Genomic DNA, 115343 nt, shown 5'->3' on the forward strand with positions numbered 1-115343 from the left:
GGCGGTTTTGGGGTGGATTTGAGACATTCCCCTCCCTTTTAGGGAGGGGTTAGGGGTGGGTAGCGAGCGTAGCGAGCCAGAGGCAGAGCGCCGCCTTCGGCGGCTACCCACCCCCGGCCCCTCCCTAAAAGGGAGGGGAGAAGAACGTCAGCTTCCGGCCGTAAGCTGCCGTTCCCGGTGCCTTGTCGCGCCGCGCGCCGTTCATTCGCCCGCCGCCGGCCGGGTCCAGCCTTTGCGATATTTGTCGAACCAGGCGATGATCGCCGCCGCTTTTGCTGCCGATTGCGAAGGCCGCGCGGCGATGCTGCCGTGGCTGGCGCCCGGCACCTTGATCAGCGCGGTGGGGACGCCGCGCAGGCGCAGCGCGGTATAATATTGTTCGGATTCGCTGACCGGAGTGCGATAATCCTCGGCGCCGACGACGACCATGGTCGGGGTTTCGACATTGCCGACCAGCGACAGCGGCGAGCGCGCCCAGAACAGCTCGGGCTTCTCCCACGGCATCGCGCCAAGCCAGTAGCGGCCGAAAAAGGCGGGGCCGTCGGCGGTCAGCGCCTGCGTCGTCCAGTTGATCACCGGCTTTTGGGTGACCGCGGCCTTGAACCGCTTCGTCTTGCCGACGATCCAGCTGGTCAGCACGCCGCCGCCCGAGCCGCCGGTCACGAACAGGGCGTCGGGATCGGCGACGCCGAGTTCGACCGCGCGGTCGACGATGCTCATCAGGTCGAAATAATCATTGCCCGGATAGGCCTTGTCGATCTGGTTCGCGAAGGCTTCGCCATAGCTGGTCGACCCGCGCGGATTGGCCGACAGGACGGCGTAGCCGGCGGCGGCGTAAAGCTGGTTGTCGGTCGCGAAATGCGGGCCATAGGCCGAAAAGGGCCCGCCGTGGATTTCGAGGATCAGCGGCACGCGGCGCCCCTCGCTATAGCCGGGGGGCAGGGTCAGCCAGCCTTCGATCGGCAGACCGTCGTGACTCGACGCGACGCTGATCTTGCGCACCTCGCCAAGCGCCTTCACCTCGCGCAACGAGCGGTTGAGGTCGGTGAGCATGCGCGTCTTGCCGCCGCTCGCCAGCTGCACTTCGGCCGGGCGCGTCGCAGTGCCGCCGGTGAAGGCGATCGCGTCGCCGTCGGATACCGAAAAGCTGCCGCCCGAATAAGGCCGGTCGAGATCGCTGCCCGACAGGCCGCTGGCGACATCGCGGATCGATCCGTCGAGCCCGACGCGCGCGACCCTGGTTTCGCCATGGTCGTCATATTGGGCGTAGACGCCGCCGTTGTCGGCGTCCCACGCGATGGCATCGACGCTATGGTCCCAGTTGCCGGTCAGGACGCGGCGACCCGATCCGTCGCGGTTCATGACATAGAGATTGTTATTCTCATAGGCGCGGCCTTTGTCGTCGAACCCGACATAGGCGATCAGCCGTCCGTCGGGGGACACCAGCGGATTGGCGTCGGGGCCGTCGCGGTCGGTCAGCGCCGTGACCCGGCCGCTGGCGATATCGAGCGCATGGATTTCGCTTTCGACCGGATCGGTTTCCCAGTCGGCCTTGCGGTTCGCGCTGAAGTAGAGCGTCTGTCCGTCGCGCGACCAGCCGAGCGGTCCGCCGTCGTGATAGGGGCCGAAGGTGAGCTGGCGCGGGGCGCCGCCGGTTGCGGAGACGACGAAGATCTTCTCGAACCCCGGTTCGATATAGCCCTGACCATCGGCGCGATAGGTGAGGAGGTCGCGGATTTCGAGCGGCTCCGCCCATTTCGCTCCCTCGGGCTTGTTCGCGGGCGCCGAGCCGAATTTGGGGCCTTCGTCCTTGACCAGCATTGTATAGGCGATCGAGCGGCCGTCGGGCGACCAGGCGATGCTCGACGGGCTGGTCGGAAGGCCGGTCAGCCGCACCGCCTCGCCGCCGTTCATCCAGCGCACCCAGAGTTGCGGGTTGCCGCCGTCGGTCGACGCATAGGCAAGCCGCTTGCCGTCGGGCGACCAGCGCGGCGAGAAGGCGGCGGCGTGCTGGCCCGCGACCGGAACCTCCTCGCCGGTCCGCGTGTCGATCAGCCAGATCGAGCTGACCGCGCGGTCGGACATGATGTCGTTCGCGCGGCGGACATAGGCGATGCGGCTGCCGTCCGGGCTGATCTGCGGATCGGCGGCGGCGGCAAGGTCGAACAGGTCGTCGCCGGTGAAACGATGCTGCGGCCCGGTGCGCGCGCTGCCGACCGCCGCGGCGGACATCGCAGGGGGCGTCGTCGTCGCGGCGGGGGCCGGAGCTGCGGTCGCAGATGGAGCCTCGGGCGGCGCCTGTTCCTGTGCGACCCCGGTGTGCGGGTAGAGCGACAACAGGCCTGCGCCCCATATCGTCAATTTGCTTTTCAAGACCTTATCTCCCCTGTCGCCGGATTACACTGGTCTGCACCGGAGCGCGGACCGCCGTCAATCATCATGGTCGGCGCGCGAAACTTGACCGCGGTGCCGCGCCGCCGCATTCTCGCACCATATGCAGCAGCGCTATGCCAGCTTTGCCGATTTCTGGCCCTTTTACCTGCGCGAACATAGCAAGGTCCGCACGCGGGCGCTGCACTATGCCGGGACGAGCCTGGTCGTGCTGATCGCGCTCGCCGCGATGCTCAGCGGGCGTTGGGGCTGGCTGGCCGCGCTGCCGGTCGCGGGCTATGTCTTTGCCTGGGTTGCGCATTTCGGGGTCGAGAAGAATCGGCCCGCAACCTTCACCTATCCGTTGTGGAGCCTGGCCGCCGACTTTAGAATGTGGGCGTTGTGGCTGACCGGGCGGCTCGGTCCCGAACTCGACAAGGCCGGGGTGGCGCGGCGACTGCCTTGACCCACATGATCCGACATCAACCAAGGAGATAGCCATGATCGTCAATCGCGCATCCGCCCGTTACGAAGGCTTCGGCAAGGAAGGCCGGGGGTCGATCACGACCAAATCGGGGGTGCTCGACCAGCAGCCCTATGGTTTCGGCACGCGGTTCGAGGGGCAGCCGGGGACGAACCCCGAGGAGCTGATCGCGGCGGCGCACGCCGCCTGCTTCACCATGGCGCTGTCGTTCGGCCTCGCGCGCGCAGGCTATTCGGGCGATACGCTCGAGACGAGTGCGGCGGTGACGCTTGAACAGCAGGACGGCGGCTTTGCGATCACCAAGTCGGCGCTGACCTTGACCGGCAAGGTGCCGGGGATCGGCGCCGACGAATTCGCGAAGATCGCCGAGGAAGCCGAAAAAAATTGCCCGGTATCGAAGCTGCTGAACTGCGAGATCACGCTCGAGCATAATCTGGAAAGCTAGGCGGCGCGGACAATTTGAAGCCCGTCGAAACGGCGGACGGGAACGGCGGCTATCATCTGCTTCCCGCCCTCACCCTCGTCATCCCCGGCTTGACCCCGGATCCCGCTTTTTTGAGGGTGCCGGCCGTTTTCGACATCAAGCGGGACCCCGGATCAAGTCCGGGGTGACGATGATGGGATAGGGCAGCAACCGGCCGCAACCGGACATCCGAATTTGTCCACGCGGCCTAGGCGGCGCGGAGCAAAGGTGCGGGCAGTTCGTCGGCCATGAAGGCGAAGCTGCTTTGCACCGGCGGCTCCAGTGACCAGCGCTGCAACACGCGATGGCGCCGGTGGCCGACATGGCTTTCGATGAGGACGAGGTCGCGCGGTGTCCAGTTCCACGCGACCCCGACGGGATCGAATGCGCATTCGCCATAGCCGAGCGTGATGTGGGGGCGGAGCCCGGACTTGCGATGCATCGGGTCGATGTCCTGCGTCGCGAGGCGGGCGACGATCGCCGCATAGGTCTCGCGGATCGCGCCGGTGCTGCCGGCGGTCACGAGTTCGGCGCCGGCACCGCGCGAGACGATGCGGCCAAAGGGAATCGCGCTCGCCGCCGGCAGGCCGTGCTCGAACGCCTTGGCGACCTTGCCGCGCAGGAACGGCTGCTGCTCCATCGTTTCGGCGATGGTGCAGAGCGTCAGATGATAGAGCTGGGGCTTGAGGCCCGCGAACAGGTCGCCCGGAACCGGCGGCAGCTGGCGGGCCAGCCAGCCGGCGCGGTCGGCGGTCACCTGAAAGCCCAGGAAATAGCGGAACATCGGGTCCATCATTCATCCTCCGAATCGGATAATGTTCCCATTATGTTCCTATCGGGTGCGAGAGTCGAATCGCGAGCGAGGACCGCACTGCAACGCGGTCAGCTCTTTTCGGACGCGCAGTCGCCCTTGCGCTTTTCTTCCGTACCGCCGGCGAGGAACCAGCGCGATTCATCGACCATTGCGGGGTCGTTCAGATAGCAGACGTCGGTGGCGCCGGTCGCCGGATCGACAAGGATCATCCACTGATGCTCGCCGCACTTGTGCTGCTGGCACGACCAGGCCGCGACCTTGCCGCCGATCATCTCGATCGGTGCGGAGGGGCCTTGGGTGGTGGTGATCGCGGTGCGGACGCGCGCATCGGTCACCGTCGCCGCGATGCCCGCCTTGACGAGCGGATGATCGCTGAAGGCAACTCCGCCGACCTTGTCGAAAGGATATTTGCCGACATAGGCGTTGAGGTCGGGGGCTTTGAGGTCGGGCGCCGCGGGTGCCGTTTTCGGCGCCGCGGCTTTGGCCGCGGCGGCCGGCGGCTCCGCGTTGTCGCCGGACGTCGCGGCAGCGTCGACCGGGGCGCCGTTGCAGGCCGCCAGTGCCAGCAGCGCGGCACCGAAAACGGCGGTGGGCAAGCGGCGGTCGCGAAGGGTCATGGCTATCTCCTGGATTCCGGATTACGCCATGATAGCGTCGCGCCCGGATCAGTCCATGCCCCTTTCGCGTGCCTTTTCCGCTGCCTAGCGGCAGCGCACGCCGTCTTTTTCCTTGCTGCCGCCGCGGTCGATCGCGCGGCCCGCGACCGCGCCGCCGACCGCGCCGAGCACGGTGCCGAGCGTCTTCGAATCGCCCGGGGCGATGACGTTGCCGGCGATCCCGCCGATGACGCCGCCGACGACCAGGCCGGTCGAACCGTCGCTGCGGCGGCAGTAATATTGGCCGTTGCGGCCGCGATAGACGCGGTCGTTGTTCGACAGGCGGCGTTCCTTGTAGCGGCGGTCGCTGCGATAATAATCGTCGGCATAATAGCCGCCGCGGCGCGGATCGGGCCGGTCATAATCATAGCGGCCGTTCTGGTCGTAATAGCCGCGGTCATAATAGCCGTAGCCGCCGTCGTCATAGGCGCTGCCATAGCTGCCGGTCGAAGCGCAGCCGCCGGCGAGCATCGTCGCGGCAGCGAGGGGGGCGAGCATCAGTCGGTTCATGGCTTCACTCCTTGTAAGAGCCGGCAAAGGCCGGCGTGCCGGCCGGGTGTGGCGCGGCATGCGGGGAAGCATAGGGAATAGACCCGCGAGACCGTCGCAGGTTCCGCCCGGGAGCAAGCTTAGCGCGCGGCGGCGCCGTCTTTCGCGGGCGGCAGTCGCGTCACCTGGATATGGACGGCCTGCCAGCCGTGCGCGCGGCGGCGGAAAACATCGGTGAAGCGGATGCGCGTGCGGAAGGGCTGCCCCGCCGAACGCCCCGACAGCATGGCGTCGGCGCTGGCGAGCCCCGCATCGCGGCCGAGCGGGACGATGATGCGGTCGCCGAGCGTGACGGGGTCATATTGCTCGTCCGGGCCGGTCCAGCCGGCGATGAATTCACGCTTGCCGTGGCGGGCGCCGTCGCCGTCGATGAAGACGAGGTCGTCGGCGACCATGCGTTCGAGCGCGGCGCCGTCCTTGGCGATCTGCGCGGCATCAAAGGCGTCGGCGAAGGCGGTCAGGTCGGCGGGGGCCGCCTGCGGCGCATCGGCCGCCGCGATCGCGAGCGGCGCGGCAAGGGCCAGAAATATGGTGGCTTTCCTATCCATCATCATCCTTTCGTCGGAGCCGATCATAGCAGGGGCGGCGCCCCCGGCAATCGCCATCACATCGCGCTTGATCTCCACTGCGGTTGAGCTTTCATAAGGTGCGGCAGATGATTCGCGACCGGAGAAACCCCATGCCGTACGACACCCATCCTGCCGCCGCGTCGAACATCGATCTGCCGCGCTATCTGGCGCGGATCGGCTATGACGGACCGCTCGCGCCGACGCTGGATGTGCTCGCCGCGCTCCAGGCCGCGCATATCGCGGCGATCCCGTTCGAGGCGATCGACGTGCTGACCGGCGCGGGGATCGATATCGGGGCGCAGGCGGTCGATGCCAAGCTGATCGGCGCGCGGCGCGGCGGTTATTGCTTCGAACAGAATGGACTGTTCCTGCGCGTGCTGCAAGCGATCGGCTTTGCCGCCGAAGGCCTGCTCGCGCGGGTGCGCTGGATGCTCGCCGACGATGCGCCGCCGACGCCGCGGACGCATATGGTCGTGCGGGTGACGCTGGCCGGCCGGTCGTGGCTCGCCGATGTCGGGTTCGGCGCCGCGGTCCCGCCCGCGCCGCTGGCGTTCGTCAGCGCGGCGCCGCAGGAAACGCGGCACGAAACCTATCGCATCGCGCGGCGCGGCGGCGAATGGCAGCTCGCGGCGCTGATCGAGGGCGAATGGCGCGCGCTCTATGTCATCGACGACGCGGCGCCGCCCGCGATCGATTATATGGTGGGCAATTGGTACACCGCGACGCACCCGGATTCGCATTTCCGCCACCAGCTGATCGCGGCCCGGACGACCGCCGAGGCGCGTTACGGGCTGCGCGACAACCGGCTGTCGATCCGCTTCGCCGACGGGCGCACCGAACGCCGTTATCTGAGCGCCGACGAGATCGAGGCGGCGCTGGGGTCGATTTTCCTGCTGCCGGTACGGCCGGATTGGCGCACGGCGATCGAGCGCGCGGCGGTCGCGGAGATTGCGGCCTAGGGTTCGAGGCGTTTCAAACGAGCGCGGATGACGGCTTTGGGGTGGGGAGCTGCCATGAGCTCCACTCACCTTCGTCATCCCGGGCTTGACCCGGGATCCCGCTTTTTTCGGCTGAGCGCTTCCTGGTTTCAAGCGGGACCCCGGATCAAGTCCGGGGTGACGACGAAGGGAACGGCAGCTTCCGGCCGATAACGGCCAATCGCGTCTTGCATGGATGCCATCGTCCGCCGCCTCCCGAACACCGGCGGCGCTCAATCCTCTCTCGGCGCCGCATGTTCGAGGTCGCGGAGCATCGTTTTGCCGATTTCGGCGCGTTGCTGCGGGGCGAAGCGGTCGGCGCTGATCGCATTATAGCCGCGCAGATAGGCGAGGTCCCAATGGGTGAGGGTGAGCGGGACTTCGCTGCCCATCGGCGCGTCGAGCACGGTCAGGATCGTCGGCGCGTCGGATTTCTTCAGCCGGTCGGGATCGGCGCGGGTGAAGGCGCGCATCGCGGCATAGTCGCCGACCTGCGTCGTGGTGAGCCCGGCAAGCGCGCGATATTCGATCACCACGACTGAGGCGACGATGATCGGCCGCGTCGTCGGACTGATTCGCGACGGCGTGTCGGTGATGCCGAGGATGCGATAGCCGCGCTGGTCGTTCATCGACACCGACACGCCATTGCGGTCGACGACATCCTGCAGATACCAGGCAACCGTCGGTCCGGGGCGTTTGGCCAGTTCGACGGGACGTTCTTCGTTGCCGGTGAAATAGGCGGGATGCGCGCGCAGCAGTTCGCGCACCAGTTCCTGTTTGTCGCGCGCGAAGATCACCAGCGCGTTCGGGCGGCAGCCGGGAACCGCGAGGCGGATCTGCGCCGATGCCGCGACGCGGCGCATCCGTGCCGTCACCGCGTCATCCTGCGCGCCGGTCAGCCCGACCGCGGCGGGGCAGACGGCGTCGCGGTCGAAACGCGCGACCGGCTTGATCCCCTGCGTATCGGTAAGATCGCGGACGAAAGCGCGGACTTGCCGCTCGCGCTGGTCGCGGTCGCTCTCGCCGATCACGATAATGTCGGATTTTTCGGGTTTGTCGGGCGCAGGCGGCTTGTCCTGCGCCATCGCGCCGACCGCGCAGGAAAGCGCCAGAGCGAGGATCGTCAGCGAACGCATGTCCATTTCTCCCGTGCGGGATGGAGGATCATGGCAGTTTAGGCGCGGCGGCCGGATACGCAAGCGGCGGGGTCGCCCCCGTCATCGCCCGTCGCAACCGTTCCCTTCGGCGCGCGCCGCCCAGCCCATCGCACCGTCGACGAGTTTCAGATGCGCGGGGTCCGACCATGCCTCGGCCTGGTGGCCCAGGGCCGAATAGAAGATGCGCGCGCGGCCTTCGCAGCGCCACCAGACCAGGGCATGCCCCGCCCCCATGCGATATTTCGGGTCGAGCCGCAGGCTGTCTTCGTCGAGCCGGACGAGGATGTGCGCGTCGGCGGCGGGCGGGGCGTCCCAGCTGTAATATTCGTCGGTCCAGCGCCAGCGGGGCGGCAGATGGCGCGTCGCGGGGTGGGTGCGGTCGAGCAGGACGACGTCGGCCGCCTGAAACTGGTCGGCACCGCCCGGGTGGCCGGTGAAATTGCCATTGCCGCGCATCTGCACGAACCAGCCCGGATGGCTGCCGTCGCCCGCGCTGTGGAGGCCGACGAAGCCGCCCCCCTTGGCGATCCAGGCCTGAAACGCGGCGCGCTGGTCGGGGGTATAGATATCGCCGCTGGCGTTGGCGAAGACGATGACGTCGAATTTGGCGAGTTGGGCGCGATTGAACACCGCGGCGTTTTCGGTCGCGAAGCTGCTCCAGCCGCGCGCTTTCGCCAGCTTTTCGATCGCGGACACCGCCTCGGCAATGCTGTCGTGGCGATAGCCGTTGGTCTTGCTGACGATCAGCACCGCGGGGCGGGTGAGGCCGGGCAGCGCGGGCGGGGCATTGTCGAAGGCCGGCGCGGGGCGCCGCGGGTCGGGGGACGATGGCGGAGCGGCGGACTGGGCGGCGACAGCCAGCAGCAGCGCGGCGGTCAGTGGGGCAGCGATCATCATCGGGTCTCCCTGTTCCTTTCTTCTTGCTACTGACACCGGTATCTTTTGCAAGTGCCGCAACCAGTGATGTGGAAGCCTATCGGGACGAAAATCTGTTGTGCTGCCGGCGCGGCCTCATCGCGGCTGTCATCCGGAAAGCGGCATCAATCGATGATCGGCGAGATCGGGACGGGGCGCCTTGCACATGCTTTCAGCGCGCCGATTCCAATATTGTTTCCATCGCGACGAAGGTCGAGGTGCTCGCGACATGCGGCAGGCTCGAAATCTTCTCGCCGAGCACGATGCGGTAGCGGCGGATGTCGGGGGTGCGCACCTTGAGCAGATAATCGAAGCTGCTCGCGATCATGTGGCATTCCTCGACTTCGGGAATCTGGCGGACGGCGGTGTTGAATTGCCGCAGCGCCTCCTCGCGCGTGTCCGACAGCTTGACCTCGGTGAAGGCGACATGATCGAGCCCGACCTTGGCCGGATCGACGATCGCGCGGAAGCCGATGATCAGCCCGCTTTGCTGCAGGCGTTTCACGCGCTGCTGGCACGGCGTTTTCGACAGGCCGACGCGCTGGGCAAGCTCGGTGAAGGTGATGCGGCCGTTTTGGCCGAGAATGGCGAGAATCTTGCGATCAAACTCATCCAGATGGACTGTTATCTTGTCAGATTTCATATATTCTGCCTAAAACGGAACATAAAATAGGTCAAATCATAATCTTTCTGGCGAATATGAAGGAAGATTGCCTAAGCGCCATGCGCTATCATGCGCCATGACCCAGATCGCCTCTGATCGCGCCGCGCTGCGCGCCCTCGCCCGCCGCTCCGAATCCGAAATCGTCGCCGACCTGCGCGCGGCGCTCGCGACATCGTCCGCCAGCGTGGCGGCGGTAACGCAGCGCGGGCTGACGATCATCCGCCGCGCCAAGGCCGAGGGGGAGCGCGAGACGCTCGTCGCGCAGCTGATGAACCGCTACCGCCTGTCGACCGAGGAGGGCGTGGTGCTGATGTGCCTCGCCGAGGCGCTGCTGCGCGTGCCCGACAATGCGACCGCCAATGCGCTGATCCGCGACAAGATCGCGGGGCGCCACTGGAAGGACGGCGAGGATGAGGACAGCCCGCTGATCGTCGCCTTGTCGGCGCGCGGCCTGTCGCTCGGCTCGGCGACGCTGATGCTGGGCGCGATGGGCAGCAAGGCGAATCCGCTGGGCCTCCTGAAATCGATGATCCGCCGTTCGGGCGAGCCGGTGATCCGGCAGGCGGCGCTCGCGGCGATGAAGCTGCTCGGCCAGCAGTTCGTGATGGGCGAGACGATCGACGCCGCGGTCAAGCGCGCCGACAAGGAAAAATCCGAACTCGCGAGCTTCGACATGCTCGGCGAAGCGGCGCGCACCGCCGAGGATGCGCGGCGTTATTACGACAGCTATGCAGGCGCCATCGCGCGCATCGGCAAGGCCGCGAAGCCCGGCGATCCGCATGCCAACCACGGCATTTCGATCAAATTGTCGGCGCTGCATCCGCGCTATGAATATCTGCAACCGGCGCGCGTGCAGGGCGAACTGATCCCGGCGGTGATCGAACTTGCGCAGGCGGCGCGCGCGGTGAACATTCCGCTGATGATCGATGCCGAGGAAAGCGACCGGCTCGAACCGCATATGGATGTGTTCGCGGCGCTGATCGATGCGGGGGTCGCCGATGGCTGGACCGGGCTTGGCATCGTGATCCAGGCGTATCAGAAGCGGGCGCCGGCGGTGATCGCATGGCTCGCGGCGAAGGCGCGCGCACGCGGCGTCAAGCTGTCGATGCGCCTCGTCAAGGGCGCCTATTGGGATACCGAGATCAAGCGCGCGCAGATGCTGGGGCTCGATGATTTCCCGGTCTTTACCGCGAAGCTCCACACCGATCTCAATTACCTGCGCTGTGCGCAATTGCTGCGCGAATGCCAGGATTGCATCTATCCGGCGTTCGCCAGCCATAATGCGATGACGCTGGCGTTCGTGTCCGAACTGTTCGCGGGCGCCGATTACGAGTTGCAACGGCTGCACGGGATGGGCGAAGGCGCACATGATGCCCTCGTCGCGCTGTTTCCGCCGCCGCGCCCGGTGCGCGTCTATGCGCCGGTCGGCACGCACCGCGACCTGCTCGCCTATCTTGTCCGCCGCTTGCTCGAAAATGGCGCGAACTCCAGCTTCGTGCACCAATTCTCCGATCCCGACGTCACCGCCGAGGAACTGGCGGTCGACCCGCGCGCCGTCGCGAGCGCCACGGCGTCGAAGATCGCGACCGGCATCCAGCTGTTCGACCCCGTCCGGCGCAATTCGCGCGGCTATGACCTTGGCGAACCCGGCGTGCCCGAAGCGCTGGCGGCGGCGATCGCCAAGGCGCGGCGCGGCGACCGCGTCGCGGCGCCGATTGTCGGTGGCAGCGCGCGGAGCGGCACGGCCGAACCCGTGCGCAATCCCGCGACCGGCGCCGTCGCCGGCCAGGTAATCGAGGCCGATGCCGCCGCGATCGCCGACGCTGTTTCCGCGGCGCGCGCGGCGCAGGACGACTGGAGCCTCGCTGGCGGCGCCTTCCGCGCCGAGCGGCTGGAGCGCGCCGCCGACCTGCTCGAGGAACGCGATGCGCTGTTCCTTGGCCTTGCGATCGACGAGGCGGGCAAGACGCTGATCGATGCGATCGCCGAGGTGCGCGAGGCGATCGATTTCCTGCGCTATTATGCGGGTCAGGCGCGCGCCGACTTCACCTATCCGGTCGCGCTCCCCGGCCCGACGGGCGAGCGCAACGAGCTGATCCTCGAAGGCAAGGGTGTCTTCACCTGCATCAGCCCGTGGAACTTCCCGCTCGCCATTTTCCTGGGGCAGGTGTCGGCGGCGCTCGCGGCTGGCAATGCCGTGCTCGCCAAGCCCGCCGAGCAGACGCCGCTGATCGCCCATGCCGCCGTCGAACTGCTGCTCGAAGCCGGGATCCCCGGTGACGTGCTGGCATTCCTGCCCGGCCGCGGCGAGACGGTCGGCGCGGCGCTGACCGGCCATGCCGATGTCATCGGTGTCGCCTTCACCGGATCGACCGAGGTCGCGCGCGCGATCAACCGCGGACTTGCCCAGCGCGACGGCCCGATCGCGACGCTGATCGCCGAAACCGGCGGGGCCAATGCGATGATCGTCGATTCGACCGCGCTGCCCGAACAGGTCGCGCGCGACGCCGTCGCCAGTGCCTTCCAGTCGGCGGGGCAGCGCTGTTCGGCGCTGCGCCTGCTCTGCGTGCAGGAAGATGTCGCCGAAGGAATGATCGACATGGTCGCGGGCGCGATGGCCGAACTGAATGTCGGCGATCCGGCGCTGCTGTCGACCGACGTCGGCCCGATCATCGACGACGAGGCGCAGGCGAATATTGCCGCCTATGTCGCCGAGGCGCGCGCCGCGGGCCGGGTGATCGCCGAGGCGGGGCGGACGAACTTGCCCGCCGACGGCCATTTCGTGCCGCCGGTGCTGATCCGCCTCGAGTCGGTCACCGACCTCAAGCGCGAGATTTTCGGCCCCGTGCTGCATGTCGCGACGTGGAAGGGCGGCGAGCTCGACCAGCTGATCGATGCGATCAACGCCTCGGGCTATGGCCTCACGCTGGGTGTCCACACGCGTATCGACGGCGTCGCGGCGCATGTCGCGGCGCGGGCGCAGGTCGGCAACGTCTATGTGAACCGCAACCAGATCGGCGCGATCGTCGGGTCGCAGCCCTTCGGCGGGCGCGGCCTGTCGGGAACCGGCCCCAAGGCGGGCGGCCCGCATTATCTGCACCGCTTCGCGGAGGAAAAGACGATCAGCACCGATATCACCGCGGCGGGCGGCAATGCGGCATTGATGGCGGGATAGACGGAAATCCGCCGGTTGTGCCGGTAGGAATCCAAGACCACGAGGCCCGATACAGAGTGGACGGCTGTCCCGGGCGATACGTCCGAAAGCGTCCCGCGGCTTTTGCCGCGGCGACCCTTGATTATGGTTCCCCCCGCAGCGAGGCGAACATATCTTTTGCGGCGCGATGTGCAACGGATTTCGGCGGCAAAGCGACGAAATCGGTGTAAAATTCGGCGCGGCGGCCCTTGCGGGCGCCGCCTCGCGCGGTATCGCGGTGCCGGCGGCGGTTCTTGCCGGGCCGATCGGGCATTTCGGCGGCGATTCGGCGGGGTTACGCCCCCGGGACACCCAGCAATTGCGCCTGCGCCTTCAGCCGCCCCGCCGCGGCAGGGTTGGCGGCGATGCCATCTTTCAGCGCCTGCGCCGCCTTTGCCGATTCGCCCAGCGTCATGCGGCTGCGCATCAGCATGATCCAGCGGTCGACATCGGCGGGATTAGCCTTCAGCTTCGCTTCCAGCCCGCTCACCATGCCCTCGATCATCTGGTCCTGCTGGCCCTTGGGAAGCTGCGACGCGGCTTCCATGTCGGCGCGGCTCGGGCCGGGAATCGCGCGCGCGGCGACGGGCATTTCGTCGGGTTTCAGCGCCCGGGCCTGCGTGTTCGCGAGCCGCACGCCGACATCGATCTTGTGGATCGCCGCGACCTGTTCGATCGTGCGGCGCAGGTCGGTCTCCCACGGCGCGCCCTGCGGCGTGTCGGCGAGCAGCGCGAACCAGTCGTCGATCGCGCCCTTGTGGTCGCCGCCGATGTCTTTCTTCACCGCCATGAAATAGCGGGCGCGCGGATCCTTGGCGTCGAGCGCGATCGCCTTTTCGAACGCCGCGAGCGCCTGCGGCGGCATCGGGTCGCGGCTGCTCGCCATGACCCGCGCTTCGCCGAGCGCCGACCACAGGCCGGCCGATTCGGGGCTGATTGCCACCGCTTTTTCATAGGCGGCGGCGGCACCGGGAAAATCTTCGAGATCGAAGCGCGCCGCGCCGAGCGCGGTCCACGCCTCGGCGCTGTCCGGATCGCGCTTCGCCCGTGCTTCGAGCGCGGCAAGCTGATCCGGCGGCGCGGCGGTGGACCCGGCGGCCGGACCGGGCGTGGCGGGCGCGGAATCGCGCCAGACGGCATAGCCGACCGCCGCCGCCAGCAGGATGAATGCGGCGATCAGGATCGCCCGGTTGGGGCCCGTCATCCTTCGGCCGATCTTGTTGCTCTCGCTCATTTTTGCCCCTCTTTTTCATAACAAGGAAAAATGCCGCCTGTGCGCGCAGTCATATTGCCTTTGCTTGGCGATGGTGTAGCCTCGATCGGGCAAGGTCGGTCAACGACAAAATCGTCAACGGGTCGCACCGGCTTTCCCAGTCATCAGGGGAGGGGTGCAAATGGCAGTTTCAGATCACGTCGATTTTCCGACGTTCATGGAGGGTGTGAAAAAGCGCAACCCGGGGCAGCCCGAGTTTGCGCAGGCGGTACAGGAAGTCGCCGAAGACATCTTCGACTTCATCAAGGACAAGGAAGACTATCATGCGCAGCAGATCTTGCGGCGCATCGCCGAACCCGACCGGGTGGTGTCTTTCCGTGTGTGCTGGGAGGATGACAACGGCAATATCCGTGTCCAGCGCGGCTGGCGCGTCCAGAACAACAATGCCATCGGCCCGTACAAGGGCGGCATTCGTTTCCACCCGAGCGTCACCGAAAGCGTCCTCAAATTCCTGGCGTTCGAACAGACGTTCAAGAACGCGCTGACCGGGCTGCCGATGGGCGGCGGCAAGGGCGGATCGAACTTCAACCCCAAGGGCAAGAGCGTGCGCGAGATCATGCGCTTCTGCCAGAGCTTCATGACCGAACTCTATCGCCACATCGGCGCCGACATCGACGTGCCGGCGGGCGACATCGGCGTCGGCGGGCGCGAGATCGGCTTCATGTTCGGCCAGTACAAGCGGATCACCAACGAGTTTACCGGGGTGCTCACCGGCAAGGGGCTCGAATGGGGCGGCTCGCTGATCCGCACCGAGGCGACGGGTTATGGCGCGGTCTATTTCCTTGCGAACATGCTCGCGGCGAAGGGCCAGGACCTGACCGGCAAGACCGCGGTCATTTCGGGATCGGGTAATGTCGCGACGCATGCCGCCGAAAAGATCGTCCAGCTTGGCGGCAAGGTGCTGACGCTCTCCGATTCGGGTGGTTTCATTCATGACCCCGACGGCATCACGCAGGAAAAGATCGACTGGGTGAAAGCGCACAAGACGCATCGGCGCGGCCGGATCGAGGAATATTGCGACGAGTATAAGGGCGCGAGTTTCACCGCGGGCAAGACGCCGTGGGGCGTGAAGTGCGACGTCGCGCTGCCGTGTGCGACACAGAATGAACTGCTTGGCGACGATGCGAAGACGCTGGTCGCGAATGGCTGTATCGCGGTCAGCGAAGGCGCCAACATGCCGACGAACCTCGACGGGGTGCATGTCTTCAAACATGCGAAGATCATGTTCGCGCCGGGCAAGGCGGCGAATGCCGGCGGGGTCGCGGTGTCGGGGCTGGAGATGAGCCAGAACAGCGGCCGCCGCAGCTGGAGCGAGGGCGAGCTGCAGCAGATGCTGAAGGACATCATGGACGGCATCCACACGCGCTGCCTGACCTATGGCGATCAGGGCGGCGGCTATGTCGACTATGTGAAGGGCGCCAATATCGCGGGCTTCAAGAAAGTCGCCGATGCGATGCTGGCGTTCGGGGTGGTTTAGGTTAGTAGAGTTGCGGGCCAAGGCGCAAAAGCGCCGAGCCGGGGTAAAGGGGTACTGCGGATGACGACGGACGCGGGTTCAGGGCGCGGCGATCGGCCTTGGGTGGCATTTGCCGCCCTCGCGGCGATGCTGTTCGCGCTCGCGGTGGCCGCCGTCGCCGCCGCACCACCCGCGCGCTCGCAAGGCGAAAGCGGCGGACGCTACACCGGCGTCGCATCCTGCGCCGGATCGACCTGCCACGGCCGCATGGAAGGCGACGGCACCGTCGTCCGCCAGGATGAATTGATGCGCTGGCAGGAGCCTTCGACCCCCGGCGGCGCGCATAGCCGCGCGTGGGCGGTGCTGAGCAATAGCCGCAGCCAGTTCATTGCGCGCAATCTGCGCATCGGCGACCCGGCGACGGCGCCGATGTGCCTTGGCTGCCACAGCACCGCCGGCGCGATCGCGGCCGGGGGTGCGAAGCGCGGCACGGTGCCGGTCGAGGATGGCGTCGGTTGCGAATCGTGCCACGGCCCGGCGGCCGGCTGGATCGCCAGCCATTACGCCGGGGTCGGCACCTACGCCGATCCCGACGCCGAAATGCGCCAGAAGCATCTCGCCAACCTGTCGGCGGGGCTGAAGAAGCTCGAAGATCCCGTCGTCCGCGCGGGGGTGTGCGTCGATTGCCATTTCGGTTCGGCTGGCGAAGGCCAGTTCGTCACCCACCGCATCATGGCGGCGGGGCATCCGCGGATCAGCTTCGAACTCGACCTCTTCTCCTCGTTGCAGGCGCATCACCAGGAGGACGGTGATTATGGCTGGCGCAAGTTCGGCGCCGCGGCGGGCCGCACCGACCATGTCCAGATGTGGGCGGTGGGGCAGGCGACCGCGCTCGAACGTAGCCTGTCGCTGTTCCAGTCGCGGCGCGGCACCGAGGGCATGTTCCCCGAATTCTACTTCCTCGACTGTCACAGCTGCCACCGCCGCATCTATGACCAAGCGAAGCCGGTGAAGACGAGCATGGACAATGTCGGGCGGCAGATTCCCGAGGGCATGCCGCCCTATAATGACGAGAATCTGATCATGCTCGCCGCCGCGGCGCGCATGGCTTCGCCGGCGCTCGCCGACCAGCTCGCCGCACGCACCGCGGCATTCCACAAGGCGATGGCGACCGACCGCGCGAGCGCGGTGAGCGCGGCGGCGCAGTTGTCGCAGACGGTGGCGGCGCTCAAGAGTGCCTTTGCGTCGCGCGGCTTTTCGGGGACCGATGCCTTTGCGATGGTCGATGCGATCGCGGCGAAGGCGATCAATGATCGCTTCACCGATTATTCGGGCTCGCAGCAGGCGGTGATGGGGGTCGATACCTTGCTCAATGCGATGGTGTCGTCGGGGCGCGTCACGATCGGCGCGGCGGCGGGTATCCGCGGTGACATCGACCGCGCCTATGCCGCGGTGAAGGACCCCAATGCCTATCAGCCCGCCGACTTCCAGGCCTCGCTCGGCAGCGCGGTGCGCTCCATCCGGGCCTTGCGATAGAGATATGAAAACCCGATCCTCCCTGTTCCGCTCGGCAACCTTCGCGGCCATCGGCGCGCTGCTTCTCACTTCGTGCGGCGGTGGCGGGGGTGGCGGTACGCCGACGCCCACGCCGACCCCGACGCCCACGCCAACTCCCACGCCGACCGGCGGGCTCTATACGCCGCCCGCCGCAGAGGCGCTCAGCGTCACCGAGGTGCAGCAGGTCATCGCCAATGCGGTGAGCGAGGCGCAGGCGCGCGGCCTGCCGTCGGTCATCGCGGTGACCGACCGCGTCGGCAATGTCCTCGCCGTTTTCCGGATGAACGGCGCGCGCGCGACCGCGACCACGGCGGCGGCGCCGAACGGCGCCAATATCGACGCGCAAAATGTGCCCTTCAAGGCCGAAGCCGGGGCGATCGCCAAGGCGGTGACCGGCGCCTATCTGTCGAGCGGCGGCAACGCCTTTTCGACCCGCACCGCGAGCCAGATCGTCCAGGAACATTTTCCGCCCGCGCCGACCACCGCCGGCCTTGAAAGCGGGCCGTTGTTCGGGGTGCAGTTCAGCCAGCTTCCGTGCAGCGATTTGAACAGCCGTTTCGGCGCCGCGGGGTCTGCGGCACTGATCGGGCCGAAGCGCTCGCCGCTCGGCCTCGCCGCCGACCCCGGCGGGCTGCCGCTCTACAAGAATGGCGTGCTCGTCGGCGGCATCGGGGTGATGGGCGACGGCGATTACGGCCTCGACACCGATACGCTCGATATCGACAACGATCCCGAAGAATTCATCGCGCTCGCGGGCACGCGCGGGTTCGCGGCGCCGGCGGCGATCACCGCCGACAAGATCACTGTTGACGGGACCAGCCTGCGTTTTTCCGACGCGACCTTCGCCGGGGTGATGAGCGGCGGCGGCGCGAGCTTTGCCAGCATCAACGGCAGCGCGGGCAATCTGGTGGCGGTGACCGGCTATGCCGCAGCCACCGTCATCGCGGGCACCGCCTATGGCAGCGAAGCCTCGGGCATCCGCGCCTCGACCAGCGGCGAGTTTTCGAACCGCGACGCCTTTGTCCTCACCAACGGCAGCGGCACCAATCGCTACCCGATCCGGGCCGGAACCGACGGCGCGACGAACAGCGCACCGTTGACAGAGGCCGAAGCGCGCGCGGTGCTGGAGGAAGCGTTCGCGGTGATGAGCCGCGCCCGCGCGCAAATCCGCCGTCCGCTCGACAGCCGCGCGCAGGTGACGATCAGCGTCGTCGACACGCAGGGGGCGGTGCTCGGCATCGTCCGGTCGCCCGACGCGCCGATTTTCGGCACCGACGTCAGCTTGCAGAAAGCGCGCACCGCCGCCTTCTTCTCGGGCGCGCAGGCGGGGGCGGAACTCAGCGCCAACGCCAGCGCCGACGTCCGCCAGTTCGTGCCCGCGACGCGGACCTTTTTGAATGATTCGACGGCGCTGACCGGCAAGATCGCTTTCGCCGACCGGTCGGGCGGCAATCTGTCGCGGCCCTATTTTCCCGACGGCGAGCTCGGGCGGCCGCATGGGCCGCTGTCGCGTCCGATCGCGCAGTTCAATCCCTTTTCGACCGGTCTGCAATCGGCGCTGGTCATCGGCAATATCGGCGCGCATCTGGGCTTTGTCGGCGGCACCAGCGGGGCCGACACACCGGCGCGCTGCACAACCCTGCCCGACGTCGCGGCGGGACAGAACCGGCTGCAGAACGGCATCCAGATCTTCCCGGGATCGGTCCCCATCTATCGCGGCGACAAGCTCGTCGGCGCGATCGGCGTGTCGGGCGACGGCATCGACCAGGACGATATGATCAGCTTCCTGGGCGCGCACAACGGCGGCGCGCGCGTCGGCGGCATCGGCAATGCGCCGAAGCCGATCCGCGCCGACACGATCGTCGTCAATGTCGGCGCCGGGGTTCGCCTGCGCTATATCAGCTGCCCCTTCGCGCCCTTCCTCGACACGGCGCAGCAAAATGTCTGCGACGGGTTATAGGCGATGATGGCGGGGGGCAGCCTTTGGCCGATCATCGCGAGCCTCGCGGCGCAGGCTGCGCCGGGCGGTGCCGCCGAGCCCGCGCCCGCGCCGCCGCCTGCGGCCGAGGAGCCCGCGCTCGATGACCTGACCCCGCCGCCGCCGCCGGTCGACTGGCAGGAGATGATGGACGATGATCTGGTCACCCAGATCCTCGAAGGGCGCCGCCGCCCCGGTTATCAGCCCGACCTGCCCGACCAGCTGACCCAGGACAATGTCGGCGCGCTGCGCCCGCCGCCTCCGCAAGCTTTCCCGGGGATCGAGGACCAGCTTCCCGTCCCCGACCGCTGGAGGCTGATCGAATCGCTGGGCGTGGTCAAGGAACGCTGGTTCGACCCCTATCACCAGAATACGCTGAAGGGTGACCGGCCGATCAACCGCAGCAAGGTGCCGTGGTTGCCGATCAAGGGCGACGACTGGTTTTTCGTCGCCAATCTGGTGTCGGATTCGGTGTTCGAACCGCGCACCTTCCCGATCCCGGTCGGGGTCCAGACGACCGAGCGCCCGGGCAGCCTCGACGTGTTCGGCAAGAACCGCAGCTTCGTCGCCGCGCAGACCTTCATCGCGGGCTTTGCGCTGATCAAGGGATCGACCGCGTTCAAGCCGCCCGATGTCGAATATCGGCTGACGCTCGCCTATCAGGCCAATTATGTCGACGTGCCCGAACGGCGCGTGCTCGACGTGCGCCCGTCGAAGGCGAGCCATCGCTTCGATCATTTCATCGGGGTGCAGGAAGCCTTTATCGACAAGCATCTCGGCAACACGTCCGATCGCTTCGATTTCTATTCGATCCGCGTCGGCATCCAGCCGTTCCAGAGCGACTTTCGCGGTTTCCTGTTCAACGACAGCCAGCTTGGCGTCCGCCTGTTCGGCAACCGCGACAACAACCGCTTCCAATATAATCTCGCGGCCTTCTGGCGGCTCGAAAAGGATACCAACAGCGGGCTCAACGACATCACCCAGACGCCGCGCGACGATTTCATCTTCACCGGCAATCTCTATCGCCAGGATTTCCCGTTCGTCGGGCTGACCAGCCAGGTCAGCGTGACCTATAATATGAACCGCGAAAAGAACGACATCCAGATCGATCATAATGGCTTCCCGGTGCGCCCCGCGCTGCTCGGCGACCTGCGCGGGCGCGAATATGATGTCGTCTATCTCGGCTACAGCGCCGACGGGCGGATCGGGCGGATCAACCTGACCGCGAGTTTCTATGCGGCGCTCGGCGAGGACCGGAACAGCTTCTTCACCAGCAAACCGGCGCAGATCCGCGCCGGCTTCGGTGCGGTGGAACTGAGCTATGATCATGACTGGATGCGCTTCCGCCTGTCGGGGCTTTATGCGACCGGCGATCGCGACCCGTATAACAATACCGAGGGCGGCTTCGACGCGATCTTCGAAAATCCGATCTTCGGCGGCGCCGACACCAGCTACTGGATTCGCCAGACGATCCCGTTCGCGGGCGGCGGGCGCGTCATTTCGATCAGCGGCCGCAACGGCCTGCTCAACTCGCTGCGCTCGTCGAAGGAAGAGGGGCAGTCGAATTTCAACAATCCGGGCACCGTCTTCGTCGGGATCGGCGGCGATTTCGACCTGACCCCCGAATTTCGCGTCAGCACCAATTTCAACCATCTGTGGTTCGCCGACACGTCGAGCCTGCAGGTGCTGCGCAGCGAGGGATCGATCCCGAAGGACATCGGCTTCGACCTGTCGGTCGCGACGATCTGGCGGCCCAAGGCGACGCAGAATATCGTCGGCCGCCTCAGCGCCGCGGTGCTGCTGCCGGGCAAAGGGTTCAAGGATTTGTTCGAAAACAAGCAGCGCGACGACGCCTATCTGTCGATCCTCGCCAATGTGATCGTGAGTTTCTAGATGATGGCGCGCAAGCTTTTCGCCTTTCTGGCCTTCGCGCTGATGACGCTGGCGTTCGGCGCCAGCATCGTCCGCGCGTCCGAAGAGGAAAAGCCGCTCAAGATCGAATATCGCTTCACCCCCCCGGCGCCGCGCGAGCAGAGCGAAGCCGACGTCGGCGCCAAGTCCGAGGGCTGCTATAGCTGCCATACGCGCACCGACCAGCCGTCGATGCACACGACCCCGGCGGTGCGGCTCGGCTGCACCGATTGCCACGGCGGCGACGCGACGTCGCCCGCGGCCTTCGGCAAGCCCGAGCTTGGCTACAAGAACGCGTACAATATCGCGGCGATGAAGCTCGCGCATCCGCAGCCGACCCTGCCGGGCGCGTGGCACGGCAGTTCGGCGAACCCCGAGCGAAGCTATACGTTGCTCAACAAGGAATCGCCCGAGTTCATCCGCTTCGTGAACCCCAGCGACTATCGCGTCGCGCGCGAGGCGTGCGGCGCGTGCCACCTCGAGATCATCGAGGCGACCGAACGCTCGCAAATGTCGACCGCGGCGATGTTCTGGGCCGGCGCCGCCTATAACAACGGCATCGTTCCGTATAAGAAATCGATCTTCGGCGAGGCCTATACGCGCGACGGCAAGGCGGCGTGCGTCCTGTCGCCCTCGACGCGGCTGACCGCCGAGGAATATAAGGAAGCGTGCAAGCCGTCGTTCGGTTTCGACAAGATCTTGACCGATGCCGAGGCGAAGCGCGGCGCGCTCGCCAAAATCTATCCGCTGCCGCGCTGGAACGTCATGCCGCCGAGCGACGTGTTCCGCGTGTTCGAACGCGGCGGCCGCAACATCGGCACGCAATTCCCCGAGATCGGCCTGCCCAATCCGACCGGCAGCATCCAGCGGCTCGAGGAACCGGGGCGCCCCGACCTCAAACAATCGAACCGCGGCCCCGGCACCGGGCTGCGCATCGCGATCGCGGTGCTCAACCTCCACAAGACGCGCCTTAACGACCCTTATATGTGGTTCATGGGGACCAACGACCAGCCGGGCGACTATCGCCATTCGGGCTGTTCGGGCTGCCATGTCATCTATGCCAACGACCGCGAGCCGCGCCACAGCCTGACCTATGCCAAGTTCGGCCGCGACGGCGAAAGCGCGACGGTCGATCCGACGATCGCCGGAAAGCAGGCGACGGCGGGTGGAGACGGCCATGGCGGGGGTCATGACGATAAGACCCCCGGTGCGGTTGCCGATGAGCATGGCGGCGGTGGCGGTCATGGATCGCTGATCGATCCGACCCGCTCGCATGCGCCCGAAAACCCGCGGCGCAAGGAGGCGGGGCACCCGATCAGCCACGCCTTCACCCGCGCGATCCCGACCTCGCAATGCATGACCTGCCACATGCACCAGCCGAATATCTTCCTGAACTCCTACCTCGGCTACACGATGTGGGATTATGAATCGGACGCGCCGCAGATGTGGCCGGGCCCCGACAACAGCGCGCCGCGCCCGCCGGGGATGAGCGACGCGGACTATCAGAAGAAATACAAGCAGCAGCGCTACCCGACCGCGGCCGAGGTGCACCGCGTGCTCGAACGCAATCCCGAAGGCGCGGGGCCGCGCGGGCTGTGGGCCGACGTCGAATTTCTGCGCGACGTCTATGACGTCAACGACAGCAACAAGGATACGCAGTTCGCCGACTATCATGGTCACGGCTGGAATTTCCGCGGCGTCTTCAAGCGCGATCGCGAGGGCAATTTGCTGACCGCCGACGGCAATATGGCGACTTACGGCACCGATACCGCGCATATCATCGACCCGAAGGATCCCGAAAAGTGGCGCAAGAGTTGCAGCCATTACAGCGATCCGAAGCAACGCGACCTCTGCCTGTCGAGCGCGGATCCGGGCAAGCCGGGGATCGAAGGCAAGTTCGTGCCGCCCGGCATCAACCCCGGCAAGACGGTCCATATGATGGACATCCATGCCGAAAAGGGCATGCAATGCGCCGACTGCCACTTCGCGCAGGACAGCCACGGCAATGGCTATATCCAGGGCGAGGTCGCGAATGCGATCGAGATCAGCTGCAAGGATTGCCACGGCACCGCCGACGCGCTGCCCAATCTGCTCACCTCGAATGTCGCGGCGCGGCCGCAGGGCACCAACCTCGCGCTGCTCCGCAACCCCGACGGGCGGCGGCGCTTCGAATTCCAATATGACGACAATGCCGAGGTTGTCGGCCTGATCCAGCGTTCGATCGTCGACCCGAAACTCGAATGGCAGGTCAGCCTGGTCAAGCAGGCGGTGACGCCGGGGCCGCATTTCAACGCCAAGGCGGCGCGCGCCAAACTGATGGCGCGCTCGGGCGCCGAGGACGGCAGCTTCGCTTGGGGGCCGGGTGTTCCCAGGGAGGACCGCGCGCACGGCGAAGACCGGATGACCTGCTTCACCTGCCACCTGTCGTGGACGACGAGCTGCGGCGGCTGCCATTTGCCGATCGAGGCGAACTGGAAGACCAGGATGCACCATTTCGAGGGTGAGGAGACGCGCAACTTCGCCACCTATAATCCACAGGTGGCGCGCGACGAGATGTTCCAGCTCGGCCGTCACCAGCTGACCAAGCCCGGCGAGCCGGGGCCGCCCGATGAAAATGGAAATCCGACGGCGCGTGGGATCATCACCCCGGTGCGCTCGACATCGGCGCTGATCCTGTCGTCGACGAACATCAACCGCGAGCGCATCTATGTGCAGCAGCCGCCGATCTCGTCGGCGGGCTTCTCCAGCCAGGCCTTCGCGCCGCACTTCCCGCACACCGTACGGCGGCAGGAAACCAAGCAGTGCACCGACTGTCATTTGTCGGCGGCGGATGACAATAATGCGATCATGGCGCAGCTCAATCTGCTCGGCACCAACTTCGTCAATTTCGTCGGGCTCAATGTCTGGTCGGGGCTGGAGGGCGGTTTCCAGGCGACGCGCGTCACCGAATGGGACGAGCCGCAGGCGGTGATCGGCAGCTATCTGCAGAAATATGCCTATCCCGATTATTGGAAGCTGCACGTCGAGCAGAACGGGCGCGAACTCAAAAACTGGGTGCGCGGCAAGACGTTCGACAAAAAGGGTTCGGGCGAAACGCACGCGCTCGAGGAATTCGCCAATTTCGTCCAGGACACCAGTGGCCGGGTGAACTGCCTGCAGCAGCGCGGCGAATATATGTTCGTGGCCGAGGGCAAGGGCGGCTTCCGCGTTTATGACGTCGCATCGATCGGCAACAAGGGTTTCTCCGAACGCATCGTCCGCGCCCCCTTCTCGCCGCTCGGTCACGATACCCATGTGAAGACGGCAAACGCGACCTGCATGGCGATCGCGACGACGCAGCCGGTCAGCATGAGCCGCAATGAGGCGATCCGGAAGAATTTCCCCGAAAATCTCGAACAGGAAATGCACCCCATCTATCGCTATGCGGTGATCACCGACAGCGTCGAGGGGCTGATCCTCGTCGATATCGACACGCTCGCCGACGGCGAATTCCGCAACAACAAGCTGACGCGGGCGCTGACCTGGAACGAGGGCAATGTGCTCGCCGGCGCGCGGCATGTGACGCTCGCGGGCAGTTTTGCCTATGTCACCACCGATGCCGGGCTCGTCGTGCTCGATCTGTCGACGCCGCTGCAGCCGAAGGTGACGGCGCAGTTGCCGCTGACCGACGCGCGCGCGAGCGCGGTGCAGTTTCGCTACCTCTGGGTCAGTGATGCCGAGGGGGTGAAGCTGTTCGACGTCACCAATCTGGCGCAGCCGGTGGCGGTGCCGTCGGGCACGGTGCGGCTGGCCGATGCGCGGAAAATCTATCTCGCGCGCACCTATATGTATGTCGCGGCGAAGGCCGACGGGCTGGTGATCGTCGACGTGAAGCGCCCCGCGGCGCCGGTCGTGTGGCCGGGGCTGACCTTTGGCGGCGCGATGAGCGATGCCGAGGATGTGATCGTCGGATCGACCAATGCCTCGCTGTTCGCTTATGTCGCCGACGGGCGGAACGGCATCAAGGTGCTGCAACTGACCAGCCCCGACAATCCCGGACTCTATGGCTTCTCGCCGAAGCCGACCCCCGAACTGATCGCGTGGGCGAAGACGCCGTCGCCGGCGCTGGCGCTGTCAAAGGGTCTCGACCGCGACCGCGCGGTCGACGAGACGGGCGGGCAGATGGCGGTGTTCGGGCGCCTGGGATCACGGCCCTTCACGCGGCCGGAAATGGAGAAATTGTTCCTGAACAGCAAGGGCATGGTCTACAAGGTTCGCGACGAGGTGGACGAGAGCGGCTGGCGGCCGCCGCTGAAATACGCGGACTAACGCTGCTGGTCGTCTTACGGCCGGTAGCTGCCACCCCATTCACCGTTACCCCGGACTTGATCCGGGGTCCCGCTTGACTTCGAAAACTGCTGATGCTCCCAAAAAGCGGGATCCCGGGTCAAGCCCGGGATGACGATGAAATATGGGAACGTCCGCTCCCCATCCCAAAGCCGACGCGATCGACTCCGGCCTAAAGCCGCTCGGCCTGCACCACATTGTCCGATGCGCGCAGCGCCGACAATATGCGCATCACATGATGGACGTCGCGCACTTCGACGACGACGTCATAGGTGTGAAAGCCGCCCTCGCGGTTCGACAGGCGCAAATTGGTGATGTTCGCCATATTGGCGGCAAGGATGCCCGACATTTCGGCGAGCGTGCCGGGTTCGTTGAGGATGACGACACAGAGCCGCGCATTGCCGCCCTCGCTGTCTTCCTGCCATCTGAGGTCGATCCAGTCGGCGTCGATGCCGTCGGCGAGGCTGGGGCAGTCGATGACATGCACCTCGATCCCTTCGCCCGGCCGCGACAGCCCGACGATGCGGTCGCCCGGCACCGGGTGGCAGCAGTCGGCGAGCTGATAGGCGACGCCGGGGGTCAGCCCCGCGATCGACACTGCGGCGCCTTGCGCCAGCTTGCCCGGCTTGGTCTTCATCTCGGCCGTGATGCCGGGGACGAGCGCTTCGAGCACCGCATTGTCCGACAGGCGCTGCTTGGCGATCGCCACGTAAAGCGCGCTGTCGTCGTCGAGCTTCAGCCGTTCGCGCGCCGCCGCGCGCGCCTTGTCGCCGACCTTGTTCGGCAGCCGCGCGACGATTTCGTCATACATCTTGCGGCCGAGCGCCGCGAGTTCGACCTTTTCCTTCGAGCGGACGTGGCGGCGGATCGCGGCGCGCGCCTTGCCGGTAACCGCGAAGCCGAGCCACGCGGGCTGCGGGGTCTGCTTGTCCGACGACAATATCTCGACCGTGTCGCCATTGGCGAGCTGGGTGCGCAGCGGCACGAGGCGGCCGTTGACCTTGGCCCCGACGGTGCGATCGCCGAGCCCGGTGTGGACGGCATAAGCGAAATCGACCGGGGTCGCGCCCTTCGGCAGCTGGTGCAGGCTGCCCTTCGGGGTGAAGGCGAAGATGCGGTCCTGGTACATCGCGATGCGCGTGTTCTCGAGAAATTCTTCGGGGTCGTGCGTCTGTTCGAGGATTTCGATCAGGTCGCGGATCCACCCCGCCTGGCCGTCGGGGCTGCCGCCGCCCTGCTTGTACGCCCAATGCGCGGCGAGGCCGAATTCGGACTGCTGGTGCATGCCGAGGCTGCGGATCTGGATTTCGATCCGCATATTCTGCTGGTGCATGATCGTCGTGTGCAGCGACTTGTAGCCGTTGCGCTTCGGGGTCGAGATATAGTCCTTGAAGCGGCCCGGCACCATTTTCCACTTGCGGTGGAACAGGCCGAGCGCAGCATAGCAATCGGCATCGGTCGGGGTGATGACACGAAAGGCGATGATGTCGGTCACCTGTTCGAAGCTGACGTGCCGTTCCTGCATCTTGCGCCAGATCGAATAGGGGTGCTTCTCGCGCCCCGAGACGTCGGCCTCGATGCCGTTCTTTGCGAGCAATTCCTTGAACTCGCGGCTGATCGCGGCGACCTTGTCCTTGCCGCCGGCGGTCAGCTTGGCGAGGCGGCCGGTGATTGTCGCATAGGCTTCGGGTTCGAGCTCGCTGAACGCGAGCAGCTGCATCTCGCGCATATATTCGTACATGCCGATCCGCTCGGCGAGCGGGGCATAGATGTCCATCGTCTCCTTGGCGATGCGGCGGCGCTTGTCGGGGCTCTGGATGAAATGCAGCGTCCGCATATTGTGCAGCCGGTCGGCCAGCTTGACGAGCAGCACGCGGATATCGTCCGACATGGCGAGCAGGAATTTGCGCAGATTTTCCGCTGCGCGCTCGTTTTCGGTCTGCGCCTCGATCTTGCTGAGCTTGGTGACGCCATCGACGAGCCGTCCGACGTCGGCGCCGAACAGCCGCTCGATCTCTTCGGGCGTGGTCAGCGTATCTTCGAGCGTGTCGTGGAGCAGCGCGGTGACGATCGTTTCGCTGTCGAGGTGCAAATCGGTCAAAATCCCTGCAACTTCAACCGGATGGCTGAAATATGGGTCGCCCGACGCGCGCTTCTGGCTGCCATGTTTCTGGACGGTGAAGACATAGGCGCGGTTGAGCAGCGCCTCGTCGACGTCGGGGTCATAAGCGCGCACGCGCTCGACAAGCTCATATTGCCTCAGCATCTGTCCCAATGTCGTCCCAGGCACCGTAATTGCAATGCGAAAATTGCGTCCATCTTGCCACGAACCTTCAACAAGTTGGTAAAGGCGGTTGGAAGCATCGTTCGCGCGCTCTAGGACCGGAAATGATGGGGACCGATGCTCTTGATTCGACGACATTACCGGGGGCGATATCTTCGCCGCCGGGTCTCGCGGTGCGCCGGCATATCTGGATCTTCAGCTACTGGTTTCCGCCGGTTAACGAGGTGGGGTCCTCGCGCGCCGTTGCAATGGCGCGCTATTTCGCGGCGCGCGGCTGGAAAGTCACGGTCATCGCCGGGGCGTCGGAGGTGGTTCCGCAGACCTTCGTCACCGATCTTTCGGGTTTCGATGTCCATTATGTCGCCGACGGCTGGCTGACGCGATCGTCGAGTTTCAAGCCCGGGCGGGGCAATGTCGCGCACCGGCTCAGCACCGCGCTGCGCCTCCTGTCCTGGCCCGACCATGTCCGGCCGGTCGCGCGGGCGATGAAGCGCCGCGCCGCCGAATTGCTCCGTGACCTCGCGCCGCCCGATGTCATACTGTCGACCGCGCTGCCCTTTTCGGTCCACGCCGCGGCGCGCGACACCGCGCAGCGCTGCGGCGCGCTGTTCGTTGCCGACAATCGCGACATCTGGGCGCGCAATCCGTACAAGCTGACCGCGCCCTTCTATAAATCGCTCGACAATCGCTATGAAGGCCGGGTGCTCGCCTCGGCCGATCTGGTCGTCGCGGTGAGCGAGGGGATGAGCGATTATTACCGGGCGACCTATCCGGCGCTCGCCGACCGGATCATCACGGTCATGAACGGCGTCGATGCCGGCACCGGTGAAGGCGGCGACCATGTGCCCGACCCGGCGTGCCTGCGGCTGGTCTATACCGGGATATTATATGGCGAACGGCGCGACGTGAAACCGCTGCTGCGCGCGGCGCAAAGACTGGGTTCGAAAGTCTGCATCGATTTCTACGGCTCGGAGCCCGAGATCGTGCGCCAGATCGCATCCGAATTTCCCGCCATCGACATCGTCGATCGCGGCAAGGTGCCGCGCGCCGAAGCCTTGCAGGCGCAACGCAGCGCCGACGCGCTGGTCCTCGTCGTCGGCACCGCGCCGTGGGAAGACACGCTGCTGCCCGGCAAGCTGTTCGAATATATCGGGTCGGGCCGTCCGATCATCGCGCTGGCCAATCCCGGGTCCGATTCGGGCAAGATCATCGCCCGCTACGACCTGGGCATCGCGACGACACACGAGGATGACATCGCGGCCTTCCTCGCCCGCCTCGCCGCCGATGCCGTGCCCGGCAAGGCCGATGTTCCGGCCGACCTGAAAAGAGCGCATCAGCTTCGCATCCTAGAGGACCGGCTGGACGCCATGCGGCCTGCATGACCCGATGGCGGTGCTGGCTTTCGGCCGGCAGCGACCCTTTCTTACGTCGTCACCCCGGACTTGATCCGGGGTCCCGCCTGACTTCCAAAACAGCGTCTGCGCTAAAAAGCGGGATCCCGGCTCAAGCCCGGGATGACGAAGCTGTAGAAAGCGACGCCCGCTCCCACCCCAATGCCGCCATTCGTCGCCTGGCTTCGTCCTCGACACGCTCGCATTTCCTTTAGGGCGGCCTTGCCGGCGGCAAAATTTTTTGGCGTTGGCGCACATTATCGGATAGTGCTGGCCCCATGGGAAAATTACGCGAACCGCTGAACATATTGTACGGGGACAATTGCGCCCTGCCGCTCGCGCTCGAGGCGATGGGCGAGCGATGGTCGTTCATGATCCTGCGCGCCGCCTTCAACGGCGTCCATCATTTCGAGGAGTTTCAGCAGGAACTCGCGATCGCGCGCAACATCCTGTCGAACCGCCTGTCGCGGCTCGTCGACCATGGCATCATGGCACGCGAGGTGATGGCCGAGGATCGCCGCAAAGTGCGCTACGAGCTGACCGAAAAGGGCATCGAACTGCTCCCCGCGATGATCGCGCTGCGCCAGTGGGGCGAAAAATGGGGGGCGGGCGTGCCCTCGACCCCGGTGCTCGTGGACACGCACGACGAACAACCGATCGGCCCGGTGACGATCACCGCGCACAACGGCCGGCCGCTCGGGTACAAGGAACTGGTGTGGAAGCATCGCTCCGAACTCCAGCCGCTCGGCCAGGCGCGCGCGCGCATGGCACCGGTCGCGGCCGAATGATCGCTTCGCCGCACCGCTTGCCATACTGACACGCCGCCATGTCGCTGTTCGGACTGTCCTCGCCGGGTCCTTTTTTCGGCAACAAGGTGCGCGCTTTCTGGAATCTCCAGATCCTGGGCTGGACCGCGTGGCTCGGCCTGCGCGGCGTGTCGGGGCTCGCCAACGGGCAAAGCTTCACCTTCCTGATCCCGCAGACGATTTCGGCGATCACCGGTTTCTCGCTCTCGCTGATCCTGTCGGTCTGCTACCGGGCGCTGATCAACCGCCGGCCGCTCTTGATGTGGGGGATGAGCTTCGGGCTCGCGGGGCTCGCGACCGCGCTGTGGGCGTTCATCGACGCGTGGGTGCAGCAAATCCAGAACCCGGCGAGCGACGTCGGCTTCACCAGCCTGCTGCTCGGCACCTTCTATATCGATGCGACCTCGCTCGGCGCCTGGTCGGCGCTCTATTTCGCGATCAATTATTTCCTCCAGCTCGAGGAACAGAATGATCGCATGCTGCGGCTGGAAACGCAGGCGGCGTCGGCGCAGCTTGCGATGCTGCGTTATCAGCTCAACCCCCATTTCCTGTTCAATACGCTGAACAGCATTTCGACGCTGGTGCTGCTGAAACAGTCCGAACCCGCGAACGCGATGCTGTCGCGACTGTCGGCCTTCCTGCGCTACACGCTCGCCAACGAACCGACCGCGCAGGTGACGCTGGCGCAGGAGATCGAGACGCTGAAGCTGTATCTCGATATCGAGAAAATGCGGTTTGAGGAGCGGCTCCGCCCGCATTTCGCCATTGATCCGGCGGTCGCGCGGGCGCGATTGCCCTCGCTTTTGCTGCAGCCGCTGATTGAAAATGCGATCAAATATGCCGTGACGCCGCAGGAGGATGGCGCCGATATCACGATTTCCGCGCAGCTTGCCGGTCAAAATGTCCGGATCACCGTGTCCGATACGGGCATGGGATTGCCAGCCGACGGTGCGGACCCCACCACAGGCATTGCAACGGAATCGACCGGTGTGGGTTTAGCCAATATCAGGGACCGGTTGGCGCAGGCTTTTGGCGACCAGCACCGGTTCGACGTCCATATGGGCGCTGAGGGCGGGTTCACGGTGGTTATCGAGTTTCCGTTTCAGCCCGATGGGCAAGTGACGATTGGAACCGAACGCACATGACGATCAGAACCATCCTGGTGGATGATGAAAAATTGGCCACCCAGGGGCTGCAACTGCGGCTCGAGGCCCATAGCGATGTCGAAATCGTCGACACCGCACTCAATGGCCGGGAGGCTATCCGAAAGATCAAGACCCACAAGCCCGACCTCGTTTTCCTCGACATCCAGATGCCGGGGTTCGACGGTTTTTCGGTGATCCAGGGTTTGATGGAAGTCGAACCGCCGCTCGTCGTCTTCGTCACTGCCTATTCGGATCATGCGATCCGGGCGTTCGAGGCGCAGGCGGTCGACTATCTCGTGAAACCGGTCGAGCCCGAACGGCTCGCCGATGCGCTCGACCGCGTCCGCCAGCGCCTCGCCGAAAAGCGCGGCGTGGCCGAGGTCGAACGGTTGAAGAATGTACTCGCTGAAGTCGCTCCGGAAGCGGCCGACGATTATGATGCCGAGGTCCAGCCCGACGCGCACGCCGCCGACCGCTATGAAAAGATGATCAACATCAAGGATCGCGGTCAGATTTTTCGTGTGGACGTCGACAGCATCGAGCGTATCGATGCCGCGGGCGATTATATGTGCATTTATACCGCCGACAACAGTCTGATCCTGCGCGAGACGATGAAGGATCTGGAAAAGCGGCTCGACCCGCGCAATTTCCAGCGCGTCCACCGTTCGACGATCGTGAACCTCAGCCAGGTCAAGCAGGTCAAGCCGCACACCAACGGCGAATGCTTTCTGGTATTGGGGTCTGGCGCGCAGGTGAAGGTCAGTCGCAGCTATCGCGACGTCGTCGCGCGTTTCGTGCACTAAACAAACCGTCGCCCCCGCGAAGGCGGGGGCGACGGTTGTTAGAGTTGGTGCCCGGTCCGATCGCGCTTCGTCGCGAGATATTGCTCGTTATATTTGTTCGTCGGCAGCGCCAGTGGAATGCGTTCGACGACCTCGACGCCCTCCTTCGCCAGCCGCGCGACCTTTTCGGGGTTGTTCGTCATCAGCCGGATGCGCGGGATGTTCAGCAGGTCGAGCATCCGCCCGGCGATCGCGAAATCGCGCGCCTCGACCGGGAAACCCAGCCGCAAATTGGCATCGACAGTGTCATAGCCCTGATCCTGCAGCGCATAGGCGCGCAGCTTGTTGACCAGCCCGATGCCCCGCCCTTCCTGCCGCAAATAGAGCAGCACCCCCCATGGCGCATCGGCCATCGCGTGGAGCGCGGCGTGGAGCTGCGGCCCGCAATCGCATTTGAGGCTGCCGAGCACATCGCCGGTCAGGCATTCGCTGTGCAGCCGGACGACGGGGGGATTGCCGTCGCGCTTGCCGATGACGAGTGCGACATGGTCCGACGCTTCCTCGGGCGAGCGGAAGGCGACGATCTCGGCGCTCTCGCTCGCTTCCACCGGCAGCCGCGCCCGCGCCGCGACCTCGAGCCGCGCCGGATCGAGCAATGTAGCGACATCGCCGTCGGTGCAGAGCGTTTCGGCATCGCCCGCGGCGTCGCGCACGAAGAAGGCGGGAAGCAGCCCGGCATGGCGTGCCATCGTCATCGCCGCAGCCGCTGCGGCCTCGCCGCCGGTCGCGACGGTGCGGAACGGGCCTTTGAGTGGATTGGCGAGATCGAGCGCCGGGTCGGCGATCGCCAGCGCCGCCGCAACGCTGCCGCCGGCCCCCGCGAGCCGCACCGGCCCCGGGGGCGCCGCGACGCGCTGGTTGGTGAGCTTGAGCGTGACCGCACGTTCGCCCGATAGCAGCATGTCGGCGCTGGCGAAGTCGCGCAGCGCAACGTCGCGCGCGCTTTCGACCGCGAGCAGGTCGAGCGCGCCGTCGGAACCGGCGATGCGGAACGGCCAGCCGCGGCGCAGCGCGTCGATCGCGCGCGCGGCGCGGCGGGCGCCCCGGTCGCCCGACGAGTCACCCGAAGCGTTGCTTGCCGCCTCGCTCAAAAAGCGAACTCCGTCACCAGCGGGATATGGTCCGACGGCCGTTCCCAGCTGCGCGCGGGCTGGACGATGCGGTGCGATACCGCCTGCGGAAGCAGGTCGGGGGTGATCCACATATGGTCGAGCCGGCGGCCGCGGTTCGACGCCTCCCAATCCTTCGCGCGATAGCTCCACCAGGTATAGAGCGGGGCGGGCGCCGCGATGAAATGGCGGCCAAGGTCGACCCAGTTCGACGCCGCCTGCAGGCGGCCGAGCGTTTCGACCTCGAGCGGCGTGTGGCTGACGACGTCGAGCAGCGCTTTATGGTTCCAGACGTCGCTTTCGAGCGGCGCGACGTTGAAATCGCCGGTCAGCACCGTCGGCTGGTCGAGCGCGCCGGCCCATTCGGTCATGCGGCCGAAGAAGTCGAGCTTCTGCCCGAACTTCGGATTAAGCTCGCGGTCGGCGATGTCGCCGCCGGCAGGAATATAGACATTGTCGAGCCGCACGCCCGACGGCAGCGTGACGCCGACATGGCGCGCCTCGCCATTCGCCTGCCAGTCATATTTGCGGACATCGGTCAGCGGCAGCTTGCTGACGATCGCGACACCATGATGCATGCGCTGGCCGTGCGTCGCGATATGCTCATAGCCGAGCGACTGGAACATGTCCTTGGGGAAGATGCCGCATTCGACCTTGGTTTCCTGCAGGCAGAGGACGTCGGGCGCCTCTTCACGCAGGAATTTCTCGACGATGCCGATGCGCGCGCGGACGCTGTTGATGTTCCAGGATGCAATGCTTGTCATGCGGTGGCTCTATCGGTGCGCTTGTCATCGCGCAACGTTCCCGGGACGATTTCGTGGCTTCGTCGGGCCGGGCTCCTGCCGTGTGCTGCAATCACTGCGCCGGATACCATAAACCCCCGTCCCAGGGGCGGTGGAACGGGGGTTCAAGGTCAGCGTTCGTCACGCTCTTGAATGAAGGTGCCGGGCGTTCCGGATGGGGCAACAGGGGGAAACCCAAGTCCGGGGCCGTGTTGGCGCCTTCGAGAGTTGAATTAGCCCGTCTTCCCTGTCGCCAAGCTGAACGAAGTCGGCGTGCAGGGGCCGGCGTTGCAGTTCGTCGATACAGGGCGGCAGTTGGTCCGGAAAAATGCATGAGGAACTCGGATGCGAACGGCAACTTCCGGCCGCTTTCTGCCCAACACTTCGTCATCCCGGGCGTGACCCGGAATCCCGCTTTTTGAGGGTGCCGGCCGTTTTCGGCATCAAGCGGGACCCCGGATCAAGTCCGGGGTGACGACAATGGATAGGGCGGCAACCAACCGGAAGCCGCCATGCCGATTCGCGATTCGAACCGCCGAATCTCTCGTGGCTTCCGTCAGCCGGCGCGGCCGCGCTGTTTGGGCCGCGGGTCGGTCCATTTGAACAGCGAATCGGCGACCGTGACGTTGAACTTCTGATTGGCAAGGTCGATTCGCGTCCGGTTGTTCTGCGAATCGAGCGCGACCCAGCCGCGCAGCCGGACACCGCCGGGCGATGCGCCGTCGCGGATGAACACCATCGTGATCGTGCCATATTCGGGGCGCTTGGGATCCTTGACCTCGACGCTCAGCACCCCGTCGTTGCCGGTGGGCAGGACCTTCGCATATTTGCTGAGGTCGCGGTCGGGGTCGAGCAGCGCGCCGAGCGGCGAATTCTTCACCGGCCAGCGCTGTACCTGCTTCACTTCATAATCGATCATGGTGAGCGAGCTGCCGTCGCCGACGATCAGCAGCGGCACGCCCTTCTGATATTGGAAACGGATCTTGCCGGGGCGCTTCAGCGTCAGCTTGCCGGTCAGCCGCTGGCCGTTACGGTCGGTCTGGGTGAAATCGGCGGTCATCGAACTGGTCGATTTGAGATGCGCCTGTACCGATGCGAGCGTGTTCGACGTCTGCGCGATCGCCGGCACGCCGAGCGCCAGGCCGGCGGCGGCGACGGGGGCAAGCGTCCAGGCGGCGGCGCGGGTGAGGGGGTTCTTCAAAATCATCGGGCTCTCTTCGTTGGAAGGGTGGCCGGTTCATCGCAACCGGGCATTGAACCCGCGCTGAACCTGTCGTTGGACGTTGTTCAAGTCATGAGGACCCGTTTGAGTTCCATTACCGTTTGTCCTGAGGAGGGGACTGAGCCTGTCGAAGGCCCCGTCTCGAAGGAGCGCCGCTCGCGCCAAGTCCTTCGAGACGCCATTTCGACAAGCTCAATGGCTCCTCAGGATGAACGGCAGTTTGGTATTCCTTGCTCACCGCTGCTGCCCATATTGGTCGGTCAGTACGTCGCGGCGGCCGACATGGTTGGGCGGGCTGACCAGCCCTTCCTCCTCCATCCGCTCGATCAGGCGCGCGGCGCTGTTGTAGCCGATGCGCAGTTGCCGCTGCAGCCAGCTCGTCGAGGCTTTCTGGCTTTCGACGACGATCTGGCAGGCCTTGGCGTACATGCGGTCCTCGGCGCTGTCGCCGCCCGCGGGGGCGCCCTCCATCGCGAAGCCGCCATCCTCGGGATCCTCGGTGACGCTTTCGATATAGTCGGGGCGGCCCTGGCCCTTCCAGTGGTCGGCGACCGCGCGCACCTCGTCATCCGACACGAAGGGGCCGTGGATACGCGTGATCTGCTTGCCGCCGGGAACGTAGAGCATGTCGCCCTTGCCGAGCAATTGTTCGGCGCCCGCTTCGCCGAGGATGGTGCGGCTGTCGATCTTGCTGGTGACGTTGAAGCTGATGCGCGTCGGCAGGTTCGCCTTGATGACGCCGGTGATGACGTCGACCGACGGCCGCTGCGTCGCGAGGATCAGGTGGATGCCCGCGGCGCGCGCCTTTTGCGCGAGCCGCTGGATCAGGAATTCGACTTCCTTGCCCGCGGTCATCATCAGGTCGGCGAGCTCGTCGACGACGACGACGATCTGCGGCAGCGGGCTGTAATCGAGCGCCTCTTCCTCATAGACCGGCTGGCCGCTGTCGGGATCATAGCCGGTCTGGACCCGGCGCCCCAGCGACTTGCCCTTGGCGAGCGCGCCGCGGACCTTGTCGTTGTAGCTCGCAAGGTTGCGCACCGACAGCGACGACATCATGCGGTAGCGGTCCTCCATCTGCTCGACCGCCCATTTCAGCGCCCGGATCGCCTTCTTGGGCTCGGTCACCACCGGGGCGAGCAGGTGCGGAATATCGTCATAGACGCTGAGCTCCAGCATCTTGGGATCGATCATGATCATCTTCACCTGGTCGGGACCGAGGCGATAGAGCAACGACAGGATCATCGCGTTGAGCCCGACCGACTTGCCCGAACCCGTGGTACCCGCGATCAGCAGGTGCGGCATCGGCGCCAGGTCGGCGATCATCGGGTCGCCGCTGATATTCTTGCCGAGGATGATCGGCAGCGCGCCGGTCTGGTCCTGGAACAATGCGCTGCCGATGATTTCGTGCAGCACCACCGATTCGCGATTGGCGTTGGGCAATTCGATGCCGATGACGGTGCGCCCCGGGATCGGTGCGATGCGCGCCGACAGCGCCGACATGTTGCGCGCGATATCGTCGGCCAGGTTCGACACGCGGCTCGCCTTCGTACCCGGCGCGGGTTCGAGTTCGTACATGGTGACGACGGGGCCGGGGCGGACCGCGGTGACGACGCCCTTGACCTGAAAATCCTCGAGCACCGATTCGAGCAGGCGTGCGTTGCGTTCCAGCCCCGCCTTGTCGATCTGCCCGGTCGGCCCCGGCGGCGGCGGCGCGAGCAGGTCGATCGATGGCAGCTGATAGTTGGTGAACAGCTCGGTCTGCGGCTTCGGGCGCGGTTTCGAGGGCACCGAGCGCTGCGCGGGATCGGCGATTTCGGGCGGCGCGCGGTCGCTCGGTTCGGCCACCGCGCGCGGCTTGACGACGCGCTCGATCAGGCCCGGCGCCTTCGCCTCGTCGTCGGCGACCCTGGCGGGCGGCGCGACGCGGCTGCTCTCGGCGGCGGGCAGCTTGAAACGCGACGCCCAGCCCTTTTCAAGCCGCAGCGCGCGATAGGCGAACCACAGGCCGATCCCGACCAGGAGGATAATTGTCCCGAACCGGATCAGCGCCGCGGCGGGATCGCCCGCGCGTTCGAACAGCGGATCGACCGCGCTGCCGACGATCAGCGCGATGATCCCGCCCCAGCCCGCCGGCAGCGGCGCGCTGCTGTCGGGCGCCCATAGTTGCAGCCCGAGCCCGACGAGCAGGATCGCGGCGAAAGCGAAGGCGAGCTGGCGTTTCCACCACGGCTGCGGCGTCATCGCCCACAGCCGCCACGCGATGATGCCGAGCAGCGGCAGCAGCAGGACGATCGCACCGCCGCCGACGAACAGCATCAGGTCGGCGAACCACGCGCCCGCGCCGCCCATCCAGTTCGACGGATTGCCGCCGGCGGCGGTGTGGATCGCCGCGTCGGTGTCGTCGTAGGTGATCAGCGCGAGCGTCAGGAACAGCGTGAACAGGCCCAGCGCGACGGCCGCGGCGATCACCAGCGATCGCGCGATGCTCGCCCGGAAAACGGTGCGCCAGTCGGCCTTTGCGGTGATGGCCCTGCGGCTTGCCATGCTGTATTCGGGTCCCTGTCGGTTAACTGCGGCGATATGCGCATGGGGCGGACTCGCCGTCAAGCGCGCCCCGGCGGCGCGCTGCCATGCGTCCAATTATTCCAAAGGTCACAAAGGTCACACTACATCCCCCCTTTGTTCGTCCACCACCGCGGTTCGGCACCGGGGAGGGGGACAGGGAGCGGATGGCCGGACGAAGCATCGAATGACGCTATGCCGCGCCGATAATGTAGGACAGCGTTTTTTTAAGGGTTGATAAAGGCTTTGGGGTGGGAAGTGGACGTAGCTTTCTACAGCTTCGTCATCCCGGGCTTGACCCGGGATCCCGTTTTTTTGAGGGCACCGGCGGTTTTCGAGGTCAAGCGGGACCCCGGATCAAGTCCGGGGTGACGATGAAAGGAAGGGCAGCAACCGGTCGTTTTCAGCCATTCACCCCCCGCATCACGTCCGGGGCAAGGATGGGGAAATTCTTCCCTTCGATCGGAAAAATGTTCTAGGGCGATGCGATGAACGAGATGCTGCGCAGCGATGTCCTGATCTCCGGCGGCGGGCTGGTCGGCCAGACGCTGGCCCTCGCCCTCGCCCACCATGGTTTGTCGAGTCAGATCGTCGATCCCGCCGACCCGGCCCTGACGATCGCGCCCGGATTCGACGGCCGCGCCTCGGCGATCGCGAGCGCGACATGGCAGATGTTCGAGGTGCTGGGGATTGCGGACCGGCTTGCGGGCCATGGCTGCCCGATCCGCGCGATCAAGGTCGGCGACGGCGTGCCGGGGCAGGGCCGCGGCGGCGAGCTCGACTTCGTCACCGCCGAGGATAGCGCCCCGCTCGGCACGATGATCGAGAATCGCCGCCTGCGGCTGGCGCTCGCGGCGGCGCTCGCCGATGCGCCGCTGGTGCGGCTCCATATGCCGGCGCGCGTCGCCGATCGCACGGTCGACGCGCATGGTTTCACGCTGACGCTTGCCGACGGCACCCGGCTCGCGGCGCCGCTGCTGATCGTCGCCGAAGGGCGCCGGTCGCCGACGCGCGACGCGGCGGGGTTCAGCATCGCGAACTGGTCCTATCATCATCATGCGATGATCGGCGCGGTCGCGCATGAGAGGCCGCACGGCCAGGTCGCGCACGAGATTTTCTACCCCGCCGGCCCCTTCGCGCTGCTGCCGCTCGTCGACGACGAGCAGGGCCGGCATCGCTCTGCCTTCGTGTGGACGGTGTCGGAAAAGGATGGGCCGGGGTTCGCCAAGCTCGGCGACCGCGGTTTCACCGCCGAACTGGAAAAGCGCGCGGGCGGGCTGCTCGGCGCGATGGAACTGGTCGCGCCGCGGATGACCTACCCGCTCGGCTTCCACCACGCCGCTTCGATCGTGGCCGACCGGCTGGTGCTCGTCGGCGATGCCGCGCACGGCATCCATCCGATTGCGGGTCAGGGGCTCAACCTTGGCCTCCGCGATGTCGCGGCGCTGACCGAGGTGCTGGTCGAGGGCATGCGCGTCGGGCTCGACCTTGGCGATACGGCGCTGCTCGCGCGCTACCAGCGCTGGCGCGGGCTCGACAGCCTGATGGTCAGCCTGGCGACCGACGGGCTGACGCGATTGTTCGGCATTCCGGGGCGCACCGCTTCGGCGGTCCGCCGGGCGGGGCTGGGCGCGGTCCAGCGGTTGCCGCTGCTCAAGCGTTTCTTCATGGAGGAAGCGCGCGGCGAGGCGGGCGACCTGCCGCGCCTGCTCACCGGCGCCGAAATCTGAGTATTATTGCTTAGGCGGCCGGCATGCTGCCGCTAACCACGACGCCCTAATCTCCTCCTTGCGGCCATTTCGCCGCGCGGGTCGGGGGAAATGGCCATGTCGGAAAAGAGCGACGCGCTCGAAGGCGCGGTGATGGCATTGATCGAAGCGCGCACGGCGCTCGATACCGCGCCGGGCGCGCGGACGCGGGCGGCGGCCGATCGCGCGTTCGTCCGGCTTGCCGCGCTGCTCGCGCCGCGGGTGCGCTATTTCACGCGGGCTTATGGTTTGTCGGACGTCGCCGAGGATGCGGGGCAGGTGTGCGCCATCGCGATCCACCGCGCCGCCGAACATTATGACCCCGACCGCGCGCGCTTCACGACCTATGTCAATTGGCAGCTGCGCGCCGAATTGCAGGCGCTGCGCCTGCGCCTTCATGGTGACCAGCGCTGTGCGGGGCGCCGGCAGGTGCGGGCGACGCCGTCGCTCGACGCGATGGTCGAGGCGGGCGCCGATGCCTGGCTCGCCGATCCGGCGGCGCTGGACGCGGCCGAACGGCGCGCGGCCGACAGGCTTGCGGGGCAGGTCGCTGATCGCTTGGCCGCGGACTGGGCCGCGCGGCGCGGCGCGCGGGGCGATGCGCAACGGCTTGCCGCCGAACAGGACCTTGTCCGTCATCAGCTGATCGTGATCGATGCCGCCGAGCGGCTTCGCGAAAGCGACCGTCATATCGTGCGTCGCGCGCTGGCGGACATCATCCGGCACACCGGCGGCAAGCCGCATTAAGGTCAGTGGGATTCCATTTCCGTCACGCCCGCAGGCTCTGCGCCCCTGCGAAGGCAGGGGCCCATCTCCCGCCGTGGCGAAATCCGGTGAACGGTTCGGGAAGACGACAGCATGGGAGATGGACCCCTGCCTTCGCAGGGGTACGGGCAAGGTAGTGCCGAATAATAGCTCAATCCCTACAGGTCTTAGATTATGCGATACGGCGCCAGCAAATCATTGCAGCGTCACGCGCCCGTCGTCGCCGTCGAAACGGCCGAAGAATTGCATCATCTGGACGACCAGTTCGGCGCGGGCGTCGATCGGCGTCGCTTCGAGCAGCGCCTGTTTCGCCGCGGCGTCGAACGGCGCGACCTGCGCGATGCCGTTGACGAGCGTCGCATCGTCGAGCTTTCCGACCGACTCCCAGTCGACGACATAACCCTGTCGCTGGGCAAAGCGCTTCGCTTCGCGCTCGAGACTGGCGCGTTCGATGCTCGCGAGGACGGCGCCCTCTTCCGCCTCGGTCTCGATTTCGGCTTCGACCTGGCGGAACGGCGTGGTGACGTCGAGTTCGCGGCGGACGCGGAAGCGCGCGACGCCCTCGAGCACCAGATTGAACCGCCCTTCGTCGAGGGCCTCGACGTCGATGATGCGTCCGACGCAGCCGATGTCGTAGAGCGCGGGTGGCTCGCGATGCTCCTCGCCGGGAAGCTGGCGTGGCTGGATCATCCCGATCTGCCGGTCGCGCGCGAGCACTTCCTGCACCATCGCCGAATAGCGCGGTTCAAAGATGTGGAGCGGCAGGTGCAACCCAGGAAACAGCACCGCGCCGGGGAGCGGAAAGATCGCGATCCGCTGGATGGTCAGGGGCGCGGCCTCCGCCACGGGTCAGTCTCCCCCAATTACGCGTTCGAGGCGTCGAAATGGCGAAGATATCGGCTTCGCGTGGCCGCCGCGGCTAGTGGTTCTAGCCGCAAGGCCGCGCGGAGACGAGATCGAAGCCATTTCGACGTCCCCCCATTTTAACGGAGGGAGGGATTTGACCGATTTTGTCCATGGCTGCGTCAGTGAGCCTTGGAATATACTCATATGCCTGCGCCTCACTTCCTTGCCCTGAACAAAATCGCTTCAAACCTCGAACGCGTAATTGGGGGAGACTGACCCTTAGCCGAACAGGATCAGCGACAGGCGGCGGCGCTGCGCGGCGACCCACGGGTCTTCGAGGCCGACGGCTTCGAACAGCGACAGCAATTTGGCGCGCGCCGCATCCTCGTTCCATTCGCGGTCAGCGGCAACGATATGCAGCAGATTGTCGGCGGCGGCGTCGCGCTGGCCGGCGCCGATCTGCGCCGCGGCGAGATCGAAGCGCGCCTGATGGTCCTGCGGGCTGGCGGCGACCACGGCTTCGAACGCGGCCAGCTCACCCGCGGCGGGCGCATCGGCGGCCAGTGCGAGCGCACTTTTCGCCTGCGCGATCGCGGCGTCCCCGGCAATCTCGGCGGGCACCGCAGCGAGCGCGGCCTGTGCGGCGTCCAGATCGCCGGCGAGCAGCAGAGCGCGAATCAGCCCGCCATGCGCGGCGGCATTGTCGGGCGCCATGTCGAGGATCTGGCCAAAGATGCTCGCGGCGCGCGCGCCGTCACCCTCGGCCAAAACGCCTTCGCCCATTTCGACCAGCGGGGCGATCTCGACCGCCAGATTCTTTGCGGCGCTGTCGACGGGAAGCTGCGCGAGCAACTGGTCGAGCATGGCTTTCAGCTGGCTTTCGGTCCGCGCATTGGTCAGGTTCGCGACCGGCTGGCCCTGGAAGATTGCATAGACGGTCGGGATCGACTGGACCTGAAACTGGCTGGCGATGAAGGGATTCGCGTCGACGTCGACCTTCGCGAGCACGACGCCCTTGTCGGCATAATCGGCGGCGACTTTTTCCAGCGTCGGGGCGAGCTGCTTGCACGGGCCGCACCATTCGGCCCAGAAATCGAGGATGACGAGGCTGGTCATCGACGGTTCGACGACGTCGCGGCGGAACGCTTCGACGGCTTCCTTCTCTTGGCTGTTGAGACCCAGGGTGGCCACGGACAAATGCTCCTTGATGATCTGCTTGCGCCGTATCCGCGTTGGCGGGCAGGGCGCTTTCCCCGCTTATGTGGGATTTGCGGACAATATGCCAACCCTTCGGCCCGATGATTCAGGAAAAGCGTCAAGGGGGCTTGCCGACTCCAAAAGCCGGTGCTAATCGCCCGCCTCACCCGCTGGCACCCACCCGGTCGCCAGCCGCCAGAGCGGGCGTAGCTCAGGGGTAGAGCACAACCTTGCCAAGGTTGGGGTCGAGGGTTCGAATCCCTTCGCCCGCTCCAGATTTTCAAAATCGACGGGAAATTGCGACACGCCGTCCTCGCGAGGATTTCGTGCGCGGGTAGTTCCCGCAAACCCGTACAATTCTCGGGAAATGATCGACCTGACTGCTACACAAATTGCTTTGCCGGGCTTTTTTGCCGGGCGTGTGGCCGTCAACGGGACGGGCTTCGCCGATCAGCGGCGCCGGGCGTTCCATGCGCGCACCGCCGCCAGCGTCTTCTCGATATGCGCCTGCGGCTTGTTGTCGGTGTAGCTCAGCAGGATTGTCCCGTCCGGGGCGATGACGAACGAGGTGCGGTTGGAGATCATCGCCTGGTTGGGGCCGCGGATGGCAGTGTCATATTGCGCCGCGACCTTGGCGCCCGGATCGGCGGCGACGGCGAATTTGTCGCGGCATTCGGACCTGGAAAATTCGGCGACGCGATCGATGTTGCCCGCGGTCACGCCGACGACGCGGGCACCCAGCTGGTTGAAGCGGCTGTTCGCCTCGGCAAACAGATGGGCCTCCATCGTGCAGCCGGGGGTGAAGGCGGCCGGAAAGAAGTAGAGCACGACCGGCCCGTTCCGCAGCGTCTGCTTCAAGGACAGGCTGAAGGGCTTGCCGCCCTGCGCCGCGTTCAGCGTGAAATCGGGTGCTTTCGTACCCTGCTGGAGCGCCGCGATGCCCTGTGCCGGCATGACGGCGAGCGACAGGCCGAGGCTAAGCGACAGCGCAATCTTCGTCAGCGTCTTCATCTGGGTTCTCCAATTCGAACGACGGTACAGGCGCCGTCCGGCACGACAAGAATGCGTGGAAAGACGTCAGGATGATGGAAAAAGACGCTGGCGTCCACAGCCTTTGTCGGCTTGCGGTCTTCGTATCGGGGATGCATCATCGCGGCATGGCCAAATTCCTCATCTCCTTTCCAGCCGACGCGATGATCGTCACCGACGATCTGCTTCCGGCCGTTTCCGCGGATGCGCACGCTGTGATCGAAGAAGCCAAGGCGGCCGGCGTTTATGTGTTCGGCGGCGGAATCGACGAGCGGGCGGCGCCCGTACTGGTCGCCGGCGACGGGTCGGTGTCGGCCGGGATTTATCCCGGCAGCCGGCTCACGGGCGGCTTCACCGTGCTGGAATTGCCGACCCGCGACGCGGCGGTCGAGTGGGCGCGGAAGATCGCGGTAGCCTGCCGCTGCGCGCAGGAGCTTCGCGAGTTCATGTACGACCCCGCGAGCTAGGGTCAGAAGCGCCCCTCGAAGGTCAGGCCGATCATCCGCGGCTCGCCGAGCAGTGCCTGCAGGCGGCCGGCGTTTTGATATTGATAGTCGTAATATTTGTCGTCGAAGAGGTTGGTCGCGACCAGATAGGCGCCGAAATGGTCATTGCTGTATCCGACCTTGGCGTTGACCAATGTGCGCGCGGGAACGTCGCGCCCCGCCGATTGCGCGACGACGCTTTGATATTGGGCGCCGCGATAATTGGCGTTGATATTGACCGATACGCCGCTCGCATGGCGCCAGTCGAAGCCGACCGCTGCGGTCCAGCGCGGCGCCTGCGCGAACTGGTGACCCGCCAGATCCTCGACATTGCCATTGTCGACGACGAAATCGGAGAATCGGCTGTTGGCATAGCCGACCGAGCCATAGACATTCAGGGCATTGGTGACGTTGAAATCGCTTTCGACCTCGAAGCCCCAGACGCGCGACTTGCCGGCGTTGCGGGTTTCATAGTCGAAGCGGTTCTCCGACAATTGGACCTGCACCTGCTGATCGGTCCAGTCGATATAGAAGGCGTTGGCGTTGAACGTCAGCCGGCGGTCGAGCCATTGCGTTCGCAGCGACAGCTCATAATTCCAGGTATATTCCTGGTCATAGGTAAAGGCCCGCGCCCGGCCGGGATTGATCCCGCTGCCGCCTGATCGATAGCCGCGCTGGACGATCGCGCTCACCGTCTTGTCAGGCGCGATTTCCCACGACAAGCCGCCCTTCGGCAGAAACGCTTCGTAGGTCGTCTTCCGCTGCGGCCCCGAACTGCTCGCATCCTCGACGTCGGCGAGCAGCAGGTTGTTCACCGTTTGCAGGATGAAGGCGAAGGTCGGATTCGCGGCATAGTCGGCCGGGTTCGGGATCGTGGTGATCAGCGAGACGTCATTCTCGTTCCGTACCTTCTGCTTTTCCCGGTCGTAGCGGAAACCTGCGAGCAGCTTCAGCCCCGGCGCGACTTCCCAACTCGCGTCGCCGAACAGCGCCTGCGTCTGGATATCGAAGGGATAAAGTTGTTCCGACGCGATGAAGACGCGCTGCGGATAGACCGCGCGAACCGCTTGGGCGGTAGCGAGCGCCGTCGCGGGATCGAGCCCGCCGCCGCCCTGCGCCGGCGGCAGGGTGAGGAATCCCGCGACGCGATTGGTCAGGCCGAGATCCAGGTCGAGGTCGAGGCTGAAAGTGCTGTTCGCCAGATAATCGGGATTCTTGTGGTGCGAATAATAGCCGCCGATCAACCCCTGCAACGGCCCGGTGTCGAAAGTCAGCCGGACCTCCTGGCTGAAAATCTTCTGGTCGGTCGAATAGTCGCCATAGGCTTCGTCCTCGCGGCGCAGGTCGCCATCATACACCGAAAAAGTCTTAAGGTGATTATAGGTGCTGATCGACGACAGCGTGAACGTATCACTCAGCGGCAGCGACGCATCGAGCGTGAACAGGTCGGTACTCGTCCTGGTATAGGTTTCACGGTTCGCCTCGACCGTGCGGCGCTTCCAGCTGTTCGGCAGGTCGGTAAGCGAATAACCGCGCCCGTCGTTGCCGAAATGCCGGTCATAGAGATAGGAGGCGACGACGCGCAGTCCGCCCGCACCCGATGGGGTGAACAGCAATTTGGTGCGCACCACTTCGCTGTTGGACTTGGCATAGTTGCCGCCGGTGACGCCGTTCTTGATCAACCCGTCGCTGCGCGCCACTTCGCCCGCGACGCGAAATGCCAGCACATCGTCGATGATCGGCCCGCCGATCGCCGCGGCGAGGCGATATTCGCCGTCGGCATCGGTGATCATCGCGCGTGCCTTGCCGCGCCAGTCGAAGCTCGGGTCGGCGGTCTTGAGGATGATCGAACCCGCAAGCGCGTTGCGCCCCTGCAACGTCGATTGCGGCCCGCGCAGGATTTCGACCTGCTCGAGGTCCCAAAGATCGAGCGGCCCGCCGCCGCTCGCTTCGCGCGGCAGCGGCGATCCGTCGAGATATACGGTGGCGAGGTCGCCCAGCCCGGTGCCCGAAACGTTCGTGCTTGCAATCCCGCGGATGTTGAAGCCCGATTCGCCCAGGGTCGACGCGACGTTCGCGGTGCGGTCGATCAGGTCGTAAACCGAGATCAGATTCTGCCGTTCGATCTCTTGCGAGGTGAATATCTTGACGCTCGTCGGCGTGTCCTGAAGCGAGCGGTCGAATTTCAGGCCGGTGACGATGATGTCGTTGCTTTCGCCCGCATCGGCGGCGTCTGCCGCATTAGCGGGCATCGCTGCGCTCGCCAGCATCAGGGCCAGAACCGGCCGCAACGTCTTCATCATTGTCTTTAGCTCCCCGCTTAGCTATCGAAGGGTCAGCTATTGCTATTGAGAATGCGTGTCAATAGTAGGATGAAAAGGACGCAGGGGGCCATATGGAAGACAGTTCGGCACTTTTGCCGGCGCTGCTGATTGTCGTGGCGGCGGGTGCGGGTAGCTGGTTACTGCGCCGTTCGTGGCAGAGCAGGGACCGGAAGACGGGCTTCGTGCCCGGCGGCTGGCTGCTGCTCGTCGCCGCGACGATCCTTCCCGCCTGGGCGCTCGGACCGGTGCGCGGACCCTTTATCGCGCTGGCGCTTGTCTCGGCTGCTGCGCTCGTCGTGGTCGCTTCGAACTATACGATCCGGCAGGCGAAGGCGCGCGCCGCGCGCGAAAGTCTCGCCCCCGAACCCTCCGACCGCGCGACGACGAAAGGACGCGAGACGCTCCGCTGGTTGCTGGCAGGTCCGATCGGGATGGTCGCGGCGATGGGTGTCGGCATCGCCTATGCCGCGCTCGTCCCCGGCGCGCAGCAGACGCGCCTCGTCGTCGGCGGGCTCATCGTCCCCGTCGCATGGGGCGCGTGCATGGCGTGGACGCTCGCCGACAACCGCATCCTCCGCGCGACCGCCGTCCTCGTCGGCGTCGCGCTCGTCAGTTTCACCGCCGCCATTATGAAGGGCTTCGCATGACCGCTCCGCAGCCCCGCAAAGCGGCAAAAAAGCCGAAAGACCTGATGTCGCGCATTCCGGCGGGCTTCGTCCGCGCGGTGCTGCGTGGCCATAGTTCGCTCGGCCTCGCCTTCGCCGCGCTCATCTATCTCATCTGCCTCTCGGGCAGCCTTGCGGTCTTCGCGCACGAGTTCCAGCGCTGGGAAAGCGCGACCGCACCGCAGGTCACCGAGGTCGCGCCCGCTGCGGTCCAGACCGCGTTCGAGGGCGCGATCGCGAAGGGCGGCCCCGGTGTCGAGCATGTCTATATCACGCTTCCGACTGCCGATTTCCCCCGCCTGCTGCTCTATGTCGATGCCGATGAGGATCGCGAATTTCTCGCCGACGGGGCCGGCCGGATCGTGCCGGGCAAGGATTTCGCCTGGACCGAGTTCATCACGCGCCTCCACATCAATCTCCACCTGCCGCGCAGCTGGGGCGGCTTTCTCGTCGGGCTGATCGGCGTTGCGCTCCTGTCCTCGCTCATCTCGGGCATTCTCGCGCACCCGCGCATCTTCCGCGACGCCTTCCACCTCCGGCTCGGCGGATCGAAGCGCTTGCAGGAGGCCGACCTCCACAACCGGTTTGGCGTCTGGGCGCTGCCCTTTCACATCATTATCTCGCTGACCGGCGCTTTCCTCGGGCTCACGACGATCATCGTCGGGGTGCTCGGCATGGCGATGTTCAATGGCGACGTGGACAAGGTCTATGCGCTGTTCATCCCCGCACCGCCGGTCGACGATCCGCGTCCGGCGCCGGTGCTCGACCTGCGCCCCATGTATGCCAAGCTGCCGCAGGACGGCGGCCGCCTGACCTATATCTTCACCGAGCATCCGACCGAGATGGGCGGGGCGGCGCTGTTCAACGTCGAACAACCCGACCGCATGGCGGGGGTCGACAGCTATGCCTTCCGCCGCGATGCAACGATCTATAATGAAGGCAAGGCGAGCGACAACAACCTCGGCGAGGATCTGCTCGGCGGCATGGGCCAGGTCCATTTCGGCTGGTTCGGCGGCGGGATCGTCAAGATCGTCTATTTCCTGCTTGGCCTCGGCCTCACTTATCTGGCCGCGAGCGGAGTGAACATCTGGCTCGCGCGCCGCCGCGACAAGGGACGCCCCGCGCCGGGCTGGGAACGCGCCTGGGCGGCGACCGTCTGGGGCCAGCCGGCAGGGATGGCCGCCGCTGCGGTCGCTGGCCTGGTGACCGGCGGCGCGGAGATCGCGATCGCGGCGTGGCTTGCCGTCAGCCTGATCTTCCTTGCGCTCGCGATCCGCCTTTCCGCCGACCGCGTGGCGTGGCTCGGCCGCCTCGCGACTGGTGTGCTCACGCTCGCGGCCGCTGCGACCCACCTCGCGCTGCGCGGGGGCCTGACAACCGCCGACCCGATGGCGTGGATCGTCAACCTGACGCTGATCGCCGGCGGGGCGCTCCTGCTCCTGCGGCGCTTCGGTAAAGGCAGACGTGCCGCCGCGCCGGTGGCCGCCGTTCCGGCCTGACCGGAAAGATTGCTGGAATTGCACGCTCACCCCGGCTGTCGGTGAGCCCTTGAAGCACGGCAGCGCCATGTTGCTGGCGCCATAGCCGTGCGCTCGGCTCGCGGCCTCGGTGGCGGCGCGGATGACCGCCTCAAGCGGAAGCCGCCTCGCGTGATTTCTCCGACATAATGCAAATGAATTTGATAATTCAATTCATATAGCATAATGTGGACAGGAAGAAGCCATGCGGGGGACGTCGATGTCGCAAATTGCTGATGCACGGGATGAAGTGGCGCGCCGGGCGGCCGGGCGGCTCGACGGCAAGGTCGCGCTGATCACGGGCGGCGCCTCGGGCATCGGTCTGGCGACGGTCGAGCGCTTTGTCGCCGAAGGCGCCAAGGTGCTCTTCTGCGATCTCGACCCGCGGCAGGGACGCGCGCTCGGCGAGCGGATCGGCGAGACCGCGGCCCGCCTTCATCATCGCCGCCGCGAGGACGGCGGTCCGAACGACGGCTTTGCGATTGCCGGGCGGCTTGGCGATGCGGCCGTCTTCATCCCCTGCGACGTCACCGATGCGGCCGCGCTCGCGCGGGCCTTTGCCGCGGCGCAGGAGCACTTCGGCGGCCTCGATATCCTCGTCAACAATGCCGGGGTGGGCGGCGGCGAAGTCAGCATCGAGGGATGCGACGAGGCGCTGTTCGATCGCACCATCGCCGTGAACCTCAAGGCCGTCTGGCGCGGCATGAAGCTGGCCTTCCCGCTGCTCCGTGCGCGTGGGGGCGGCTCGATCGTCACGACATCGTCGATCTCGGCGCTGCTCGGAATGCCGGGGCAAGGCGCCTATGGTGCGTCGAAAGCCGGCGTTCTGCAACTCACCCGCGTCGCGGCCATGGAGGGCGCACGCGACCTCATCCGTGCCAATGCCGTCTGTCCCGGCGGCATCGTGACGCCGATCATCTATGACAGTCCGTTGATGCAGGACGGGTTCGGCAAGGCGGCTGTCGAGCGGGGCCTCGCCGCGTCACAGCCCCTGCCCATCGCCGGGCAGCCCGAGGACATCGCCAACGCGATCCTGTGGCTCGCGTCGGACGAGAGCCGTTTCGTCACGGGGCAAACGGTGCCGGTCGATGGCGGGCTGACCGCGGAGTTCGATTCCAGGCACCGCAAGCCGCTGGCCGATGGTTAGATTATATAGGAGAAGATAATACTATACGAATAGAATTTTATTCGATACCAAGTGTCATCGGGCAGAGACCCGGGAAAATGGGATGACGAGCCTCTGCCCTTGGCGGAGAGCATCGGAAGGGAGAGATCATGCGCCTGACCAAGCTGTTTCTTTTGTCGACCGCGCTGACGGGACTGGTGCCCACTGCGTACGCCCAGACGGCGGACACCGCGCCGGCCGATGCGGATGCGCAGACATACCGCGACAACGAGATCGTCGTCACGGCGCAAAAGCGCAGCGAGCGTCTCAACGATGTCGCCGAAGCGGTGACCGCCTTCACCGCCGAAACGCGCCAGATTATCGGTATCACCGACTTGGGCGATATGGCGCAGTTTACGCCGGGGCTGAGCTATAACGCCGGCTCCGACCGCGTTTTTCTTCGCGGCATCGGGCGCCAGACCAACACGGCGGGCAGCGATCCGGGCGTTGCCACCTATATCGACGGCATCTATGACTCGGCGACCTCTTCGGTCGCGGGCAGCGATTTCTTCGTCGACCGGGTCGAAATCCTGCGCGGGCCGCAGGGCACGCTTTATGGCCGCAACTCGATCGGCGGTGCGATCAACGCGATTTCGAAGCGCCCGACGCACGAACTGTCGATCGAAGGCCGCGCGACGATCGCCAATTATAACGCCTATTCGATCCAGGGTGCGGTTTCCGGGCCCCTGACCGACGGACTCCGGGTCAAGCTCGGCGGCAGCTGGTTCGATCAGGACAAGGGCTATTTCCGCAATGTGGCGGGCGGGCGCAGCGAAGGCGGGGTGAGCGAAGGCTATTATCTGGAAGGGCAGGTCGAACTCGACCTGGGGCCGCAGGCGACGCTGTGGCTGAAGGCGACGACGACACGCGTCGACCAGCGCCCCCGCGCGGTCAATTCGGACACGCCGTGGGATTATGCGCCCTATCCCAGCGGCGCCTTGACGCCGGGGTCGCAGTTCGGCTTCCTTTTCCCCGGCTATCAGGCGCTGGGGTCGGCCACGAGCAATCCGGGCGTCGACAATATCCGCGAGTTCAGCGCCGATACCGAAGGACGCGCGCGCACCCGCGGCACGTTCAGCGTCCAGGGCCAGCTCGATGTCGAGCTTGAGCCTTTCGATATCCGTATCCTCGGCGGCTATCGCGAGACGCGTTACGATTCGATCGCCGATCTCGATGGCAGCAGCATGACGGAATATCGCTTCCCGCTCGCGCCCGGCGCCGTCTGCGGCTTCGTGCCGGGATGTACGCCGCTGACGGTCAATCCGTCGCAGACCTTCGGCTATGTCGAGGATCGCTCGTTCGGCAGCGCCGAAATCAACTTCCTGTCGAAGGGCGACGGGCCGCTGAACTGGCTCGCCGGGCTTTATTATTATGGCGAGATCCTCGATCAGGAATCGCACTTCGGCACGCCCAATCAGGCGCAGATGAAGGCGCCGGCGAACGGCCCCGCCAATCCGACCGGCGATTCGGTGTTCGCCGGCACCAATCTGGAAACGGCATCCTATGCCGCGTTCGGGCAGATCGACTGGGACGTCACCAGCACGGTTCGCCTGACCGGCGGCCTGCGCTATTCGATCGACGAAAAGCGCGCGATCGAAAGCCTGCGGGCCGTGTGCCTGGGTTGCGCCGCGGGCCTGACCGCCGATCAGCTCGGGTCCTTGACCCCGGCGCTCGACATCACCTCGACCATCGCCTCCTTCGCGCCGGCCGACGGGGTGGTCAGCGCGACCACCATCGATCCGGTGACGGGACGCGCGCGGCGCGTGCTCGACGACAGCTGGAACAGCTTCAGCGGCACCGCGGGCATTCAATGGCGTCCGGCGGCCAACAGCCTCGTCTACGCAAATTACAGCCGCGGCTATAAATCGGGCGGGTTCAACGCGGGCGGGATCACGGCATCGCCGCGGACGGGCTCGGAACATGTCAACGCCTATCAAGCCGGCGTGAAGCAGGGCTTCGGGCGCGTGCAGCTTAACGTCGCCGGCTATTATTACGACTATCGCGGCCTGCAGATTCCGCTGAGCATTCCGACCCCGTCGATCAACCTCACCGGCTTCTTCAATCTCGAGCGCGCCAAATCCTGGGGCACCGAGGTCGAGGCGAGCTGGCAGCCGGTCGATGGCCTGCAACTGCTCCTCAACTATGCCTATGCCGATTCGAAGATCAAATCCTGCTGCTATTTCGACGGCGCCGATCCGACGGCCTCCGCGCCGGGCGCCCAGCCATCGGGACCGGCGGTCGGCGGGCGTTTCTTCCAGTCGCTTGATGGCGAGGAATTGCCGTTCCAGCCGCGGCACAAGCTCGCCGCCAACGCCAATTACACCTTCGATGTCGGGCCGGGATCGGTCACACTGTCGGCAAGCTACAGCTGGCGGGCCAAGATGTGGGCGAGCGTCTTCAACCGCTCCTATTACCGCGTGCCGACCTCCGAGAGCGTCGATCTTCGCCTGCTCTGGACCGGCAAGGATGATCGTTATCGCGTGATCTTCTTCGCCAAGAATCTGTTCGATACGACCAGCTATGACAATATCGGCGGATTGCCCGGATCGAGCGTTGCTTCGCCCTATGTGCTGCCGCTGACGCCCGGCTATCTGGTCAACCGCAGCATTGGCGTGGAGGCGCCGCGCACCTATGGTGTGCAGCTATCGTTCAAAATCTAGAGCGGGCTGCAGGGCGGAAGATTGGAAGCAGAAGCCTATATTGATGGATCGGGACGTCTGGATGCAGCGGGCGTTCCCGGTCCCGTGCCCTGGTGGAGCTTTACCAAGACCATCCTCGCCATCGCCGCGCTGCGGCTGGTCGAACAGGGGCTGCTGACGCTCGACGACCATGTTGCGGGCGAACGCTTCACCCTGGCCCAGCTGCTCCGGCACGAATCGGGGCTCCCCGATTATGGCGGCCTGCCTGCCTATCACGCCGACGTCGCGGCGGGGAAGCCGCCATGGCCGGCGGCACAGCTGCTGGCGGCGGCGAATGCCGGTCAATTGCTGTTTCGGCCCGGCGAGGGCTGGGCCTATTCGAACATCGGCTACCGCCGCGTCGGCGTGCTGGTCGCGGCGGCGGCGCAGCAGCCGCTCGCCGAGGCGCTCGCCCGGCTCGTCTTTGCTCCCGCGGGCTTGGCGACGCCCCGTCTCGCCCTGGATTCCGGCGATCTCGCCGGGGTCGTTATGGGCGATGCGAACACCTATCATCCGGGCTGGGTCTATCACGGCCTCGTCACCGGGACGGTGGCGGATGCGGCGCGCCTCGTGCAGGCGTTGGCCATGGGCCGATTACTGCGGCCGGATATGCTGGCGCGGATGCGCGAAGGCCGCCCGCTGCCCGAGCATCGCGGCGATCTTCATCGCGATCCGGCCTATGGTCTTGGTCTGATGATGCCCGATCATCGCACTCCGGTGCCACCGCTGGGCCATGAAGGCAGCGGTCCGGGCAGCGACATCGCGGTATACGCGCGCGGGGCCGAAGCCTGCGCAGTCTGGACGGCTGCCTCGTCGCGCTTCGCCCCTGCGGCACAGGCGCTGGAACGGCTGGGCGACGGCAGGCCCTAGAGCGGCAAGGGCCGAGCGGTTCGCGATTCGACGGTGATCGCGCGCCGCTCGCGCGCCGAGCGGTCGACGGCGAGGATCACTTCGAGGACGTGAAGCGCCAGTTCGGCGCTGGCGCGCGGCGCGCGGCCTTCGGCAATGGCGCGCGCCATGTCGGCGACGCCGAGCCCGCGCGGGCCGCCGAGCGGCGCGAAGGCCATGTCGGCCGCGCTCTCCTCGCCCTGCCCGGGAACCACCTGCCATTCGCCGTCGCGGACGCTGTACATCGCCTTTTCGGCCTGGAGATAACCGCCGATGAAGAAATTGGCGTCGGGGCCGATCAACGTGCCTTCGTCGCCATAGATTTCCAGCGTCGGCCGCCGGTGCTTCCACACGTCCCACGACATGGTGAAGGCGATGTTCGCGCCGCTTTCCATCCGCAGCGCGCCGTTGACGCTGGTCGCGACATCGACCGGAATCTCGCGCCGCGGCCCCGGCGGGCTGGTGACGGTGCGCGTCGCCGACGGCATCGAGGCAAAGGCGGTCACCTCGGCCACGGGGCCGAGCAGGTTGACGAGCTGGGTGAGATAATAGGGCGCGACGTCGAGCATCGGACCGCCGCCTGGAAGATAGAAGAATTCGGGCGTCGGGTGCCAATATTCCATGCCGTGCGAGGCCATCGTCACCGCGCCGCCGACCGGGCGGCCGATCAATCCGGCGTCGATCGCGCGCCGCGCCGCCTGGTGCGGCGTTCCGAACCAGGTGTCGGGGGCGCTGCCGAGCGCCAGTCCGCGCCTTTTCGCCAGCGCAATCAGGTCGCGCGCTTCGTCGAGCGTGTGGGCCAGCGGCTTTTCATTATAGAGATGCTTGCCCGCCTCGAGCACGCGCCGCCCGATCGCATGATGGACCAGCGGCGGGGTGAGGTTGACGACGATGTCGATTTCGGGATCGGCGAGCAGTTCGTCGATCGTCATCGCGATGCCGCCGTAAAGCGCCGCCTGCGCTGCATTGGTCGCGGCGTTGCGGCCCGAGCAGCCCTTGAGCCGCAGCACGGGCGACTGGTTGATCGTGCGCAGATAGACATGGCTGATATTGCCGCAGCCGATCACGCCGACGACGGCGGGACGCGTCAGCTCTCCCGCCGCTTCGATCAGGGCAAAGCTCATTGCGGCATCCTATTCGACATTGTCATAATAGGGCATCACGACCTTTTCGGCTTCCGCCTTGTCGGGGCTCGTGCCCGCGTCGGCCGGTTTGGCCTTCGGTTTGTCGCCGGGCTTGATGCCGACCATGTTCATCGTCACCGGGTTGATCACCGATCCGTCGATCCGGACGTTGATGCAGCTCGGCACCCCGCCCGCGATCGCCCCTTTCATCGCGGCGGCGATATCCTCGACCGTATCGGCGCGCCAGCCCTTGCCGCCGAACGCTTCGGCGACCTTTTCATAAGCGCTGTCGGCGAGTTCGACGATCGCGCGCTTGTCCTTGCCATAAATCAGGTCCTGGCCGTTCTGCGACATGCCCCAACAGGCGTTGTTGAGGACGATCGTGTGGACGTTGAGCCCGTGGCGGACCATCGTATCGAATTCCTGGATGTGGAAGCCGACCCCGCCGTCGCCGGCGAACAGAAAGACGGGGCGATCGGGGAAGGCGCGCGCGGCACCGATGGCAAAGCCCTGGCCGACGCCGAGCGTGCCGAGATAGCCGGTGATGTGGAACGATCCGGTGCCCTTGGGGCGAATATGGTCGCGCACCCAGACCGACGATTCGCCGCCGTCGCAGACAATGATCGCATCCTCGGGCAGCGCCGCCGCCAGCGCCTTGCAGGCGTGAAACGGATGCATCACCCCGTCGTCGCCATAGAGCGGCGCGGTCAGCCATTGCTGCGAGGGGATGGTGCGCGCGGTTTTCAGCGTTGCCGCCCATTCGCCGCGGTCGCGCCATTCGCGGCCCTCGGCTGCGCTGGTCAGCGCCAGCAGCGTCTCGCGGCAATCGGCCATGATCGCCAGGTCGATCGGGCCGCCGCGCCCGGGTTCGGTGCCGTCGATGTCGATCTGCACGACCTTGGCGCCCGCCGGAACGATGCCGTAGCGGCCGCCGGTGAACAGGCCGATGCGCTGGCCGAGCAGGACGACGAGGTCGGCGGGCGCGCCGATCGCCGCGGCGATGGGCACGCTGACCATGCTGCCGCCGTACAGCGGATGATCCTGCGGCATCAGCCCTTCGCCCTTGACCCCGGTGGTCACCGGGATGCCGGTCTTCTCGGCAAAGGCGGCTAGCGCGTCGGCGCTGCGCGACAGCGTCGCGCCGCCGCCGGCGATGATGACGGGGCGCTCGGCCTTGGCGAGCATGTCGATCAGCGTCGCCACTTGCGCATTGCTTGGCGCCGGGCCGCCGTCGGTCAGGCCGAAATTGCTCAGCGCCTCGATTCGCGGCGGCGCCTTGATCGGCGTGAACATCACCTCGATCGGCACTTCGAGCAGCACCGGGCCGGGGGTGCCGGTCATCGCGCGGCGGATCGCCTGTTCGACGATCTCGGGAATCCGGCTGCCGTTGGTGATGCGATAGGCCCATTTGGTGATGTGGCTCGCGGCCGCGATCTGGTCGATGCCGCCCTGCAATGTGTTGAGATCGCCCTCGCGTGTCGACGGCGCGCCGACGACGAACAGCACCGGCATGCGGTCGAGATAGGCGTTGGCGAGCGCGGTATAGGCGTTGGTGAACCCCGGCCCGGCGGTCAGCACCGCGACCCCGATCTGGCCCGTCGCGCGGGCATAGGCCTCGGCGGCGTGGCCCGCCGACGCCTCGTGGCGGGTATCGGTCAGCGTGATACCATGATCGGCGCAGGCGATCAGAAAGGCATCGAGATGCCCGCCGTGGAGCGAGAACACCTGGTCGACGCCGGCGGCCTGCAAGGTACGGGCGAGCAAGGCGCCCCCGGTAATCTGGTTCATGATCGTCTCCCTGAAATGGTTATGCGGTGATACGGGCGGGGGTGCTGCCGGCAGGGGACGGAAGCGGTGCCGTTTCGCCGCAAACCGCCGCGGCGAAGGCGCGCAGCCGATGATTGAAGGCCGGTTCCCTGTTCTCTCGATCCGACGCCATGCCGCTTCCTCCCATTCTTTGAATTTTTCATATCAGAGTAGATTAATATATCAAAATAGAATTTATGATCCGGGCGGTGCGATGGCGTAGACGGGGCAAGGGAGGGTCACTTGGGCGCCGCCAATGGCCACCGTGGCGCTAAGGTCAGGGCCCCAGGCACGATAAATATATTATAGTTGACTAATCTAGTTCATATTGGTCATCTTGCGGTAACGACGAACATGCCGAGGATGCCGAACGATGATGGACCAATGGAATGTCGCTGCCTTTGCGCCGGGTGACGGACTGGCCGCCGGCGCGGCGGGCGATTCGCCGCCGCCGGGCGATTGGTATGCGGTGACCTTGCCCGGCGACATTCACGAAGCGCTGTTTGCCGCCGGGGTGGTCTGCGATCCGCATGGCGAGGGCGGCGAAGAGGCCTGCGCGTGGATATCGACGAAGGAATGGTGGTGGCGCCATGGTTTCGAGGCGGCGTCCGCCGTGGTGGATGAACGCCTTATCCTGCGCTTCGACGGGCTTGATACCTTTGCGACCATCTATCTGAACGGCGAAGAGATCGGCCAGTCGGACAATATGTTTCTCGGCAAGGAAATCGACGTCACCGGCCGCGTCCGCGTGGGGGCCAATCTCTTGGCGATCCGTTTCGATCCCGTTCCGCTGCGCGTCGAAGGGCGCACCGCCAACGCCTGGCCGGGGCTTGGCGTCGGGGTCGAGGTGAGCAAGCGCAACCTCGTTCGCAAGGCGCAATTCGGCTGGGGCTGGGACTGGGGCCCGACGCTGCCGACCGTCGGCATCTGGCGGCCGGTCGTCTTGCAACGCCAGCGCATCGCCGCGATCGACGCGCTGCAGTTCCGGACGCTGACGCTCGGTGCCGACGGCAGCGCCGCCGTCTGCGTCGACGCCGAAGTCGAAGCATTTGCCGCGGACGAACCGCTGGCGCTGACCATCGAAATCGCCGCTCCCGACGGCGCGGTGCTGCTGACGCAAGCGTCGACGCTGGTTCGCGAGGGCGATCGCGATGTCGCGCGGGTCGCCGCGACGATCGCGCAGGCGCAGCTCTGGTGGACCGCCGAACTGGGCGCGCAGCCGCTGTACCGCGTTACCGCGACATTGCGGCACAATGGCGAGGAACTGGACCGCCGCGAACTGCGCGTCGGCATCCGCACCATCGCGCTCGACACATCGCCCGACCCCGATGAGCCGGGGACCAGATTCTTCCGCTTCATCCTCAACGGCCGGCCGGTCTTCGCCAAGGGGTCATGCTGGATTCCTGCGCATTCGCTCGTCGGTGTGCTGACCCGCGAGCATTACCGCCCGCTGATCGAGGCGACGGCGCGCGGCGGGCAGAATATGCTGCGCGTGTGGGGCGGCGGCATCTATGAACATGATGCTTTTTACGACCTGTGCGACGAACTGGGCGTGCTGGTGTGGCAGGATTTCATGTTCGCCTGCTCGCTTTATCCCGAACATTATCCCGACCTTGTCGCCAGCATCGAGGCCGAGGTGGCATATCAGGTGCGCCGTCTGCGCCACCATCCCGCGCTGGCGCTATGGTGCGGCAACAACGAGAATCAGTTCATCCAGTCCTTCGTCAACGAGGCGACCGGCAGCCAGGATGCGGTCGAAGGCGCGCTTTTCTACGACAAGATCATCCCCGAACAGGTCGCGAAGTTGGACCCCGCGGTGCCCTATTGGCCGGGAAGCCCGTTCGGCGGGCCGCATGCGAACAGCATGAAGGAGGGTGATCTCCACAACTGGACCGTATGGCACGGCCTCCCCCCGGTGCCCGACGACCGGTCGATCGCTGCGGTCGACCGCAGCCCCGAAGGCGTCGCTTATCAACGCTACGCCGAGGATATGGGCCGCTTCATCAGCGAATTCGGCATCCAGGCGTCGCCCGTGATGGAAACGCTGCGCCGCTCGGTGCCCGCCGACCAGCTCAGCCTCAAGAGCCCGGCGCTGGAAAACCGCATCAAGGACATCCCGAAGAACAAGGTCGACGCGATGATCGCGCCGGTCACCGGCCTGCCCGCGACGCTGGACGACTATGTCGATTTCACCCAGATCGCGCAGGCCGAGGGGCTGAAGTTCGGCATCGAACATTATCGCCGCCGGATGCCGCATTGTTCGGGCACGCTGATCTGGCAGCTCAACGATTGCTGGCCGGGGGTGAGCTGGAGCCTGCTCGATTTCTATGGCTTCGCGAAGGCAGGCTATCATTATGTCCGCCGCGTCTATGCGCCGCTGCTGGCGTCGTTCAAGCCGCTGGAGGACGGAGCAGTCGAGCTGTGGCTGACCAACGACCGCGCCCGCGACCTGGCGGGCGACCTGGTCGTCGAGCTGGTCGATATGCACGTGGGGACGGTCTGGCGCGACGAGGTGGCTTACGCGGTTTCCGACAATCGCAGCCGGCCGATCTGGCGCGCCGACGCCGCGCGGCTGGGCGCGGCACCCGGCCGGCTGCTGACGGTGCGCGCGGCGGACGAAGCCTTCCCGGCGAACCGGCATTTCTTCGCTGCGATCAAGGATCTCGAACGGCCGCACGATGCGCGGCCCGAATATGCGATCGAACAGGCGGGGCCGAATGAAGTGACGGTGACGCTGACCGCGTCCGCCTATCTGTTTTTCGTCCACTTGCTCGTTCCGTCGGAAACGGCGCTGTTCGACGACAATTATTTCGACCTGGCGGCGGGCGAGACGCGCGTCGTGACGATCCGCGACACGGCGCGGCCGCTGCGCGCCGCAGACGTGACCGTGGCGTGCCGATGAGCCTGAGGGGAGAAGACATGACCGCGACTGCAACGCCCGATGACATGCTCGACCGCTTCCGCGCCGACGGCTTCGCCATCGTTCCGGACCTGGCCGATGCACCGCTGCTCGATGCGATGCGCGGGGTTTACGATGCCATGCTCGACGGATCGGTGCCCTGCCCGGGGACCGATCGCGAACTCGGCGGGCTGACGCGGCAAATCATGTTGCCGCACCTCCATCACCCGCTGTTCGCCGACAATGCGGCACTCGACCGGGCCCGGGCGATTGCGGCGCGGCTGATCGGATGCGACGATCCGCAATTCTTCTTCTCGATGCTGATCCATAAGCCCCCGCATCATCCGCATGAGACGCCGTGGCATATGGACATGGCCTATGCCGCGATGCCGATGACGCCGGCCGGAACCGCGTGGCCGAACGATGTCGTCGCCCAATTCTGGCTCGCGCTCGACGATGTCGATGCCGACATGGGCTGCATGGAATTCATCCCTCGGGTGCACGGCGGCCCGATGCCGCCGCATCATGTCGCGTCGGGTTCGCCCGATGACGATGGACGCCTGCTCGCGATCACCGATCCCGCCGCATCGCTGCCGCTCGATCATGCGGTGCGTTGCCCGCTGCCTGCCGGGTCGGCGACGGTCCATGGCTATTCGACGCCGCATTATACCGGGCCGAACCGGTCGCCGCGCGGCCGCCGTGCCTATATCTTCAGCTTTGCCGACATGGCGCGGCTGTCGGCGCTGATCGGTTCGTGAGCGCCGGCATCCTGGCGATCGAAACCGAAATCCGCATTGCGGCAGCACCCGCGGCGGTCTGGGCGATCCTCATCGCTTTCGACGATTATGGCGCCTGGAACGATTATGTCCCGCGCATCGAAGGCTGCGCGGCCGCCGGGGCACAAATAGCCGTATGCACCCGCGATACGGCATCGGGGCATGAGATGGAGCAGCCGTGCCGGGTCGAGCGGCTCGATCCCTTCGTCATGCACTGGGTCGGCGGGGCCGAGGGGCAACTCCGCGGCGACCATTTCTTCGAGCTGCTACCCGCAGGCCCGAATGCCACGCTCCTTCGTCATCATGAACATTTCTCCGGCAGCCTCGCGCCAGCGGTGCTGGCGAACTATGGCGAGGCGATCCGGCGCAATTTCGAAACATTCAATGCCTGCCTGAAGGCCCGCGCCGAAGCCGCTCACCCCTGAGCGGCGGCGGCGGTCTGGATATGCGGCGCGAACTGCTTCGGCGGTACCGCGCCGGTCCGAATCCGCAGCTCATTGGCCTGCCGCCGGAAACCGCGGCGGATCAGCCAGTCGCGCCCGCCGGGGAGCAGGCGGATAAGCTTGTGCGACAGGAAGCGGGCGGGGCCGGTCAACAACGGATACCAGGGCAGGACGTTCGGCAGGCCGAGCGTTTCCATTCCCTGCTTGCCCAGGAAACCGCGCGAGATGCTGAGGTGCACGGCGCGCGTCCAGCGGCCTTGAAGGCCGGGAAAGCGGCCGTGGCGGATCGACAGCGGTTCGTCGACCATCGCGCCGGCAAGGATCTTGCCGCTTTCGTCAGGGCCGGGCTGCGACAGGCTGTTCTGGTAGAGCGCGACGATCGCCTCGAGCTCGGTTTCGTGCAGCCGCCGCTCGTCGACGCCCATCAGCCAGCCGACATAGCGCCACAAGTCCATGACCGCCTGCGCCTCGTCGGCCTTATAGGGCACGCCGAGCAGGCGAGTGGCGATCAGATAGACGACCGAATGGCCAAGATAGGTGTTGTGCATGTCGAGCTGGTTGATCGGCAACCCATCGGCGGCGACATCCCAATCGTCGAGCCGCCGCACTTGCCGCCGGACGAGCCCGTGGATCAGCCGCACTTGCAGCGTCGAGACATAACCCGGCGCATGTTTCGCCATGCCGCCCAAGGCCATGCAGTCGAGGAACCATTTGGTCGTTTCCATCAGCCGCTTCGCGGTATTCTTCTTGAGCGCGCCGGTCGCGAGCAATGTCTTGTTGACCGCCGAAAGCTGATAGCCACCGATCAGCACGACGTCGCGCAACGCAAAATTGCCCATGCGGCCCGCCAGCGCGCTGCATCGCGCGCCTTCGTCGAGCCGCGCAGCGTCGGCCCAGCCGGGGGTGTTTTCGACATGCTCGAAAAAGGCGCGCAGCACCGGCGGGGCGTCCTTGATCGACGCGATGCCCTCGCTTGCCGCCTGATCGTATAGCGCCTTGCCGCTGCGATAGCCGACGTCCATCATCCACACGACGACATCGTCGAGCAGCGGATCGCCCTGCATCAGCGCTTCGCCGAGATCCTGCCAGCGCTCGGCACCGGGTTCGGGATCGACCGGGATCACCTTGCGCAGGCCGGCGAGACTGCGGCGCTGCGCCTCGATGTCGCGGCCATGCCGACCGGGGATGGGCAGGGCGGCGGGAGTCTGGTGGATCACCGTCTCGTTCCTTTGGTCAGGAGAATGTAAAGCGCAGCGGCAGTGTGCGCGGGCCGTTGACGAACCAGCTTTGGGTAAAGCGCATCGCACCGTCGGGTGCGACGCTGTCCAGCCGGGCAATCAGTTCCTCGAACATGATGCGCAGTTCGAGCCGGGCGAGATGCTGGCCGATGCAGACATGCGCCCCATAGCCGAAGGCGAGCTGCTTGTTCGGCTTGCGGTCGAGGCGGAAGGCGAAGGGGTCGTCGAAGACCGCTTCGTCGCGGTTGCCCGAGGCATAGCAGAGCATCAGCCAGTCGCCCTTGGCGATGCGCCGCCCGGCGAATTCGGTGTCTTCGGTCGCCGACCGCATGAAGGTCTTGACCGGGCTGGTCCAGCGGATCGCCTCCTCGACGAACGCCGGAATGAGTGTGGGATCGGCCTTGAGCCGTGCAAGCAACTCGGGAACTTGCGCGAGGACGGCCATGCCGCCGGCGAGTGACGAAGAGGTGGTGTCATGGCCCGCGGTCGCGACGATGGTGAAATAGCCCGTCGCCTCGCGGTCCGAAATCAGTTTGCCGTCGATCACCGCATTGGCGATGACGCTTGCCAGATCGTCCTGCGGGTTCGCGCGGCGGTCCTTCGCGATCTTCATGAAATATCGGGTGAAATCGGCAAGAAATGCCTTGACCAGAAATCGGGAGATGAACCCCGGCAGCGCCTCGAGCTTGCGGTTCTTTTCTGCCTGTTCGCCATCCTGCGCGCCGAAAATATCCTGCGTCAGCTTCAGCATTCTTGCCTTGTCGGCCATCGGCACGCCGAGGATCGTCATGATGACATGGAGCGGATAGCCGAGCGCGACCTCGGCCATGAAGTCACAGGCCCCGCCCATCATCGCCATGCGGTCGACTTCCTGGCGCGCGAGGGCGCGGATGTCGGCTTCAAGCTGTTTGACGCTGCCGGGCGAAAACCATTTGAAGGTGAGCGCGCGATATTTGGGGTGATCGGGCGCGTCCATCTGTACGAGCGAGCGGACGAAATGCGGGGTGCCGGTAATCTTGCGAATGCGCGCGTCATCAACCTGCCGAAGCAGCGTCGTCGAGCGGTCGCCATTGTGAAACAGCGCATTCTGGCGGCTGATCTCCAATATGTCGGCGTGTCGCGTGACGACCCAGAACGGATCGAAGCCGGGCACCTCGGCGCGGCCGAGCGGATTGTTCGCACGCAACCAGGCATAGGCATCGTGGATCCGCTCGTCGGCATAGGCCGACGGATCGACGAGCGTTCGGGCAATGCTGTCGGGGATCGCCTCGCTCATGCAAATTCGGCCTTGCGCGGTCCCATATAGCCGAACAGGAAGGCCGCGACCTTGCGCATCTGGATCTCTTCCGCGCCTTCGGTGATGCGATAGCGGCGGTGGTGGCGATAGATATGTTCGAACGGCTTGTGGCGCGAATAGCCGATGCCGCCATGCACCTGCATTGCGCGGTCGGCGGCTTCGCAGACCAGCCGGTTCGCCCAGTAATTGCACATGCTGACCTTGTCGGAGAGCTGGCTCGCCACCGCCTTGTGATCCATCTGGTCCATCTGCCACGCGGTCTTGCGGATCAGCAGGCGCAGCATTTCGGCCTGCGTCGCGAGTTCGACGAGCGGCCATTGGATCGCCTGATTGTCGGAGAGCGGCTTGCCGAATGGCTTGCGCTCCCTTGCGTAGCGTACGCTTTCCTCGATGCAATAGACCGCGGCGCCGAGCGAGCTTGCCGCCTGCCGGATGCGGTTCTGGTGGACGAAGCTTTGCCCGAGCCCCAGCCCGCGGTCGACTTCTCCCCAATAGCTGTCTTCGGGTAGCCAGACTTCGGTGAAGCTGACGCGCGGGTGATCGGTCGGCATGTTGAAGGTCCACAGCCATTCCTCGATCTTCACCCCCGGCGCGTCGGCGGGCACGATGAAGCAGGTGATGCCCTTGGCGTCGCCATCGGCGCCCGCGGTGCGGGCAAAGACCATGACGTGGGTGGCGACATGCATGCCCGTCGTCCACATCTTCTCGCCATTGAGCAGCCAGCCGGGCTGGCCGTCGCGCTCCTGCCGCACCGCGCGCGTCTCCATATGCGTCGCGTCGCTGCCATGGTTCGGCTCGGTGAGCCCGAAGGCGGTGAACATCTCGCCCGCGAGCAATTTCGCGCCGTCGCGCGCGTCCTGCTCCGCTGTCGCAAATTCGCGAAACATCATGATGAAGGGATTGTTGCCGACGATGCTATGTTCGTTTTGCAGATCATTGTGGAGACCGAGCCCTTTCGCGGCGAGATGTTCGCGGATCACCGCCATTGCGAGGTTCGATCCGCCCTTGCCGCCATATTCGGCGGGCCAGGCGAAGCGCAGATGCCCGGCGTCGTCGGCGCGCCGCCGCGCCTCTTTCAGCAACGCCTCCCATTCGGGGCGCGGCAGGCCGTCATTGTCCCAGTCGGTCCGCGCATGTTCACGGCGATGGTCGAAGAAGCGGATATTGTCGTCGGCCGCCTCGAGCGGCTTGATCTCGGCCGCAATGAAGCGGTCGAGCTCGGCGAGATAATCGACGAGGTCCTGCGGGAGCGCGAAATCCATATCAGCTGTCCTTTGCCGTTTCGGCGGCTTCGCGCAGCGCGGCGCGATAGCCCGAATAATGGGGTTGATCGACGGCCAGCTTTTCGAGCGTCGTGGCGCGCAAATGCCGGGCAACGCCGGGGGATTGGACGTCGAGCCGGCCGTCGGCGAGTGCGTCGGCAAGCTGTTCGTTGAGTTCAGCGAGGTCGCCGTTGACGCCGAGGAGGCCGATCAGCCGCTGCTTTTCCTGCTCTTCGGCGGGGGCGCCGAATTCGATCTGGCGCCAGACGAGTTCGAGCGTGCTCGCCGCGACGCGCGCCTGAAAGGCAGTGCGCGGCTTCGCTTCGGGTACCACGGTTTCGCGGAGGAAATCGATGACGCCGCCGAGCAGCTCGTCGAGGGTAGGCTGGTCTTGCATGGGTTCAGAGTCTCTCGCTGGCGATCAGGCGGAGAAGGTCGATTTCGGTCTCGGACGTTCGCCGGGCGATCATCGCGCGTTCCATCGTCGCATCGCCGTCGCGATAGGCGGCAATCGACCGGGCACAGATCGTGCCCCAGCGGATCGTACCATAGACTTCCCACCAATGGGCCGCCGCGCGATCGAGCGGGGCGCCGCTTTCGGCCTCATAAGCCGCGAACAGCTCCTCGCGCCGGCCGAAGCCGCCAACGGGCAGGTCGATGCGGCCAAAGCGCCACGAATTGACGCACAGCCAGCCGAGATCCTCGATCGGGTCGCCGATATGCGCGAGTTCCCAGTCGAGCACCGCGCGGATGCCGTCATCGCCGATCATCAGATTGCCGTTGCGAAAATCGCCATGGACCAGCTTCGGCGCGGCGGGCGGCGGCGGGGCATGGTCGGCGAGCCAGCGAAAGGCGAGGTCGAAGACCGGACGCCGGATCGCGGTGTCGCGATAGGCGGCGCGCCAGCGCTCGACCAGTTCGGCGGGGGTGTCGCGAGTCAGGGTCGGAAAATCGCCCGCCGGGATGCGGTGCAGACGCGCCAGCATCGTCCCGCATTGGGCCGCGAGCCTTTCGCGCGCGGCGGCGAGGTCGGGGGATTTGACGATCCGCCCGCCCAGCGTTTCGCCGGCGACGAACCCCATCACGAAGCCGCGGCCCAGTCCGTCTTCGGGGGCAAGAATATGCGCGACGGGCGCCACCGGAACGCCGACCCGCGCTGCCGCGGCCATCAACTGCGCCTCGATTTCCAGCCCGACGCCTTCGGTAATCCGAGTCCCGCCGGGAGCGCGGCGCAAGATGTAGCTGTCGGCCGCGTCGCCGTCGCCGACGTCGAAACGCCAGATTTCCTGCGTGGCGCCGCCCGACAGTCGCTCCAGCGCCGCAATCGCGGACGCGCCGGGCCGGACGCGGGGTGCGATCTTGCGCAGGCCTGCTTCGACCCCGGCATCGACGCTTTCTGTCACGGACACGCGGCACTCCCCTTTTGGCGGCGGCTTGTCCCGCGCTCTTTCGAATCCAAATTTTGATGTAGAATATATAAATCTATTCGTATAGTGTCAATGAAACGACGAGCGCGGCGCGGACTGCGGTCGAAACAGATATGGAGAGGTCGATGAGCGAGCAGACATCCGCCGGGGCAGCCGTTCCCTTCAAGCCGCTCGGCATGCTGGCGCCGTCGGTGGACGTCGAGCGCCGCGCCGATGGCGCGATCTTCATCACCTCGCGCCACGCGCCCGCCGCGGCGGCGCAATCGATCCCGCACCTGTTCCGCGACCGCGCGCTCGCGCATCCGGCGCGCGCCTTCATCAAGGAGCGCGCGGGTGACGACGGGCCCTGGCAGGTGCTGACTTATGGCGATGCGCTGGCGCGATCGGACAATATCGCGCAGGCGCTGATCGATCGCAGGTTGGGCGAGGGCGATGCGGTGCTGATCCTGTCGGCCAATTCGACCGAACAGGCGCTGTTGCTGCTCGGCTGCATGACGGCGGGCGTTGCCGGCGTCCCGGTCAGCCCATCCTATTCGCTCGCCGGGCAGGATTTCGCGCGCCTGCTCCACTGTGCGCAGGTGGTGCGGCCCGCGATCGTCTTTGCGCAGACGGCGGGCCCGTTCGCGCCGGCGATTGCCGCGCTGCGACAGGCTGATCCGGACCTCATGGTCGTCACCGCCGACGGCAGCGGGGAGAGCGTGGCGCTGGCCGATCTGGAACGCGCCGCCGCAGGGCCGAAGGTAGCGGCGCGCCGCGATACGATCGGCGCCGCGACGGTGGCGAAGATCCTCTTCACCTCGGGATCGACGGGCATGCCCAAGGCGGTGCCGCAGACGCAGGGGATGATGACGGGGGTGATTGCCGGGACGACGGGGTTGCGCAGCGAGCCGCGCGATCCGTCGATCGAGGTCGAACTGCTCGACTGGATGCCGTGGAGCCATATTTCTGCGGGCAACATCAATTTCAACGGCGTGATCAACGACGCAGGGACGCTCTATCTCGACACCGGCAAGCCGGTGCCGGGGCTCTTCGACCAGACGATCCGCAATCTGCGCGAGGTGTCGCCGATTATCTTCGCGTCGGCGCCGATCGCCTTTGGCATGCTCGCCGACGCGCTTGAACGGGACCCGCTGCTGCGCGCCTCCTTCTTCCGCAACCTGATGCAGATGGGTTATGGCGGGGCGACGCTGTCCGACGATCTGTTCGACCGGTTGCAGGCGCTGGCGATCGCCGAGACGGGGCAGCGCATCCCGATCACCACCATGTATGGCTCGACCGAAACGCAGGGTATCACCGTGACGCATTGGGCGACCGAACGCGTCGGGATGATCGGCTTGCCGCTGCCCGGGATCACGCTGAAGCTGGTGCCGAACGGGACGAAGCTCGAGGTGCGGGTGAAGGGCCCGACGGTGATGCCCGCTTATATCGGCGATCCCGAGCGGAGCGCGCAGGCGTTCGACGAGGAAGGCTATTATTGCCTTGGCGATGCGGTGCGTTTCCTCGACGAAAATGACCCCGGACAGGGGCTGGTGTTCGACGGCCGGGTCGCGGAGGATTTCAAGCTCGACAGCGGCACCTGGGTGTCGGTCGGTATCTTGCGTCCCGATATCGTCGCCGCGTGCAGCCCCTATGTACAGGACGCGGTGATCGCCGGCCAGGATCGCAGCTTCGTGACTGCGTTGATCTGGCCCTCGGCCGCGGCGCACGGGGAGTTCACCAGCGAGGGCAGCTTCGACGCCGACGCACTGGCGGATATTCTTGCCGAGCGGCTTGCGGAGCATAACCGGAGCGCCGGGGGTTCGTCGCGGCGGGTGCGCCGTTTTCTGATCGCCGAAGAGCCGCTGTCGGTCGAAGGCGGCGAAATGACCGACAAGGGCTATGTCAACCAGCGCGCCGTGCTCGAACGGCGCGGCGGTCTGGTCGACCGTCTTTATCGCGATCCGCCGCCGGAAGACATCCGCCCGGTCAGCACCTGATCGGGCGGCGAAGGTGGACTTTCACCATGCTCCGGCTCATAATGATCTATCATCATCGATTTATTTAGCGGCATAGCCGAAACGGGGGCAGGGTGACGGATAAGGCGAACACGGACGCGGCGGCCATGGACGAGGCGCAGGAGGGGGTGCAGGATCAGGCAGAGCGCTTCCCCCGGCGGTCGGCCCGGCGCGCCCGAACGAGACAGCGCATTCTCGACGCCGCGCAGGAACAGTTCATGAAGGCGGGCTATGCCGACGCCACGATGAATGCGATCGCCGATGCCGCCGATATCCACGTCACGACGCTTTTCACGCACTTCAAGACGAAGCGCGATCTTGCGGCCGCGCTTTCGGATCAGGAAATCGAAGAGCTTCGCGCGATGGTGGTCGCGGCCAAGGGTAAAATTCCCTTTTTCGACTTCTTCCGCCGCCTGGTGCTGACGACCGCCGCGACACGCCAGAAGGACGGTGACCCGAAAACCGGGCTAACCCAGGAAGTCCAGCGCGATCCCGAGCTGGCGCTGAGCTGGCTGCGCTACGAAGAAAATGAAGTACGGCTTGTCGCTGAATATATCGCGCATGATTATGGCCTCGATGCCAAGGGCGATTATGCCCCCTATCTCGCCGGGCAGATCCTCATTGCAAGCGGCGTGACATCCTATACCCGGTGGGTTCGGGACAAAAATCTCGATCTGGTCAAGGAAACCGAGACCGCACTCGATCTTGCCGAGCGCATGGCGCGCGCGATCCTGCCGCCGGCGCCGGTCAAACCCTGATCGACGACATCCGGGGCCGCTTCCCGCGCGAAATTCCGGCGCCCCGGCTTCGATCGCGAATATCTGCTTGCGACAAATATCCTGTTCCCCGGCGAAAGCCAGGGTCCGGATTGCGCGCGCGGCGGCGCGTGGCTCCCGGGTTTGGCCGGAGAATACATATCCAATCCGGTGTAGCGAGGAACGCCATTCGGCGCCCTGACACATATGATATATGCGCTAGCCAATAACGCTATTTGACTAGAATAATCGACCATGATATTATTTTCATCAAGAGGCGAACCCGCTACCGATGGAGAATGGAATGACCGATCAGGCGACCGCCGTGGATCCCAACCAGGCCGCGGCCAATATTCTGAACTCGCTGCAGGCGGGACGAACCAATGATCCCAAGGACCACAGCTATGATCTGAGCCTGCTGACGCCCGAACAGGCGAAGAACTGGACGGAGAAGGGCTATTTCATCCTGCGCGGCATCGTCGATCCCGCGACGTGCGGCGAGATGACCCGGCGCGCGATCGAGATTTTCACCCGCGCCGAGGCGGGCAGCACCGCCACGGCCGGCCACCATGTCGGCGAAGACGGCGCGATTGCCGTCGAAGAAGCCGCCAAGGTCAATTCGGGCGAGTCCGCGGACATGCGGATGTCGAAGCTGTTCAACCTGCACCGGACCGAGCCTTTTCTCAGCTTCGCCAGGCATCCGGCGATCCGTACCATCATGCATGCGATCTTCGGCCCGCGCGTATCCTGTTTCAATTCGCAATATATCTTCAAGAATCCCGGTGTGTGGGGCCAGCCATGGCATCAGGATTCGCTTTATTATGTCTTCGATCGCATGCCGCAGGTCGGCGTCTGGCTCGCGACGAGCCGCGCAACGATCGAAAATGGCTGCCTGTTCGTGGCGCCGGGATCGCACAATGAACCGGTTCACCAGGTCGTCCCCGACGCCCGCCCGGGTTCGAACCTCGGCTATCTCGAGGTCGTCGACTACGACTTTTCGGACGCTGAGCCGGTGCTGATGGAAACGGGCGACGTACTGATCTTCCACAGCTTTCTGATGCATATGTCGAACGATAACAGCTCGGACGAACGGCGTTCGGCGCTCGTCTATCATTATGCCCACTCGGACACCCAGGTGCACGGGTCGAAGTCCGCGACGGTCGACTTCATGCCGGTCTGACCCCGGCATCTGTCGGCTGCCATTATCCCTTCCTCTCCACCCCTCTCCGCGGAAGGGATGGGGTGGGGTCGCACCGGAAAACTTGCGTCCATCTGCGACCCCACTCGTCACCGGCAAGTTGAATCTATTTGAATAGATAAATCGTTTTTAATCTATAAAAATGCCCATATAAAGCATCAGCACACGCTATCGCAGAATGGCGGATCGCGGCGGAACCGCCGCAAAAGGAGAGACGATGGCCTGCCGAACGGGAACGCCCGCCGGAAAAAGCAGATGATGACCACGGCCCCGCTTCCTGCCCGGCGCCTCGGCTTTCCGGTCTATGCCGCAATCGGTGTAGGCGCGGTGTCGAGCGGCCTCGTGACGCAGGCAATTACCGCGCTGGCGCTGCTTTTTTACAACCAGGTCATTGGCATGTCGGCGACCGCGGTCGGATTGGCACTGATGCTCTCGTTGGTCGGCGATGCCTTTTGGGATCCCGCGATCGGGCTGTGGTCCGACAGCACCCGCTCGCGCCTCGGCCGGCGGCACCCGTTCATGTACGCCTCGATCGTTCCGACCGGACTCGCCTTCTGGGCGCTGTGGAACCCGCCGGCCGGGCTGTCGGACACCGCAAACTTCGCCTGGCTGCTCGGCACGATCATGGCGGTCCGCTTCTTCACCAGCCTCTATGAGGTGCCGGCGAACGCGCTGATTCCCGAAATCGCGCCCGATTACGACAAGCGAACCGGATTCTTCTCGGTCCTGTTTTTCGGCGGCGTCGCCGGGCTCGTCCTCGCCAGCATGCTCGCCTTCCAGATTTTCCTCAGCGACCGCGCGGGCGGCGTTCACAATCCCGCCGGCTACGGCCGGTTCGGCCTTTGGTGCGGCCTGCTGATCAGCCTTGCTTTCCTGTTCGCGACGCTCGGTACCCACCGGCAAATCCCCTATCTGACCCATCCGGCCGAAGGCGCCGGCGGGACCCGAATGCGTCAGGCGCTGTCGCAGGTCGCTGCGGCCTTTACGAACCGCAATTTCCTCGCGATCATGATGGCGTCGCTCTTCTCCGGGCTCAGCACCGGGGTCTCGAACACGCTGGGCACCTATTTCAACGTCTATTTCTGGGGGCTGTCGACCGACCAGCTGTCGGGGCTGGTGCTGCCTGTGCTCGTCGCGTCGATCGTCGCCGTTTCGATCACCCCGGCCCTGACGCGCCGCTACGACAAGAAAAGGGTTGCGATCCTCGGGTTGGGGCTGGCGATGGCGGCGGGGGTGCTGCCGATCGGACTGCGCCTGCTCGGCATCCTGCCCGGAAATGACTGGCCGTGGCTGATGACGTTCCTGCTGGTCGAGACCTTTCTCGCGTCGATGCTGGCGCTGACCGGCCTGATCGCCATCACCTCGATGCTCGCCGACGTGGTCGAGGATAATGCGGCGCGCACCGGCCATCGCTCGGAAGGCCTGTTCTTTTCCGCCAATACGTTGGTCAATAAATGTGTCACCGGCCTCGGCACCCTCCTTGCCGGTGCGATGCTGACCTGGGTGCATTTCCCTGCCAATGCCCAGCCTGGCCACATCAGCGCAGGGCTGATGCACCAGCTGGGTCTGGTCTATGTCCCCATCGCGCTGGCGCTCGGCGCCGTCTCGCTGATCGCGATCAATTATTTCCGCATCGACCGGGCCCAGCACGAAGCCAATCTTTCGAGGCTCGAAAGCGCGGCGCTGGCCGAGGTGGGGGTAATCGAGACGGCCGAGGCCGAATTGCTCGGCACACCTGCGGTGGCCGCCGGAAAAGCCCCGGCATAGATTGCGGCGGGATGGCATGACCGCGACGGCAACCAGCGAAAAAAGCCCGCCGGAAAGACTCTAGCCGAAATCGGCGATATCGGCGGGATGCAGGGCCCTGAAACGACCGGGCTCGATTCCGCGCGCGTCGAGACCTTCGGCAAGGCGCCGTTCGGGGTCGGTGCGCGCTTCGTCGGTCAGTTTGAACGTTCCCCAATGCATGCCGACAGCGGCCTTGGCGCCGACGTCGAGCATGATCTGGATGGCCTCTTCGGGGTCGCAATGCTGGGCCGCCATGAACCAGCGCGGATCATAAGCCCCGATCGGCAGGATGGCGAGGTCGACCGCGCCGAAGCGCGCGCCGATCGTCCGGAAGATATGGCCGGTGCCATAGCCGGTATCGCCCGCGAAATAGACGCGCTTTCCCGCCGCTTCGAGGATGAAGCCGCCCCATAGGGCCATGCGGCGATCGCGCGGCCCGCGTGATGACCAGTGCAGCGCGGGGACGATATGCGCCGTCGCCCCGGGCGCGATGTCGAAATGATCGCCCCAGTCGCCGGCGCGCACCCGCGCGGCGGGGAGGCGGCGGTGGACGATCGCATCATTGCCGAGCGGGGTGATGATCAGCGGATCGTGCCGGGCATGGAGCGCGCGCAGCGCCGCGATGTCGAGATGGTCGTAATGATTATGCGAAAGCAGGATCGCATCGATCGGCGGCAGCGCGTCCAGCTCGATACCCGGCGACGTCACGCGCCGGGGGCCGGCGAAGGCGACCGGGCTCGCGCGGTCGGACCAGACGGGGTCGGTCAGCATGTTGACCCCGGCGAGCTGGATCAGCAGCGTCGCGTGGCCGACCATGGTGGCGCGCAGGCCCTCGACCCGGGCGTCGGGGATCACCGGCGTCACCTCGACCGCCGCCGGCCAGCTATTGTCGGGGGCGGAACGTCGCCAGCGGAGGAGGTCGCCGAACGACCGGTCGGTCTCGGGCTCGCCGGCCGGGTTGAGAAAGCGGGTTCCGTCGAAATGATCGGAAACGGGCCCTTGATAATATCGATTGCGCGCGGACATTCGGTTACTCGGCCTTTGATGAGCGACTTCATCGATATGGTCGTCTGCGGCCCCGCGACAAGTGGCAGATGAACGCCGAAATCTGCGGTGCTTGCCAAGCGCCGGGGAGGTCGTTACATCACCGGACCGTTCCAGCGCGAAAAGGAGGGCGTAGATGACAGGCATGACCACAGCACGCCCCCTCGGCGGGTTTCCCACCATTGGCGACCTGCGCCATTAGGTCCTGAAGCCTCCCTGATCCGATTTTTCCTTCGGATCGCACCCTGAATTCAACGCATTGGAGACGGCGCCCCGGCGCCGGGTCACGCTATGACATCGACACACGGCAAAGGCCGCGCGGATTCGATCCGCCGCGTCCTCGACTTCACTTTTCGTCACTGGGCCGGACAGCGCCGCCGCGCGGCTGTCATCGCCTTTTTCATCACTGCCGCGACGGTCACGGAGATTTTCGTGCCGCTGTTCGCGGGCCGGCTGATCGACGCGCTCGCCGCCGGTCGCCGCGATGGCGCGCTGATGCTGTTCGCGGCGATGGCGGCGCTCGGCCTGGCGATGGTGCTGCTGCGCCATATCGCCTGGGCCGGTATCGTCCCCTTCACCCTGCGCATGATGCAGGGGGTGACGCACGGCAGCTTTCACCGTGTCCAGCGTTTCTCGACCGACTGGCATGCCAACGCCTTCGCCGGTTCGACCGTTCGCAAGATCACGCGCGGCATGTGGGCTTTCGACACGCTCAACGACGTGCTCCTGCTCCAGCTGCTGCCGTCGATCGTCGTGCTCCTCGGCACGATGCTGCTGCTCGGCTGGCATTGGCCGGTGCTCGGGCTGGTCATGGGGGTCGGCGCTGCCGCCTATGTGACGATGACCGTGGTGCTCGCGGCGCGCTGGGCGTCGCCCGCGGCGACGCTTTCGAACGCGTGGGATACCAAGCTCGGCGGCCTGCTCTCGGATGCGGTCGGCTCCAACGCTGTCGTCAAGGCGTTCGGCGCCGAGGACCGCGAGGAGGCGCGTGTCGACCGGCTGCTCGCCAAATGGGCGAAGCGGACGCGCCGCACCTGGATGCGCTACACCTGGTCGGGCAGCGCGCAGATTCTCGTCCTTTGGGTGATGCGCAGCGCGATCACCGGTGCGGCGATCTGGCTGTGGTGGCGCGGCCACGCGACCCCGGGCGACGTCACCTATGTGCTCACCAGCTATTTCGTCGTCCACGGCTATCTGGTCGATATCGGTTTCCACATCCATCACCTGCAACGTTCGGTGAACGAGATGGAGGAACTGGTCGACCTGCACGACCAGCCGCTGGGGATCGAGGACCAGCCCGATGCCGCCGCGATCCGGATCGGCGCGGGCGAAGTGCGCTTCGACGATGTCACCTTCCGCTATGGCGGGCATGACACGCCGCTCTACGAGCATCTGGGCGTCCTGATCCGCGGCGGCGAGCGGGTCGGCCTGGTCGGCCATTCGGGATCGGGCAAGACGAGCTTCGTCAAGCTCATCCTGCGGCTCTACGACGTGAACGAAGGCCGGGTGACAATCGACGGGCAGGATGTGTCGCACGCGACGCAGCAATCGCTGCGCGCGCAGATCGCGATCGTGCAGCAGGAACCGATCCTGTTCCACCGCAGCCTTGCCGACAATATCGCCTATGCTCGCCCCGAAGCGAGCCAGGGCGAGGTCGAGGCGGCGGCACGGCTGGCCAATGCGCACGACTTCATCGCGAAACTGCCGCGCGGCTATGCGACGCTGGTCGGCGAACGCGGGGTGAAGCTGTCGGGCGGCGAACGCCAGCGCGTCGCGCTCGCGCGCGCCTTTCTGGCCGATGCGCCGATCCTCATCCTCGACGAGGCGACCTCGAGCCTCGATTCGGAGAGCGAGGCGCTGATCCAGCAGGCGATGGACCGGCTGATGACGAACCGGACCGCGATCGTCATCGCGCACCGCCTGTCGACGGTACGCACGCTCGACCGGATCCTGGTGTTCGACCAGGGCCGGATCGTCGAGGATGGCGACCATGAAACGCTGCTCACCGATCCGGACGGGCTTTATCGCCGGCTGTTCGATCGGCAGTCGGGCAATATCGTCGACGAGGATGACGCCGATCCGCTGTTGATCGACGCCTGATCCTGACGGCGCATGCTGCCGGTTGTTGGCCTCCGGCCGATAATCGGTAGCATGGCGCTGCCTGCTCCGTCATCCGACCGGCCACCCGAAAGGTGATCCATGTTAGCGCAATCGCGGTCGACTCATGCCATAAGGTTCCCAACGACTGCGGTTCCACCCAGATCGGCCATTCGTGGTTTCGGCATAGTGCCGCAGTCCCGTTTCATACGGCCGGCCGATCATCAGATGCCGAGAGCCTGGTAGCGCAAGCTCGCGACACAAGGAGCGATCATGCGAGCCTTTCATCTCATCATCAGCGACGCCGATGTAAATCAACCGCGGCGCATCGACTTTCAGGCCGAAAGTCCGGACCATGCCTTTCAGATCGCGCGGAACGAAACCGACGGCATCCATGTTACGCTTTGGGAAGGCGAGACGATTCTCGCGCAGATGACCAAGGCGACGTCCAGCTTGTGGAAGCTGCATTCGACTCTCTGACCCCGAGTTGCTGATGGGAATATCCGGTGCCGGCTGGGAGTTGCCGTCCCGTCCATCGTCGCCCCGGACTTGATCCGGGGTCCCGCTTGACTTCGAAAACCGCCGGTGCCCTCAAAAAAGCGGGATCCCGGGTCAAGCCCGAGATGACGAAGCTGTAGAAAGCGACGCCCGCTCCCCACCCCGATTCGGACATTCCTCGGCCGGGTTTGCAATCGACATGATCGCCTTTTTTTGATGCCCTGCGATGGAACCGAGTGCCATGTTGTCCGGTTTGGATGGGCAAGGGGCAACCGGAATAGGGAGTCGAATGCCAAACGGCGATGCGCCTTCATTCGAATGGGCCGACGAACATGCCGGGCGCATGGGATATGGCCCGCTCAGCATCCTGATCCGCAAGCTGCTCAATCACAGCCTGTTGTCGACGTCCGACCAGCAGGCGATCGCCGGGCTGCCGCATATCGTCAAGCGGGCCGAAACGGGCGATTCGATCCTGCGCGAGGGCGACCGGGCCGACATCTGCCCGGTCCTGCTTTCGGGTTTCGTCTATCGTCAGAAGGTCGCGTCGGACGGCGGCCGCCAGATCGTTGCGCTCAAGATGCCCGGCGATGCGCTCGATTTCCAGTCGATCTTCCTGCCCACCGCCGACCACGACGTCCGCGCGCTGACACCGGCGACGCTCGCGCTGGTTCCGCTGAAGGCGATCGAGCAACTGACGATCGCGAGCGCCGGCATCGCCCGCGCGGTACTCGTCGATATCCTGATCGAGTCGTCGATCGGACGCGAATGGCTGCTCAACATCGGGCGGCGCAACGCGCTGGCGCGTCTTGCTCACCTGCTGTGCGAGCTTCACGACCGGGTGAACGAGATCGCGAGCGCGCGTTCGGGGAATTTTCGCGTTCCGTTGACGCAGGAACAATTGGCCGACCTGCTTGGCCTGACCCCCGTCCACATCAACCGGATGCTGCGGCAATTGGAACAGATGGGCGCGATCGGCCGCCCGTCGCGGTCGCTCACCATCCTGAATTTCCCGAAGCTGGCGCAAATATCAAGTTTTTCGTCGACTTACCTGCATCGAAACAATCCGTCGGGGGTTTGAACCTTGGGTCGGCGTGCCAAGCGCGGGCTCGGGCGGGAGAATGTAATGCCGCGATATTTCTTCCATACGACGAACGGGTCGCCGCACCGCGACGAGGACGGCATGACCCTTCCCGATATCGATGCCGCGCGGCGCGAGGCAATCCGTTATGGCGGCAGCCTGCTCAGCGACGATCCCGACATGGTGATCGGCGGGAATGGCATGCGGATCGACGTCGTCGACGACGCGGGCCAGCACCGCTTCGCGTTCCGGGTGATCGTAGAGGGCTGAGGATCTGCCAACGGCAGGGCTGCGCCGATATGCGATTTCTTGCCCGGCCAAGTGTCCCCCGGCGCGGGTCGTGCGTCTTCCTCTCCGATAGCCTGGCAAACCGGGCAGGAGGGGGAAGAATTTCATGCCTTTGTTCAGACACGCACTTCATGGTTCGATCGTCACCGCGGCGCTCGTCGCATCGGCGCTGGCCGTTCCGGCGCTCGCGCAGGAACGTAGCTATCGTTTTGCGATCCCCGCGCAGGAGCTGAAGACCAGCCTGCGCGCGCTGGCGCGAACCTCGGGGCAACAGATCGGTTTCGACAGCGGCGCGTTGCAAGGAAAGCGCGCGCCCGCGCTCCACGGGACGTTCACCGTTCGCGACGGTGTCGCGCGGCTGCTCGCCGGCTCCGGGCTTGAGCCGAGCTGGGGCCGCTCGGGGGTGCTCGTCATTCGCCCGGCGTCCAAAAAGGCGGCCGCAAGCGGCGCCGCCTGGCAGGAAGAACCGGCGCGGCGTCCGGCGGTCGAAGCGACGGGCTTCGACGATGGTGAAATCGTCGTCACCGCGCGCAAGTCGAACGAACGCATCCAGGATGTGCCCGTGTCGTTGACCGCGGTAACCGCCGACGCGCTGCGCGATCGGGGTGCGGCGGATATCAAGGATGTGCTGCGCAGCGTGCCCGGCCTCGCCAATTTCGGCACCGAACGCGGGCTGTCGCGCTACAGCATCCGCGGCCTTTCCACTTATGCCTCGTCGCCGACGGTCGGCATCTATCTCGACGATATTTCGCTGGTGACGGTGTCGACCACCTTCAGCGGCGCCTATGACCCGATGTTCTTCGACATGGAGCGCGTCGAGGTGCTGAAGGGACCGCAGGGCACGCTCTATGGCGGCAGTGCGATGGGCGGCGCGATCAAATATGTCAGCGCGCGTCCCGACCCCACGCGCTTCAGCGTCGACACCGCGATCGGCGCGGCGGTCACCGACGGCGGCGGGCCGTCGTATAATGGCGAAGTCGTGGTCAACGCCCCGATCGTCGAGGACAAGCTCGCGGTGCGGGCGGGCTTTTATTATCGCCACGACGGCGGTTTCGTCGACAATCGGCCGGGCGACGTCAATGTCGTCCTGAAATCGAGCACGCCCTTCCCCGACTATACGCCGCTGGTGCAGGACAGCCTGTCGGCGCGGACCAAGAAGAACCGCAACTATGGCGATACCTATGTCGGGCGGCTCTCGCTCGAATGGCGTCCCGACGACAGCTGGACGATCCGGCCGCAGCTTTTTTATCAGGATTATAAACAGGGCGACACCGGCGACATGTTCACCGGACGGTCCGACATGTCGGCCTCCTACCGCATCGCCCAGCCCAATTACGACCGCGCCGGCATCTACAGCCTCAGCGTCGAAAAGGAGCTGGGCGGGGTCAAGGCGACATCGCTGACCGCCTATTTCGACCGCAAATTCCGCTATGTCCGCGATTACAGCTTCTACATCGGCGGACTGGTTCCCGGCATTTATCCGCTGACCAGCACCAATGTTTCCGACAGCTCCACCAAGACGTTCAGCCAGGAACTGCGGTTGGCATCGGACAATGACTCGCCGTTCAAATGGGTGGTCGGCGGCTATTATTCGAGCCAGGACGACCGGCTGATCCAGACGGTGAATACCCCCGGCATGGCTGCGGTCTTCGGCACCGACCTCGCCTATTTCGGCAATATCTTCACCAACACCAAGCAATATGCGCTGTTCGGCGAAGCGGGCTACACATTGTTCGACGGCTTCGACGTCACGGCGGGTGTGCGCGTGTTCAAGGTCGAACAGTTCGTCAATGCGCGCACCGACGGCGTCTTCGCGGGCGGGCCGAACGCGCTCGCGGACCGCCGCAACAAGGAAGACGGCATCAATCCCAAATTCGGTCTTTCGTACAAGGTCACGCGTGACAATCTGATCTATGCCTCGGCCGCCAAGGGTTTTCGTCCGGGCGGGATCAACCGCGACCGGATCGATCCCGACCTCTGCCGGGTCGACCTCGACCAGCTCGGCATCGACAGCGCGCCCGACAGCTTCGGGTCCGACAATCTGTGGACCTATGAGGCCGGGACCAAGAATATGTTCGGCGGCGGCAAGCTGATGCTCAACGCGTCGGCCTATTACACGCGGTGGAAACAGATCCAGCAGGCGATCGGCCTGCCGTCGTGCGGCTTCGGCTATACCGACAATATCGGCAGCGCCGAGGTGAAGGGGTTCGAACTCGAGGCGCGGGTCGAACCGCTGCGTGGTTTCCAGCTCGGCGGCACCGCGGCCTATACCAAGGGCAAGGTGACCGAAGCGGTGCCCGGCACCTCGGCCAAAAAGGGCGACGCGCTGCCCGACGTGCCGAAATGGATGGCCACTGCCTACGCCGGCTATGCGGCCGAGTTGTCGAACGGCTGGGGCCTCGATATCCGCGGCGAATATCAGTATCAGGGCAGCGCGCCCTATTCGTTCGATACCGAACTGCCGGTCACCTATCCCGACGATCCCGATGCCGTGAGCTATATTCCGAACCCGATCCGGTCGCGGAAAAGCTATCAGGTCGTCAATGCCTTCGCGTCCGTGAGCCGCGACAATACGACGGTGCGGCTTTATGCGAATAATCTGTTCAACGTCCATCCGCGGCTCGACGTCGACCTGACGACCGGGTCGGATCGTTTCTCGACGATCCGCCCGCGCACCATCGGGGTTGAATTGCGGCAGGGTTTTTGAGGTCGGGCGCACCCGCTTGCAGGCTTGTCCGGGGTGGGTGCGGCGAACATGAGGGGACCGGGCGCGGCCGTTTACGGCCGAAACCAGGCTTTCATTTCATCGTCACCCGGGCTTGATCCGGGGTCCCGCTTGATATCGAAAACTGCTGGCGCCCTCAAAAAGCGGGATCCCGGATCAAGGCGGAAGAGCCACGGGTCTCCTCCGCGGATGACGAAGGCGGGAAAGCCGCGGCGGCTTTCTAACCCAAAGCTACCGCAACCCCGTCTATCCGTTTGCCTTGTCCATACGCCGTCCCTTGAACCCCTGCGCAATGACATAAAGCTCGGGCGAACCCTTGCGGCTTGCAGGCGGCTTGGCGTGCTTGACGGTCGTGAAATGCCGTTTGAGCAAGGACAATAGCTCGCGGTCGGCGCCGCCCGCGAAGACCTTGGCGACGAACGCGCCGCCCGGGACCAGCGTCTGCACCGCGAAATCGGCGGCGGTCTCGGCGAGGCCGATGGTGCGGAGGTGATCGGTCTGGGGATGGCCTACGGTGTTCGCCGCCATGTCCGAAATGACGAGGTCGGGGGCGCTGCCGAGCGCTTCGATCAGCCGGTCGGGAGCGGCGTCGTCCATGAAATCCATCTCGAGGATCTCGACCCCCTCGATCGGTTCGCAGGCGAGCAGGTCGATGCCGACGACGCGCGCCCGCGGATTGGTCTTGCGCGTCACCTGCGACCAGCCGCCGGGCGTGATGCCCAGGTCGACGACGGCCCGCGCTTTTTTGAGGAAGCCGAATTTCTCGTCGAGCTCGATCAGCTTGTACGCGGCGCGCGAACGATAGCCTTCGGCCTGCGCGCGGCGGACATAGGGATCGTTCAATTGCCGTTGCAGCCAGCGCGTCGAGGACACGCTGCGCTTGCGCGCGGTCTTGACGCGGACATGCAGGCCGCCCCGACCAGAGCTCCCGCCGCCGCCGCCTTTCCCGCTGCCCCCGCTCATTTGCGAAACTCGCGGCGGGTGACGGGGACGTCGCGGCCCTGCCGCGCCAGCGTGCGCAGGATGCCCTCGCGGATGCCGCGATCGGCGACCCCGACGCGCGCCGCGGGCCACAGGTCGATGATGCTTTCGAGGATCGCGCAGCCCGCGACGACCAGATCGGCACGCTCGCGGCCGATGCAGGCGATTTCGGAGCGGTCGGCGATGCTCGCGTCGGCGAGGCGGCGGCTGATTTCGCGCATCGCGTCCGACGGCACGACAAGCCCGTCGACCGCGCGCCGGTCGTAGCGCGGCAGGTCGAGGAAGACGCTGGCGAGCGTCGTCACCGTGCCGCTGGTGCCGAGCAGGCGCAGCGGTTGTCCGGCAAAGCGCTCGGCGCGACCGGCGAAGGCGGCGAAGGCTTCGCGCGTCACTTCGCGCATCCGGGCATAGCAGGCCTGGCGTGCGGCCAGGCTGTCCTCGGCCGCTGCGGCATGTTCGGTCAGCGACACGACGCCCCAAGGCACGCTGATCCAGTCGCGGATCGCGACATCGTCGTCCGACGCGTCGACATGCATCAGTTCGGTCGAACCGCCGCCGATGTCAAAGATCAGCGCGGGGCCGTCGCCCGCCTCCATCAGATTATGGCAGCCGAGCACCGCGAGCTTCGCTTCCTCGGCGGCGGAGATGATATCGAGCGCGATCCCGGTCTCGCGCTTCACCCGATCGGCGAGCTCCTCGCCGTTGGTCGCGCGGCGGCACGCTTCGGTCGCGACCGCGCGCGACAGGGTGACGTGGCGGCGGCGCAGCTTGTCGGCGCAGATCGACAGCGCGGCGACGGTGCGGTCCATCGCCGCCTGGCTGATCTTGCCGCTGCCGTGCAGGCCTTCGCCGAGGCGGACGATGCGTGAAAAGGCGTCGATGACGACCAGCTCGCCGCCTTGCGGACGCGCGATCAGCAGCCGGCAATTGTTGGTGCCCAGATCGATGGCGGCATAGGTGCGCGGCCGGTGGATCGGCACGGGCCGGGGTTCGGCGCCTGCCTTGCTTTGCCCTTTCGCCGCCGGCACGGGCCGCGGCGATCGCCCCGAAGGCGCTGCCATTTGCCGCATGGCTATTATGACCTGTCCAAATCTCACGCGCCTGCAGGACCGCAGACGTGCACTTGGGCGCGAGATTAGGCGTCCTCCGGCACGATGGCAACCCCGCTTCCCGGCGGGAAGGCGCGGCGTCTTGCCGTTTGCGGCGGGCCGTGCCGGCAGCGACGGGCGGCGAGGATGGTGGACCGGTTTCGGCTGATTGCCGCCATTACCCTTATCGTCACCCCGGACTTGATCCGGGGTCCCGCTTGAAGTCAAAGACGGATTATGCGGAAAAAAAAGCGGGATCCCGGGTCAAGCCCGGGATGACGAAAGTAGGGTGGTACCTATGTCCGCTTCCCACCCCAAAGCCGCCGACATTCCTTCCCGTACCTCTACAAGCAAAACCCCGCCCGGCACGGGGCCGGACGGGGCAAAGGAGGGGAGAAGTTTATTGGAGCTCGGGTCAGGCCTTAGCGGCAGCCGTCATTGCCCTTGTCGATGGCGCGGCCGGCGAGGGCGCCGACGGCACCGCCGATGATCGTTCCGACCGTGCGGTCGCCGCGGCCAGCGATTTCATGGCCGGCAAGGCCACCTGCAACCGCACCGATGATCGTGCCGCCGGTGCCGTTGTCACACTGGCGATAGTTACGGCGGTCGTTGCGGTTGTTGTAATAGCGACGATCGTTCCGATAGTCGCGGCGGTCGGCGCGGCGATCGTAACGACGGTCATAGCGGCGATCGTTGCGGTCGTAACGCACGTCATAGCTCGAATAGCCGTCGCGGTTATAATAGCCGTTCTGCGCCGCGGCGGGAGTTGCCAGGCCCAAGGTCACGGTGGACATCAGGGCGGCGATCGAGAGGGTCACCATCTTTTTCATCGTCGTTCTCCTTCTTTCGTCGTTTGCCCTTCAGGGCTGTGGTCGATGAAGATGTTTTGCCCGATTCGCTTTGAGCCGAGCCTGAACATGGTTGTTGGCTGGCGTTCAGCTTCACCGGGCCTCCGGCGCTTTCCTTTCGCGGACAAGCGCTCTACGTCCGCGCCGATGCGCCGCCTGTTCCCTGCCGCCCTGATCTTTCTGGCCATCGGGCCGATGCCCGGAACGCTCCAGCTTACGCCCCGGATCGACCTGACCGAGCGCGTGGTGGTGCATCCGCTGCGCTTCCCGGCGAGTGAAGAGGGCATGTTGCGCTTCGTTCGCGGCTGGCGCCTCACGAGCCCGCACAGCTATTTCGGCGGCTTTTCGAGCGTGGCGCGAATCGGTCGCGACCGCTTTCAACTCGTCGGCGACAATGGCTATTGGACGCGGCTGACCCTGACCGCCGCCGGCCACGCCAGCGACCTTCGCATCGCGGGGCTGCCGACACCCGATGGGCGCGCGCGGCGCAAATCGATGAACGATGCCGAGGCGATGGTCTTCGATCCGGTCAGCGGCAAAAGCTGGATCGCGCTCGAAGGGATCAACCAGGTCTGGCGCCTCGATTCGGATCTTTCCGCGATCGAATCGCGCCGCAAGCTGCCGGGCGGACCCGATTGGCCCTCGAATAGCGGACCCGAAGCGATGGCGCGCCTTGCCGACGGGCGGACGGTGATCTTTTCCGAAGATGCCGATGACGATCCGCGCGGGCGCGAGGCGCTGCTCTATACCGGCGATCCCGCCGCACCGGGCGCGGCGCCGATCCGCTTCTTCTACGATGCAGCGGGCAAGGGACTGGTCAGCGACGCTGCGGCGTTGCCCGATGGCCGCATCCTGCTCGTGCATCGGCGGCTCGGTTTCGATCCCGTCTTCACGACGATCCTCGCGATCGTCGACCCGGACGATATCGGCAAGGATGCCGTCGTCCGTTCGCAGACGATCGGCCGCGTGCCGCGACCGCTGGCCGAAAATTACGAAGGGTCGGCGGTGGCGATCGAGGACGGGCGCACCTTCCTGTGGCTGGTGTCCGACGATAATTTCAACACGTGGCAGCGCAGCCTGCTGCTCCAGTTCGAACTGGTCGATCTGCCGCGACCCGGTTCTTCGCAATAGCGCGTCGTTGCGCGCAATGACGATCCACGCCGCGGGATTTTCTTCGGGCAGCAAAAAGGCGGCGCCGGGCAAGCCGGGCCGCCTTTTGCGATTCGTGCGTAGGACGAAGCTTAAGCGGCCTTTTCGGCCAGCTTCTTTGCCACTTCCTTCTTCAGCTTGCGCGCCGAGGCCGACAGCTGGTCGTCGCCGGCCTTCAGCAGCCAATTGTCGAGGCCGCCATTATGTTCGACGGTGCGCAGGCCGTGGGTCGACACGCGCAGCTTGTAACCCTGGCCGAGGGCGTCCGACAGCAAGGTCACATTCTGCAGGTTGGGCAGGAAGGTACGCTTGGTCTTGTTGTTGGCGTGGCTGACATTGTTGCCCACCATACGGCCCTTGCCGGTCAGTTCGCAAATGCGCGACATGATGTTTGTCCTCGTTAAAAAAATCGGGTCAAAAAAATCGGGTCGGCGTCCGGGCGCTTCCCGGGAAATCGGGGAAGGCAGGACCGGAGTGAGCCGGGAAAGGCGCGCGCTTATCGGCTTGCCGGGGATTCGTCAAGGGATTAGCGGGGAAGAATGTCCCGTTTCCCCATGCCCGAACCCATGCGCCGCGCACTCGATCTGGCCCGAATCGCCGCCGAATGGGGCGAAGTGCCCGTCGGCGCGGTCGTCGTCAAGGATGGCGCGATCATCGCCGAAGGGCACAACCGCCCGCGCGAATCGCACGATCCGACCGCGCACGCCGAAATCGTCGCGATTCGCGCCGCGGCCGCCAAGCTTGGCAGTGAACGGCTGGGCGGCTGCGACCTCTATGTCACGCTCGAACCCTGTGCGATGTGCGCGGGGGCGATCGCGCACGCCCGGATCGCGCGGCTCTATTATGGCGCCGACGATCCGAAAGGCGGCGCGGTCGCCCACGGCCCGCGGACCTTCGCGCAGCCGACGATTCATCACCGGCCGGAGATTTACGATGGCATCGGCGCGGGCGAAGCCGCGGCGCTGCTCAGGGATTTCTTCGCGGCGCGGCGGTAGAAAATGTGAGTGGTTTTGGGTTGGATTGAAGCCCCACCCATAGCCGTCATCCCGGCCTTCGCGGGCACACCTTTGTTATAACTCACTGAAGGTGCCCATTTGAAGGGTCGAGATGATATGGTTCGGAACGCAGCGGGGCGAATTAGCGCTGCTCCGAATCAACTCTTAAGCAGCGGGCCGTTCGTAGAATGAGCTCGCTTGCTTGGCTCGCGTCCGGCGAAGAATGGCGAGTTTGAGGTCGGAAACTGCCGCTCGTTCCATTCTTTTGTCATCTCCCGCGAATCCCGGAGCAACGCTGATATTATTACCGAACAGGCGACCTGCATTCGCTGGCTCGACGATCAGCTTTTCAGTTCTTCCGCCGAGCACAGCGCACATCATGACGCCGCGTCCAGCACGATGCGTTCTTCCAACTGTCCAACTGGCCCTTCATCAGCAGCATGGAAAGCCTGCAGCTTCGTTCAGAAGATGTCCGCAGGGTCTTCTCCCGGCACCGCCACAAGTCCGGCCGTCGTTGCCAAGCCTTGGCGAAGCGCATGAAGTACGAAATCAGGCGACAGACTGCGGTCGGTGGTCAACTGAAATTCCGCGCCGGTGAATAGATGCATGTGAATCTCGGTCGTTTCCGCAAGGCCCAGCGGCAGCTTCACAATCCCAAGTTTTGCCAAACCGGCGAGGCTTTGCGTGACGTCTTCCCGATACAGAAACAAAAGCGTCGACAGGCTCTCCGGATTATCCTCCATCTGGGTGAGCTCGGCGGAAAACTGCAAAGACAATCGGAACCGCTTCGACGTTAGCGACCCCTTCTCTGGACGACCGTGAAAAAAGGTGGCGACATATGCATCCCAGGATGTCGGCCGCGGACCACTGAGGCGATCGGCATGATCGAGAGCGCACGCCGCCGCGATCGCTTCTTCTCGCGTTCTGAAATGCGTGTACAGCGCGCCGTTCGAAATATTCGCAGCACGACAAATATCGCGCTGCGACGTCGCATACACGCCCTTCTCCAGCAACACCCTTAACGCGGCGCGCGCGATCGCTTCGCGTTGCGCTGCCATATACGCTTCGTCTCTCTTTGGCATGCCTCCTCTTAGCCCAGTTCATTTCCCGGTCATGCAAAAAAGCACTTGCCACGAAAAAAAACTGAGCGCACAGTCTTTTATATTAGGACTGAAACAAACTGCTCTGCGCTGAGTCGACGGGAGCCTGGCATACGCGGGCTGGGTCAGGCTTTTCCGGGCAGAAATCGAGGAACCCGGCCAATTCTCATGCAGTCCGCCTTTGATGTTGCTGTCGTCGGGGCGGGAATTGCCGGAGCTGGGGCCGCCGCCGATCTGTCGGATGGCCATAACGTTCTCCTGCTGGAGCAGGAGGAGCGGCCCGGCATGCATGCCACGGGTCGATCAGCCGCGCTGCATCTCGAAATCTACGGCAACGCGCTGATCCGTGCGCTCACCCAGGCCAGCCGCGACTTCTTCGAACAGGGCGCCGGCGCAAAGACCTTCGCAGGCCCGCGCGGTTGCCTGCATATTGCGAGTAACGAACAGCTCCCCGCACTGGAAGCGATCGCGGCGGAAGCGAATGTCGCTGACGTGGTCGAATGGATCGATGCGCGTCAGGCGTGCGATCTCGTCCCCGTCCTGCGCGAGGACTATATCGCCGCGGCCCTGTCAGAACGGTTTGCTTATGATCTCGACGTTGATGCGATCCACCATCACTTCCTGAAGCGTCTGCGTCAGCAGGGTGGGGTAATCCATAGTTCCGCGCGGGCGATGGATTGCACCTATGACGGCGCACAATGGACGATCGTCACGCCGCATGCGACATTCACCGCGAAGATACTGGTCAACGCCGCGGGGGCATGGGGCGATGTCGTCGCGCGGAGCGCTGGCGTCGCGCCGATCGGATTGACCCCCTGCCGCCGTAGCGCGCTGATTGTCGACGCCCCGGACGGAACCTCGCCGGCGCAATGGCCGGCGGTGATCGACATCGGCGGCGAATTCTATTTCAAGCCCGAGGCAGGCAAGATTCTGATGTCGCCGGCCGACGAGACTCCCAGCGAGCCGTGCGACACCTTTCCGGAAGAACTCGATCTCGCCATCGCCGTCGATCGCGTCCAGAAAGCTGCGGATATTCCGGTGCGGCGCATAGAGCATAGCTGGGCGGGCCTGCGCACATTCGCTGCGGACCGATCGCCCGTGGTCGGATTCGATCCGGATCATCCGGCGTTCTTCTGGCTGGTCGGACAGGGGGGATATGGGGTGCAGACCTCACCGGCGCTGTCCCGGCTCGCGGGCGCTCTGGTCCGCGGCGAGGAAATCCCCGCCGCCCTGGCCGCTCGCGGCATCCGCGCCGAACAGCTTTCACCGGCACGCTTTCACACCGCATCGCAACGCCAGCCGCGGGGATGCGTCGCTACCGAATGACGCGACTGATAAGGCCAAAAGGGGACACGCAATGAAGAAACTCTTGTTCAAGAATATGACCGCACGTCTTGCCATCGGTGTCGCGACATGCGCGCTGTCGGCGCCGCTGCAGGCACAGACGTTGCCCGACGACACGCCGGAGCCGGTCATGTCATCGGAAATCGTCGTCACCGCGCAAAAACGCTCGGAACGCCTGATCGATACGCCGCAGTCGGTCACATCGCTCACCGCAGCCGACCTCGAAAAGCTCAACGCGACGCAGTTCGTCGACTTCGCCAACACCGTTCCCGGTCTTCAATTCACCACGCTGGGCGCAGGATACACGCAGATCAGCCTGCGCGGGGTGACATCGGGTTCCGACACCAGCCCGACGGTCGGCATCTATGTCGACGAAGTCCCCTATGGATCCAGTTCGGCGTTCAATCAAAGCGTCGCGCGGGCGCTCGATGCCGCTTTGTTCGACATGGAGCGCGTCGAGGTGCTGCGCGGCCCGCAAGGGACGTTGTACGGGGCCAGTTCGATGGGCGGCGTGCTCAAATATGTGACTGCAAAGCCGACACTTAACGACGTGGAAGGCCATGTTCAGGCCGGTGTGTCGGACACACGCCATGGCGGCACCAGCTATCACGGCGCGGCCGCCATCAACCTGCCTGTCGTCACCGACAAGGTCGCGGTGCGGGCCAGCGGCTTTTTTTCGCGCGACGGCGGGTTCAACGATAATCCCGCGCGCGGACAAAAGGACGTCGATCGCAGTGAAACCTATGGAGGCCGCGCAGACGTGCTGATCGAGCCGACCGAAGACCTGTCCGTGCGCATCACCGGTTTCGCCCAGAACATCCGGCGCGAGGGTGCGCGCTACGCTGCCTATACGCTCGCCGGCAAGCCGGTCCATGGCGCGTTCGATCAGGATCATCCGCTGGAGGAGCCGTTCAATTCCGATTTCCGCCTGATCAGCGGCACGATCAACTATGATTTCGGTTTCGCGGACCTGACCTCGATATCCAGCTATCAATATTCGCGTACCGACCTGTTCACCGATGTTTCGGGGCTCTATGTACCGTTGCTGCCGCAGTTCGGCGTCGATGCTGGTGGCGCCGGAACGCGGTCGTTCAACAAGACCAGGAAGTTTGCGCAGGAAGTCCGGCTCGCGTCGAAGCAGGATCAGCCGCTACAATGGCTGCTCGGTGGATTTTACACGCACGAGCGGAGCCGGCTGTTCCAGGCGGTCGACACGTTCGACCAAGACCTTGTCCAGGTCCCGTTCAACCTCGGCAAGGTCGAGATTCCCAGCACTTATGAGGAATATGCCGTCTTCGGTAATTTGACCTATCATCTGACGGACAAGTTCAACATCACCGGCGGAATACGCTATGCCCACAACAATCAGCGGTTCGAGCAGATCGGATCCGGTCTGCTGATCGGCTCGGCGCCGGAGGCGAAGTCGAGCGAGAGCGTGGTGACCTATCTTGCCAATGCCCAGTATAAATTCAGCAACAATGCTACCGCCTATGCACGCTTTGCTACCGGCTATCGCCCCGGTGGTCCGAACTTCGTGATCCGCGACGCAGGGACCGGCGACCTGCTCGCCCCGACAAGCTTCAAATCGGACTCGCTGGAGAGCTATGAAGTCGGATTCAAGGCGCAGACGCGCGATCGCAGCTTCGCGATCGACCTGTCTGCATTCTATGTGGCGTGGGACGATATTCAGATCATCACGGCGGTGCAGGGCCTGTCCGCGAACCTCAATGCCGGCACCGCAAAAATACGGGGCGCCGAACTCAACCTCACGGCCCGCCCCAGCGTCGACCTGACTTTCACCGGCGCGTTCGCGTTTAACGATAGTGAGATCGGCGAGGACAATCCCGCGATCGGCGCGGTAAAGGGCGAGCGACTGCCCAATGTTCCGCGGTTCACCGCCGCGCTGAATGCAGATTATGTCGCCACGGCGAGCGCATCGAAGCCGTTCGTCGGCGCCACGCTGCGCTTCGTTTCGGACCGCACCGCCAGTTTCGACAATAGCGTCGGATTCCCGCAATATCAGCTGCCCGACTATACGTCGGTCGATTTGCGCGCCGGCTTGTCGATCGGCCCGGTTACCGGGCAGGTTTTTGCCCGCAATATCTTTGACAAGCGCGGTCAGCTTGCCGCCAACACGTCACAGGCGGCAGCCGGCGCGGCGGTCCTGACGACGCTGCTGCAGCCGCGCACTTTTGGGCTGAGCGCGTCGATGAAATTCTGATCGGTAAAAAGAGAAATCGGTACAAAGAGAAAAGGAAAAGTTCACGATGCGCGAAGGGCCGGATGCTTTGCAAGGAACGGGTTCGCCAGCGCGTTATCCCGGCATTGCCCGCGCTCGCTTCGCGCAGGCGGTTCTGGCGTCCATTGCCGTGTTCACGACAATGGACGCCGGGGTCGTCGTACTCCTCATCGAACCGATCAAGCACGAGATTGGGCTCAGCGACATTCAGGTCGGACTGATCAACACGACGGTCTATTATATCGCCTATGGGTTGCTGTGCATGCCGATGGGGATGCTGGCCGACCGCTGGAACCGCACCCGCCTGCTGACCTGCGCTGCCGCGCTGTGGTGTCTCGGGCTGACGCTGATGGGCACCGCGCAAGGGCTGGTGGCACTGATCTTGGCAAAGGTCGTGCTCGGCGCGGCGAGCGCGATCACCTATCCCGCCGCGCTTTCGCTATACTCCGATTATTTCCCGCCGAGCCGACGAGCGCGGGCGACATCGACCTATATTCTCGGCCAGGTGGCGGGGCAGGCGCTCGCCATCCTCGTCGGCGGAAGCGGGTTCGCCTTCATCGCTGCTGCCACCGCGTCGAATCCCGTTTTTGGCCTGTCGCCGTGGCGCATTGTGTTCATTCTGTTCGCTGCGCTGGGGCTGTTGCTGATCCCCGCCCTGATCGCGCTGAAGGAACCGGCGCGCCAGGAAGTGGCGCAGCGCGGCGGCGGCACGTTTCGCGAACTATGGACCTATCGCCAAGTACTCACGCCACTGTTCGCGGGGATGATGTTCTTCACCTTCGCGTCGATTGGCGTGGTGAGTTGGATCGCGCCTGCGCTGATGCGCGTGTACGGCCAGCAGCCCGGCGACTTCGCGACCTGGCTGAGCCTGGTCCAGCTTACCGCGGGCATTGCTGGGGTGATTGCCGCCGGCAGACTGAGCGAGGTCGCACATCGCCGTGGCGGCCGCGGCAGCGTGATGCTGCCCGCGGCGCTCGCGGCAGCGCTGTGCGCGCCCGCTAGCTGGATGGCGACCGCGCCGAACCTGAGCTGGTTTGCGGCCGGGCTTTTCGTCTTCATGACTTGCAGCGCAGTCGCGATGGCGATCCCGGTGATCGCGATCAATTTCCGCATCCCCAACGAATTGCGCGGGCTGACCATGGGGCTGAATGTCGTGCTGATCTCGCTCGCCGGGGCTTGTGCTGCGCCGCTCGTCGCCGCAATCGGTCACGCGCTCGGCGGCGACGAGATGATCGGGCGCGCGATGGCGCTGACTAGCGCGCCTTTTGCCTTGCTCAGCGCGCTCTGTTTCTGGTCGGCCGGGCGATTGACGGAGCCGGCGTCCCCGCCAGTTGCGAGTGAAAGCCACACCGCATGAGCCGGCGTCGCGAACCGCTCCCCGCCTATGATCGCGCGCGCGCCGTGCTTCCGCAGGTCCTGGCTCCGCAACTGACCGGCAACGTGACAGAGGCCTATTGGATCGACGATCATCGCCTGTTCTACACGGTGTCGCAGCGCGTTGACGGCGGGGCGATCCTGCTCCGGCCGATGATCGCCAATGCGCAGTCCGGGTCTTCGGCCAGCGCGATCGCGTTCGACGATCTTCTGGAATTGCTGTCGAACCAGCCGGGCAAGATGCTGGCGCTCAGCGATCTTGCCGGCGCGACCTATGATATGCCGGGCGGCGACCGGCTGGTGGCAACCATATCGGGTGTCGCCTATCATATCGCACTCGACCGCCACGCGCTGATCGCGATTGAGTCTCTCGATCCGCTGCCCGCCCTTTATTCGCCGGACGGGCGGAACGCGGCCTTTCTTAAGGATCATACGGTCTGGCTGCGCGACCGCGCCACCGGCATCGAGACATGTTTGTTTCCAGACGGCGAACCGCTCTATCAGTTCGGTCATCCTATCGAAGCCGGTGCCGCACCGCTCGCCGCGCGTCGCCACCCGGTGCCGCAGGGGCTGTGGTCTGCGGATTCGGCATGGTTCGTCACCCATCGGATCGATGAGCGCCACCTGCCGGACGGCGAGCTGGTCGAACATGCGCCCGCAAATGGCGGCCGGCCGATCGTGCATCGCTATAAAGTATCGCTGGCGGGCGATCCTCTGCCGCGGGTCGAGTTCATCGCAGTGCATGTCGCTACCGGACGCATCGTCTCGGCGGCCGATGAACCGACGATCCCGCAGGCCTTTTCGCCTTTCCAGTTCCGCGACTGCTGGTTCGCGGGCGGCTGTTTCTATTATCTTACCCATGATCGCTTCTGCGCGACGATCGGACTGATCGAGCTCGATCTTCAAACCGGAACGCTGCGCCGGGTGATCGAGGAAAAGGCCGGGAGCGGCTGGCTTGACACGAGCGCCTCCCTTGGCAGCCAGCCATTGATCCGCGTGCTTCCCGCCTCGTCCGAACTGATCTGGTACTCGGAAGCCGACGGGTACGGCCATCTTTACCTCCACGACCTTCGTTCGGGCGCATGCAAGAACCGCATCACCCAAGGCGCGTGGATGGTTCGCGAGATCGTGCAGGTCGATGAGCAGGCGCGCCGCATCCTTTATCTCGCCAACGGCACGGAAGGCGCGCGGGATCCGTCGTTGCGGCGCCTGTACGCGATCGACTTCGACGGGACCCAAAACACGATGGTGCTGGCGTGCGACAACGATATCGGCATCCGGCCGGACGTTGTCGCCGGTGTCGAGCAGACGCGGCCCCATCGGCCATCATACGCATCGTCGGGTCTATCGCCCGACGGGAGCCATGTCGCCACGAGCCTGGGTGCCGCGAACGTGCCAACGCGCACCGTCATCACCGATATAGAGACGCAGCGCGACCTGCCGCTGGCCGAAAGCAACATCAATGACTTTTGGCATGGGCCGAAGCCGCTGACGTTCGAGGTGCTGGCGTCCGATGGCGTCACGAAGCTGTATGGCGCGTTGTATCTGCCGTCCGATTTCGATGCGAGCCGATCCTATCCGCTGGTCGATTATATCTATCCCGGCCCGCAGACCAACTGGTTCCAACGGCGCTTTCCGACGGCCGACGCGTTGCTGCTGCAATCTCTGGCAGAACTGGGCATGGTTGGCGTCATCGTCGAAAGCCGCGGCCTGCCGCTGCGCGGTCGCGCCTTTCATCAGGCCGGGCGCGGCAGCCTTCATGAACCGCAACTGGGTGATCATGCCGCCGTGATGTTGCAGCTATGCGAAAGATATCAGTTTATCGACCGCAACCGCATCGGCATCTTCGGCCAGTCAGGCGGCGGTCATTCCGCAGCGCGCGCGCTGTTCGACTATCCGGAGGTCTTCAAGACCGGCGTGTCGATCTGCGGCAATCACGACTGCCGCAACTATATCTCTTTCTGGATCGACAAATATGGCGGGCGACCCGGCACGCCGGCGCGCGATGCGCAGTCGAACCTCGACGCCGCGGCGCGGCTGCAGGGAGCATTGCTGCTTATCCACGGGGACATGGACGACAATGTCCATGTCGGACAGACGCTCGCGCTCAGCGCCCGGCTCAGCGAGGCAGGAAAGCGGTTCCGGCAACTGATCATTCCCGGAGCCGGACACGGCGTAATTTTCGAAAGCGCGGCCGCCATCACGGCGATTTGGGATTTCTTCGCGGAGCATCTGCTGGATGCAGAACCGCCGAAGGACTTCGCGCTGGCCTTCGACCTTACGGAGGCGGGCGCCGGCCTCCACCGCATGATTTCCGGAAATTATTAAAGGATTTCTCGTGACGCAGACGTCTGCCTACGTTCCCCGCACCGCATCTGGCGTCGACGCCGTCGAACGCTTCGATCGTATCGTGCAGGACCTCGTCGATCGCCTCGGCAACCTTGGCGCACTGGTTGTGATCGACGTCGATGGCGTCGGCCGGGTGAATTTCACTGCTGGCCATGCAGATCGGGAGCGGTCGCGCGCGGTGACGCCGAACGACATTTTTCAGATCGGCAGCCAGAGCAAGACGATTACCGCGATGCTGCTGGTGTTGCTTGCGCGCGACGGCAGAATCGATCTCGACTCACCGGTGCGTGACTATCTCGATCTGCCGATCGACCGACGGATCACATCGCGACACTTGTTGATGAACACATCAGGGCTCGGCGAGTTCAGCCGTGCGCTGGGCGACCATTTCGACATGCGGATTCCGTTCGCGCCACGCGACCTGGTTGCGCTTGCCCTGCCGCAGGGGCAATTGTTCGAACCGGGCAATCGCTTCGACTATTGCAACACCGGCTGGGTGATCGCGGCGATGATCGCCGAGGCGGTGACGCAGCGGCGTTACGGCGATCTTGTCGCGGAACGGATCGTCGCACCGCTTGCTCTGCGCAACACGGCATTCGGCGCCTTCCCGCCGGGTGACCCAATGCGCGGATATTGGATGCTTTCGGGCCAGCCCGAACCGGTGGACATCACCGGCGCATTATCCTGGGCCTATGGCTGCGGCGACGGCATCGCGAGCGCAAACGACATCCTGACGATCTATCAAAGCCTGCTGCGACCGGACAGTCCGCTCGGCATCACGCTGGGCGATCTCGCCGCGGCGACGGCCAGCCCTTCGCAAAATCCGGCATTCGCACTGAGTCTTGGCCTCGATTATGCGCTGGGCCTCGAACGCCGGGCATGGGCGGGCCGCGAAGTCTGGGGTCACCCCGGATCGACCGAAGCGACGCGCAGTTCGACCTGGATCGATGCCGGCGCAGGGGTCGCGGTGACCACCGCCGTTACCATCGTTCACGGTGCGAGCCCAATCGGCGACGATATCCGCTATCCGCGCGAACAATTGTTCGCAATGGCGCTGCAGACCGGATATGCGCTGGCGACCGAACGCCCCGTCCACGCCGCGCGGGTGATGGACATGGCGGAATGACCATGTCCATCAATTCCATGCGCGTCAGGGCCGACGCTGAGGCGCTGGACGTGATCTTTACCACAGCGAACCAGTGCCACCTGCCCGGCATTGCCGTCGGCGTCGCGATCGATGACGTGCCGGTCTATCGCCGGGGCTTCGGCCGCGCGAGCATGGAACTTCCGGTCGCGCTAACCCCGACGACGCGCATGCGTATCGCATCGGTGACCAAGCATTTCACGGCTCTCGCCTTCATGCTCCTGCAGGAGCAGGGCCTGTGCTCGCTCGATGATGCGATCGGAAGACATGTGCCCGATCTGCACGATGCGACGCGGCATGTGACGGTTCGGCAACTGATGGGCCACACGAGCGGCATCCGCGATCTCTATGCCATCACCATGCTGTTGCACGGAACCGGCCGGCACGTCTCCGACCGGGAGATGATCGAATATTACCGAACGATCGATGACCGGGATTTCGAGCCGGGAACGAACTGGAGCTACAACAACGGCGGCTATGTGCTGTTGACGGCAGCGATCGAGCAGATTGCGGGGGAGCCCTTTGAAGAGGTGCTGCGCAAGCGCATCTTCGACCCGGTGGGCATGCACGATAGTCTCCTGCGGCGATGGGACGATGATTTCGTTCCGAACAGCGCAACCTTGCACATGCGGAACCGACAGGGCGAACATACACGCGACTATATGGGGATGGAACTGACCGGCGCCGGCGGTATCGCATCGACCGTCGACGATATGCTGCGCTGGATGAAGCATATGCGTTCCCCTGTCGTCGGGTCGGCGCAAACGTGGCAGACGATGCGCGAACCACATCGCCTCGGCAGCGGGTTCATCACCGGCTATGGTTTGGGATTGGCGATCGGCCGCTATCGGGGTGTCGAAACGGTCTCTCACAATGGCGGCGTGCTGGGCGGCAGCGCGCAGATGATATCCGTTCCCGCCCTCGCGCTCGATGTCATCGTCATGACCAACGGCGTCGACGCAAGCTGCGCGCAACTCGCAAATCGCGTCGTCGATGTGTGCGTCGAGGGTCTGGAGACCGAGCCCGAACCGGGCGTATGGGACGCGAAGTCGACGGTCTATCAGTCGCCCGGCAGCGGCCGCGTCATTCAATTGTCGCCGCAGGGTGGCGCGCAGGCGCTGTCCATCGACGGTGGACCGTTCATTCCCGTCACGCCGGATCAGGCTGGCGCGTTGCGCTTTCCCGTCACGATGGACTTCATCAGGCAATGGCTTTGCCTCGACGAAACCGGAGCGACATTCTTCGATTTCGGCAACGCGGACCGGATGGACGCGTTCGAGCCCAGCACAGCCTCGCTCGGTTCGCATGCCGGGCGCTATGTCTGCATGGCGCTCGGCGCCAGCATCGAGGTCAGGGACACATCCGACGGGCCCATGCTTTCGACCTGCGGCCGTCATGGGCGAGCAGACTATCTCTTGTCCCCGCTTCGATCGGATATCTGGCGAGCGGACACCTGCGGCCCCTTCTCGTTGCTCGGCGCGATGCTGACCTTTGCCGAAGATGGCCAGAGCCTCGCCTTCACCGCCGGGCGCCTGAACCGGCTGACATTCAGGCGCGAGCATTGAACGGAATGCAAATGCCACGAACAAATCGACGCCGACTCCGTATATTCGTCGCTTGCCTGGCGCATGAAACGAACAGCTTTTCGCCGTTACCGACGAGCCTGCGCAGTTTTGAGGACGATGTCTGCTATCGCCCTCCAGCATCGCGGGGTCGGGACAAAGCCCTCGCCTTTGCCGGCTATGGCAATGCAATCGCTATTGGCCGCGACCTGGGACACGAGATGATTGAAGGTCCGTGCTTCTGGGCGCAACCGTCGGGCCCGGCCTCAGCGTCGACATATACGATGTTGAGAGACGAGATCCTCGCGCGGCTTGCCAAGGCCGGTGAGATCGATATCGTCATCCTTCACCTTCACGGCGCCATGATCGCTTCGAGCACCGACGACTGCGAAGGCGATATTCTCACCCGCATCCGCAAGCAGGTCGGCCCAGACGTCACGATCGGCGTCGTGCTCGATCTGCACGGCAACATGTCACCGCAAATGATCGAAAGCGGCGCCGTCCTGATAGGATGCAAGGAATATCCGCACACGGACTTTGTCGCGCGGACTAAGGAACTCTATGCGATTGTCGAAGACGTCGTCTTCGATCAGTCCCGCCTGACAACGACACTGCGAACGATCCCGGTGCTCAGCCTCCAGGGCACGACCGAGGAGCCAATGCGGAGCGTGGTCAATGCGCTCGTCGCTGCAGAGGGACGCGATGGCATTCGTTCGGTCACGCTCATGCATGGCTTTCCATGGGCCGATTCGGAGCACAGCGGCGCGTCCGTCGTCATCGTTGCGCAGGACGCCGAGCAGCATGTTGTCGATGGCGTGGCGGACACCATCGCATCCCGATTCCTGTCGGCAATTCAGGACACCCCATCGCGCCGTGACGATGTAACAGCGGCGCTCGATCGTGCCATGGCACTTCGTTCCAGGCTCGGGCCGATCATCGTCGCTGACAGTTCCGACAACCCTGGCGGGGGTGCAGCGGGAGACAGCACCTTCTTGCTCCGGGCGTTGATCGAGCGGCAGTGCGACGCTGCGGCGATCGGCATGATTTGGGATCCCCAAGCAGCGCAGATCGCCGCGGATGCCGGGCCGGGCAGCACGCTTGCGATCAGGGTCGGCGGCAAGATTGGCCCGATGTCCGGAGCCCCGCTGGATCTGGAAGTCGAGGTGCGGTCCGTTCGATCGGATGTTAGCCAGCGTTTTTTCTCGGATATTCCGAATAGTCCGCTGGGACTGACCGCAGCCCTGCGGATTGGCAGCATCGACATCATCGTAAACTCGATCCGGCAGCAAGTTCTGTCGCCCGAGTGTTTCACAGAATTAGGCGTAGATCTAAAGAGCAAATCCGTCGTCGTCGTCAAATCGAGTCAGCATTTCCGTGCGAATTTTGATTCTATTGCGGCCAGCACGATCTATTGCAACGCGCCCGGCACGCTTAGCGTCGACCTCGGCCAGATGCCCTATAGAAATCTGAGACTTTCCCAGTGCGCCGATGGATTTTTCACCGACAAGTCGCCGCGACACTATGATCGGCTTCACTCACGAGCATCGCCTCTGCAACGTCCGTAATCCCACGCAAAGGAATTAAAAGAGGCTTGAATAGCCCCTAGTTTGCTATACGCTTTCCGCTTTCAAAATCTGCTGCTGTTCGAACTGGACGGGTGACAGTATCCCGTTTCTCACCGGATTGTAGAACATCTCAATGTAATCGAACACGTCCTGCCGGGCTTCCTCGCGTGTTTTGTAGGTGGGGCGCCGAATGCGCTTGAGCGACGAGAAGAAGCTCTCGGCGACGGCATTGTCATGGCCGTTGCTGATGAACAGCGAGCCCTGATCGGGATGGATCAATACCCGCTGTTTCGGTTTGCGCCGCCATACGGCCTGTGCAGCGCCTGTAGCGCCGCATCGGCAGTCTGGCGGCTTTGCATCGACCAACCTATCATCCGGCGGGAATAGAGATCGATCACGATGGCCAGATAGCCAAAGCCTCCAAGGTGCGGATATAGTTGATGTCTATCACCCAAGCCGATCTGGCGCAGCCACGTCAAACTGGCAATCCAGAGTGTTGTCGACCAGCAGGGACGGTTTTGCCACCATAGCTGCCGCTTCCAGGCGTAGAGCGAATGCTGGCTGACGCCGAGCCGCCGAGAAACCTCAGCTATCGGATATTGCCGGGCGCTTCGGTCCGCCGTCCGATCGCTGTGCTGAACGCTCCGCTGGCCTCGCTCTGGGTGCCGATATTTGTAACGGCAGCTACCGGCCGCAACCCGCCATGATCCTTCGAAGCGTCATTCCTCCAGCATCTCCGCAACCCACGCCGGCACCAGCGCGCTTGCCGGGCCATGGCGCGCGGCGTCGAACCAGTGGGTTCCCTGGCTCGGCTCCATGTTGAGTTCCAGCGTCGCGGCGCCCGACGCGCGCGCCTCGCGCACGAAGCCCGCGGCGGGATAGACCGCGCCCGAGGTGCCGATCGACACGAACAGGTCGGCGCGGTTCAAGGCGCGATAAATATCCTCCATCCGATACGGCATCTCGCCGAACCAGACGACATCGGGGCGAAGCAGGCCGGCCACGCCGCACGCCGGGCAGGCGGGCCGGTCGCCGAGCGGGCCCAGCCAGCTGCTCCGCGCATCGCAGGCGGTGCACCACGCCTTCAGATGCTCGCCATGCATATGGATCAGCCGCCGTGCCCCGGCGCGTTCGTGCAGATCGTCGACATTCTGGGTCACGATCAGCAATTCGCCCGTCCATTGGGCGTCGAGCCGCGCCAGCGCGTCGTGCGCCGCATTGGGCTGTTTGGTCTGGATTGCCGCGCGCCGCATGTCGTAGAAGCGCTGGACGAGGTCGGGGTCGCGCGCGAAGGCTTCGGGGGTCGCGACATCCTCGACCCGGTGCTGTTCCCACAATCCGCCGCCGTCGCGAAAGGTGTCGATGCCGCTTTCGGCCGACACCCCGGCGCCGGTCAGGATGACGATGCTCCGGATTTCACCCAATGCCTGAACTCCGTTCGTCCCGAGCTTGTCGAAGGACCATTCTTCGCCTTATGGCGTGATGAAACAAGAACGGCCCTTCGACAAGCTCGGGGCGAACGGGGAATCGGGTTCATGACCAGCATCGGGATCGTCGGCAGCCAGGGCCGGATGGGCGTCGCGCTCGCCGCGGCGAGTGCGGAGGCGGGGCGGCAGCCGCTGGGTATCGACAAGGGCGGCGATATCGCGAAGCTTGCGGCCGAAGCCGGCGTGATCGTCGATTTCTCCTCGCCCGCCGCGCTCGAGGCGACGCTCGATGCCTGCGTCGCGGCGCAGACCCCGATCGTCATCGGCACGACGGGACTCGAGGAACGCCACCATTATCTGATCGACGATGCCGCGAAGGATATCGCGGTGCTCCAGACCGGCAACACCTCGCTCGGCGTCACCTTGCTCGCGCATCTGGTGCGCGAAGCGGCGGCGCGGCTCGACGCCGACTGGGATATCGAAGTGCTCGAAATGCACCACAATCGCAAGGTCGACGCGCCGAGCGGCACCGCGCTGCTGCTCGGGCAGGCCGCTGCCGAGGGGCGGGGGATCGCGCTGGCGGCATGTTCCGAGCGCGGCCGCGACGGCGAAACGGGCGCCCGCGGCCGCGGAAACATCGGCTTCGCGTCCTTGCGCGGCGGCACCGTCGCGGGCGACCATGACGTGATCTTCGCCGGACCCGAGGAAATGATCACCTTGTCGCACCGCGCCGAAAACCGCATGATCTTCGCCCGCGGCGCGGTCCGCGCGGCGCTGTGGCTGACCGGGCAGAAACCGGGGCGCTACACGATGCCCGAGGTGCTGGGGCTTTAGCCGCCGTCATGGCCGACCTGGGCATCGACATGGGCGCGTACCACTATGCCGAAGGTCTGAAAGCCATCGGCATGATGTACCATGCTGCTACGGGCGTATTGAACGAGCATCGTATCGATCTTGGCGATCGGACCCGGGAGTATCGGCGCCATACCGATCAGGGCAAGCCGCCGATCGGAGAGTGGGAAACCGACGGCCACCGGCTGTGGGATCAGGAAGACGTCTATCGTCTGGAGCAGCAGGCGGTCGACGACGCGCTAGCCGAACTCCGGGCGGCAATTGCCATTGCCATCTATCACCTCTGGGAACGAAATATTCCGAACCAGCAGGTTGCTCGCTTCCGAAAGCATGCCGATTTGAAAGCGGATGCGCTTCGCGAAGCCGTGCCCCTGCACGCGGACGTGGATGCGCTCTGTTTTGCCGCAAATTATCTCAAGCACGGGAATGATGGCGGCTGGCTTGAAAAGCTGGCGGCGGGTTGGCCCGACCGCTTTGGACGGCATATCCAGGGGCAGCGTTCGAATCCGGCGTGGGTGCGCGCCCTCACGCTATCTGATCAGGATATCCTCTGGCTCATCGAGATCGCGCGGGCATCGGAACGCGCGATCATCCGGCACGGAGCGCCAGAATGAAGAAAGCCGACATCTTCGAATTCTACCGCCGTCTCGCCGAGCTCAACCCGAGCCCCGAGACCGAGCTGGAATATGGCAATGTCTATCAGTTGCTCGTCGCGGTCGTGCTGTCGGCGCAGGCGACCGACGTCGGGGTGAACAAGGCGACGCGCAAGCTGTTTCAGGAGGTAAAGACCCCGCAGCAGATGCTCGATCTCGGCGAAGCGGGGCTCAAGCAGCATATCAAGACGATCGGGCTGTTCAACGGCAAGGCGAAGAATGTCATCGGCCTGTCCGAAATCCTCGTGCGCGATTTTGGGGGCGAAGTGCCCGCCGACCGCGACACGCTGGTCGAACTGCCCGGGGTCGGGCGCAAGACCGCCAATGTCGTGATGAACTGCGCGTTCGGCGCCGAAACCTTCGCGGTCGACACGCATATCTTCCGCGTCGGCAACCGCACCGGCCTGGCGCCGGGCAAGACGGTGCTCGCGGTCGAAAAGAGCCTCGACAAAAACACGCCGGCGCCGTTCCGGGTCGGCGCGCACCACTGGCTGATCCTCCACGGCCGCTACATCTGCAAGGCGCGGACGCCCGAATGCTGGCGCTGCCCGGTCATCGACCTTTGCCGCTACAAGCCGAAGACGCCGGCGCCGAAAGCGAAAAGGATCGCTGCATAATTTCGTTTGTGGGAGCGGCCGCCTGCCCGCGATCGCGGCGAGCTTTTAATCTGACCTTCCATCCCGTTTGGAATTAGAGCGATGCCGATTTAACGCACGATGCTCCAGATCAGTCGGTCAGATCGTCCCACATTTCCTTGATGCGGCCGAAAAAGCCCTGGCTGGCCGGGCATTCGTCGCCCGTTTCGGTCTCGCGAAACTCGGCGAGCAGTTCCTTCTGGCGCGCGCTGAGCTTGGTCGGCGTTTCGACATCGACCTGGACGACCAGGTCGCCATGGCCGCGGCCGTTGAGCACCGGCATGCCGGCGCCGCGCTGGCGGAGCTGCTTGCCCGACTGGATGCCCGCGGGGATGCTGATCTCATGCTTCTTGCCGTCGAGGCCGGGGATGGTGATGCAGCCGCCGAGGGCCGCGGTCGTGAAGCTGATCGGCGCGCGCGTGAACAGCGTCGTGCCTTCGCGTTCGAATACCTTGTGCCGCGCCATGTGGAGAAAGATGTAAAGGTCGCCCGGCGCCGCGCCGCGCGCGCCGCTCTCACCCTCGCCCGACAGGCGGATGCGCGTGCCTTCGTCGACCCCGGCGGGGATGTTGACGGTCAGCGTCTTGCGCCGGTCGACACGGCCTTCGCCATGGCAGGTGTTGCAGGGGTCTGCGATAACCTCGCCCGCGCCCTGGCACGTCGGGCAGGTGCGCTCGACCATGAAGAAGCCCTGCTGCGCGCGCACCTTGCCGTGGCCGGCGCAGGTCGAACAGCGATTGGTCCGGGTGCCCGGCTTGGCGCCGCTGCCGTCGCAGGTTTCGCAGCGCACGGCGACGTCGACCTGAATCTCGCGCGTGCAGCCGGCGTGGGCGTCCTCGAGCTTGATTTCCATGTCGTAGCGGAGGTCCGCGCCGCGCGCGGGGCCGCGTTGCTGGCGGCCGCCGCCGCCGAAGGCCGAACCGAATATCGATTCGAAAATATCGCCGATGTCGCCGAAATCGCCATTGCCGCCGCCACCGCCGAAGCCGCCCGCGCCGCGCACGCCCTCCTTGCCGAAGCGGTCGTAGGCGGCGCGCTTCTGGGGGTCTTTCAGGCAATCATAGGCTTCGCTGATCGCCTTGAACCGCGCTTCGCTGTCGTCGCATCCCGGATTCTTGTCGGGATGATATTTCATCGCGAGCTTGCGATAGCTGGCTTTCAGCGTCGCATCGTCGGCGGTGCGCTCGACTTCGAGCAGTTCGTAATAATCGATGTCGAGTGACATGCGTCAAATGCCCCCTCCGGCCCGCCGAACCCCCGAAGAGGGGGCCGGCGAGGGAGTTTTCTTACTTCTTGTCGTCTTCGACTTCCGAGAATTCGGCATCGACGACATCTTCGTCGGCCTTGGCTTCACCGGCATCGTCGGCGCCGGGGGATGCGGCCGACTGCTGCTCCTTCTCGTAAATCGCCTGGCCGAGCTTCATCGCGACCTGCGCGAGCGCGCCGGCTTTTTCGGTCATCGCAGTGGCATCGCCGCCCTCGACCGCGGTCTTGGCTTCGGCGACCGCGGCTTCGATTTCCGACTTCAGCGCCGCATCGACCTTGTCGCCATGCTCGCGCAGCTGGCTTTCGGTCGAGTGGATCAGGCTTTCGGCGTTGTTCTTCGCCTCGGCCGCCTCGCGGCGCACCTTGTCCTCTTCGGCGAACTGCTCGGCGTCCTTGACCATCTGGTCGATGTCGCTGTCGCTCAGGCCGCCCGAGGCCTGGATCTTGATCTGCTGTTCCTTGCCGGTGCCCTTGTCCTTGGCGTGGACCGACACGATGCCGTTGGCGTCGATGTCGAAGGTCACCTCGATCTGCGGCACGCCGCGCGGTGCCGGCGGGATGCCGACGAGGTCGAACTGGCCGAGCGCCTTGTTATCGGCCGCCATTTCACGCTCGCCCTGGAAGACGCGGATCGTCACCGCCGACTGGTTGTCGTCGGCGGTCGAATAGACTTGGCTCTTCTTCGTCGGGATGGTGGTGTTGCGGTCGATCATGCGGGTGAACACGCCGCCCAGCGTTTCGATGCCAAGGCTCAGCGGGGTCACGTCGAGCAGCAGCACGTCCTTGACGTCGCCCTGCAGCACGCCCGCCTGGATCGCGGCACCGATCGCGACGACTTCGTCGGGGTTCACGCCGGTGTGCGGTTCCTTGCCGAAGAAATCCTTCACGACTTCACGGACGCGCGGCATGCGCGTCATGCCGCCGACGAGCACGACTTCGTCGATCTCGCTCGCCGAAATGCCGGCGTCCTTGATCGCTTTCTTGCACGGCTCGAGGGTGCGCTTGACGAGATCCTCGACCAGCTTTTCAAGGTCCGAGCGCGTGATCGTCTTGACGAGATGCTTCGGCCCGTTGGCGTCGGCGGTGATGAAGGGCAGGTTGACCTCGGTCGTCGCGGCCGACGACAGCTCGATCTTCGCCTTTTCGGCGGCTTCCTTCAGCCGCTGCAGCGCCAATTTGTCGCCGCGCAGGTCGATGCCTTCGTCCTTCTTGAAGCCGTCGGCGAGATATTCGACGATCTTGCTGTCGAAATCTTCACCGCCGAGAAAGGTGTCGCCGTTGGTCGACTTCACTTCGAACACGCCATCGCCGACTTCGAGCACCGAGATATCGAAGGTGCCGCCGCCAAGGTCATAGACGACGATCGTCTTGTTTTCCGACTTGTCGAGCCCGTAGGCGAGCGCCGCCGCGGTCGGTTCGTTGATGATGCGCAGCACTTCGAGGCCGGCGATCTTGCCGGCGTCCTTGGTCGCCTGGCGCTGGGCGTCGTTGAAGTAAGCGGGGACGGTGATCACCGCCTGCTCGACCTTTTCGCCCAGATAGGCTTCGGCGGTTTCCTTCATCTTCTGCAGGATGAAGGCGCTGATCTGCGACGGCGAATAATCCTCGCCGCCGGCCTTGACCCACGCGTCGCCATTGGTGCCCTTGACGATCGTATAGGGAACCAGTTCGGTGTCCTTCTTGGTGATCGGATCGTCGAAGCGGCGGCCGATCAGGCGCTTCACCGCGAAAACGGTGTTTTCGGGATTGGTGACCGCCTGGCGCTTCGCCGGCTGGCCGATCAGGCGTTCGCCGTCCTTGGCGAAGGCGACGATCGACGGCGTCGTGCGCGTGCCTTCGACATTTTCGATAACCTTGGGTTTTCCGCCTTCCATCACCGCGACACAGCTGTTCGTGGTGCCGAGGTCGATCCCGATCACTTTGGCCATTGGTATTTTCCGTCCTTGTTGCTTCTTCGGCGCCCTGAAAAGGCACGCCGTATGTTGAATCCCGTTGGGGGCCTAATGGGGGCGATATAGGTGCGCTAATCCTTGGCACAAGGGCTTTGACGCCTTATCTGGGACGGGAAAATTGACGCATTTCGGGAGTCCCAGCATCATGAAGCCCTTCGCATCCAGCCTCTTTGGCGCCACGCTTGCCGCCACCGCCCTTTCGCTGTCGGCGTGCGGGGAAAATCTGGGCGCGGGGCCGCAGCTCAATGTGGTCAGCGGCTATATCGAAATGGGGGCGACCGCCGACCGGCCCGCCGTCGGCTATTTCCGGGTCACCGGGGGGCCGCGCGATGCCCAACTGGTCGCGGTGACCGCCGATCTGGCGCAGCGCGTCGAGATGCACGAAAGCGTGCGCGAAAACAATGTGGTGACCATGAAGCCGCTGGCCCGCGCCGACGTGCCGGCGAAGGGCGAACTGGTTTTCAAGCAGGGCGGCAAGCATCTGATGATCTGGGGCATCAACGGCGCCGCGGTGCGCGCGGGCAAGCTGCCGATGCAGTTCGTCTTCACCAACAACAATAATGAACGCATCCTGTTCGACCTGCCGATCAAGCAGGCGTCGACGGCGATGGGCGGCGGCGGCACGGATCATGGCGCGATGGACCATGGCGCGATGGATCACGGTCCGGGGCCGGCCGATGCGGCGGCGGGCAAGCCGGCCACGGACGCGGCCAAGAAATAGGTGCCGCGCCCGTCGCGCGCCCTGACCAGCGGCGAAATCGCGCTCGCGCGCAGCGTGTTCGGCGACGCGATCGCCTATGACCGGGTGCGCGTGTGCCACCATAAATGGATCTTCTTCCAGCCGCGCCGCATCGTGATGGCGCCGATGGGCAGCCTGCATTTCAATCCGCACGGCGATCTTTATTGCGAGGATTTCAGCGCCGCCGACCGCAACCTGCGTGGCCTGTTCATCCATGAAATGACGCATGTGTGGCAGGCGCAGACGCGCGGTCGCTGGTACCTCGTGCTGATGCGCCATCCCTTCGCGACCTATGGCTACAGCCTGAAGCCGGGCTGGCCGCTCGCCCGCTATGGGCTGGAGCAGCAGGCGGAGATCGTGCGCCATTATTGGCTGCTGACCCAGGGCGTGGCCGTCGGCGGCGCGCCGGGGGTCGAGGCCTATCGCGCGATCCTGCCGTTCGGTTCGGGCTAGATTGCGTGGACAAATTCGTGACTTGTCGAAACGGCGGCTTTGGGGTGGGGAGCGGGCATTCGCTAACCATCCATAACCGTCGCCCCCGCGAAGGCGGGGGCCGCTGGCAACCTTGCGCTCGGCTGATTGCGGCCAGTTAAGGGTTGGACATGCCCCCGGCATGTCCAAGAATGGTCCGGGGGACCATTCGACCCTTCACTCCTTCGCGGGGGCGACGGTTATTTAGCTAGCGTCCGCTACCGGCCGATAATAGGCATTCGAATTTGTCCACGCTGCCCAGGGCCCGGTGCCCGATCCGATTATTTGCCGAACAGCTGGGCGCAGCCGTTGCCTCCCCAGCTATAGGTGACTTACGTGCCCTTGGTCACATAGTCGATGATCGTCCCGTCCCTGAGTTCGAAGCTGGCGGTGCATTCGATCGGCGTCTCGGAGCGTGCCGGCGCGCCGCCGACGCACATCATGCCGCCGCTCTTCGAATTGGGGTCCGGAACATACATATTGCCGGGTCCGCACCCCTGTGACGGGTCGGGACCCAGCATGACCCCGGTCTTGTAATAATGCAGGAAGCGCTTGCCGCCGCGATCCTCGAAATTCGTCGGCGGGCCCCAGCTTGCGACCAGTTCGGCTTCGCCGTGAAGAATCCACGGCTCGATCCCGCGCAGCACCGCCGCGGGTTCGCGCCGCTTGCGCGCCTTGGCGATCGCCCCATTGGCCTCGGTCTGCGCCATGATGTCGGCGGTGCGCTGCTGGTCCTTCTTGTCGGTCTCGACGACCTGGCCGGCGATCGCCTGCGCTTCGGCCAGCGCCTTTTGGCGCCGGGCGTCGAGGCTCGCCATCTCGCGCTCGAGTTCGGCGGCCGATCGCGGCGTGCCGGCGGGGCGCTTGCCGTCGGTCCACATCGAGTTCCACGCGAGATCGGTGACGTCGCTGGTCGTCACCGGCCCCATATACATCCATCCGCGGCCGGTGAGGTCGGTCTTGCGGGCTGCGAGGCGCTGCTCGCTGTTCTTGGGTCCCATCTCGCACGCGAAGGCGATCAGCGCTTCGCCGACCGCGTTCGTCGGCTGCTTGGCGGGCTGGTCGGGCGCGGTCGTGAGCTTCCCGCCGCGCGGCGAGACCTGGATGAGCTTTTCCTCCAGCGTATTGCGGTCGCAATCGATGATCATGTTGGAGGACACCCAGTCGGGCGCCTTCGCACTTTCGAGCACGGTGATGGTTTCGAGCTTGTAGGTCTTTTCGGCAAAGGGCACCGCGTCGAGATAGGTCTCGTCGACGACGACGAAGATGCGGTTCGGTTTTTCACCCCCGGTATAGACGAGCCAACGTTCGTCCGCCATCGCGGGCGTTGCCAGCATGGCGGCCACGCCCGCCGCGGTGACTGCGCATTTCCTCATATCCTTGGCTCCGATCAAAAGCTTCGCCCGAATAGAGACGGACCGGGGCGGCAAATCCCTTGGGCCGGTCTAATTCCAGCGAAATCAAAATTCTACGGCTGGGCTTCCTCATCGCCCGGACATCCGGTGGCGGCTGTGATCGAGCGCACTCGGGCACCATCCCGTTTTTCGATCTCTGGCGTTTCCGCGCAAATACCGGCTAGCCAGAGGGGCGGCGTTCGTCCTATGTTCCGCCGATGGATGGAACCTCGCTCATGATCGCGCTCTTCGCTCTCGCTGCCGGCGGCCTGATCGGCTGGCTTTTCGCCGGGCGGCAAGCGGGCGCGCTCAAGGCCGAGCGCGACGGGCTTGCGGAACGCTTCCGGGGCGCGGTGACCGACCTCGCGGCCGAGAGCGACGCCCGGCAGGCGGCGGATCGCCAGCTTGCGGCGTTGCTTGCCGAGCAGAAGGCCCGCGACCAGGCGCATGATGCGCAGATCGCGCAGCTCAAGGATGCGCAGGCGGCGCTTACCGCGCAGTTCCGCGAGGTCGGGCAGGTGATGCTCGATGGCGCGCAAAAGGCGTTCCTCGAACGCGCCGAGGCGCGCTTCCGGGAAAGCGAGGCGACCGCGGGGCAGAATCTGAAGGCGCTGCTCCACCCGGTCCACGACCGGCTCGAAAAATATGAAGCGGCGGTCGCGAAGGTCGAGGCCGAGCGCCGCGACGCCTTTGGCCTGCTCCACGGCCAGATCGCCGCGATGCGCGAGGGCACCGAACGCGTGTCGAGCGAAGCGGCGAAGCTTGTCAACGCGCTGCGCAACGCACCCAAGGCGCGCGGGCGCTGGGGCGAGCAGCAGCTGCGCAATGTGCTCGAAAGCTGCGGGCTTTCGGAACATGCCGATTTCCAGACCGAAGTCAGCGTGAACGACGGCGACGGCGGACGGCTGCGCCCCGACGTCGTCGTCAAGGTGCCGGGCGGACAGAGCCTGGTGATCGACGCCAAAGTGTCATTGAACGCCTATCAGGACGCGTTCGGTGCGGTCGACGAGCGCGAGAAGGCGGCGCATCTCGCCGCGCACGCCGCGGCGATGAAGGCGCATGTCAACACGCTCGGCGCCAAGGCTTATTGGAACCAGTTTCCCGATACCCCCGATTTCGTCGTGATGTTCGTGCCCGGCGAGCATTTCCTTGCCGCCGCGCTCGATCAGGATGCCGAGCTTTGGGACTATGCGTTCGAACGCAAGGTGCTGCTGGCGACGCCGACCAACCTCATCGCGATCGCGCGCACCGTCGCGGCGGTGTGGCGGCAGGAAAAGCTGGCCGATCAGGCGCGCGAAATCGCCGCACTCGGCAAGGAACTTTATGCGCGCATGTCGGTGATGGGCGCGCATATCGCGCGCGTCGGCAAGAATCTCGATCAGGCGACGGGCGCCTATAACGCCTTTGTCGGCAGCTTCGAATCGCAGGTGCTGACACAGGCGCGGCGTTTCGAGGCGCTCGACATCGAAACCGGCGACCGCGAAATTCCGGCGCTTCCGGTCGCCGAACAGGCGGCCCGTCCGCTCGCCAAGCTCGCGGCGGCACCGGCGGCGGTCAACGACGCGGGGGAATAGCGGCCCCGCCGGGCGGCGATCGGCTTGCGATTTTGCTGGCTGGTTTCGGCCGGAAGCTGCCGTTATCCCTTTTCGTCACCCCGGACTTGATCCGGGGTCCCGCTTGACGTCGAAAGTTGCGGAAGCCCGCAAAAAAGCGGAATCCCGGGTCAAGCCCGGGATGACGAAGCTGTAGAAAGCGATGCCCGCTTCCCACTCCAAAGCTGACGTTTCAGCGCATCCTGTTCGCACGGGTGGAAAGAGCTATCAGATCGCCCGCTTCAGCACCGCCGTTTGCCCGCCGGGACCGGTCAGGATCAGCGTTCCGTCGGTCGGAAAGCTGGTGCCCACCGCGCCGCGCATCAGCGCGAAAAAGGCATTTTCCTGTGTCATGCCCGGCCCCGGGCACGCCATTTCGGTGGCGGCCAGCGGTCCGGCGGTCAGTGTCCGGTCGGCGTGCTTATAGCTGCCCGAAAAGCGGTTGCAGCCCGCGCTGCCGCTCAGCCGGCCGCCTTCGAACCGCAGCGACGTCGGCCGGTCGGCGGCTACGGCCACGCCGCCGATCGACACGAAGGTCCAGTTGGTCCCGGCGAGTTCGGCGGGCGACAGGATACCGCCGCCGCAACCCTTCACCGTCTGGCCATCGGCGGTGACCGTCACCATGTCGCGATAGCGGCGGTCGCTCATTCCGTCGCTGCATTCGCCGTGCGTCACATCGACCGTCAGCCGCCGGGTGACATAGCGCTCGCCATTGATGCCCGGCCGGGCGCCTGGGTTGGCGACGACGATCTTGGTATCGCCATAATCGCCGTCATAGTTCAGCATTCCGGGCGTGATCTCGAGCGTCCAGCCGGGCTCGGTGCCGAGCGCCAGATAGGCGGCGGCGGGCGGCTTGCCCGGCGATGGCGGCGCTTCGGCCGCGGGGACGCAGGCGGCAAGGGCGAGGGTCGAGGCGAGTAAGGGCAGGGGGAAGAGCTTGGACACGGGATACTCCTTGGCGTCCGCTCATGTCGAGCGAAGTCGAGACGCCGATCAACATCGCACTCGGCTCGACTTCGCTCGATGCGAACGGGTGGGAAAGGCATATTAGCATAGAGCTGGCAGCCGCCTGAACCGAAAGGAGCCCTGCCGTTCAGCTTCGCCGCTGGTTGAGCACCTCATATGCCATGACGGCCGCGGCGACCGCGGCGTTGAGGCTGTCGGCCTTGCCCATCATCGGCATCTTCACCCGCACATCGGCCGCCGCGGCATAATCGGCGGGCATTCCTTGCGATTCATTGCCGATCAGAATGAAGGTCGGCGCGGCATAGCGCACCGCCTGATAATCCTGCGTATCGTCGCCGAGCCAGGTCGCGACCAGTTCGCCGCGCCCGGCACGCAGCCAGCCGAGGAATTCGTCCCATTCGGCCTGTACCAGCGCCTGGGTGAAGATCGCGCCCATGCTCGCGCGCACCGCCTCGACCGCATAGGGGTCGGTGCTTTCGCCGATCAGGATCAAGCCGCCCGCACCAACCGCGTCGCCGGTGCGCAGCATCGTGCCGAGATTGCCGGGATCGCGTAGCCGTTCGGCGACCAGCCAGATTGGCGCGCTATCGCGGTCGAGGCCGGTCAGCGCGGTTTTCGGTTCGGCATAGATGCCAACGATCGTCTGCGCATTGTCCTTGCCCGACAGTTTCGAAAGGATCGCGGGTGTCGTGTCGATCACTTCGCCGCCCGCCGCGAGCGTCGCGTCGACCAAGGCCTTGGCAAGCGGGTGCGCGGCGCCCTCCTCGGCGAGGAACAGCCAGTGCGGCAGCACCCCTGCTGCGCGCGCCTCGGTCGCGATGCGCAGTCCTTCGGCAAGGAACAGGCCCTCGGCGCGGCGGTGGCGCTTTTCGCGCAGCAGCCGCATCCGCTTGACCAGCGGGTTCGACAGGCTTTCGATACGGCTGCGGCGGCCGGTCATCGGGTCAATCCTCGCCGAAGCTGTCCTTGACCAGCCCGACGAGTTTGAGCAGCGCGGCGTCGGCGCCCTCGCCCCTGGTGTGGATGGTGATCGAATCGCCCTTGGCGGCGCCGAGCATCATCAGCCCCATGATCGAGGTGCCGTTGACGCGCGATCCGCCCTTTTCGACCTCGACCGACACGCTGTCGGGCAGGCGGCTGACGAAGGTGACGAACTTGGCGCTGGCGCGCGCGTGCAGTCCGCGCTGGTTGGTGATTTCGACCGTCTCGGACACCTCGCTCATCAACCCACCCCCAGCATTTCGGATGCGACGGAGATATATTTCTGGCCCGCTTCCTTCGCCGCGATCACCGCGGCGCGCAGGTCCATCGCCTTGCGCGCGCTTTCCAGCCGGATGAGCATCGGCAGGTTGACGCCCGCGATCACTTCGGTGCGGCCGCTGTCGAGCAGGCTGATCGCGAGGTTCGACGGGGTGCCGCCGAACAGGTCGGTCAGCATGATCACGCCGCGCCCCTCGTCGACGGCACGGATCGCATCGGCGATTTCCTTGCGCCGCATTTCCATATTGTCGTTGGGGCCGATGCAAACGGTCGCGATCGCGCGTTGCGGACCGACGACATGTTCCATCGCGGTCACCATTTCCTCGGCGAGTCGCCCATGGGTTACCAGTACCATCCCCAGCAGTGGCAAGGCTTTATCGGTGGGCATGCAGTCCTCGACCCCTATGCTTTCCCATTGCCGGACGCGGAAGGCGCGGGCGGGGGCCTGCCCTCAAGCCCATCTTGCGGGGCAGAGTCAAGATTGCGGTGAATAACGGTCGGCGCATGGCCCGCCTCGCGCAGCCTTTTGGCCACGCGTTCGGCGACGTGGACCGACCGGTGACGCCCGCCGGTGCACCCGAAAGCGATGGTGACATAGCTTTTGCCCTCGGCGCGATAGCGCGGCAGCAACGCGATCAGCAGTGCCTCGATCTGCGCGACCGTCGCCTCATAGGCGGGGTCGGCGACGATATAGGCCGACACGTCGCGGTCGAGCCCGGTTCCCGGGCGCAACCTGGTATCCCAGTGCGGATTGCGCAGATAACGCATGTCGAACACCAGATCGGCATTGCGCGGCAGCCCGCGCGCGAAGCCGAAGCTCATCACATTGAGCACCGGTTCGTCCTGGCCGGTGTCGCCAAAGCGCTGGCGGATTTCCTGTTGCAGATCGTTGCTGCTGTAGTTGGTCGTGTCGACGACATGCTCGGCCCAGCGGCGCAGCGATTCCATCATCTCGCGCTCGCGCGCGATGCCGTCCGCGGCGGGGCGGTCCTCGGCGAGCGGGTGGCGGCGGCGGGTCTCGGAGAAGCGGCGTTCGAGCTCGGCACCCGCGCAATCGATAAACAGCGTCTGGACGTCGCGTCCGCCCGATTCGCGCAGCGACTTGATCTGCTTGACCAGCCGGCTCGGCTTGAACCCCCGGCTCCGGCTGTCGATGCCGACCGCGAGCGGGCGGCTGGCGTCGCTGCCCTTCGCCGGTGCGGCGATCAGTGCCTCGAGCAGCGACAGTGGCAGGTTGTCGACGACCTCCCAGCCAAGATCCTCGAGCACCTTCAATACGGTCGACTTGCCGGCGCCCGACAAACCGGTGACGAGCAGCAAGCGGGGTTCGGCGTGCCGGGTCATGATCGACGCTCCAGCTCATCGAGCGCGATCATGATCTTGATCGGCGCGGAAATCTCGAAGGCGGACAGCAGCAGCGCGGGCAGTTCGTGTCCCGCCACCGTTTCGATCTGGCTGGCCGTCGGCATGCGTTCGTAGCGGTCTACCAGCCGCACCGCGAGCGCGAGAGGGACCGGCGCGACATAAGGGCGCTCGACGATGCCGACGCCGCGCACTTCGATCTTGCCGGCGAGATTCTCGGGCGGGCGGCACTGCAACCGGCCGTCTTCGAACCAGATGTCGCAGCGATCGTCGGCGACCAGCTGCGCACCGCGATCGATCATTCTGAGCGCCAGGTCGGACTTGCCGTGACCCGAAGCGCCGAGCAACAGGATACCCCGCCCGCCCGCCGCGACGCAGCTGGCATGGATATTGACGATCTGTGGAGCGATGCGACCCGCAAACATTGCAATCGCTTACCGGCGTGCGGGATTCGCCGCAAGGCGCGAAACCGCCATAGAGTCTGTCCTGAAGAGATTGAAGCGCCGTGACGGAGTCGATTTTGGCTCAGGGCAAGGAGCGAGGAGGGAGCCATGCGGAAGCATAGTGACCGACGAGGGACGCGGCCCTGGGCCAAAATCGGCCCGCCGCGAAGCGGTTGCCCTGTGAAGCCCGCCGGACTTCGTCGCGGCGCTGGCAGGGGCCACCAGCCCCTGCTGCACGCCGCTCCTCGCCGGCGGGCTTCACAGGGCAATCACGACGCTTCAATCTCTTCAGGACAGACTCTAACTATCCCGTTTCGGAATTTCCCTCGCGCGCGGGCAGGGTGATCAGCAGGCTGGCGCCGCGCTGGCCATCGTCGCGGTCGCGCGCCGCCACCGTCCCGCCATGCCCCTCGATGATCGTCCGCGCGATCGCGAGGCCGAGGCCGCTATGGCGTCCAAAGGCTTCGGGGCGCTCGCTGTGAAAGCGCCGGAAGATCGCCTCGCGTTGCGCGGGGTCGATGCCTGGGCCGTCGTCGTCGACGCGAACATGCACCTCGTCGCCCAGCCGTGTCGCGGCGATGCATACGAGGCCGCCGGGAGGCGAGAAGCTGATCGCATTGTCGATGACATTGTCGATTGCGCGTTCGAGCCGGTGACCGTCGCCCATCACCATCGCGGTGTCCTTGCGCGGGCGGGCAAAGGCGATGCGGGGCTTTTCGCTGTTCTGGTCCTGCCTGGCGGCACGGCCCGCCAGCATCGATTCGATCATGATCCCAACGTCGACCGGCTCGAACAGGGTGCGCGACAGCTGCGCGTCGACCCGGCTCGCCTCGCTGATGTCGTTCACCAGCCGGTCGAGCCGGCGCACATCCTCGTCAGCGATCGCGAGCAGCTGTTCGCGCTGCTCGTCGGTCTTGACGCGGCCGAGACCTTCGATGGCGGAGCGCACCGAGGCGATCGGATTCTTGAGCTCGTGGGTCACGTCGGCGGCGAAATGTTCGCCCGCGTCGATGCGCTCGCGCAGCGCCTGCGTCATGTCCGACAAAGCGCGTGCAAGCGTGCCGATTTCGTCGCGGCGGCTGGGCAGGCGCGGCACGACGACTTCGCGCGCGCGGCCCAGCCGGACGCGCACTGCGGCGCGCGCGAGCCTGCGCAGCGGGCGGACGATCGTGCGCGCGAGGAACAGCGAAAGCAGGACCGACGCGAGCAGCACGACCGCGACGACAATCGCGATCCGGAAGCGTTCGGCGCGCACCGTGCGCGTGATGTCGCGCGCGTTCAGCGTCATCAGCATCGTCTGCGGCGTGTCGAGCTCGACGATCCGCGCCGAACTGAGCAGCGGCGTGCGTTCGGGCGCGTAGCGGAAGCGGCTGGTTTCGAGCCCGCTGTGCTGCGTCTCGACGACCTCGGGCCATGCCGACGCGCGGTCGACCCCCGGCTCCTCGAATTCGGGATAGGAGGGGGCGCCGACGATCCAGTCGATGCCGCGGTCCATCGCGCGCGCCGCGTCGCGCTTCCACGGCTGCAGGTCGGGGTCGCGCAGCGTATAGGTCGGCGGTGCGGTACGGAAACTGTCGGACAGCAGGCGCCCGTCGGCGGCATAGAAGCGCAGCCGCGATTCGGTCGCACGGGTGAACTCGCCGATCAGCCGCTCGCGCTGGTCGGGGCGCGCCGCCTCGAGCGCCGCGTCGAGCATCTCGAGCTTGTCTTCCATCACGTCGATGCGCGTGTCGACGAGCCGCGACCGATAGGTGTCGAGATAGTAGAAGCCGCCCGCCAGCAGCGCGACCGCAAGGATGTTGACCGCGAGGATGCGAGCGGTCAGCGACCAGCGCGCCGACCAGACGAGCGGGGCCTCCTCCTGCTCCGCGGCGGAGGGCTTAGCCATCGTCGGCAAAGCGGTAACCCGCGCCATAAAGGGTGGCGATGGCGTCGAATTCGGGGTCGACCTCGCGGAACTTGCGGCGCAATCGCTTGATGTGACTGTCGATGGTCCGGTCGTCGATATAAACATCGTCCTGATAGGCGGCGTCCATCAGCTGGTTGCGGCTGCGCACGATGCCGGGGCGGCTGGCGAGCGTTTCGAGGATCAGGAATTCGGTGACCGTCAGCGTGACGTCCTTGCCGTCCCAGCTCACCTTGTGGCGCGCCGGGTCCATCTGCAGCCGTCCGCGCAGGATCGGGTCGGCGACGGGTTCGTCATCGTCGCTCGGCGTCGAGCGATTGAGTTCGACGCGGCGCAGGATTGCCCGGATGCGCGCGATGACCAGGCGCTGCGAGAACGGCTTGGCGATATAATCGTCGGCGCCCATCGCGAGGCCCAGCGCCTCGTCGATCTCATCGTCCTTGCTGGTCAGGAAGATGACCGGAAGCTGGCTCTTCTCGCGCAGGCGGCGCAGGAGTTCGAGCCCGTCCATGCGCGGCATCTTGACGTCGAAGACGGCCAGGTCGGGGGGATTGTCGATCAGCGGCTTCAGCGCCGCCTCGCCGTCCGAATAGACGCGTGTGACGAAGCCCTCGGCCTGGAGCGCGATCGACAGGGATTGCAGGATGTTGCGGTCGTCGTCGACCAGCGCGATGGTTGCCGTCATGCTCTTTCCATTGGGCGGACCGCAGCAATTAGCCGATCTGCCGCCCAGCGACAACTGCGACGAATGGCGTCGGTTCCATAGGCGTACGCTCGTCGCAAGGGCCGCCCGGCTCCGCTTTAATCTTTTGACCTCTTTGCCCATCCTCGCTAACGCGACCGGGATTTACGGAATCGGCGTCACGTCGGCACCCATTGCAAATGCGGGCCCAAGCCCTTCGGCTTGGCATGATATGCATACCTATGCAAAAGGGGTGCTGGACATGGGAAAGGCAAGACAATGACCAAGGTGGTGATCGGCAATCAAGCCGTGGAAACGGCGGCGGACGTCGCCGAGAACTGGGGCACGGCGCAACTGGTCGAAGATGCGGTCCGCCATGGCGAAGGCCTGCTCGCAAAGGACGGCCCGCTCGTCGTCGAAACCGGCAAGCACACGGGTCGCAGCGCCAAAGACAAGTTCATCGTCCAGGATGCCGAGACCGCCGACACCATCTGGTGGGGCAAGACCAATGTCGCGATGACCCCCGATCATTTCGCCGCGCTCAAGGCCGATTTCTTCACCTATCTCGCGGCACGTCCGCGTGTGTTCCGTCAGCAACTGTTCGGCGGTTCGCAGCCCGAGCATCGCGTCGCGGTGCAGGTGATCACCGAGCTTGCCTGGCACAGCCAGTTCATCCGCACGCTGCTCGTCCGCCCGACCGCGGACGAACTCGCGGCGTTCGCGGCCGAATATACGATTATCGACCTACCGAGCTTCCGCGCCGATCCCGCAAGGCACGGTACGCGCAGCGAAACGGTTGTTGCGGTCAATTTCTCCGAAAAACTCGTGCTGATCGGCGGCACGGCCTATGCGGGTGAGATGAAGAAGTCGGTGTTCGGCATCCTCAACTACCTGCTGCCGGTGGACGGCGTGATGCCGATGCATTGCTCGGCGAACATCGGCCCCAAGGGCGACACCGCGGTCTTCTTCGGCCTCAGCGGCACCGGCAAGACGACGCTGTCCGCCGACGCGTCGCGCACGCTGATCGGCGACGACGAACATGGCTGGTCGGACACCGCGGTCTTCAACTTCGAAGGCGGCTGCTACGCCAAGATGATCCGCCTCTCGCCTGAGGCCGAGCCCGAGATTTTCGCGACGACGAAGCGCTTCGGCACCGTGCTCGAAAATGTCGTGATCGATCCCGAAACGCGCGAGCTCGATTTCGACGACAACGGCCTCGCCGAAAACAGCCGCGGTTCGTATCCGATCGACTTCATTCCCAATGCGTCGACCGAGAATATGGGACCGGTGCCGCAGACGGTGATCATGCTGACCGCCGACGCCTATGGCGTGCTGCCCCCGATCGCGAAGCTGACCCCCGAACAGGCGATGTATCATTTCCTCTCGGGCTACACCGCGCGCGTTGCGGGGACCGAAATCGGGGTTACCGAGCCCGAGGCGACCTTCTCGACCTGTTTCGGCGCGCCGTTCATGCCGCGCCACCCGTCGGTCTACGGCAATCTG

Annotated in this window: 92 protein-coding genes, 1 tRNA gene and 1 pseudogene (1 of these 94 running past the window's edge); 50 read left to right on the forward strand and 44 right to left on the reverse strand. The window is 65.2% G+C overall.

Annotation, left to right across the window (positions count from 1 at the left end; genetic code table 11):
- Nucleotides 1-201 precede the first annotated feature (201 nt).
- Nucleotides 202-2232, reverse strand: a complete 2031-nt coding sequence (locus FHR22_RS11940) for a S9 family peptidase (RefSeq protein WP_166943897.1) — start codon at nt 2230-2232, stop codon at nt 202-204.
- A 262-nt stretch (nt 2233-2494) separates the two neighbouring features.
- On the opposite strand from FHR22_RS11940, the gene FHR22_RS11945 reads away from it, so the two are divergent.
- Nucleotides 2495-2836 (forward strand): Mpo1-like protein, encoded by a 342-nt coding sequence (locus FHR22_RS11945; RefSeq protein ID WP_166942762.1) that lies wholly within the window; start codon nt 2495-2497, stop codon nt 2834-2836.
- A 34-nt stretch (nt 2837-2870) separates the two neighbouring features.
- The gene (locus FHR22_RS11950) at nt 2871-3299 is read left to right on the forward strand and encodes an OsmC family protein (protein ID WP_166942765.1); all 429 of its coding nucleotides are present in this window, start codon (nt 2871-2873) and stop codon (nt 3297-3299) included.
- A 226-nt stretch (nt 3300-3525) separates the two neighbouring features.
- Here the strand turns inward: FHR22_RS11950 and FHR22_RS11955 are convergent, their stop codons facing one another.
- The 4 genes from FHR22_RS11955 to FHR22_RS11970 form a co-directional block, all read right to left on the reverse strand.
- Nucleotides 3526-4110 carry a hypothetical protein gene (locus FHR22_RS11955; RefSeq protein ID WP_208417675.1) on the reverse strand — a complete coding sequence of 195 codons (585 nt, stop codon included), beginning with the start codon at nt 4108-4110 and terminating at the stop codon, nt 3526-3528.
- A gap of 89 nt (nt 4111-4199) precedes the next feature.
- Entirely contained in the window at nt 4200-4748 is a 549-nt protein-coding gene (locus tag FHR22_RS11960) for a hypothetical protein (protein ID WP_166942771.1), read from the reverse strand.
- Between the two features lie 84 nt (nt 4749-4832).
- Complete coding sequence (locus tag FHR22_RS11965) at nt 4833-5297, reverse strand: glycine zipper 2TM domain-containing protein (RefSeq protein WP_166942774.1); 465 nt, start codon at nt 5295-5297, stop codon at nt 4833-4835.
- Nucleotides 5298-5416: 119 nt separating this feature from the next.
- A complete protein-coding gene (locus FHR22_RS11970; protein WP_166942778.1) occupies nt 5417-5884 on the reverse strand; it encodes a nuclear transport factor 2 family protein in 468 nt (155 codons plus the stop codon).
- Between the two features lie 131 nt (nt 5885-6015).
- On the opposite strand from FHR22_RS11970, the gene FHR22_RS11975 reads away from it, so the two are divergent.
- Nucleotides 6016-6864 carry an arylamine N-acetyltransferase family protein gene (locus FHR22_RS11975; RefSeq protein ID WP_166942782.1) on the forward strand — a complete coding sequence of 283 codons (849 nt, stop codon included), beginning with the start codon at nt 6016-6018 and terminating at the stop codon, nt 6862-6864.
- 251 nt (nt 6865-7115) lie between these two features.
- Here FHR22_RS11975 and FHR22_RS11980 read toward each other — a convergent pair whose 3' ends face one another.
- The 3 genes from FHR22_RS11980 to FHR22_RS11990 all read right to left on the reverse strand — a co-directional run bounded on the left by FHR22_RS11980 (nt 7116) and on the right by FHR22_RS11990 (nt 9597).
- Complete coding sequence (locus FHR22_RS11980; protein WP_166942786.1) at nt 7116-8018, reverse strand: hypothetical protein; 903 nt, start codon at nt 8016-8018, stop codon at nt 7116-7118.
- Nucleotides 8019-8099: 81 nt separating this feature from the next.
- The gene (locus FHR22_RS11985) at nt 8100-8936 is read right to left on the reverse strand and encodes a ThuA domain-containing protein (RefSeq protein ID WP_166942789.1); all 837 of its coding nucleotides are present in this window, start codon (nt 8934-8936) and stop codon (nt 8100-8102) included.
- Between the two features lie 190 nt (nt 8937-9126).
- Entirely contained in the window at nt 9127-9597 is a 471-nt protein-coding gene (locus FHR22_RS11990; protein WP_166942792.1) for an Lrp/AsnC family transcriptional regulator, read from the reverse strand.
- Between the two features lie 97 nt (nt 9598-9694).
- On the opposite strand from FHR22_RS11990, the gene putA reads away from it, so the two are divergent.
- On the forward strand, nt 9695-12793 hold the full coding sequence (gene putA / locus FHR22_RS11995; RefSeq protein ID WP_166942794.1) for a bifunctional proline dehydrogenase/L-glutamate gamma-semialdehyde dehydrogenase PutA: 3099 nt from the start codon (nt 9695-9697) through the stop codon (nt 12791-12793).
- Nucleotides 12794-13106: 313 nt separating this feature from the next.
- Here putA and FHR22_RS12000 read toward each other — a convergent pair whose 3' ends face one another.
- Complete coding sequence (locus tag FHR22_RS12000; RefSeq protein ID WP_166942797.1) at nt 13107-14045, reverse strand: tetratricopeptide repeat protein; 939 nt, start codon at nt 14043-14045, stop codon at nt 13107-13109.
- Between the two features lie 160 nt (nt 14046-14205).
- Here FHR22_RS12000 and gdhA point away from each other — a divergent pair, with 160 nt between their 5' ends.
- The 5 genes from gdhA to FHR22_RS12025 are packed head-to-tail and all read left to right on the forward strand — an operon-like array spanning nt 14206 to nt 25294.
- Nucleotides 14206-15561 (forward strand): NADP-specific glutamate dehydrogenase, encoded by a 1356-nt coding sequence (gene gdhA / locus FHR22_RS12005; RefSeq protein WP_166942800.1) that lies wholly within the window; start codon nt 14206-14208, stop codon nt 15559-15561.
- Nucleotides 15562-15621: 60 nt separating this feature from the next.
- Nucleotides 15622-17076 (forward strand): multiheme c-type cytochrome, encoded by a 1455-nt coding sequence (locus FHR22_RS12010; RefSeq protein ID WP_166942804.1) that lies wholly within the window; start codon nt 15622-15624, stop codon nt 17074-17076.
- Nucleotides 17077-17080: 4 nt separating this feature from the next.
- Complete coding sequence (locus FHR22_RS12015) at nt 17081-19057, forward strand: heme-binding protein (protein ID WP_166942807.1); 1977 nt, start codon at nt 17081-17083, stop codon at nt 19055-19057.
- A 3-nt stretch (nt 19058-19060) separates the two neighbouring features.
- Nucleotides 19061-20968: a hypothetical protein gene (locus FHR22_RS12020; RefSeq protein WP_208417677.1), complete on the forward strand. Its 1908-nt coding sequence runs from the start codon at nt 19061-19063 to the stop codon at nt 20966-20968.
- Between the two features lie 3 nt (nt 20969-20971).
- Nucleotides 20972-25294 (forward strand): hypothetical protein, encoded by a 4323-nt coding sequence (locus FHR22_RS12025; protein ID WP_166943900.1) that lies wholly within the window; start codon nt 20972-20974, stop codon nt 25292-25294.
- 190 nt (nt 25295-25484) lie between these two features.
- Here FHR22_RS12025 and FHR22_RS12030 read toward each other — a convergent pair whose 3' ends face one another.
- Entirely contained in the window at nt 25485-27578 is a 2094-nt protein-coding gene (locus FHR22_RS12030) for a RelA/SpoT family protein (RefSeq protein ID WP_166942810.1), read from the reverse strand.
- 122 nt (nt 27579-27700) lie between these two features.
- Here FHR22_RS12030 and FHR22_RS12035 point away from each other — a divergent pair, with 122 nt between their 5' ends.
- The 4 genes from FHR22_RS12035 (at nt 27701) to FHR22_RS12050 (ending at nt 31741) form a co-directional block, all read left to right on the forward strand.
- On the forward strand, nt 27701-28978 hold the full coding sequence (locus FHR22_RS12035) for a glycosyltransferase (RefSeq protein ID WP_166942813.1): 1278 nt from the start codon (nt 27701-27703) through the stop codon (nt 28976-28978).
- A 287-nt stretch (nt 28979-29265) separates the two neighbouring features.
- Entirely contained in the window at nt 29266-29775 is a 510-nt protein-coding gene (locus tag FHR22_RS12040) for a winged helix-turn-helix transcriptional regulator (RefSeq protein ID WP_166942817.1), read from the forward strand.
- A gap of 38 nt (nt 29776-29813) precedes the next feature.
- Nucleotides 29814-30938: a sensor histidine kinase gene (locus tag FHR22_RS12045; protein WP_166942821.1), complete on the forward strand. Its 1125-nt coding sequence runs from the start codon at nt 29814-29816 to the stop codon at nt 30936-30938.
- A complete protein-coding gene (locus tag FHR22_RS12050) occupies nt 30935-31741 on the forward strand; it encodes a LytR/AlgR family response regulator transcription factor (RefSeq protein WP_166942824.1) in 807 nt (268 codons plus the stop codon). The genes FHR22_RS12045 and FHR22_RS12050 overlap by 4 nt, the downstream gene beginning before the upstream one ends.
- Before the next feature lie 38 nt (nt 31742-31779).
- Here the strand turns inward: FHR22_RS12050 and ribA are convergent, their stop codons facing one another.
- From ribA to FHR22_RS12070, 4 genes are all read right to left on the reverse strand, one after another.
- Nucleotides 31780-32682, reverse strand: coding sequence for a GTP cyclohydrolase II (gene ribA, locus FHR22_RS12055; RefSeq protein WP_341786628.1), 903 nt, complete (start codon nt 32680-32682; stop codon nt 31780-31782).
- A gap of 185 nt (nt 32683-32867) precedes the next feature.
- Complete coding sequence (locus tag FHR22_RS12060) at nt 32868-33653, reverse strand: exodeoxyribonuclease III (protein ID WP_166942830.1); 786 nt, start codon at nt 33651-33653, stop codon at nt 32868-32870.
- Nucleotides 33654-34227: 574 nt separating this feature from the next.
- A complete protein-coding gene (locus FHR22_RS12065; protein ID WP_166942833.1) occupies nt 34228-34878 on the reverse strand; it encodes a LolA family protein in 651 nt (216 codons plus the stop codon).
- Between the two features lie 249 nt (nt 34879-35127).
- Complete coding sequence (locus tag FHR22_RS12070; protein ID WP_166942837.1) at nt 35128-37440, reverse strand: FtsK/SpoIIIE family DNA translocase; 2313 nt, start codon at nt 37438-37440, stop codon at nt 35128-35130.
- Between the two features lie 506 nt (nt 37441-37946).
- Here FHR22_RS12070 and FHR22_RS12075 point away from each other — a divergent pair.
- Nucleotides 37947-39188 (forward strand): FAD-dependent monooxygenase, encoded by a 1242-nt coding sequence (locus FHR22_RS12075; protein WP_166942840.1) that lies wholly within the window; start codon nt 37947-37949, stop codon nt 39186-39188.
- Nucleotides 39189-39284: 96 nt separating this feature from the next.
- A complete protein-coding gene (locus FHR22_RS12080) occupies nt 39285-39953 on the forward strand; it encodes a sigma factor (RefSeq protein ID WP_166942843.1) in 669 nt (222 codons plus the stop codon).
- Nucleotides 39954-40166: 213 nt separating this feature from the next.
- Here FHR22_RS12080 and FHR22_RS12085 read toward each other — a convergent pair whose 3' ends face one another.
- Nucleotides 40167-40817: an LON peptidase substrate-binding domain-containing protein gene (locus FHR22_RS12085; RefSeq protein WP_341786614.1), complete on the reverse strand. Its 651-nt coding sequence runs from the start codon at nt 40815-40817 to the stop codon at nt 40167-40169.
- A gap of 279 nt (nt 40818-41096) precedes the next feature.
- The gene (locus FHR22_RS12090) at nt 41097-42008 is read right to left on the reverse strand and encodes a tetratricopeptide repeat protein (RefSeq protein ID WP_166942846.1); all 912 of its coding nucleotides are present in this window, start codon (nt 42006-42008) and stop codon (nt 41097-41099) included.
- 206 nt (nt 42009-42214) lie between these two features.
- Between FHR22_RS12090 and FHR22_RS12095 the strand changes: the two genes are divergently transcribed.
- Nucleotides 42215-42289 (forward strand) — tRNA-Gly (locus FHR22_RS12095).
- 175 nt (nt 42290-42464) lie between these two features.
- Here the strand turns inward: FHR22_RS12095 and FHR22_RS12100 are convergent.
- The gene (locus FHR22_RS12100; protein WP_166942848.1) at nt 42465-43025 is read right to left on the reverse strand and encodes a peroxiredoxin; all 561 of its coding nucleotides are present in this window, start codon (nt 43023-43025) and stop codon (nt 42465-42467) included.
- Between the two features lie 71 nt (nt 43026-43096).
- On the opposite strand from FHR22_RS12100, the gene FHR22_RS12105 reads away from it, so the two are divergent.
- Entirely contained in the window at nt 43097-43510 is a 414-nt protein-coding gene (locus tag FHR22_RS12105; protein ID WP_243853711.1) for a YciI family protein, read from the forward strand.
- A 2-nt stretch (nt 43511-43512) separates the two neighbouring features.
- On the opposite strand, the gene FHR22_RS12110 is transcribed toward FHR22_RS12105, so the two are convergent.
- Nucleotides 43513-45831: a TonB-dependent receptor gene (locus FHR22_RS12110; RefSeq protein WP_166942851.1), complete on the reverse strand. Its 2319-nt coding sequence runs from the start codon at nt 45829-45831 to the stop codon at nt 43513-43515.
- A 92-nt stretch (nt 45832-45923) separates the two neighbouring features.
- Between FHR22_RS12110 and FHR22_RS12115 the strand changes: the two genes are divergently transcribed.
- The 5 genes from FHR22_RS12115 to FHR22_RS12135 all read left to right on the forward strand — a co-directional run bounded on the left by FHR22_RS12115 (nt 45924) and on the right by FHR22_RS12135 (nt 52747).
- On the forward strand, nt 45924-46499 hold the full coding sequence (locus FHR22_RS12115) for a hypothetical protein (RefSeq protein ID WP_166942854.1): 576 nt from the start codon (nt 45924-45926) through the stop codon (nt 46497-46499).
- On the forward strand, nt 46496-48016 hold the full coding sequence (locus FHR22_RS12120) for a PepSY-associated TM helix domain-containing protein (protein WP_166942858.1): 1521 nt from the start codon (nt 46496-46498) through the stop codon (nt 48014-48016). The genes FHR22_RS12115 and FHR22_RS12120 overlap by 4 nt, the downstream gene beginning before the upstream one ends.
- 238 nt (nt 48017-48254) lie before the next feature.
- Entirely contained in the window at nt 48255-49181 is a 927-nt protein-coding gene (locus tag FHR22_RS12125; protein WP_166942861.1) for an SDR family NAD(P)-dependent oxidoreductase, read from the forward strand.
- Nucleotides 49182-49309: 128 nt separating this feature from the next.
- On the forward strand, nt 49310-51859 hold the full coding sequence (locus FHR22_RS12130) for a TonB-dependent receptor (protein ID WP_166942864.1): 2550 nt from the start codon (nt 49310-49312) through the stop codon (nt 51857-51859).
- A 21-nt stretch (nt 51860-51880) separates the two neighbouring features.
- The gene (locus FHR22_RS12135; protein ID WP_166942867.1) at nt 51881-52747 is read left to right on the forward strand and encodes a serine hydrolase domain-containing protein; all 867 of its coding nucleotides are present in this window, start codon (nt 51881-51883) and stop codon (nt 52745-52747) included.
- Here FHR22_RS12135 and FHR22_RS12140 read toward each other — a convergent pair.
- On the reverse strand, nt 52744-53889 hold the full coding sequence (locus FHR22_RS12140; protein WP_166942870.1) for a Gfo/Idh/MocA family protein: 1146 nt from the start codon (nt 53887-53889) through the stop codon (nt 52744-52746). The genes FHR22_RS12135 and FHR22_RS12140 overlap by 4 nt on opposite strands.
- Before the next feature lie 9 nt (nt 53890-53898).
- Nucleotides 53899-55677 (reverse strand): thiamine pyrophosphate-binding protein, encoded by a 1779-nt coding sequence (locus FHR22_RS12145; protein WP_166942873.1) that lies wholly within the window; start codon nt 55675-55677, stop codon nt 53899-53901.
- Nucleotides 55678-56068: 391 nt separating this feature from the next.
- On the opposite strand from FHR22_RS12145, the gene FHR22_RS12150 reads away from it, so the two are divergent.
- The 3 genes from FHR22_RS12150 to FHR22_RS12160 are packed head-to-tail and all read left to right on the forward strand — an operon-like array spanning nt 56069 to nt 59795.
- Nucleotides 56069-58597, forward strand: a complete 2529-nt coding sequence (locus FHR22_RS12150; RefSeq protein WP_166942876.1) for a beta-mannosidase — start codon at nt 56069-56071, stop codon at nt 58595-58597.
- A gap of 17 nt (nt 58598-58614) precedes the next feature.
- Nucleotides 58615-59352: a phytanoyl-CoA dioxygenase family protein gene (locus FHR22_RS12155; protein ID WP_166942879.1), complete on the forward strand. Its 738-nt coding sequence runs from the start codon at nt 58615-58617 to the stop codon at nt 59350-59352.
- The gene (locus FHR22_RS12160) at nt 59349-59795 is read left to right on the forward strand and encodes an SRPBCC family protein (RefSeq protein WP_166942882.1); all 447 of its coding nucleotides are present in this window, start codon (nt 59349-59351) and stop codon (nt 59793-59795) included. The genes FHR22_RS12155 and FHR22_RS12160 overlap by 4 nt, the downstream gene beginning before the upstream one ends.
- On the opposite strand, the gene FHR22_RS12165 is transcribed toward FHR22_RS12160, so the two are convergent.
- The 5 genes from FHR22_RS12165 to FHR22_RS12185 are packed head-to-tail and all read right to left on the reverse strand — an operon-like array spanning nt 59786 to nt 65019.
- Nucleotides 59786-61030, reverse strand: a complete 1245-nt coding sequence (locus FHR22_RS12165; RefSeq protein WP_166942885.1) for an oxygenase MpaB family protein — start codon at nt 61028-61030, stop codon at nt 59786-59788. The two genes, FHR22_RS12160 and FHR22_RS12165, sit on opposite strands and share 10 nt — an antisense overlap.
- 16 nt (nt 61031-61046) lie before the next feature.
- A complete protein-coding gene (locus FHR22_RS12170) occupies nt 61047-62327 on the reverse strand; it encodes a cytochrome P450 (RefSeq protein WP_166942888.1) in 1281 nt (426 codons plus the stop codon).
- Nucleotides 62324-63610, reverse strand: a complete 1287-nt coding sequence (locus tag FHR22_RS12175) for an acyl-CoA dehydrogenase family protein (RefSeq protein ID WP_166942891.1) — start codon at nt 63608-63610, stop codon at nt 62324-62326. Before FHR22_RS12175 ends, FHR22_RS12170 begins: the two co-directional genes overlap by 4 nt.
- A 1-nt stretch (nt 63611) precedes the next feature.
- Complete coding sequence (locus FHR22_RS12180; RefSeq protein ID WP_166942894.1) at nt 63612-64007, reverse strand: DUF6285 domain-containing protein; 396 nt, start codon at nt 64005-64007, stop codon at nt 63612-63614.
- Between the two features lie 4 nt (nt 64008-64011).
- Nucleotides 64012-65019 (reverse strand): phosphotransferase, encoded by a 1008-nt coding sequence (locus FHR22_RS12185; protein WP_208417680.1) that lies wholly within the window; start codon nt 65017-65019, stop codon nt 64012-64014.
- Nucleotides 65020-65162: 143 nt separating this feature from the next.
- Between FHR22_RS12185 and FHR22_RS12190 the strand changes: the two genes are divergently transcribed.
- The 4 genes from FHR22_RS12190 (at nt 65163) to FHR22_RS12205 (ending at nt 70751) form a co-directional block, all read left to right on the forward strand.
- Nucleotides 65163-67013: an AMP-binding protein gene (locus tag FHR22_RS12190; RefSeq protein ID WP_166942898.1), complete on the forward strand. Its 1851-nt coding sequence runs from the start codon at nt 65163-65165 to the stop codon at nt 67011-67013.
- A gap of 92 nt (nt 67014-67105) precedes the next feature.
- A complete protein-coding gene (locus tag FHR22_RS12195; protein ID WP_166942901.1) occupies nt 67106-67789 on the forward strand; it encodes a TetR family transcriptional regulator in 684 nt (227 codons plus the stop codon).
- Nucleotides 67790-68090: 301 nt separating this feature from the next.
- Complete coding sequence (locus FHR22_RS12200; RefSeq protein WP_166942904.1) at nt 68091-68966, forward strand: phytanoyl-CoA dioxygenase family protein; 876 nt, start codon at nt 68091-68093, stop codon at nt 68964-68966.
- A gap of 273 nt (nt 68967-69239) precedes the next feature.
- Nucleotides 69240-70751: an MFS transporter gene (locus FHR22_RS12205; RefSeq protein WP_166942907.1), complete on the forward strand. Its 1512-nt coding sequence runs from the start codon at nt 69240-69242 to the stop codon at nt 70749-70751.
- A 60-nt stretch (nt 70752-70811) separates the two neighbouring features.
- On the opposite strand, the gene FHR22_RS12210 is transcribed toward FHR22_RS12205, so the two are convergent.
- Complete coding sequence (locus FHR22_RS12210) at nt 70812-71798, reverse strand: MBL fold metallo-hydrolase (protein ID WP_166942910.1); 987 nt, start codon at nt 71796-71798, stop codon at nt 70812-70814.
- Between the two features lie 309 nt (nt 71799-72107).
- Here FHR22_RS12210 and FHR22_RS12215 point away from each other — a divergent pair, with 309 nt between their 5' ends.
- The 5 genes from FHR22_RS12215 to FHR22_RS12235 all read left to right on the forward strand — a co-directional run bounded on the left by FHR22_RS12215 (nt 72108) and on the right by FHR22_RS12235 (nt 78484).
- Nucleotides 72108-73916 carry an ABC transporter ATP-binding protein gene (locus FHR22_RS12215; protein ID WP_166942913.1) on the forward strand — a complete coding sequence of 603 codons (1809 nt, stop codon included), beginning with the start codon at nt 72108-72110 and terminating at the stop codon, nt 73914-73916.
- Between the two features lie 270 nt (nt 73917-74186).
- A complete protein-coding gene (locus FHR22_RS12220; RefSeq protein WP_166942916.1) occupies nt 74187-74393 on the forward strand; it encodes a hypothetical protein in 207 nt (68 codons plus the stop codon).
- A gap of 307 nt (nt 74394-74700) precedes the next feature.
- Nucleotides 74701-75489 carry a Crp/Fnr family transcriptional regulator gene (locus tag FHR22_RS12225; protein WP_166942919.1) on the forward strand — a complete coding sequence of 263 codons (789 nt, stop codon included), beginning with the start codon at nt 74701-74703 and terminating at the stop codon, nt 75487-75489.
- 45 nt (nt 75490-75534) lie between these two features.
- On the forward strand, nt 75535-75759 hold the full coding sequence (locus tag FHR22_RS12230) for a DUF6894 family protein (protein WP_166942923.1): 225 nt from the start codon (nt 75535-75537) through the stop codon (nt 75757-75759).
- Nucleotides 75760-75883: 124 nt separating this feature from the next.
- Nucleotides 75884-78484 (forward strand): TonB-dependent receptor, encoded by a 2601-nt coding sequence (locus FHR22_RS12235; protein WP_166942926.1) that lies wholly within the window; start codon nt 75884-75886, stop codon nt 78482-78484.
- Nucleotides 78485-78748: 264 nt separating this feature from the next.
- Here FHR22_RS12235 and FHR22_RS12240 read toward each other — a convergent pair whose 3' ends face one another.
- The 3 genes from FHR22_RS12240 to FHR22_RS12250 all read right to left on the reverse strand — a co-directional run bounded on the left by FHR22_RS12240 (nt 78749) and on the right by FHR22_RS12250 (nt 81401).
- Nucleotides 78749-79465: an RlmE family RNA methyltransferase gene (locus FHR22_RS12240; RefSeq protein WP_166942930.1), complete on the reverse strand. Its 717-nt coding sequence runs from the start codon at nt 79463-79465 to the stop codon at nt 78749-78751.
- Entirely contained in the window at nt 79462-80553 is a 1092-nt protein-coding gene (locus FHR22_RS12245) for a Ppx/GppA phosphatase family protein (protein WP_166942933.1), read from the reverse strand. The genes FHR22_RS12240 and FHR22_RS12245 overlap by 4 nt, the downstream gene beginning before the upstream one ends.
- 440 nt (nt 80554-80993) lie before the next feature.
- Complete coding sequence (locus FHR22_RS12250; protein ID WP_166942937.1) at nt 80994-81401, reverse strand: glycine zipper 2TM domain-containing protein; 408 nt, start codon at nt 81399-81401, stop codon at nt 80994-80996.
- A 165-nt stretch (nt 81402-81566) separates the two neighbouring features.
- Here FHR22_RS12250 and FHR22_RS12255 point away from each other — a divergent pair, with 165 nt between their 5' ends.
- The gene (locus FHR22_RS12255; RefSeq protein ID WP_166942941.1) at nt 81567-82550 is read left to right on the forward strand and encodes an esterase-like activity of phytase family protein; all 984 of its coding nucleotides are present in this window, start codon (nt 81567-81569) and stop codon (nt 82548-82550) included.
- Between the two features lie 110 nt (nt 82551-82660).
- Here FHR22_RS12255 and rpmB read toward each other — a convergent pair whose 3' ends face one another.
- Nucleotides 82661-82954, reverse strand: coding sequence for a 50S ribosomal protein L28 (gene rpmB, locus FHR22_RS12260; protein ID WP_166942943.1), 294 nt, complete (start codon nt 82952-82954; stop codon nt 82661-82663).
- 153 nt (nt 82955-83107) lie between these two features.
- Here rpmB and tadA point away from each other — a divergent pair, with 153 nt between their 5' ends.
- Nucleotides 83108-83563, forward strand: coding sequence for a tRNA adenosine(34) deaminase TadA (gene tadA, locus FHR22_RS12265; protein ID WP_166942946.1), 456 nt, complete (start codon nt 83108-83110; stop codon nt 83561-83563).
- 461 nt (nt 83564-84024) lie between these two features.
- Here tadA and FHR22_RS12270 read toward each other — a convergent pair whose 3' ends face one another.
- Nucleotides 84025-84621 (reverse strand): TetR/AcrR family transcriptional regulator, encoded by a 597-nt coding sequence (locus tag FHR22_RS12270; RefSeq protein ID WP_166942949.1) that lies wholly within the window; start codon nt 84619-84621, stop codon nt 84025-84027.
- Nucleotides 84622-84690: 69 nt separating this feature from the next.
- Here FHR22_RS12270 and FHR22_RS12275 point away from each other — a divergent pair, with 69 nt between their 5' ends.
- Genes FHR22_RS12275 through FHR22_RS12305 form a run of 7 tightly spaced genes read left to right on the forward strand, consistent with a single transcriptional unit; the run spans nt 84691 to nt 96240 of the window.
- Nucleotides 84691-85989, forward strand: coding sequence for an NAD(P)/FAD-dependent oxidoreductase (locus tag FHR22_RS12275; protein WP_243853712.1), 1299 nt, complete (start codon nt 84691-84693; stop codon nt 85987-85989).
- Nucleotides 85990-86020: 31 nt separating this feature from the next.
- Nucleotides 86021-88228 (forward strand): TonB-dependent receptor, encoded by a 2208-nt coding sequence (locus tag FHR22_RS12280; protein ID WP_166942952.1) that lies wholly within the window; start codon nt 86021-86023, stop codon nt 88226-88228.
- 46 nt (nt 88229-88274) lie between these two features.
- Nucleotides 88275-89603: an MFS transporter gene (locus tag FHR22_RS12285; protein ID WP_166942955.1), complete on the forward strand. Its 1329-nt coding sequence runs from the start codon at nt 88275-88277 to the stop codon at nt 89601-89603.
- Nucleotides 89600-91948, forward strand: a complete 2349-nt coding sequence (locus tag FHR22_RS12290; protein WP_166942959.1) for a S9 family peptidase — start codon at nt 89600-89602, stop codon at nt 91946-91948. The genes FHR22_RS12285 and FHR22_RS12290 overlap by 4 nt, the downstream gene beginning before the upstream one ends.
- 10 nt (nt 91949-91958) lie before the next feature.
- Nucleotides 91959-93095: a serine hydrolase gene (locus FHR22_RS12295; protein WP_166942962.1), complete on the forward strand. Its 1137-nt coding sequence runs from the start codon at nt 91959-91961 to the stop codon at nt 93093-93095.
- 2 nt (nt 93096-93097) lie between these two features.
- Nucleotides 93098-94678, forward strand: a complete 1581-nt coding sequence (locus FHR22_RS12300; protein WP_166942966.1) for a serine hydrolase domain-containing protein — start codon at nt 93098-93100, stop codon at nt 94676-94678.
- A 5-nt stretch (nt 94679-94683) separates the two neighbouring features.
- Nucleotides 94684-96240: a M81 family metallopeptidase gene (locus FHR22_RS12305; protein ID WP_243853731.1), complete on the forward strand. Its 1557-nt coding sequence runs from the start codon at nt 94684-94686 to the stop codon at nt 96238-96240.
- Between the two features lie 45 nt (nt 96241-96285).
- Here the strand turns inward: FHR22_RS12305 and FHR22_RS12310 are convergent.
- Both FHR22_RS12310 and FHR22_RS12320 read right to left on the reverse strand, forming a co-directional pair.
- Nucleotides 96286-96759: pseudogene (locus tag FHR22_RS12310) on the reverse strand (DDE-type integrase/transposase/recombinase); the annotation flags it as partial.
- Nucleotides 96760-96959: 200 nt separating this feature from the next.
- Nucleotides 96960-97664 carry an NAD-dependent deacylase gene (locus FHR22_RS12320; RefSeq protein WP_166942972.1) on the reverse strand — a complete coding sequence of 235 codons (705 nt, stop codon included), beginning with the start codon at nt 97662-97664 and terminating at the stop codon, nt 96960-96962.
- 111 nt (nt 97665-97775) lie between these two features.
- Between FHR22_RS12320 and dapB the strand changes: the two genes are divergently transcribed.
- From dapB to nth, 3 genes are read left to right on the forward strand one after another with little or no spacing between them, the layout of a single operon-like run.
- Nucleotides 97776-98501 carry a 4-hydroxy-tetrahydrodipicolinate reductase gene (dapB, locus tag FHR22_RS12325; protein ID WP_166942975.1) on the forward strand — a complete coding sequence of 242 codons (726 nt, stop codon included), beginning with the start codon at nt 97776-97778 and terminating at the stop codon, nt 98499-98501.
- Nucleotides 98502-98509: 8 nt separating this feature from the next.
- Entirely contained in the window at nt 98510-99133 is a 624-nt protein-coding gene (locus tag FHR22_RS12330; RefSeq protein WP_166942978.1) for a hypothetical protein, read from the forward strand.
- Nucleotides 99130-99789, forward strand: coding sequence for an endonuclease III (nth, locus tag FHR22_RS12335; protein WP_166942981.1), 660 nt, complete (start codon nt 99130-99132; stop codon nt 99787-99789). The genes FHR22_RS12330 and nth overlap by 4 nt, the downstream gene beginning before the upstream one ends.
- A gap of 109 nt (nt 99790-99898) precedes the next feature.
- On the opposite strand, the gene dnaJ is transcribed toward nth, so the two are convergent.
- Both dnaJ and dnaK read right to left on the reverse strand, forming a co-directional pair.
- The gene (dnaJ, locus tag FHR22_RS12340) at nt 99899-101032 is read right to left on the reverse strand and encodes a molecular chaperone DnaJ (protein WP_166942985.1); all 1134 of its coding nucleotides are present in this window, start codon (nt 101030-101032) and stop codon (nt 99899-99901) included.
- A gap of 61 nt (nt 101033-101093) precedes the next feature.
- Complete coding sequence (gene dnaK / locus FHR22_RS12345) at nt 101094-103001, reverse strand: molecular chaperone DnaK (RefSeq protein WP_166942988.1); 1908 nt, start codon at nt 102999-103001, stop codon at nt 101094-101096.
- Nucleotides 103002-103170: 169 nt separating this feature from the next.
- Here dnaK and FHR22_RS12350 point away from each other — a divergent pair, with 169 nt between their 5' ends.
- The gene (locus FHR22_RS12350) at nt 103171-103746 is read left to right on the forward strand and encodes a copper chaperone PCu(A)C (protein ID WP_166942991.1); all 576 of its coding nucleotides are present in this window, start codon (nt 103171-103173) and stop codon (nt 103744-103746) included.
- On the forward strand, nt 103747-104217 hold the full coding sequence (locus tag FHR22_RS12355) for a vgr related protein (RefSeq protein ID WP_166942994.1): 471 nt from the start codon (nt 103747-103749) through the stop codon (nt 104215-104217).
- A gap of 350 nt (nt 104218-104567) precedes the next feature.
- On the opposite strand, the gene FHR22_RS12360 is transcribed toward FHR22_RS12355, so the two are convergent.
- Nucleotides 104568-105611 (reverse strand): ATP synthase F0 subunit B, encoded by a 1044-nt coding sequence (locus FHR22_RS12360; RefSeq protein ID WP_166942997.1) that lies wholly within the window; start codon nt 105609-105611, stop codon nt 104568-104570.
- A 236-nt stretch (nt 105612-105847) separates the two neighbouring features.
- Here FHR22_RS12360 and FHR22_RS12365 point away from each other — a divergent pair, with 236 nt between their 5' ends.
- Entirely contained in the window at nt 105848-107203 is a 1356-nt protein-coding gene (locus tag FHR22_RS12365) for a DNA recombination protein RmuC (protein WP_166943002.1), read from the forward strand.
- A gap of 246 nt (nt 107204-107449) precedes the next feature.
- Here FHR22_RS12365 and FHR22_RS12370 read toward each other — a convergent pair whose 3' ends face one another.
- The 8 genes from FHR22_RS12370 to FHR22_RS12405 all read right to left on the reverse strand — a co-directional run bounded on the left by FHR22_RS12370 (nt 107450) and on the right by FHR22_RS12405 (nt 113843).
- Nucleotides 107450-108166: an META domain-containing protein gene (locus FHR22_RS12370; protein ID WP_341786615.1), complete on the reverse strand. Its 717-nt coding sequence runs from the start codon at nt 108164-108166 to the stop codon at nt 107450-107452.
- A 148-nt stretch (nt 108167-108314) separates the two neighbouring features.
- Nucleotides 108315-109127 carry a TrmH family RNA methyltransferase gene (locus FHR22_RS12375; RefSeq protein ID WP_166943005.1) on the reverse strand — a complete coding sequence of 271 codons (813 nt, stop codon included), beginning with the start codon at nt 109125-109127 and terminating at the stop codon, nt 108315-108317.
- Between the two features lie 4 nt (nt 109128-109131).
- On the reverse strand, nt 109132-109410 hold the full coding sequence (locus FHR22_RS12380) for an HPr family phosphocarrier protein (protein WP_166943009.1): 279 nt from the start codon (nt 109408-109410) through the stop codon (nt 109132-109134).
- Complete coding sequence (locus FHR22_RS12385; RefSeq protein ID WP_166943912.1) at nt 109410-109811, reverse strand: PTS sugar transporter subunit IIA; 402 nt, start codon at nt 109809-109811, stop codon at nt 109410-109412. The genes FHR22_RS12380 and FHR22_RS12385 overlap by 1 nt, the downstream gene beginning before the upstream one ends.
- 38 nt (nt 109812-109849) lie before the next feature.
- Nucleotides 109850-110791 (reverse strand): RNase adapter RapZ, encoded by a 942-nt coding sequence (gene rapZ / locus FHR22_RS12390; protein WP_166943012.1) that lies wholly within the window; start codon nt 110789-110791, stop codon nt 109850-109852.
- Nucleotides 110788-111234 carry an HPr kinase/phosphorylase gene (locus FHR22_RS12395; RefSeq protein WP_166943015.1) on the reverse strand — a complete coding sequence of 149 codons (447 nt, stop codon included), beginning with the start codon at nt 111232-111234 and terminating at the stop codon, nt 110788-110790. Before FHR22_RS12395 ends, rapZ begins: the two co-directional genes overlap by 4 nt.
- A 322-nt stretch (nt 111235-111556) precedes the next feature.
- On the reverse strand, nt 111557-113140 hold the full coding sequence (locus FHR22_RS12400) for a sensor histidine kinase (protein WP_166943019.1): 1584 nt from the start codon (nt 113138-113140) through the stop codon (nt 111557-111559).
- Nucleotides 113133-113843, reverse strand: coding sequence for a response regulator transcription factor (locus tag FHR22_RS12405; RefSeq protein WP_166943022.1), 711 nt, complete (start codon nt 113841-113843; stop codon nt 113133-113135). Before FHR22_RS12405 ends, FHR22_RS12400 begins: the two co-directional genes overlap by 8 nt.
- A gap of 276 nt (nt 113844-114119) precedes the next feature.
- On the opposite strand from FHR22_RS12405, the gene FHR22_RS12410 reads away from it, so the two are divergent.
- Nucleotides 114120-115343 carry the 5' portion of a phosphoenolpyruvate carboxykinase gene (locus FHR22_RS12410; protein ID WP_166943025.1) on the forward strand. The gene runs 378 nt beyond the window's last position, so 1224 of the gene's 1602 nt are visible here — the first part of the coding sequence; it begins with the start codon at nt 114120-114122; its stop codon lies beyond the right edge, outside the window.

The sequence above is a fragment of the Sphingopyxis panaciterrae genome, assembly GCF_011762125.1.
Lineage (GTDB): Bacteria > Pseudomonadota > Alphaproteobacteria > Sphingomonadales > Sphingomonadaceae > Sphingopyxis > Sphingopyxis panaciterrae.

Excerpts from the sequence above, each read along its gene's own strand:
- FHR22_RS12240 (WP_166942930.1), bottom strand. The coding sequence starts at position 79,465 with ATGAGCGGGGGCAGCGGGAAAGGCGGCGGCGGCGGGAGCTCTGGTCGG.
- FHR22_RS12190 (WP_166942898.1), top strand. The coding sequence starts at position 65,163 with ATGAGCGAGCAGACATCCGCCGGGGCAGCCGTTCCCTTCAAGCCGCTC.
- ribA (WP_341786628.1), bottom strand. The coding sequence starts at position 32,682 with ATGCTGCTATCGGGCGAACGTGCGGTCACGCTCAAGCTCACCAACCAG.
- FHR22_RS12155 (WP_166942879.1), top strand. The coding sequence starts at position 58,615 with ATGACCGCGACTGCAACGCCCGATGACATGCTCGACCGCTTCCGCGCC.
- FHR22_RS12250 (WP_166942937.1), bottom strand. The coding sequence starts at position 81,401 with ATGAAAAAGATGGTGACCCTCTCGATCGCCGCCCTGATGTCCACCGTG.
- FHR22_RS12230 (WP_166942923.1), top strand. The coding sequence starts at position 75,535 with ATGCCGCGATATTTCTTCCATACGACGAACGGGTCGCCGCACCGCGAC.
- FHR22_RS12115 (WP_166942854.1), top strand. The coding sequence starts at position 45,924 with ATGGAAGACAGTTCGGCACTTTTGCCGGCGCTGCTGATTGTCGTGGCG.
- FHR22_RS11960 (WP_166942771.1), bottom strand. The coding sequence starts at position 4,748 with ATGACCCTTCGCGACCGCCGCTTGCCCACCGCCGTTTTCGGTGCCGCG.
- FHR22_RS11940 (WP_166943897.1), bottom strand. The coding sequence starts at position 2,232 with ATGTCCGCCGCGGCGGTCGGCAGCGCGCGCACCGGGCCGCAGCATCGT.
- FHR22_RS12255 (WP_166942941.1), top strand. The coding sequence starts at position 81,567 with ATGCGCCGCCTGTTCCCTGCCGCCCTGATCTTTCTGGCCATCGGGCCG.
- FHR22_RS12245 (WP_166942933.1), bottom strand. The coding sequence starts at position 80,553 with ATGCGGCAAATGGCAGCGCCTTCGGGGCGATCGCCGCGGCCCGTGCCG.
- FHR22_RS12395 (WP_166943015.1), bottom strand. The coding sequence starts at position 111,234 with ATGTTTGCGGGTCGCATCGCTCCACAGATCGTCAATATCCATGCCAGC.
- FHR22_RS12170 (WP_166942888.1), bottom strand. The coding sequence starts at position 62,327 with ATGAGCGAGGCGATCCCCGACAGCATTGCCCGAACGCTCGTCGATCCG.
- rpmB (WP_166942943.1), bottom strand. The coding sequence starts at position 82,954 with ATGTCGCGCATTTGCGAACTGACCGGCAAGGGCCGTATGGTGGGCAAC.
- FHR22_RS11980 (WP_166942786.1), bottom strand. The coding sequence starts at position 8,018 with ATGCGTTCGCTGACGATCCTCGCTCTGGCGCTTTCCTGCGCGGTCGGC.
- FHR22_RS12035 (WP_166942813.1), top strand. The coding sequence starts at position 27,701 with ATGATGGGGACCGATGCTCTTGATTCGACGACATTACCGGGGGCGATA.
- FHR22_RS12330 (WP_166942978.1), top strand. The coding sequence starts at position 98,510 with ATGGCCGACCTGGGCATCGACATGGGCGCGTACCACTATGCCGAAGGT.
- FHR22_RS12020 (WP_208417677.1), top strand. The coding sequence starts at position 19,061 with ATGATGGCGGGGGGCAGCCTTTGGCCGATCATCGCGAGCCTCGCGGCG.
- FHR22_RS12105 (WP_243853711.1), top strand. The coding sequence starts at position 43,097 with ATGATGGAAAAAGACGCTGGCGTCCACAGCCTTTGTCGGCTTGCGGTC.
- FHR22_RS11990 (WP_166942792.1), bottom strand. The coding sequence starts at position 9,597 with ATGAAATCTGACAAGATAACAGTCCATCTGGATGAGTTTGATCGCAAG.
- FHR22_RS12110 (WP_166942851.1), bottom strand. The coding sequence starts at position 45,831 with ATGATGAAGACGTTGCGGCCGGTTCTGGCCCTGATGCTGGCGAGCGCA.
- FHR22_RS12360 (WP_166942997.1), bottom strand. The coding sequence starts at position 105,611 with ATGAGGAAATGCGCAGTCACCGCGGCGGGCGTGGCCGCCATGCTGGCA.
- FHR22_RS12365 (WP_166943002.1), top strand. The coding sequence starts at position 105,848 with ATGGATGGAACCTCGCTCATGATCGCGCTCTTCGCTCTCGCTGCCGGC.
- FHR22_RS12375 (WP_166943005.1), bottom strand. The coding sequence starts at position 109,127 with ATGACCGGCCGCCGCAGCCGTATCGAAAGCCTGTCGAACCCGCTGGTC.
- FHR22_RS12040 (WP_166942817.1), top strand. The coding sequence starts at position 29,266 with ATGGGAAAATTACGCGAACCGCTGAACATATTGTACGGGGACAATTGC.
- FHR22_RS12065 (WP_166942833.1), bottom strand. The coding sequence starts at position 34,878 with ATGATTTTGAAGAACCCCCTCACCCGCGCCGCCGCCTGGACGCTTGCC.
- FHR22_RS12290 (WP_166942959.1), top strand. The coding sequence starts at position 89,600 with ATGAGCCGGCGTCGCGAACCGCTCCCCGCCTATGATCGCGCGCGCGCC.
- FHR22_RS12100 (WP_166942848.1), bottom strand. The coding sequence starts at position 43,025 with ATGAAGACGCTGACGAAGATTGCGCTGTCGCTTAGCCTCGGCCTGTCG.
- FHR22_RS12070 (WP_166942837.1), bottom strand. The coding sequence starts at position 37,440 with ATGGCAAGCCGCAGGGCCATCACCGCAAAGGCCGACTGGCGCACCGTT.
- FHR22_RS11965 (WP_166942774.1), bottom strand. The coding sequence starts at position 5,297 with ATGAACCGACTGATGCTCGCCCCCCTCGCTGCCGCGACGATGCTCGCC.
- FHR22_RS12075 (WP_166942840.1), top strand. The coding sequence starts at position 37,947 with ATGAACGAGATGCTGCGCAGCGATGTCCTGATCTCCGGCGGCGGGCTG.
- tadA (WP_166942946.1), top strand. The coding sequence starts at position 83,108 with ATGTCCCGTTTCCCCATGCCCGAACCCATGCGCCGCGCACTCGATCTG.
- FHR22_RS12210 (WP_166942910.1), bottom strand. The coding sequence starts at position 71,798 with ATGTCCGCGCGCAATCGATATTATCAAGGGCCCGTTTCCGATCATTTC.
- dnaK (WP_166942988.1), bottom strand. The coding sequence starts at position 103,001 with ATGGCCAAAGTGATCGGGATCGACCTCGGCACCACGAACAGCTGTGTC.
- FHR22_RS11950 (WP_166942765.1), top strand. The coding sequence starts at position 2,871 with ATGATCGTCAATCGCGCATCCGCCCGTTACGAAGGCTTCGGCAAGGAA.
- FHR22_RS12280 (WP_166942952.1), top strand. The coding sequence starts at position 86,021 with ATGAAGAAACTCTTGTTCAAGAATATGACCGCACGTCTTGCCATCGGT.
- FHR22_RS12180 (WP_166942894.1), bottom strand. The coding sequence starts at position 64,007 with ATGCAAGACCAGCCTACCCTCGACGAGCTGCTCGGCGGCGTCATCGAT.
- FHR22_RS12025 (WP_166943900.1), top strand. The coding sequence starts at position 20,972 with ATGGCGCGCAAGCTTTTCGCCTTTCTGGCCTTCGCGCTGATGACGCTG.
- putA (WP_166942794.1), top strand. The coding sequence starts at position 9,695 with ATGACCCAGATCGCCTCTGATCGCGCCGCGCTGCGCGCCCTCGCCCGC.
- FHR22_RS11945 (WP_166942762.1), top strand. The coding sequence starts at position 2,495 with ATGCAGCAGCGCTATGCCAGCTTTGCCGATTTCTGGCCCTTTTACCTG.
- FHR22_RS11970 (WP_166942778.1), bottom strand. The coding sequence starts at position 5,884 with ATGGATAGGAAAGCCACCATATTTCTGGCCCTTGCCGCGCCGCTCGCG.
- FHR22_RS12050 (WP_166942824.1), top strand. The coding sequence starts at position 30,935 with ATGACGATCAGAACCATCCTGGTGGATGATGAAAAATTGGCCACCCAG.
- FHR22_RS11955 (WP_208417675.1), bottom strand. The coding sequence starts at position 4,110 with ATGGACCCGATGTTCCGCTATTTCCTGGGCTTTCAGGTGACCGCCGAC.
- gdhA (WP_166942800.1), top strand. The coding sequence starts at position 14,206 with ATGGCAGTTTCAGATCACGTCGATTTTCCGACGTTCATGGAGGGTGTG.
- FHR22_RS12205 (WP_166942907.1), top strand. The coding sequence starts at position 69,240 with ATGATGACCACGGCCCCGCTTCCTGCCCGGCGCCTCGGCTTTCCGGTC.
- FHR22_RS12080 (WP_166942843.1), top strand. The coding sequence starts at position 39,285 with ATGTCGGAAAAGAGCGACGCGCTCGAAGGCGCGGTGATGGCATTGATC.
- FHR22_RS12225 (WP_166942919.1), top strand. The coding sequence starts at position 74,701 with ATGCCAAACGGCGATGCGCCTTCATTCGAATGGGCCGACGAACATGCC.
- dapB (WP_166942975.1), top strand. The coding sequence starts at position 97,776 with ATGACCAGCATCGGGATCGTCGGCAGCCAGGGCCGGATGGGCGTCGCG.
- FHR22_RS12305 (WP_243853731.1), top strand. The coding sequence starts at position 94,684 with ATGCAAATGCCACGAACAAATCGACGCCGACTCCGTATATTCGTCGCT.
- FHR22_RS12130 (WP_166942864.1), top strand. The coding sequence starts at position 49,310 with ATGCGCCTGACCAAGCTGTTTCTTTTGTCGACCGCGCTGACGGGACTG.
- FHR22_RS12015 (WP_166942807.1), top strand. The coding sequence starts at position 17,081 with ATGAAAACCCGATCCTCCCTGTTCCGCTCGGCAACCTTCGCGGCCATC.
- FHR22_RS12125 (WP_166942861.1), top strand. The coding sequence starts at position 48,255 with ATGTCGCAAATTGCTGATGCACGGGATGAAGTGGCGCGCCGGGCGGCC.
- FHR22_RS12175 (WP_166942891.1), bottom strand. The coding sequence starts at position 63,610 with ATGGATTTCGCGCTCCCGCAGGACCTCGTCGATTATCTCGCCGAGCTC.
- FHR22_RS11975 (WP_166942782.1), top strand. The coding sequence starts at position 6,016 with ATGCCGTACGACACCCATCCTGCCGCCGCGTCGAACATCGATCTGCCG.
- FHR22_RS12045 (WP_166942821.1), top strand. The coding sequence starts at position 29,814 with ATGTCGCTGTTCGGACTGTCCTCGCCGGGTCCTTTTTTCGGCAACAAG.
- FHR22_RS12000 (WP_166942797.1), bottom strand. The coding sequence starts at position 14,045 with ATGAGCGAGAGCAACAAGATCGGCCGAAGGATGACGGGCCCCAACCGG.
- FHR22_RS12140 (WP_166942870.1), bottom strand. The coding sequence starts at position 53,889 with ATGAGCTTTGCCCTGATCGAAGCGGCGGGAGAGCTGACGCGTCCCGCC.
- FHR22_RS12350 (WP_166942991.1), top strand. The coding sequence starts at position 103,171 with ATGAAGCCCTTCGCATCCAGCCTCTTTGGCGCCACGCTTGCCGCCACC.
- nth (WP_166942981.1), top strand. The coding sequence starts at position 99,130 with ATGAAGAAAGCCGACATCTTCGAATTCTACCGCCGTCTCGCCGAGCTC.
- FHR22_RS12285 (WP_166942955.1), top strand. The coding sequence starts at position 88,275 with ATGCGCGAAGGGCCGGATGCTTTGCAAGGAACGGGTTCGCCAGCGCGT.
- dnaJ (WP_166942985.1), bottom strand. The coding sequence starts at position 101,032 with ATGTCACTCGACATCGATTATTACGAACTGCTCGAAGTCGAGCGCACC.
- FHR22_RS12010 (WP_166942804.1), top strand. The coding sequence starts at position 15,622 with ATGACGACGGACGCGGGTTCAGGGCGCGGCGATCGGCCTTGGGTGGCA.
- FHR22_RS12145 (WP_166942873.1), bottom strand. The coding sequence starts at position 55,677 with ATGAACCAGATTACCGGGGGCGCCTTGCTCGCCCGTACCTTGCAGGCC.
- FHR22_RS12060 (WP_166942830.1), bottom strand. The coding sequence starts at position 33,653 with ATGACAAGCATTGCATCCTGGAACATCAACAGCGTCCGCGCGCGCATC.
- FHR22_RS12235 (WP_166942926.1), top strand. The coding sequence starts at position 75,884 with ATGCCTTTGTTCAGACACGCACTTCATGGTTCGATCGTCACCGCGGCG.
- FHR22_RS12030 (WP_166942810.1), bottom strand. The coding sequence starts at position 27,578 with ATGCTGAGGCAATATGAGCTTGTCGAGCGCGTGCGCGCTTATGACCCC.
- FHR22_RS12380 (WP_166943009.1), bottom strand. The coding sequence starts at position 109,410 with ATGAGCGAGGTGTCCGAGACGGTCGAAATCACCAACCAGCGCGGACTG.
- FHR22_RS12400 (WP_166943019.1), bottom strand. The coding sequence starts at position 113,140 with ATGGCTAAGCCCTCCGCCGCGGAGCAGGAGGAGGCCCCGCTCGTCTGG.
- FHR22_RS12270 (WP_166942949.1), bottom strand. The coding sequence starts at position 84,621 with ATGGCAGCGCAACGCGAAGCGATCGCGCGCGCCGCGTTAAGGGTGTTG.
- rapZ (WP_166943012.1), bottom strand. The coding sequence starts at position 110,791 with ATGACCCGGCACGCCGAACCCCGCTTGCTGCTCGTCACCGGTTTGTCG.
- FHR22_RS12215 (WP_166942913.1), top strand. The coding sequence starts at position 72,108 with ATGACATCGACACACGGCAAAGGCCGCGCGGATTCGATCCGCCGCGTC.
- FHR22_RS12220 (WP_166942916.1), top strand. The coding sequence starts at position 74,187 with ATGCGAGCCTTTCATCTCATCATCAGCGACGCCGATGTAAATCAACCG.
- FHR22_RS12300 (WP_166942966.1), top strand. The coding sequence starts at position 93,098 with ATGTCCATCAATTCCATGCGCGTCAGGGCCGACGCTGAGGCGCTGGAC.
- FHR22_RS12405 (WP_166943022.1), bottom strand. The coding sequence starts at position 113,843 with ATGACGGCAACCATCGCGCTGGTCGACGACGACCGCAACATCCTGCAA.
- FHR22_RS11985 (WP_166942789.1), bottom strand. The coding sequence starts at position 8,936 with ATGATGATCGCTGCCCCACTGACCGCCGCGCTGCTGCTGGCTGTCGCC.
- FHR22_RS12150 (WP_166942876.1), top strand. The coding sequence starts at position 56,069 with ATGATGGACCAATGGAATGTCGCTGCCTTTGCGCCGGGTGACGGACTG.
- FHR22_RS12200 (WP_166942904.1), top strand. The coding sequence starts at position 68,091 with ATGACCGATCAGGCGACCGCCGTGGATCCCAACCAGGCCGCGGCCAAT.
- FHR22_RS12120 (WP_166942858.1), top strand. The coding sequence starts at position 46,496 with ATGACCGCTCCGCAGCCCCGCAAAGCGGCAAAAAAGCCGAAAGACCTG.